Source organism: Neolewinella aurantiaca (assembly GCF_008014675.1).
GTDB classification, from domain to species: Bacteria; Bacteroidota; Bacteroidia; order Chitinophagales; family Saprospiraceae; genus Neolewinella; species Neolewinella aurantiaca.
In genome coordinates, this window is the sequence record NZ_VOXD01000004.1 from 57,672 (window position 1) to 173,014 (window position 115,343).

The window sequence follows — 115,343 nt, forward strand, 5'->3', positions numbered from 1 at the left end:
CCTGCGGGCCAATGCTGTCGGGGACCCCAACGTCAACTCCGCCGTGCAGTATGCCGCCATCCTCAAAGGGGTCAACCTTTGGGATTTGAGCAATGAATACCAGTCTAACGCCACGCTAAAAGCCGATGGCTGGAACCACGTAAAACTCATTGTGCGCGACGGGCAGCTGCTCGCTTACGTCAACGATATGTCTTCCCCCGCGCTCTACGTACCAATCATGGACGGAGATTGGGCCTCCGGAAGTATCGGCTTCGATGGCAACGTCTATCTGGCCAACCTTACGGTTACGCCTGATGTAACCCCGGGGCTGAGCCCCGGCCGGGGCATCGATCTGGTCTACAACGATGCCCGGTATCTTCGGAATTGGGAGGTGGGAGAACCTTCAGCCTTGCCCGCAGGCTCGGAACCCACGGTTTTGCCCGATGAATCGGCCGGCTGGTCGGCAATCACCGCTGAGCGCTTCGGGATGGTGAACCTGAGCCGCAGATTCGGGGCTACGCCCCGGGGGAGCCGACGTATAGTTTGGCTGAAGACCACACTAACCACAAAAAAGGCGACGCAACGCCAGCTCGACTTCGGATTTAGCGACGAGGTGTATGTTTACCTCAACGGCAAACCGCTCTACGTTGATAAAAACCTGTTCAACACGCCGGGGATGAAGGCTCCCAGGGGGCGCTGCTCCATCGAGAATGCCCGCATCGACCTGCCCCTGCAGGAAGGAGAAAACGAACTGCTGGTTGGTGTTACTAACTTCTTCTTCGGCTGGGGAGTCGTAGCCCGGCTTAATGACGGGGCGGGGCTGATTTACTAGCCCGCAGAATGCCCTGTTGTGCCCTAATGGTAGCGAGGTTGTAAGTTTGGGGCTTTTAGAGCGTATCTTGAATTTTGCTTCCTGATTTCCAGTGTTTTACGAACCTGATGTTACGAAAAAGTGCTTCCGTAGTTCGGTATGCAAGAACTTTTTCATCTGGCCATAACCGTAAGTGTATGGAAATCAGTTCTCAAATTTTATAGACACGCTCTGACTCTGACGAGTATTCTTCGGACAATTAAACCGGGGTACACATGCACCTGACTGATTTACTCCAACCAACCTTCCGGCTTTCGCCCGCAAAAGCGGACGAGATCGCAGAGCTCTTCCGCGAAGATCACCTTAAAAAGGGAGACTTTTTCCTGCGGCGGGGCCAAACGGTCCGCAAGCTTGCTTTCCCGCAGGATGGCTACCTGCGAGGGTGGGCACCTGCGGGAGACAAGGACGTCACCCAGTGGATATTCAGCCCCAACTACTTCGTTGCCGACTTGAATGCGCTTTTCTTCGGCGTACCGGCCCGTTGGAATATTCAGGCACTCGAAGACTGCCGCTTATGGACCCTCCCCGAAGAGAATTACCTGAAAATGGCAGAGGTAATTCCAAATTGGGAACGGATTGAAAAAGAGTTTCTGGCCCGCTGCTTTATGACCATCGAGGACCGGGTGTTCAGCTTCTTGTCTTTGTCGGCAAAGGAGCGCTATAAGGCGTTGCTTTCCTTCAACCCCGACTTGTTTGAGGCCGTCCCGCTCCACTACCTGGCCTCCATGCTGGGGATGACGCCGGAAACATTGAGCCGGATCAGGAAATAGATGGTTGCCTTGTTAACCCTCAATTAACCTCTGTGTAATTATTCCGGCCTAGGTTTACAGTACGCAATCACATAAATACCGTCTGTATGACCAAGATCAATACACGTATGCTTTCCCCCCGGTTTTTTCCGCAAACACCGGAACTGAAAGCAAAGCCGCGTAAATTCGTTAAAGGAGAGTATTTATACCAACCGGCCGACCGCCTCGAATCGGTTTTTATCATTTCATCGGGCATGGTCAAGATTGGTGGTTATGGTCCCGAAGGAGAGGAAGCCATCTACGATATTGCCGGACCCGAAGAGTTTTGTGGCAACCTGAAATACCTGGGCGGCGGGCGCTTCCATGAGTTCGCCCGCGCCGTAACGGATGTAGAAACAATTACTTACGATCTCCGCGCGTTCAAGCGCGCGTTCCGGAAAGACGAAAGCCTGCACGATTGGTTTGTGCGCCTGATGGTAATGCGCTGGGCGCGTTCCGAATCTCGGTTGTTCCGGATCGCTTCCCTCAAACCCCGGAAGCGTCTCGCAGCCCTGCTCGAAGAATTGGGCGCTACGGCGAACAACGTAACGCAACTGGTTACGCAGGCTGACCTGGCGAACCTGACGGGACTGAGCCGGCAAACGATCTCGAAACTGCTGGTGAAAATGGAGCAGGGTTAAGCAGAAGTAAACATTTGATTAAGGAAAGTACCGATGTTAAAAAGTAACACGGGCGGGCTGGCAGGGGCCGATAATTTTGCCGAAAATCAAATGAGTACTCCTACTATGAAACGATCTACTACCATTTTACGGGGCGTATTATTCCCGGTGTTTTTACTCTTCGCCGGCCTGCTGGCCGGCCAGGCCACCAACGCCTCCATCGGAGGTGTGGTTCAGGATGCCGAAGGTGAAACTCTGATTGGGGCTACCGTCACGATCATCAATAATTCAACCGGCTTCACCACCGCTACCATTACGAACCTGAAGGGAGAGTACCTGATTCCTCAGGTGCCGCTGGGCGGCCCGTACGATGTAACCACCACCTACATCGGGTTTGCTACCACCCGTCAGTCTGGCTTCACCATCAACCAGGGGGACCGGCTTGAAGTGAACTTCGATCTTGAACCTTCCGCCAATGAACTAGACGTCATCGTAGTATCAGGAGGCGACCTCCGTAACCGGATCAACCAGATCGGCTCTACGACTGAGGTCTCTTCGGCACAGATCAAGAACCTGCCCTCCGAAGGGCGGAACTTCACCCGCCTGACCAGCCTGTCTCCGCTTCAGGGCGGCGGCTCGCTTAACCTCGGCGGTCAGCGCCGGACCTCTACCAACGTAACCATCGACGGAATGAACGCCCGCAACCAACTCACCGCCGGGGAGGTTGGCCGTGGCCCTTACACCATCAGTCAGGAAGCCGTGCGTGAGTTCGAGGTTTCTACTAACAACTACGACGTAACCGAAGGCCGCCAGGGCGGTGGCTCCATCAGCGCAACCACCAAGTCCGGTACCAACGAATTCGAAGGAAGCGTTTTCTTCTTTCACCGCAACGACGGTCTGCAGAGCAAGTACGACATCCGCGGCAACGAGCGGACTTCAGACTTCTACAACTCTCAGTACGGTGTCAGCCTCGGCGGACCGCTCATCAAAGACAAGCTCCAGTTCTACACCGTCTACGAACGTCAGGACGCAGGAGAACCCGTTTTCATCGCGGACCTGCAAACCGAAGACGACGAGAACCGCACCGGCATTACCCGTGAGAACCTCGACCGCTTTCAGGAAATCGCCCGTAATCTCTACGGTGTAAGCGACGACCAGCAGGTAGGCCAGTTCGACCGTAAGACAACCGCCAACACCTGGTTCGTTCGCCTCGATTACCAACTGGACGACAAGAATACCCTCACCCTGCGTAACAACTGGAACAAATGGGACAACCCCTTCAGCGTAAGCGATAACAGCAGCATCGAACTTGCCGAAACCTGGTCGGATTTCTCTTCTATGGAGAACAGTACCCTGCTCTCGTTGCGTACTTCGTTCTCGCCCAATCTGCTCAACGAATTCAAGTTGCAGTACCAGCACGCTGAGCGTGCCTTCGTACCGAGCAGCCAGTTGCCCGCGAGTAATATTCCCCGCGCTATCGTTGACGTCAACTCTGTACTCCCTAACGGCAACAGCCGCACCCTGAGCGTGCAGCTTGGTGGCCAGCGGTTTACACCGGAAACCAACGAGGAGAACATGATCCAGATCGCCAACACTACTTACCTGAGTTCTGGTCGCTTCAACTTTACCTTCGGTACCGACAACATGATTACCAGCCTGAAAACACTGCTCTCCAACGAGCAGAACGGCCGCTTCTTCTTCGACTCACTGGAGGACTTCGAGAACATGAACCCGTCGCGCTACGCCCGGGAGGTGCCACTGCAGGGCCTTCCACTCGTTGAGCAAACAGTCATCGATATGTCCCTCTTCGCCCAGGTGGAATTCGATCTCGCGCCCAACCTCAACTCCGTCTTCGGTGTGCGCTGGGATGCGACCTCTTTCTCCGACGCAGCAGACTTCAATCAGGTCGTATTCGACGACCTCGGCATTCGTACCGACAACAAGCCTTCCGACTGGGATAACATCCAGCCGCGCTTCCAGCTGACCTACGACCACAAAGGCCGCAGTACCGACATCGTTCGCCTCGGTGGTGGTGTATTCAGCTCGCAGCCGCACTACTACGCTCAGGTGAACAACATCCAGAACAGTGGTGTACTGCTCGGTGCCATTGACGTAAGCGGAGACGCTGTACCAACACCTGACTTCGAAGGTTACCGTGAGGATCCTTCTACCGTTCCCGGAGTTCCCGAAGGAGCGTCTGCTTTCTCTACCATCAACGCCGTAAGTGACGATTTCGAGGTGCCTACTATCTTCAAGGGTAACCTCAGCTACACGCACATCTTCGACAACCGCTACAGCCTCGGTTTCAACCTCCTTGCCAGCCGCACGGTAAACAACTACACTTACCAGGAGGCTAACCTGGTGGAAGATCCTTTCTTCACTTCGGGAAGCGACGGCCGCGATGTATTCGTACCGGCGGAAACCATCACCGAAAATGGTTCTACCGACTGGACTGAATCACGTATTTCTGACCGCGTCGGGCGCACCCTCCTTCTGACTTCCGACGGAGAGCTGGATCAGATTGCACTGATCCTGGAAGCTACCGCTAAAATCGGCAAAGATGGCTACCTCAACGCGAGCTACACCTTCAACGAAGCGAAAGACAACTCCAGCTACAACTGCTGTGTGGCCAATACTTCTACCTTCCTGCCGGTAACGGGCGATCCGCGTGCGCTGAACCGTGGTATCTCCGACAACAACTTCGCTAATAAGCTGATCGTAAACGGAGCAACTCCGAGCTTCGCCGGCTTCAACCTCGGTTTTGCGGTCATCGGTTCCGGAGGCAGCCCCTACGGCTTTACCGTCAACAGCAACCGTAGCGCCAACGGCGATTTCAACCTGCGCAACGATGTAGCTTACATCTACGATCCGGCCGACCCGAACACGCCCGCAGGCATTCGCGATGCTTACAACGAGATCCTCAATAACCCTGAAATTCCTGAGCACTACAAAGAGTACCTTCAGGATAACTTCGGTCAGTTCGCGGAGCGTAACGGTGGTAAAAACCCCTTCCGCGCTACCGTCGATCTGCGTGCCGCTTACAAAATCACGCTGCCCAACACGAAGCACGGCCTCGAGATTACTGCCGACCTGTTCAACTTTGCTAACCTTCTCAACAAAGAATGGGGCGTAACGAACAACTACAGCCGCGAAAACCGACTGATGAGCATCACTGGCTTCGATCAGGAAACAGAGTCTTACATCTACTCCGTCAACTCCGGTGTCGCCAACGAATCGATCAACGGTACACCATGGCGCCTGCAAATGGGCGTTCGGTACACTTTTAACTAGTCTGTAATTTGATAGTGAGGCGGGGCCGCAGGTGCAAGGGTTGCTTTTCGAGAAAGGAGCAACGTGAATGCCCCCCAGCGGCTCCTCTGAATCCTGTTTTCATCATCACAACTTTTGTGGAGGCCGGCAATCCGTCGGCCTCCGCTTTGTTGCTCCTGATCATTTGGTCCGGGGCCAGCTTTCGGAGCCTCTTTCATTGAGGGCTTCATGCAGCGATGCAGTTCAGCTTTTCGCAGAATCCGAAACACGCTGGCGCGGCCAGCGGAAGCCATTGCTCCGCCGCTTTAAAAACATAGCTATGAAATATACTCTTCCACTAATATTATCCCTTGCGCTCCTAACGGTTTTTGCATCCTGCGGCCGCGCCCCTCAAATGAATACGGGCGATAAAGTAGAGCGAAACCACCTGGCTAATGGTTGGGCGCTTACGCCCATCGGTACCCAGACCGACCTCGGCGATCTGCCACTGAACGCCGTGGTAAGTGCCAACGGACAGCGTATGGCGGTAACGAACAACGGCCAGAGCATTCACTCTCTGCAGTGGCTTGACCTGGCCAAGACCAAGGTGTTGAGCACTCTGGAAATAGAAGCCGGCTGGGTGGGGCTTACCCTCAACCAGGCCGGAACCCGCCTCTACGCCTCCGGCGGAGAAACGAATAAAGTCTGGATTGTCAGCACCGAAAAAGACGAGCTTACACTGATCGATTCACTGGTGCTCACCCAGCCCTGGCCCGAAGGCGTGGCTTCGGTATCCGGCCTGAGCCTCGACGAAAAACGCAACCACCTCTATGCCGTAACTAAGCGCGACAGTAGCCTGTACACCTTCGATCTGGCGACCGGCGATAAACTGAGCCGTACTCCGCTCGGTGCGTCGGCCTATGCCTGCTCTTACGATGCAGGCCGCGACGAACTGTACGTATCGCTTTGGGACAACGACGCAGTGGCCGTTATCGACCCCGTTGATTTCACGACGAAAGCCCGCATCGAGGTAGGCTATCACCCCAATGATTTGCTGCGCCACCCTACCGACAACCGGCTGTTCGTAGCCTGTGCCGACGAAAATGCGGTCGCTGTCATTGACCTCGATAAACTCGCCGTAAGCGAGCAACTGAACTGTGCCCTCTACCCCGATGCGCCAACGGGAAGTACCACCAACGCCCTCGCGCTCTCTCCTGACGGCAAGACCCTTTACGCTGCCAACGCCGACAACAACGCTCTGGCGGTATTCGACGTGGCCCGGCCCGGTTTCTCTGAATCGGAAGGCTTCATCCCCACCGGTTGGTATCCAACCGCAGTAAAGGCCGTCGGTGACCAGCTGTACGTCGTGAACGGAAAAGGACTGACGACCAAAGCCAACCCTAACGGGCCCAACCCCTACGAGCGCCGCACGCCAGAGACGGAGTACATCGCCCGCCTTTTCCCCGGTAACCTGTCGGCGTTCCCGGTTCCGGATGAAGCCGGTCTTAAGCGCTACACGGGCATGGTTTATACCAATACGCCTTACACCAAAGAGAAAGAATTGCTGGCGGCTGGTGATCCTAACGGACCGATACCACGCCGGGTCGGGGACCCCAGCCCCATCAAATATGTCTTCTACATCATTAAAGAAAACCGGACGTACGACCAGATACTGGGCGATATGCCCGAGGGCAACGGTGATCCCCGTCTTTGCATCTTTCCTGACAGCGTTTCCCCGAACCATCACGCCCTGGCCAGAGAGTTTGTGTTGCTGGACAACTACTACGTCGACGCCGAAGTAAGCGCCGACGGCCACAACTGGAGTACCGCTGCCTACGCTACGGACTACACCGAAAAAGTATGGCCCACCAGCTACGGTGGCCGGGGTGGTGCGTATGACTTTGAAGGACAGCGCGAAATCAGTTACCCTAAGCAGGGCTACATCTGGGATTACTGCCTTCGTGCCGGTATCAGCTACCGCACTTACGGAGAGTTCTCCAACCTCAACGAAACCTATCTGGAAAGCCTGGAAGGGCATATGGCTACGGAGTTTCCGGGCTATAATCTGCGGATTCGGGATACCCTCCGCTACTCCCGTTGGGAAGCGGATTTCGATTCGTTGCTGGCCGTCAACGCCGTGCCGCGCTTCAATACCATTCGCTTCGGTAATGACCACACCTCCGGTGCCAGACTGGGGTCCCCGACGCCGGCGGCAATGGTTGCAGATAACGACCTGGCCATCGGCAAATTCGTAGAGCATCTCTCTAAGTCTTCCATTTGGAAAGAGTCTGCCGTATTCATTACCGAAGACGATGCCCAAAATGGCCCCGATCACGTGGATGCGCACCGCTCGCTGATGCTGATCGCCAGCCCCTACACCCGCCGGAAGCACGTGGAATCAACGATGTACTCCACCGCCGGCGCGCTGCGGACAATGGAGCTCATTCTCGGGTTACCGCCGATGAGTCAGTATGATGCGGCGGCGACTCCGCTTTTTGCCTGCTTCCAGAACACACCTGATACGACAGGCTACCGCGCCCGGCCGGCCAATATCGACCTGGATGCTGTAAACGTGAGAAAGAACAGCCTTTCTGAGCTGTCTGAAAAAATAGACCTGGATCGTGAAGACCAGGTTCCTGACGAGCTATTTACCGCAATTATCTGGAAAACAGTGCTGGGCGAAGACGCCGTAGTACCGGCACCACGCCGGGGAGCATTCATTAAAATAGGAGAAGATGAAGACGAAGATTAAATTTTTGCCAGGGCTATTGCTCGGGCTGGGCCTCAGCCTGCAACTTGCCAGCCAGAACGACAGCGGGGTAAACGTTGAAACCGACACTCCTCCGTCGGGTACAGAAATAAACGTGGTCCGGGATTCAACGTTGAAGGACAGCTTATGGAGCACCTTCAGCAGCGACCTCGACCAGGTTGTCGTTACGGCGCAACGCCGCTCTGCTTCCCGGCAGGAGGCAGGGAACAGTGTTCAATTGTTGAGTCGTGATTTTCTTGATCGTCAGACGCCCCGCTCCATGGCTGAGGCGCTGGTCGGTGTCCCCGGCGTCTGGATGCAGAAGACGAACCACGGTGGCGGATCACCCTTCGTGCGTGGCCTTACCGGAAATCAGGTGTTGTTGCTTTACGACGGAATACGGCTCAATAATTCAACCTACCGCTACGGACCCAACCAATACTTCAACAGCATAGATCCTTTCTCTGTAGAGAGGGTAGAGGTTGTGCCGGGTGGGGGCGGAGTACTGTACGGCAGCGATGCGCTTGGCGGTACGATTAATGTTTTGACCAGAGAGCCACAATTTGCTGCGGGCGATTCAACCTTATTGACGGGCCGTTTACTGGGGCGGCTGCGAAGCTCGGACATGGAAAAAACCATGCGTGCTGAAGTAGGTGTCGAAAAGGAAAAACTAGCCTTGTTCGCAGGCGTCAGCCTGCGCGATTTCGGCAACCTTCACGGTGGCGGAGACCTGGGCGAACTCGTGGCAACCGGTTACGACGAACGTGCTGTCGACGTAAAAGCAAAGTTCAAAACAGGCAAGCGCAGCGTCCTGACCGCAGCGTACAATGGTCTGGTGCAAACCGGTGTCGGCCGTTACGATCAGGTAGCTCAGCGGGGCTACGCCCGCTACGACTTCGATCCGCAAGAGCGTCAACTCGCTTACCTGCGTTGGCGCTTGCTGCCGGTAGCCTCCTGGTGGGAAAGCTTTGAGGTGACAGCCGCTCATCAGCAGAGCCGGGAAGTCCGCTTAAAACAGAAAGAGGATAGCGAAATCCTCACCCGGGAGGATGACCGTATCAATACCAATTCTTTGGCTGCGGTGGCAGGCTTCAGGTTTAATCCGGCATGGACGGCTACTGTGGGTGCCGAGGCTTACCACGATCAGGTGTTCAGTTCTGCCTTTGACCAGAACGTGAACGGAGGAGAAATCCTACCAAAACGTGGCCTGTATCCGGCGGAAGCAACTGCCCTGAGCTACGCGGTATTCACCAGCCACCGCTACCGTGTGGGCAACTGGGCGGTGAGTGCCGGTCTGCGGTACAACCTCTTCCGTACCGAGTTTACGGATGATACTTTTGGGAATACCGATTTCAAACCCACCGCACTGGTGTGGGACGGAGGCCTAACCTACAACCTGAGCCAGGGGCAGCAGTTGGAACTAAAGGTAGCTTCCAGCTTCCGGGCTCCGAACGTGAACGACCTGAGCAGCTTTGGTAGCTTCGATTTCGGTATCGAGGTACCCAGTCCGGATCTGGAGCCTGAGCGAAGCCTCAACACAGAACTGGCCTACCGGCAGTATAGCGGAAGGCTAAAATGGGGTGTAACGGTATTCCGTAACCAACTCCGTAACCTGATCGAGCGGGAGCAATCAACCTACCTGGGAGAAGCAACCTACGAAGGCCAGGATGTCTACACCAAAGTCAACCGGTCGGAAGCAACCATCTTTGGAGCGGAGGCTGATGCCGATTTCCGGCTCAACGATCAGTGGCGCATCATTACCAACCTGAGCTACACCCGTGGCGAAGCGGACGGTAAGCCGATGCGACGCATTCCTCCGCTGCACGGTCGTTTTGACGTACTGTACCGTCCCGCCAAAAGCAAATGGTTTGCCGATGGTTCGCTCTTGTGGGCCGGCGCGCAGCGCCGGCTTAGCGGCGGCGACGTTGACGACCACCGCATTGCGGTGGGTGGTACCGATGGTTGGCTGACTGTTGGTGTCCGGGGCGGCTACGAATGGAAAGCCTGGACGGTTACACTCTTCGCTAATAACCTGAACAATGCGGCTTACCGTCTGCACGGCTCCGGTGTAGACGGAGCGGGCCGCCACGCCGGAATGGAAGTTGCCTGGCGGTGGTAAGTTTTGCGGAGGGCAGCGCCGAAGTAACGGATAAACTCCGGCGCTGCCCACTGTGAAATTCTACTCTTGATATATGTCAAGGCGAGGAGAGGAGGAAGCTCCTGACCTTTGCCTCATGCTACACATACAAACTACGATTCAGCTCCCCGCCCCACCCGAAAAGGTGTGGGCAGTGCTCACCGACTTCGACTCTTACCCCCGGTGGAACCCCTTCGTCACCCGCGCCGAAGGCGACTGGGCCGTAGGCAATACCGTTGCCATTACTGCCGGTGGTATGGATTTCAAGCCGAAGGTTCTCGCCTTCACCCCCGACCGGGAACTACGCTGGAAGGGCAAACTGCTCTTCAACGGCATCTTCGACGGGGAGCACTATTTCTTACTCACTGATAATTGCGACGGAACTACAGAGTTGGAGCACGGCGAGTGCTTCACGGGCTTGCTCGTGCCTGCCTTTCGGAAGAAATTGGAGACAGAGACCAAGGCTGGGTTCGAGGAGATGAACCTGGCTTTACTGGAGCGGATGCCTACCCGGCCAGGCTAGCCTCTCCGCGAATCTCTTTAACCATCTCCTCCATCTTAATCGCAAGCCCTTCCAGCAATTTCTGCGTCTGATCCATAGAGCGAACGTTTTCTTTTACAAGCATCAGGCGTTGGGGTGAGGTCTTTTGCTTCAGTTTCAAGCCTCGCAGCGCACCTTCCTTGGCAATCAGCCCTGATAAAGCCGTAAAACCATCAGATTCGTAATACAAAGACTGCGGATTCTCGATAAAGAACAGCAACAGTTTATTGTTCTTCAAAATCAGTCGCTCAAAGCCCAGACGGCGGCAGAGCCAGCGAAGCCGCAATCCGTCGAAGAGTTCTTCTACTTCGGGTGGGATTTTGCCGAAACGATCTACAAGTCCTTCAGCAAATTTCTTCAATTCCTCTTCGGTCTCCAGGCTGTCGAGCGTTTGGTAAAGACGCAAGCGTTCAGCCGTGCTTTCTACGTAGAGGGTAGGGATGAGCATCTCCGTATCCGTCTCGATGTTTACTTCCCGCACAAAGTCGGAGACTTCCTTTAGCTGGTCAGCGAAGACATCTTTGAATTCACCCTGCTTCAATTCCCGGACGGCCTCTTCCAGAATGCGCTGGTAGGTCTCGTAACCCATATCTGAGATGAAACCGGATTGTTCTCCGCCCAGAAGGTTACCCGCTCCGCGGATATCCAGGTCTTTCATCGCAATATTGAAACCGGAGCCCAGATCGCTGTATTCTTCCAGGGTCCGAAGTCGCTTGCGGGCTTCGGGTGTCAGTACTGAGATAGGAGGAGCAATCAGATAGCAAAAAGCTTTTTTATTGGAGCGTCCTACGCGACCCCGCAACTGGTGCAAATCCGACAAGCCGAACTGATGAGCATTATTGATGATGATGGTGTTCGCGTTGGAAATGTCGAGCCCGGTTTCAATGATGTTGGTACAAATGAGCACATCGTACCGGCGGTCAATGAAATCCAATAGCGTTTTTTCCAGAACCTTAGGGTCCATCTGTCCGTGGGCTTTTGCAAACTGGACATCGGGGCACAGTTTACGCATCATCACGACCATGTCGTCGAGGCTCTTTACGCGGTTGTGGACGAAGAACGCCTGCCCTCCCCGGAAAACTTCATTCTCGATGGACTCTTTGATAACCTCCTCGTTGAACTGCCGCACTTCGGTGTGAATCGGCTGCCGGTTGGGTGGGGCTGTACGCAGTACGCTCATGTCTCGGGCGTTCATGAGGCTGAACTGCATAGTGCGGGGAATCGGGGTGGCGGTGAGTGTCAGGGTGTCTACGTTGACCTGAATGGCGCGGAGTTTTTCCTTGGCCTTTACGCCGAATTTTTGTTCTTCGTCGATCACCAACAGACCAAGGTCCTTGAACTTTACCTTGTTGCTGAGGATAGCGTGGGTACCAATCAGGAGGTCTATCTCTCCGGACTCGAGCCTCTTATAAATTTCTGTTTTTTCTTTAGCCGTGCGGAAGCGGTTGACGTAATCTACCGTCATGCCAAATGGCTCCAGCCGTTCCTTGAATACCCGAAAATGCTGAAGGGCCAGAATGGTAGTGGGCACTAAAACAGCCACTTGTTTGCCGTCTTCCGCGGCCTTGAAGGCGGCGCGCAGAGCAATCTCCGTCTTGCCGAATCCCACATCTCCACAGATCAGCCGGTCCATCGGGTTGGGCTTCATCATGTCCTGCTTCACGGCGTTAGTGGCCGAAAGTTGGTCTGGGGTGTCTTCGTATATGAAGCTCGCCTCGAGTTCGTTCTGCAGATGCCCGTCTGGCGGGAAGGCGTGGCCTGGCGTAGCCAGACGCTTGGCGTAGAGCTTGATCAGCTCGCCCGCCATGTCTTTCATCTTTTTCTTCGTGCGGGCCTTCATGTTTTTCCACGCTTCGCCTCCGATCTTATCGAGGCGGGGCAGGGTGCCGTCCTTTCCGGAGTACTTGCTCAGCTTATGAAGACTATTGATGCCGACGTAGAGAATGTCGTTGTTTTTATAGACCAAACGGACCGACTCCTGCTCTCGCCCACCAATATTAAGCTTTTCCAATCCGGAAAAACGCCCGACGCCGTGATCGAGGTGAACGACGAGGTCTCCCGTTTGCAGGTCCCGCAGCATCCGCAGATTCAGGGCTTTGTCTTTGGTAAATCCTTTCTTCAGCCGGTAGCGGTGGTAGCGCTCAAAAATCTGGTGATCGGTATAGCAGGCAGCCTGCATGTCGGGGTCGATAAACCCGGCGTGAATAGCAATCGGGATGGGCTCGAAGCGAACGGAAGCATCGAGGTCGTGAAAAATCGAATAAAAGCGCTCAATCTGCTTCGCATTGTTGGCGAAGATGTAGTTCGTCAGTCCGCCCGAAGTATTCTCCAGCAGGTTACGAATCAGGAGGTCAAAGTTTTTATTGAAGCTCGGCTGTGGCCTGGCCCGGCAATCGATCGTATGATTGATCGGCAGGCTCTGTTTGTAGTTGGTGAAAAAGACGATAGGTTTTTCCTTCACGTCTTCCAATACTTCGCCGGGACGAATAAAAGCGCGGTCGCGGAAGATGGCAGCAATCTCAGCGTCTTCAATCAGCGTCAGGTTCTGGGCAAATTCGTTGGCCTTGGTGAATGCCTCGTTGAGTTTGTCCATCAACAACTGAAAGTCCCGCATCCAGATGAAAGTATCGGGCGGGAGCACCTCGAAGATGCTCGTCTTTTGATTCCGCTCAAACTTGGTGTTGATGTTAGGGATAATACTTACGTATTCAACGCTGTCAATCGAACGCTGCTCCAGAGGATCAAAAGTGCGGATGGATTCTATCTCTTCGTCGAACAGCTCGATCCGGTAAGGGAATTCGTTGCCGTAGCTGAAGATGTCGATGATACCACCCCGGATACTGAATTGCCCCGGTTCGTAAACGAATTCCTGCCGCTTGAAACCGTATTCAACGAGTACTTCGATAATGGTGTCCACATCGATGTCCTCACCCTTGGTGAGTTCGATCCGGCTCTTGGTTAGTTCGCGGGGCGCGACGACCTGTTCAAACAATGCTTCGGGGTAAGTCACCACGATCTCGCCCTTGGATTTGGAGTGGGTGAGGTAGTTGATCGTTTCGGTGCGCAGCAGTACGTTCGTCGGGTCCAGGACCTCGAAGTAGAGCGGGCGGCGGAAGCTGTCGGGCAGCAGGCGGACCTGCTTCTTCGGCAACAGTTCGGCGATGGTGTTCTGGATGTAGGCCGCTTCTTCTTTGTCTGTTGCCACTACGAGATAGTGTCCGCCGGCGTGGCGGTAATTCCCGGCAATAAGGAAACTTTCAAGAGAACCGGCGAGCCCTTTGATTTGAATGCGTGGTGCATTTCCTTCCCGGCTGAGACGGGCAATTTCTTCGATCCGGGGGCTATCGGCGTAGCGCTGGAGGAGCTGTTCGGAGGGGTTGGGTAAGGACATCTGGTGTAGTAACCGCTGGGCTTTGCCTTCGGTTTTTCAAGGTGCGCTTTTTTTTGCGCGGCCGCAGGTGCCGGGTGACGTTAGAGAAGTTTATCCGTGGGGTGTACGCTTTATTCAACGCGGCAGGCAAGGTGAGACTGGAGGTAACGATAGCCTTTGGATTGTCTTTCGCTTGAGGCCGGGGTCAGGGCTGACGCATAGGATTCGATTTTAAGCTTTTAGCTCGAGATCATAGTCACCGCCTAAGAGCTTGCATCCCAAAACGCGTAGCGTTTTCACTAGCCCCTCCCCAGCAGGGTTGGGTTGGGGTGGGGGTTTAACACGGCTTAACTAGCCTATGCGTTAGCCCTGGGGGCGGGAGTGGTCAGGCAGGACGGTAGTTGAGGTGAGGCGGGAGTGGTCAGGCAGGACGGTAGTTGAGGTGAGGCGGGAGTGGTCAGGCAGGACGGTAGTTGAGGTGAGGCGGGAGTGGTCAGGCAGGACGGTAGTTGAGGTGAGGCGGGAGTCGACAGGCCAACTTTTATCCGGCTTCGCCAGGCTAAAAGAATTGGACTGGCGACCCGCCGGAGAGGAGCAAAGCTGGAAGGTGCAGGGCTGCACTGCCTTGTAAAAATCCTCCCTCTGCACCTGCGGTCCCGCAAAAAAAATCACTCTTTAATTTCAGTAAATCATTCTGTCAGGGAATCGTCCTGCGGAATAATCTACCAGGTGACTTGGTTCTACTGTGGCAAAGCTTCGAATCTTGAATGGGGTGTTCGTTTTATGTTTTGACATAGTGATTTGTTGTGGATTTAAATTTTGATATTGGATCAATATTCAGAATTAAAGTCATTTATTTCTTGAATTTTGTATGCCCTCAAAAAGAGGTTATATCCGATGGGAAGAAGCCCTGTGCTGGCCATTGGATTACCTAACCAACTCACAATTATCACACCCCCCATATGAGACTACCTCTACTATTACTACTATTTGCCTTGTCTGCTTCCCTTACGGCGCAGCGTACAATTACCGGAACGGTAACTTCAGCCTCCGACAACGAATCTTTGCTCGGTGTATATATCCTGATCAAAGGAACCACTTCCGGAACCGTTACAGACCTGGACGGAAACTATTCGATCACCGTGCCTGATGGTGCCGATGTTCTTGTTTTCTCTTACACGGGTTTTGCCACTCAAGAGGTCGAAATCGGTGTGCAGTCAGTGATAGATGTTACTCTTTCCGAGGGTACTAACCTCAACGAGGTCATCGTAGTAGGATACGGCGAACAGAAACGGGGCGACATAACGGTGGCTCTTTCCAACGTGAGCAGCGATGATCTCAACGCGAGCGTAGTAACCTCAGTGGATCAGGCGCTTCAGGGCCGCGCTGCCGGTGTAACGATCATGGCCAGTTCCGGCCAGCCGGGGGCTGCGCCCCGCGTCAACATTCGCGGTGCAACCTCTGTGACCGCCAGCAGCGACCCACTCTACGTAATCGACGGCGTACCGATGGTGACTGAAGATAACTCTAACCTCTTTACCGGAGGGTATCAGTTCAGCTCGATCTCGGACATTAACCCTAATGATATCGCTTCCATTCAGGTGCTTAAAGATGCCTCGGCTACGGCCATCTACGGCTCACGGGGCGCCAACGGTGTGATCCTGATCAATACCAAACGGGGCGCGAGCGGAGAGGCCAATATCGACTTCGAGGTAAGTACCGGCTGGCAGGCCCCCACGCGGGTTATTGATATGATGGACAGCCGGCAATTCATCGTGATGATGAACGAAGCGGCGGCCAATGACGGTCTGCCCGCCGACTGGTTTTCTAATCCCGATAACTTCAATTTTATCGGTAATCCCGACGACCCGGAACTGCAGAATACCGACTGGTACGGTGAAATTCTTCGTAACGACGCGCCGATCTCTGAGTACTCACTTAGCGCCCGGGGCGGTAACGAGAACCTTCGGTACTTTGTCAGCGGAGGTTACCTCGATCAGGAAGGCTACCAGAAGGGTACCGGCTTTACGCGGATGAGCGCACGTGCCAATCTCGATGCATCGCTCAACGATAAATTAACCGTCGGTGTCACTACTTTCGTTTCCCGTTCCAACGCCGAATCCACGATCGGGGACAACTCGCTGTACGGCGTAATGATCAACGCCCTGGCTGCCGACCCCACTATGCCCGTTCTCGAAGACGACGGCTCTTACGCTAATCCGTTTAACTATTACAGCTGGTGGGCGTTCGAGAATCCCCGCGCAGCTACTGATCTCTACGAACGTAACACCATCACCAACCGCTATCTTGGTACGGTTTATGGTGAGCTGGAGCTGGCGACCAACCTCAAATTCCGCAGTTCATGGTCCGTCGATTACCAGTTTCTGAAGGACAACCTGTTTTACCCATCGAATACCTTCCAGTCTATCCGAGGTGGCATCAGCGGTGAAGCCCAGTATTCCAGCGCTGAATCCCTGACGTGGATTAACGAGAACATCCTGACGTACAATTTTCTGCTTGGTGGCCGCCATAGCCTGGATCTGCTGGGAGGGTTCACAATGCAGGAAAACACGCGGGACTTTGTAGACATCAACGGTCAGAACTTTGCCACCGATGTGCTCGGTGGTCTGGAGCTTGCCTCAGATATCACCGACGGTGGCACGTTTGGTACCGGCTGGGGGCTTAAGTCTTATCTCGGCCGCATTAATTACAACTTCGACGAGAAGTACTACGTCACCCTCAGCGCCCGGGCCGATGGTTCAAGCCGTTTCGGAGAGAACAATCGCTACGGTGTGTTCCCGTCGGTCGCTTTGGCCTGGCGCCTGAGCGGCGAAAACTTCCTCGCCACTTCCTCCTGGCTTTACGATGCTAAGTTGCGGGCCAGTTACGGTATCTCAGGAAACCAGGAGGGGATCAGTAATTTTGCCTCGCGCTCGCTTTGGTCCATCAGTGGCCAGTTTGCCGGTACACCCTCGAGCCGTCCCGACCAGTTGGGGAACTCCGAGCTGGGCTGGGAGTCTACCTCACAACTCAACCTGGGGCTCGACCTCAGCGTCCTCGATGGCCGGGTCAACTTTACGTTTGATTACTTCAATAAATCTACTACCGATCTGCTGCTGCGTTCCATCGTGCCTGCTACCAGCGGATATACTACCGCCTTTCGTAATATCGGAGAGGTGCGTAACACTGGCCTTGAATTCAGCCTCAACACAGTTAACCTGACCACCCCGGGTGGCTTCAAGTGGACAACCGACTTCAACATCTCCACCATCGAAAACGAGGTCGTCAAGTTGGAGCAGGATGAGCAGGTGCAGGGAGACGGACATATTCTACAGGAAGGAGAACCGCTAGGGTCATTTTTCCTTATCCCATTTGAGGGGGTAGACCCTCAAACGGGTAATTCGATCTTTACCGATCTGAACGAAGATGGTATAATCAATAACGACGACCGCGCTATACCTCGTGATGCCGACGGGAAGAACCTGAGTATCTGGCCCGACTACTTTGGTGGTATCACCAATACCTTCAGTTATAAAGGGTTCAGCTTAAGCGCATTTTTGCAGTTCAGCAAAGGGAACTACGTGAACAACCACAGCCGCTTTGCGCAGGAGCAGGTAGGTTGGTCGTTCAATTATGGCGGCTTCTTCCTTCCTTACGGGAACAATACCCAACGTGTGGAAGACAATCGCTGGCGCCAGCCGGGAGATCAGACCGATATTCCCCGGGCCAGCCTTGGATATTCCTTTGACTCCGACGGAAACGTAATCGAAGAACTTCCCCAAAACTGGCAGGAATACAGCACCCAGTGGCTGGAGGATGCATCTTACCTGCGCCTCAAGACCCTGCAGGTAAGCTACGACCTCCCTTCCGCACTGTTTGAGGCCATTCCTCTGCGGAGTGCCCGGGTATTCTTCCGGGGGCAAAACCTGTTTACAGCAACCGATTACCTTGGCGTAGACCCGGAAGTGAACTCCCGTGGAGGTAATTCCGTGCTCACGCCCGGCGAAGATTTCGGTGGCCTGGGCCAGGCGAAGTCGTACGTATTCGGCCTCAAGGTCGGTCTTTAATGAACCCGTTCATCACCGACAAAAAGAAAAAACAACTATGAAAATTTATAGCATAAAACGGCTGCTTCCGGCGGTCGCCTTCCTCAGTCTCTTTTCCTGTGATGTCTTCGACGCCACCAGCGAAGTCGCCATCAACCCGGATCAGGCCTTCATAAGCGAAGCTGCCTCACGTTCTGCCGTAGCGGGTATCTATGATGCCATGCAAAGCGAAAGCTACTACGGCGCTTATTTTCAATACACCTCCGACAATTACGTAGATGTAGGAGATTTTCAGGGCTTTTTTCAGGGTTTCCAGGCGCCGGACCAGGGAGCAATTCCTACCCGTAACGACAATATCCTGCAACTGTGGGCGCAAGCGTACCGCACCATTAATGCGGCCAACGAGGTGATCGATAAACTCCCCGCGGTAGAAGTAACCGGCTTCGAAGAAGAGGAAAAAACCGAATTACTGGCACAGGCCCGTGGGCTACGGGGGCTTGCTTACCTGGACCTCCTCACTCATTACGCCGAACACTTCGACCTCTCTTCCGATTTTGGTCTGGCCATCGTCAGTGAATCTAATAACGGCAACCTGACGCAGCTGCAAAACCCGGAGCGCTCTTCTGTTTCTGAATCTTACGATTTTGTGATCGCCGACCTCCAGTTTGCTGTGGATAACCTCCCTGACTCAGGTGATAATTCCGAACTTACGAAAGCAGGAGCTCAGGGGCTGCTCGCCCGAGCACTTTTACATAAGGGAGATTACACAGAGGCCATTTCTCTGGCTACAGCAGTGATCGATAACCCCAGTTTCATGCTCGTCGATGATGTGGCAAGTATTTACACTGTCGACGGTAGCCCTGAGTCGATTTTCGAACTGCCGTACACAACTCTTGATCCCTCGAGCCTGGCCACCTACACAATTAGTCGCGATGAGGTAAGGCCCGAACCAAGCCTGATTGAAAGTTTTACCGAGGGCGACGAACGCAGGGCGTTGATTGCTTTCATCGATGGATTTAACGGCGAGCGCTTTGTGAAAGCGGAAGATTTTGCTAACCAGGCTAACCCGGCCTACATCATCCGCATGGCAGAGATCTACCTTATCCGCGCCGAGGCGGCTTTTCTCGATGATGATGCGGGTAACGACGATCAGGCCCTGGCTGACCTCAACGCCGTGCGTGAGCGCGCAGGACTACCTCCCCACGATAATGCGGAAGACTTCGTCGATAAACTTCTGGACGAGTACCTGTGGGAGTTTTTCGCCGAAGGCCAGCGCTTCCGTAGCCTGGTTCGATTGGGCAAACTAAACGAAGTAGTCGGCTTAGCTGATTTTCGCCGCGTCTATCCTCTGCCGCAGCAAGAGTTGGATGTTATGGGGAATAATCTGGTGCAAAACCCGGGATATTGACCTGAATATGCCAAAAAAATGTGCCCTCCTCCGAATGCTCGTTCGAGGGAGGGTTCTTTTTTGCGCGGCCGCAGGTGCCGGGTGACGTTGGGGAAGTTTGTCTGTGGGGTGTACGCTTAATTCAACGCGGCAGGCAAGATGAGACTGGAGGTAACGATAGCCTTTGGATTGTCTTTCGCTTGAGGCCGTTTTTTTTCCGGGGCCGGGGTCAGGGCTGACGCATAGGATTCGATTTTAAGCTTTTAGCTCGAGATCATAGTCACCGCCTAAGAACTTGCAACCCAAAACGCGTAGCGTTTTCACTAGCCCATCCCCCGTGGGGATGGGTTGGGGCGGGGGGTAACACGGCTTAACTAGCCTATGCGTTAGCCCTGGGGGCGGGAGTGCTCATGCAGGACGGGGCGGAAGGAGAGGCGGGAGTGGTCAGGCAGGACGGCAGTTGAGGTGAGGCGGGAGTCGACAGGCCAACTTTTATCCGGCTTCGCCAGGCTAAAAGAATTGGACTGGCGACCCGCCGGTTATTCAAACATTGCACCCGCGCCCGCGCCGGAAAAAGGACGGTCGTATTCCCTGGGAAGCGGGCATTTTACCGCAAATCGGCGGACTACTCCGGGAAATTGTCCCGAATCCGGTCCAGGATCCGCGTCAAATCAGCATAGTCAGCTTCCGAGAGCCCGCTCCAGGCCTGTACGCGCAACGCTTCTACCTTCGGTAGAAGTTGTTCGTGAATGGTTTCTCCCTTCTTGGTGAGGGCTACCTGGTAGCGCCGACGATCGTTGGGAAAGCGCGTTCGCGCAGCCATCCCTTTTTTTGCCAGCTTATCTATGATTCTGGAAACGGTTGGCGCGTCCTTGAAAGTGCCGTTGGCAAGGTCAGTCTGAGAAGAAGAGCCTTCTTTGTGGAGGTGATCGAGAACTACCCACTGCTCAGGCGTCAGGTCTACACCGGCATCCTTAAATGCCCGCTGGAAATGTGCTTTCAGGAGGCGGGTGGTACGGTCTAACAGGGTACCGACGTTGTCGTAGGATAGCTGGCTCAAAATGGGGTATTTAACGGCTAAGGTAATAGTCGTAGAGCAATTGCTCCGGCAGCCAGTGGCTGCCGGTGTAAGGCACGACCTGAACGGAGGGTAATGGGCCGTACACTGCCTCCAGCCGTTCGTGGTGCAACAAGGGGTCCCGGTCTCCGGCAAAAACGGTGGCTTTCATCTCCCTTTTCTTCAGGGCCACTTCCAGTTTTGCCGGGCTGGGGGGGAACAGCAATACGCTCCGCAGGCTCCCTGCCATCCGTCGGCGAAAGGTGCCATCCTTCAGGTTATGGTTAAGGTATTCTGCAGAGTAACGATTGATTACACCACGCCGCCGCAGGAAATTGCTAAGCTTCAGCAGGTACCGCGGCCGTTCGGTAAACTTAGCCAACGGCCGGATGAGCGATTTCGGTAAGGTATCGATCCAGTTCGTATAGCGCCCGCCCGCGCCATCGGGCGCTACCAGCGCCAGATCACGGATATCAGGATGGTCCAGAAAAGGTAAAGTGTTGCTGAGGATACGGCCACCCAGGCTGTGGCCCAGCAGGTAAACCGGGCGATCCCGGTAATCGGCCAGAAGAATGTTGAACAGCCCGGCAAGCTCGGCGGGAGAATAGCGCTGCTCCACCCATTCCGATTTGCCGTGGTAAGGCAGGTCAGGAGCAAAGGTGGTGAACTCGCGGCCGAGCGCGAGGGCCAGCCGTTCCATACGCCGTCCGTTGCGCCCGAAGCCGTGCACCGAAAGCATTATTTTAGGTCCGTTGCCGTACTGGCGAACGTACAGCCGGTCGGCTGAAATCGGAGCGTCGAGCGGTTCACGGCCAAATTTGCTGAGGAAAAAAGCTGTTGGTTCTATTGGTCTTTGGTTTTACTTTGAACCATAGAAACGCACCGGAGTAAAATACAGTTGGCTTATTTTAATCTAAAAGCGAACTATGAGCGTTTACGACCAACAGAACAACAAACCAACTAATGTCCGCAACCGCAGAGTTACCTTACTTTATCAAACCTTCACGGCCTCTCAGCCCCGATCAGAAACGGGTCGTTTATGCCGAGGCCCGCAGTGCGATTCTTGGCACCCTTGGCGACGAAGCTGATGAACAGGTGAAAATGGTAACCATCAACTGTTTGCTCAAGACCTATATCCCATATTTTTACTGGGTAGGCTTCTATCTCGTACGTGGCGAAAACCAACTGGTCGTGGGGCCGTACCAGGGCACGCTGGGATGTTTGTACATCCAGTTTGGCCGGGGTGTTTGCGGAACAGTTGCGGAAACTGGAGAGACTAAAATTGTGGACGATACCCATGCTCTCATTCAGGGGAAGGAGCACATCGCCTGTGACCCTAACAGCCGTTCAGAGATCGTATTGCCGGTGCGCAGAAAGGATGGTTCATTGTTGGGCGTATTCGATGTGGACTCCACGCTGCCCGGCTCTTTCGACGAAGTTGATGCGTCCGCTTTGGAGGAGCTTCTGACGGAGGTTTTCAGTAATTGATCGGGTAGGGGAAAAGCTGGCGGGTTTTTAAGAAAAAATTAAGGATTCGGGAGGTGACGGGAGTGCAGAAGTGCACTCTTTATGATGCTGAAGCCGCTACTGTTTCGATGATCGAGTCTTACGGGGCGGGCCTTCCGGCTTAACCACAGTAATTTTTTTTCCGAACAACAGACGGGTCTTACGAAAGCACCAGCATAATCTGATCTGGTTGAAAAAGGCCCAACCCCAACTCTTAACCATACAATGAAAAAAATCTTTGTCATCGCCTTTGTCCTGATTGTAGGCCTGACTTCATGCGTAAGCAAAAAGAAATACCAGGAAATCCAGACATCCTCAGCGGAGCAACTGTCTCAGCGGGACCAAACCATTTCCCTGAATAATCAGGAGCTCAACCGCTACGCAGAGCGCCTCGCTACCTGCGAACGCAGGGAAGCCACTATCGCGAGCCAGTTCGAAGCGGCCAATACCCGCATCAAATCAATGGACGATCAGATTGCCGACCTCAAGCAGCAACGCGATCGCCAAATGACCCAGGTAGGTGACCTGACTGTTCTCAGCCAGGGAGCCAACGCCAACATCGGAAATACCCTGAAGCAACTGGAAGGCAAAGACCAATACATCCGCCTGCTGCAAAACGCCAAATCGAAGGCCGATTCCATCAATCTCGCCCTGGCGGTCAACCTCAAGCAAGTGCTCCGGGAGGGCATAAACGATCAGGATGTGGAGATCAAAGTCGATAAAACAGTGGTGTACATCAACCTGTCCGACAAGATGCTCTACAAATCGGGCAGCTACCAGATTACCGATCGCGCCGGCGAGGTTCTGTCCAAAATTGCGGCTATCGCCAAAAGCCGCCCGAACCTGGACCTGATGGTGGAAGGCTACACCGACAACGTCGCCATCAACACCCCACTGGTGAAAGACAACTGGGACCTATCCGTCCTCCGCGCAACAGCGGTGGTGAAAGCCCTGCAGAACCAGTACGGCATCGATCCTAACCGCCTTGTCGCCGCCGGCCGCGGTCAGTACAACACCCTGGCCGACAACGCTACCGCCGAAGGCCGCAGTACCAACCGCCGGACCCGCATAATCCTGCTGCCCAAACTGAACCAGTTTTACGACTTGCTCGACCCGGCCAAAATGCCCGCTACCAAGTAAGCAATTACCTGGTCAAACGAGACGCCTCTCACCGCTCAGCGGTGGGAGGCGTTTTCGTTTTTGCTACCCGTTATTAACAAGCAAACAGCCTAACTCGCTAACTTACGGCCCATGAGCGTACACAAGAAAGTAGAAGCAAAGCGCGTCACCGTCATGACGCTAAGGGCAATGAAAGAAGCAGGTGAGAAAATTGCCATGCTTACTGCCTACGATTATTCGATGGCCCGCATCCTCGATGCGGGCGGAGCTGATGTGCTCCTGGTCGGAGACTCGGCTAGTAATGTTATGGCTGGTCACGAGACAACTCTGCCCATCACGTTAGACCAAATGATCTATCATGCCTCCAGCGTGGTGCGCGCCGTTGAGCGCGCTTTGGTGGTGGTCGACTTACCCTTCGGTACCTACCAGGGCGACAGCAAGATGGCGCTGAAGTCGGCCATCCGGATCATGAAGGAGAGCGGTGGCCATGCCGTTAAGCTGGAAGGCGGCGAGGAGGTGAAGGAAAGCGTCAGTCGCATCCTTTCCGCAGGAATTCCCGTGATGGGGCACCTCGGGCTCACGCCGCAGTCGATTTATAAGTTTGGTACTTACACCGTACGAGCCAAACAGGAGGCTGAAGCCCGCCGGCTCGTCAAAGACGCCAAGTTGCTGGAAGAACTAGGATGTTTTGGGTTGGTCCTCGAGAAAATACCGGCCGACCTGGCAAAAAAAGTCAGCGAAGCCATCGACATCCCTACTATCGGCATCGGGGGCGGAGCAGACTGCGACGGGCAAGTACTCGTTACCCATGATCTGCTGGGCATCACAAAAGATTTTCACCCGCGTTTTCTGCGGCGCTACGCCGAATTGTTCGACGTTATCAAGGGCGCTACGGAACAGTACGTAGACGACGTTAAGTCCGGGGATTTTCCAAGCGATAAAGAGCAATATTAGCATCGGCGGTTTTGCCGGAGCCGCACGGTTTGGGGGGTGATCGCGTTCCATTTGGGCGCGGCCGCGGGTGCAGCGTAAGTTTTTGGAGAAAGTTCTGAGTAACGAAGCCGAAGTCATATCAGCCAAGCGCTGAGAGGAGATCCTGCCAGGGCTGACGCATAGGATTCGATTTTAAGCTTTTAGCTCGAGATCATATTCATCGCCTAAGAGCTTGCAACCCAAAACGCGTAGCGTTTTCACGAGCCCATCCCCCGTGGGGAGGGGTTGGGGTGGGGGTTTAACACGGCTTAACTGGCCTATGCGTCAGCCCTGGGAGATCCTGCTGGCTGGGAGCAGCCTTGTTCCTTTAACCTTACCCTGCACCTGCGGCCCCGCCCTGTTAATCTGTACCTTCGCGCGCCGAAATTACCATCAACCGGATGCTGAAAAAAATAATCTTCTTTCTTCTCCTGACCGGCCTGGCCTTGGGGGCATTTGCCTACTATACGGTAATGGTTGCTCCCCTGGTTCCCGAAGGGGAACCCGTCGTTATCACAATACCCTCCGGGGCGAACTACGAGCAGGTAATGGATAGCCTGGCGAAGAAGGGAATCCTGCCCAACCGGTCCATCTTCGACCCTCTGGCCGAACGAATGGCCTGGAAAAAGGATCCGATGCGTTCCGGTCGTTACCGCCTTACGCCGGGAGACAGCTACACCGGTCTTATCCGCAAGCTTCGCAGCGGTAGCCGGGAAACGGTAAACGTGGTTCTTACCGTAGAGCGCGAACCCGAAAACGTAGCCGCCAAAGCCGCCCGGTTTCTCGAGGCAGACAGCCTCGCTTTCGTCCGTCTCTTTCAGGATGAGGAGTACCTCAAGAGTATCGGTTATACCAAAGAAACCCTGCAGACTCTTTTTATCCCCAATACCTACGATATGTACTGGAACACAAGCCCTCAGGAGTTTGTGGAACGCATGATCAAAGAGCACGACCGTTACTGGAACGAAGAGCGGCGCGCCAAGGCCAAAAAACAAGGTCTCACGCCCGCCGAAGCATACACGCTGGCGAGTATAGTACACAGCGAAAGCCTGGCGCGCAAAGAGCAGCCGCGCATTGCCGGCCTTTACCTTAATCGGCTGAAACAGGGGGTTAAGCTGCAGTCTGACCCTACCGCTGTATTTGCTACCCGCGCCTTCGGAATTTCCCGGGTACTTTACGAACACATCGAGGTCGACCATCCTTACAATACGTACTTCAACTACGGCCTGCCGCCCGGGCCCATCGCCATGCCGGAGATCAGCGCAATTGAAGCTGTGCTGAACCCCGAAGATCACGACTACATCTACATGTGTGCCGTGGGCGATAATTCGGGCTTGCACAACTTTGCGAAATCAGCCGCAGGTCACGCCCGCAACCGGGCTGTTTACGTTGCCAACCTCAAAGCCCGCGGTTTGCGGTGACGCCGGCCGTACGGTCAGGCTGATTCCCGGATCGAAACTTGTACCTTAAGGCTTGTTTACTACTGAAATACAAGATTTATGAAAATGCCCGAGAATACAACCATCCGCTTTCTTGCCGAGGACGCAAAGGAGCTGAAAAATACCATTAAGCCCGGCAGCTACCTGCGGACAGTTAAGCCCGATGGCTTCGTCGTGCGATTGCCTCAAAACGCAACACCGGCAAAATTGCGGGAGCTGGCGCACCAGCTGAGCCACAAAGAGTCGGAGCAGTTCAAAACAGAAGTAGAGTTCGTTGATGCCCCACGGGAGCATGATCTGACCGCCGCTTTTGTCGGGGGGCTGCTGTTGGGCACATACTCCCCCGGGCGCTGGAAGAGCGAGAAGAGCAGTCATCCTTTGGCCGATAAAAAAATGGTCATCAGCACCGGAGTCGGATCCAAAAAAGGAAAACAAGCGATTTTTCGCGAAAAAGAACTGGCAGAAACCCAGCTCAGCATCATGGCGCTCGTTGATGCACCCGCAAACATGAAGCGTCCGCAACACCTGGCAGAATGGGCTAAAGCTTCAGGTAAGGCACACGGCTATAAAGTGAAAGTGCTCGATAAAAAGGCATGCATTAAAGAAGGTCTGGGGGCACTTCTGGCCGTCAACCGGGGCAGCGAAGACGAGGCCCGCTTTATCATAACGGAGTACAAGGGAAAAGACGCACCGAAAAAGGGTGGCCCCGTAGCCATCATCGGTAAAGGCATCACGTTCGATACCGGAGGTGTATCCATAAAGCCGAGTGCTAACCTTCACCTGATGAAGTCGGACATGGGCGGAGCGGCAGCCACCTTCGGGGCAATGGAAGCCGCTGCACGGCTGGAGTTGCCCGTCCACCTGATCGGGATCGTGCCTAGCACCGACAATTCGGTCGATGCACTGAGCTACAAGCCATCGGATGTGATCACTGGCCATTCCGGTAAAACGATCGAAATCATCGATACCGACGCCGAAGGACGGCTGGTGATGTCTGACGGACTCAGCTACGCCAACAAACACTTCAGGCCGGAAGTTCTGATTGATGTAGCCACGCTTACCGGCAGCGCCGTTCGTACGTTCGGCTACGAATGCGGGGCGGTGATGAGCAAAAACGAAGAACTGATCAGTTCCTTCCGCGCTGCGGGTGAAGCCTGCGGAGAGCGGGTATGGCCACTACCGGTCTGGGATGAATACATGAGCGGCCTCAACTCCGATGTTGCCGACATCAAGAATTATTCGGGCCGGCCGATCAACGGAGCCATCGACGCTTTTAAATTCCTCGAATTCTTTACCGGTGAACACCCCGCTTACATCCATTTCGACATCGCGGGAGTAGCCCTGAAACAGGGGCCGTACGCCAAAGACCGTCAGGCGACTGGCTTCGGGATGCGGCTGTTCATTGAATGGCTGGAGAACAGATAGGCTGCGCTCGATTGCGTCAGTATATTCCACCACTGTGTACTACCACAACGGTGCTTCCCTGGGGGTAAATGCCCTTGCGTATCCGGTCCATTACGCCGTAAAAGAGCTTTGCGTTATAGACGGGCTCCAGTGGCGGTAGGCCTGGTTCGCCAATGTCGGCAATAGTGGCGAGACCGCAGGTGCCGGGCGGGGATGAAGGACCATGTTCAACGATCCACTCCTTCGGGAAGCGGGCGTAGCCGCCGAAGTGGTAATCGGGGATGCACGACCAATTTTTTCCGGCGATGTCTGGTAAGAAGCCAATGATTTCGCTGGCCATCCAGTTCCCCTTCAGGGCGGGGTAGACCTCGACGTGAGTGGCCGGGTGGGCGGCGGCGATTACGCCGGCTGCTGAGCAGCCGGTGCCGGCACTCAAACAAAGGTGGCTGGGGGCTGCGCCCAGCGCCGCAACGACTTCGTCGTACAACTGGCCTACGCTTTCTGCTGCACCTGCTCCGCTGCCGCCCTCGGGGACGGGCCAGACCCAGCGTTTGTCGGTTGCGAAGCGTTCGGCAATTTCGGCCCGCCTGGCCATCAGCCAGGTATGGTCTTTTTTCATCCGGTACTCCACCCGGCTGATCAGGATGAGTTCGGCACCGTCGGCCCGGGCCCGATCGAGGACAGGATTGTCGGCTTCCTCCCCGCGTACATAAATAACGACCCGTAAGCCATAGATGCGTCCGGCCGTGGCAAGTGCCGAGAGATGGTTGGAGAATGCTCCGCCGAAAGAGAAGAGAACGGGCCTGACCGGCGCGCCACGCGCCGCCCCGAGGATTGGTTCCAGCTTCCTCACCTTATTGCCCTGCAGCGCGGTGCCGGGAGCCGGAGAGTAAAGGTCGTCGCGCTTGCACCAGAGTTCAATACCCGCCGCGTCTGCAGCGGGATGAAGAATTCGTTGGAGAGGACTGGTCATAGGATCAGAAGGTCACAGCCCTGACCCTGGGTCAGCCCGGACTACCTCAGTTTTGAATTCTGGTTAAAGCGGAGAGATGTCAAATCCCGCATCTTCGACCATTTTGATGATCGCATCAGCGGAGGCAGTGCCTTCAACGCTGAGTACCTTGCGTTCATCTTCAACGTCGACACGCCATATCGTTACGCCTTCTACGTCGTCGAGGAAAGGAGTGACGGAACGGACACAGCTACCACAGTTGATGTTGGTGGTGAAATTCTTGATGGAAGTCATGAAGTGTGATTGGTTTCGAGAGTTAAACACGCGAAGCGCGAAAAAGTCGAAAAGTCATAGTGTTGCTATACCTAAGCCGGAGTGGTTAGGGACAATTAGCGAGTGAAAAAGTCCCCAATCACTCCGGCTTAGGTATAGTTACTGTTCCCCAACATTCGGGTCGTGAAGTTTGCCCGCAGCTCTTGTTGATTTAACCATTTTTTAATAGTTGGCACCGTGCAGATCGTTCCGTGCTGAAGGGAGCCCGGGCCGGGCAGAAGGCCCCGGTGAGCTGGCCGTGTCAGTTGGTCCGCCATCTTCGAAAACCGTGCATTGTACCCGCGTCCGCGCTCACAAAAATCATAATTTGGTGAACGAAGCTACCCGTTTGCTCCTTTACTAATTTTGGCCGTTAATCATTACCACGTCATGGATATACGCTTTGTAAAACAGGAGGACATCGATAAGCAACTGTACAACAGTTGTGTGCATTTTGCCACCAACGGCAGCGTTTACGGCTACGATTGGTTCCTGAACGCGACGGCGAAAGAATGGGACGTACTGGTTGAAGTGGAAAACGACAGTTGGGTAAGCGTAATGCCGTTGCCTTACGATAAAAACTGGCTGGGGCGCTTACAACTCCGTCAGCCCGATCTAGTGCCAGAATTGGCCGTTTATTCGGTGAAAGCGCTCAGTCCCAAGCGGATTCAGTCTTTTTGGGACGCCATTCCCGATAAGTTCCGGGGCGGAGGGCTCACCGTAGAGCCCGCATCGGTGCCCGCCGATCAGGGAAGGTTTGAGGTGGAAGCCGCCGCGGGGTCTGCTCTTCTGCTGAATCAACCCTATGAAGAAATAATCGGTGATTTTTCGCCTGCCTACCACGAAGGACTCATCCGGGCCGAGGCCGCAGAACTGCGTCCGCAGCCGAGTTTTAAACCCGAAAAGCTAGCTGCTTTCTGGAAGGAGGTAAACGGGAGTACCGCAACCAACGAGTGGGCGTTTCACGCTATGCAACGCCTTATGTATCAGGTCTTGCATCGCAGTTGGGGAGGCAGCCACGTAATGGCCGGTAAAGACGGAGAACCGTTGGCAATGACTTTTCTGGTGTACAGCCACGGGCGGATTTTCCCGATGTTTACCGCCCAAAGCAAAAAAGGTAAAACCGTAGGAGCGCTTACTTCCCTGTGGGACAATCTGTTGAGGACACACGCCGGAAAAGGACTGAAGTTGAAAAAAGAAGAAGTCGTGTTTTAATACGCAACCGACAAAGCTTCCCCGGTAAGCCGTTATCTTTGAAACTTCTGTTCACCTTACATTTGCCCGTTCAGAGATAAAGATTATTTGCTCCGGTTTCCGGCGCGTATTTCCAGGCCTCAGTGAGCCCCCCCCCCGACTTTTAATTCCCCAAAGAAAGCTTATGTCTAATAACGGTGAGGAAGCCCTCTACGATATCTACCGCAAACACCCGCGGGTTTGTACGGACAGCCGTAAAGTTTCACCCGGTGATCTGTTCGTTGGTTTGGCGGGGACGCAGGTGCAGGGGAATAAGTATGCGGCAGCAGCCCTCGAAGCCGGCGCTGCGTTTGCTATTGTCGACGATCCTTCGGTCGTAAAAAAAGGAGACGAACGCTACCTGCTGGTGCCAGATAGTCTGGTTGCGCTGCAGAACCTCGCTACCGAACATCGGCGGCGGCACCAGATGCCGGTGCTGGCCATTACGGGAAGTAACGGCAAGACAACAACCAAAGAACTTATCAATGCAGTAATGTCTCGCCGCTACGCGGTCCATGCTACACCGGGCAACTTCAACAATCATCTCGGGTTGCCGCTTACGGTACTTTCCACACCGGAGGATACTGAAATGACGATTTTGGAGATGGGCGCTAACCACCAGGGCGAGATTGCCGAACTCTGCCGCATCGGCCGCCCTACCCATGGACTGATCACCAACATCGGAGACGCCCACCTGGAAGGCTTTGGTGGCCGCGAAGGCGTAATTGCCGGAAAAGGAGAGTTGTTTACGTGGCTGGCCTCCAACCGGGGTGTCGCCTTCGTGAACGCAGACGAGCCTTACCTCATGGATATGGCGGCGGGCTTAGACCGCATCATAAGATATTTCGAGAGTGAAACGCCTTCGAAGGAAGTGCCGGGAATGGAAACTAAAGTTTACAGCATCAGCCCCCGGATAGAGGTCGGCTTTCTGGATGAACACGGACAAATACTACGCTGCACCGTAGCGCTGAGCGGAAAACACAACCTGCAGAACGTGAAATCGGCAATTGCCGTTGGTAAGTACTTCAAAATCCCCTGTGCTGAGATCCAGGCCAGCCTGGAGGCTTTCAGGCCATCCAACTACAGAAGTCAGGAATTGGAGCACCGTGGCGTGTCTTTTTACTGGGACGCGTACAACGCCAACCCCAGCAGCGTGGAAGCGGCCCTGATGGCCTTTAACCGGGCGTACGAACCCACAAATGCTGTTGTAGTACTGGGTGAGATGCTCGAACTGGGCGCCTCTGCCCCTGCGGCGCACCGGCGCGCCGCCCTGAGGGCGGGGCAGGCAGCAGGAACGGTCCTGCTTACCGGAGCGGCGATGAAAGAAGCTGCCGAAGAATTCGAGCTGCGGTGGTTTGAGGACAGTGCCGCCCTGAACGAGTGGTTCTGGAAGCAGGACTGGAGCGGGAAAACTGTTTTTGTGAAGGGAAGCCGGGGAAATAAGCTGGAACTGTTGTTGGAGTAAGCGCTGGCTTTTGAAAAAAGCCTTACTTTCGCAGGCCCTCATAGATTGAGGGAGTCAACCCTTCCTAAAGCCTCCCGTATTGCTACGTTCTGAATTTGAAGCCTCGCTGACTGCTGACCATCCACCGGAAGGCGTCAGTGTCGAAATTGCTGCCCTCTGGTGGTTGTGTAACCACAACTGGCAAAAAGGACATGACCTCATTGACCGCGCTCCCGGACAGGATGCAGCCTGGGTTCATGCGCTGATGCACCGGATGGAAGGCGATCAGGCAAATGCCCGTTACTGGTATTCCCGTGCCGGCAGGGAGGTTGGAACAAGTACTATCGGGCAGGAAGTCGAAGACTTATTGGATTATTTTATGGACTGAGACAAAGCTTTATCCGGGAAAGGAACGCGGGCAAACCTGAGGCTGATTCAAGGGAGCCGGGCCGGTTGAGTACCAGGCCCGCAACCGGTTTCAAAGTTTCCAGATACCAACATGTATACGTGTAAGCGTTAGTTGGGCAGGCCGGTTGCTGTTAATTGGCAAAGTTGTTATTCTGTGGGCTTTTGATCACTAAGCGGCTTGATTAATTATTACATTGCACCTTTGTAGTTAAGGGCTACATTATAACTGTTACATGAAAAATTGGTATTTTTTTCGGGAAGCCATGAAAAGCTTCCGCACAACCGGGTCAATAACTTCCTCCTCAAAGGCATTGGTTAACAAGCTGGTAGAACCGCTGCCCGCTCACCGCCCGCTGGTGATTGTAGAGCTTGGACCGGGAGATGGCTGCGTAACGCGGGCCATTCTGGACAAGGTGCATCCGGAGAGTAAGGTGACTGCTTTTGAAATAAATCCCGTCTTCGTGGAAAAGCTGGCAAGCATCAAAGATGAGCGCCTCCGGGTTTTGCCCACCGGTGCAGAACGACTCACGGACTACGTGGAGCCGGCAACGGTAGATTATGTCGTTTCCAGCTTACCCCTTTCCATGATTCCCAAAGGGGTCAAAGAAACAATTTTAAAGCAGTCTCAACTGGTCTTGCGGCCCGACGGAAGATACCTGCAGTTTCAGTATGCCCTGCAGGACTACGGCTTACTCAAAGACTATTTTAACCGGGTATCGGTGAGCTTCACGATGGCAAACCTGCCGCCGGCTTTCATCTATTCCTGTTCGTTAAGCATAGTTTGAGGTGCCCAAAGTCCCCGTAATCGAGCCCTTTAGACCATACCTGCGTCACAAATAGCCATCTCGTAGAACCAATTGCCACGCCAGGACTTTTACTTTAAGTTGTAACTTAAAGAAAATTGTATGCTACGCGTATTGCTGGTAGAAGACGAGGAGAATATCCGAGAGACCGTAAAGCTTAACCTCGAGATCGAAGGGTATGAGGTTGTTACGGCTGATGATGGGCGTAAAGCGCTTAAATACAGTCAGGAACAGCACTTCGATGTAATGATTGTTGATGTGATGCTGCCCGAAATAGATGGCTTTCAAATCGTCGAACAAGTCCGGCTTACCGACCGGGAAACCCCGATCATATTTTTGACGGCTAAAGACCAGGCTGCTGACCGTATTCAGGGCCTGAAGAAAGGAGCCGATGACTACCTCACCAAACCCTTTGTCTTCGAAGAACTTCACCTCCGCGTTCGCAGGCTAATTGAGCGCACCAGCAAGAGCCCCGACGTAAAGCCGGACCTGTTTACCTTTGGGAACAACAAAGTTAACTTCGCCACCTACGAGGCTGAAGGTAATCAGGGAACTTTCACCCTCACAAAAAAGGAAGCAATGCTGCTCAAACTGCTGACCGACCGCGAAGGTGAAGTAGTAAGCCGTCAGCAAATCCTTCAATCAGTATGGGGATACGATGTATACCCCAGTACGCGAACCATCGATAACTTCATTCTTTCTTTCCGTAAGTACTTTGAAGAAGAACCTAAGACTCCGGTGCACTTTCTCAGCGTGCGGGGCGTTGGGTATAAGTTCGTAGAATAGAATACCTACCTTCGCGATTCTAGAAAGCCCCAATGAACAATATCACTTTTGAATACCCCGCCTGGTTTCTCATCATCTGCGCCCTTGCTGGCCTTGGCGTAGCACTTTTGCTGTATTTCAGAGAGCGAACCTTTAGTGAGCAGCCCAAAAGCTTGGTTTGGGGCATGGGGTTTCTGCGGTGGCTCGGTTACAGCCTGCTGGCAGCCTTGCTTCTGTCTCCGTTACTGCGTTATCTCCAGACCGACCGTCAGGAACCGGTCGTTGTCCTGGCTCAGGACGTAAGCGAGTCGGTTGCGATGGAAATGGACACCACCGCCTATGCTGCCCAATGGGCAGCCCTGCGGGAGGATCTCTCGGCTAAGTACCAGGTCGTCGATTACACCTTCGGGGCCTCGGTTAAGCCGGGCGGAAACCTGACGTTCACCGACAAACGGACCAACCTGGATGCAGTCCTTACCGAGATAAGTGACGTTTACGGTGCTCAAAACCTCGGGGCAGTCGTTTTGGCTACCGATGGTATTTACAACGAAGGCACCAACCCCGCCTACCGCAACTTTCAGATTAAGGCGCCGGTTTACACCGTTGGCCTCGGCGATACCACCCAAAGGAGAGACCTGCTCATCCGGCGTGTGTTCCACAACAAGATCGCCTACCTGGACGATCGTTTCTCGATCCAGATCGATGTCAGCGCTCGTAATGCTGCTGCAACTAGTACTACTCTTACCGTAAGCAGGGTAGGGGACAGCGGCAGCAAGGCCCTCCATACCGAGAGTATCAACATCGACCGCAACGATTTCTTCACCACGCGGGAAGTTGTTCTCGACGCAGATAAGCCCGGTGTGCAGCGCTACCGCATCAGCCTCAGCGGCATTGGTGACGAAGTGAGCACAGCCAATAACCGCCGGGATATCTTTGTTGATGTACTGGATGCCCGTCAGAAAATATTGCTGCTCGCCGCAGCTCCTCATCCTGATCTTACGGCAATGCGTCAGGCACTCGCTGCGGGGAAAAACAATGAGGTCGAGGTGGCTTATATTAAAAAATTTACGGGAAACCCCGCCGACTACGACCTGGTAGTGCTCCATCAGTTGCCAGCTACCCGGAACCCGGCAAATACGGTGTTAGATCGGCTGAAAGCTGGCAAAACCCCCACACTTTATATTCTCGGAGAAACCTCACCGTCCCGTCAGGTGATGGCCGCTCAGGATTTGTTGAAGTACACCGGCAGAGCAGGAACAAAAGGCAACGACGTGAGTACCCGGCTCGTGCCAGGTTTCAACCTTTTCACCCTGAGCGATGATTTGAAGCAGGCCCTGCCTAAATTTCCTCCTCTTACTGCTCCCTTCGGAGAGTTTACTGCCGGGCCGGGCGCTACAACGGTGCTTAAGCAGCGTATCGGCCGGGTGGATACGGAGTTTCCATTGATTGTGGTAGGCGAAAGCCGTGGTGTCCGGACAGGCGTAATTGCGGGAAGTGGATTGTGGCAATGGCGACTGTTCGATTACCTCGAGTACAACAGCCACGAGCACTTCGATGAACTGTTGAGCCAACTGACCCAATACCTTACGGTGCAGGAAGACAAGCGGCGTTTCCGGGTCAGCCTCCCCGAGAACCTCTTCGATGAAAACGAACCGGTTCAGCTCGACGCGGAACTGTACAACAGCAACTACGAACTGGTAAACGATGCCGAGGCAACCGTTACCATCACCGGCCCTGAGGGCCGGGAATACCCTTTCGCTTTTACCCGCACCAGCAATGCCTACAGCCTCAACGCCGGTTCGTTGCCGGTCGGTAATTACCGTTTCCGGGCCACTGCTGATACGGGAAGTGAGAAACTGAATTTCGATGGGCGCTTTAGTGTTCAGGCGGTTGAGGTAGAGCGTTACGCCCTCGAGGCGGATCATGGTCTGCTCCGCAGGCTGAGCGACCGTTTTGGCGGAGAGCTGCTCTTTCCTGCAGATTTGCCCGGTTTACCCGACCGGTTAGAGACCGGAGGAACCGTAAAACCAGTTCTGTTTGAAACCGTGAATACCAAATCGGTCGTACACCTCAAGTGGATCTTCTTCCTCCTTTTGGCGCTGTTTGGTGCAGAATGGTTTATGCGCAGGTATTTTGGGGGTTACTAGAGCTTTCGGGGTGACAGCCTTTTGAGTTAAGAGTTGCGGTACGGATGTTTCAAGCCACGACTTTACTTTTTACCGGTATCTGTTAGAAGGTAAGGAATTTCCCCACCATGTTATCTATCTTTGCGGCCAATTGACTGCACTGCAGTAACGAAGTAAATCCTCTGTCTTCTATCCTATGGCCATTCGAATTTCGAGCCTGAACCATTCATTACGACCTCTCAAAAACGCTCCGGCCGACGATATGCACGTTACCGAACGGCGCTGGTTTGCGGTTCGGACAGCGGCGAAGCACGAAAAACTGGCAGTAAAGGAAATTCGTGCACTTGGGATCGAGTGCTACATTCCCCTGCGGGAGAAAACGTACAACTACAGTTCGAAAAAGGTAATCAGAGAATTGCCTTTGATGAGCGGCTACGTTTTTGTCAAAATTCGTCGTGAGGAAGAGAATGTCGTACGTTTTGCGAACTATGTATCCCGGTTCGTAACTATTGGCGATGTCCGTAAAAGGGTCACGGAGGAAGAAATGGACCTGCTGCGCAGAATCAGTACCGACCGCAAACTTGACTGGGATACTGTTGAAGAAGCTTTCGATTTCATGGAGGGTACTCCTGTGGAAATAATCAAAGGTCCTCTGGCGGGTGTGCGTGGTGTCTACATCAATAAAAAGAATAAAAAGACTTTCGTAATTGCCTTGGGCAGTCTGAATACCTGCTTGTCTACCTGTGAGATAGACCCCCGCTATTTGGTGGTTCTTAACGGAGCAAAACCAGTAAGCGATAAGGATTCGACACTTGGGCAAGAAGGGAAATCACCACTTTGGTAAAGAGTTGGATGCAAGGCCGGAAAAGCTTGCCGTTACCCTCGGCTTGGGCTAAGCGTCTCCGACGCATGGACGCCGAAGGCGTGTCCTGTCGAATGCTGTTTTTGTTTATTTAACGGCTAGTCCTGACAATCGTCCCTAAACTAAACTAACTCATTAGATGATTCTTGTAACCGGCTCAGCGGGTTTTATTGGTCACGCCCTCGTTAATGTGCTCGCCGCAGCGGGAGAAGAGGTCGTAGGCATTGATAACCTCAACGACTACTACGATCCCAGGCTGAAATGGGCGAGGTTAGCCGAGGCAGGCATCGACCAGGCTGCCGTTGAAGCCGACGGAGAAGCAATCAGTAAGCGCTTTCCAAACTACCGCTTTCGCCGCCTGGCGCTGGAGGATAAGGCAGGGATGGAGAAGCTGTTCAATGATTTTAGCTTTACGAGGGTATGCAACCTCGCCGCTCAGGCCGGGGTACGCTACAGCCTCACCAACCCGCAAGCCTACGTAGAGAGTAACGTTACCGGCTTTGTCAACATTTTAGAAAATTGCAAGGCAAATAAGATCGACCACTTGGTCTACGCCAGCAGTAGCAGTGTGTACGGCCTCAACGATAAAGTGCCTTTTGCCGAAACAGACCCGGTAGAACAGCCCGCCAGCCTCTACGCAGCCACCAAGCGCAGCAACGAATTGATGGCGCATACCTATAGCCATCTTTATAATTTGCCAACGACAGGTTTGCGCTTTTTTACCGTTTACGGACCCTGGGGACGGCCAGATATGGCGTATAGCCTGTTCAGCGACGCAATCCTTTCCGGCCGGCCGATTAAAGTGTTCAATCACGGTAAAATGTCACGCGATTTTACCTACGTCGATGACATCGTGGAGGGCGTCCGTAGAGTATTGCTGAATCCGAGACCTGCGCAAACGGGTGTCCCGAACCGCATCTATAACATCGGTAACGGCAAACCGGTAAGTTTGCTCGGTTTCATCGAAACGATGGAAAAGCACCTGGAGATAGTTGCCGAGAAAGAATATTTAGGAATGCAGCCGGGCGACGTTGAGAAAACTTTTGCCGATACTACAGCGCTGGAGCAAGACTATAATTACCGGGCCGCAACTGACCTGGACAAAGGAATAGGCGCGTTTGTGGATTGGTACCGCAGCTACTACAAAGTATAAGAGCTTGTTCGGGTTTAACACTTCGGCTTGCTTGCGCCAAATTCAATGCTGCACTTCTTCGCTCAAAACCTCCATAGTTATGGCTATGCAAGTTTCTCGTTCAACGTTCAGCATCAAATTTGTCAGCAATCAGCCAGAAGGTAGAACCTGAACAAGCTCTAAGTTTTTTGCAAAGAATTTTGCCGAAGCTCCTTTAAAACAGGGCGCAGGCGCAGGTGCAAAATGAGGTTTTTAAAACAGCAATGAAGCGAGTACTCCTCATTACCTACTACTGGCCGCCGAGCGGAGGCATCACCGTCCTGAGGATGCTGAAGTTTGCCAAGTACCTGCGGGCAACAGGTTGGGAACCGGTGATCTTCACCGCCGAGGGCGCACACTACCCAACCATTGATCCCACCAACGAACGGGATGTGCCCCAGGGAATAGAAATTATCCGCCAGCGGATCTGGGAGCCTTATTCGCTCTACAAGAAGTTCATGGGCAAACCCGCGGACGAAAACGTGAACAACGTTTTCTATACCGATGATGCCGATGGGGGCTGGAAGCATAAAGCAGCAGTATGGGTCAGGAGTAACTTCTTTATCCCCGATGCGCGGGCAACCTGGATCAAAGGATCGGTTAAACGATTGAACGCTTACCTGGCCAAACACCCAGTAGAAGCCATCCTCAGCGACGGGCCACCGCACTCAAATACCCGTATCGCCACCCTGGTGAGCCGGGCAACCGGAACCCCCTGGCTGGCTGATTTTCAGGATCCGTGGACTCAGGTAGATTACTACCAACTTCTCAACCTCACCCGTTGGGGCCGAAACAAACACGAACGCCAGGAGCAGGAAGCTTTCGCGCAGGCCAAACGGACGACCATAGTAAGCCCGAGCTGGAAGCACGATCTGGAAGCCATCGGAGCAAAAAACGTGGAAGTAATTCCCTACGGCTACGACCCGGAAGATTTTGCAGACCTGAAACGGTCTGCTCACCAAAAATTCACCCTTACGCATCTGGGGATAATGGGCTACGACCGTAACCCTGTTAACCTCTTCGCGGCCATCGCGCTGCTTAAAAAAGAACTACCTGATTTTGCGGACGACTTCGAACTCCGCCTTTTCGGGCAACTGGACTACAGGGTCAAAGAAAATATTCTGGCGGCGGGCATCGGTGATCAGACCAACTTTGCCGGCAACGTAGCCAGAGCCGAAGCGCTGCAGCAACAGGTAGACAGCCACCTGCTGTTGCTGTTGCTCAATCAGCAAGAGAACGCAAAGGGCCGGATTCCCGGAAAATTATTTGAATACCTGGCCGCGCGCCGTCCAATTCTCAACTTTGGGGGCACCGACAGCGACGTAGCCGGCATCCTGAACGAGACCAAGAGTGGTTCTACTTTTGGTTACGATGCTTCGCCGCAGGAGATTGCCAGGGTGTTGAAAGAGGCTTACTCCGATTATAAATCAGGTAAAGCAGTACAAATGGATGCCGAAGTGATCAAAGCCTACAGCCATCCTGTTTTAGTGAAAAAACTGGGAGAACTGCTGGATGAAATGACGGCGCAATCTCCAACATGAGGTGTGTGCCATAAAATGAACCACTATCACGAATTCGCCGCCTGTTACGTCTCCCTTCTCCTGAGGAGAGGGGCAGGGGAGAGGGAAATCCGCCCATGTTCTTGGTACACACGGCATCAGCCCGCTCCCGGCAGAATATATTTTCTTAACACCTTTCATTGCACCGGCGTCCGCGCCCTGAAAAATATAACTGAACAAAAATGAGCATAGTAGAAAAAACAATCCTAGTAACCGGAGGAGCAGGATTCATTGGCAACCATGTTGTGCGCCGTTTGGTCAACAAATATCCCGATTATAAAGTCGTGAATCTGGATGCTCTGACCTACGCTGGTAACCTGGAAAACGTTAAAGACGTTGCCGACGCCGCTAACTACAGCTTCGTTAAGGCCGATATTACAGACCTGGAGGCCATTCGTTCGGTCTTCGCTGTCTACAATCCGGACGTAGTGATCCACCTGGCCGCCGAGAGCCACGTAGATCGCAGCATCGAGGATCCTTTGGTATTCGTGAAGACGAATTTGATGGGGACGGCAACTATGCTTCAGGTCGCCAAAGAAAGCTGGAGCGAAAGCAACTACGACGGTAAGCTTTTTTACCACGTCAGCACCGACGAGGTATACGGTAGCCTGGGCGAGCAAGGCTTTTTTGTTGAAGAAACCCCCTACGATCCGCGCAGCCCTTACTCGGCTTCCAAGGCCGGCAGCGACCACCTAGCACGTGCCTGGAACCACACTTTTGGTCTGCCGGTAATTGTGTCTAACTGCTCCAATAATTACGGCCCGTACCAGTTTCCGGAGAAATTACTGCCGCTTTTTATCAACAACATCAAGCACGTAAAGCCGCTACCGGTCTACGGTAAGGGAATCAACGTCCGCGATTGGCTCTACGTAGAAGACCACGCCCGCGCTATCGATGATATTATGCACAAAGGCAAAGTTGGAGAGACGTATAACATCGGTGGCCACAACGAGTACCGCAACATCGACCTCATCATGTTGCTGTGCAAATTGATGGACAAAAAACTGGGCCGTCCTGAAGGAACGAGCGAGGGCCTCATTACCTACGTTACCGACCGTGCCGGACACGACATGCGTTACGCCATCGATGCAACCAAGCTGAAAGAAGACCTGGGCTGGGAGCCAAGCCTCCAGTTCGAAGAAGGCCTTTCCAAAACGATCGACTGGTACCTCGACAACGAAGAATGGCTGGAGAGCGTAACCTCCGGCGCTTACCAAAATTACTACGAAAAAATGTACGGAGAGTAGATAGTTGGTAGTGTGTAGTGCCCGGCACTCGTTGGTACTGCCTACTACATTCTACCCAATACATTCTACTCTCTACCTATACTCACTAGTATGAAAGGAATTATACTCGCCGGTGGCTCCGGAACAAGACTATACCCTATTACCCAGGGCGTTTGCAAGCAATTGATGCCTGTTTACGACAAGCCCATGATTTACTACCCGCTCTCTATTCTGATGCTGGCGGGAATCAGAGAAATCCTCATTATTACTACTCCGGAGGACAACACTGCCTTCCGTAACCTGTTGGGGGACGGAACCGATCTGGGGTGCCGTTTCGAGTACGCTATCCAGGAAGTCCCCAACGGATTGGCCCAGGCTTTTGTGATTGGCGAAGACTTTATCGGTGGAGACAAAGCCGCGTTAATCCTCGGCGATAATATCTTCCACGGAGCAGGACTGAGTCAATTGCTGCAGGAAAGTGCAAAACTTGAAACTGGTGCGCGGGTATTTGCTTACCCGGTACACGATCCTGAACGGTATGGCGTAGTGGAGTTTGACAACGAAAAGCGGGCTATTTCCATCGAGGAAAAGCCAGCAGAACCGAAAAGCAATTACGCGGTGCCGGGGCTCTACTTCTACGACGAGCGAGTCACTGAAATAGCAAAGAACATTGCGCCCAGCGCCCGTGGCGAATACGAAATCACAGACGTGAACCGGAAATACCTGGAAATGGGCGAACTGGAAGTAGGAGTGATGCAACGGGGTACCGCCTGGCTGGATACTGGTACATTTGAAAGCCTGCACGATGCTGCAGAGTTTGTTCGTGTCATCGAGAAGCGCCAGGACTTCAAGATCGGATGCATCGAGGAAGTTGCGTGGCGGATGGGGTACATCTCTAAAGATCAACTGATGGCCATCGCAGCTCCGCTGAAGAAAAGCGGGTACGGAGAGTACCTGGAACGACTGGCATAGTTCTCCTCTCAGACGGCTGAACGTGGACGATAACAATTTAGAAGAACGAGTTACTATTGCCAACCATCAGCCTAAGATACTTCAGGTTCTTCTACGGCTACCTCGGCAATGGAGTTTGGCTCACACTCGTGGCCAGTATGTTTATGGCCGTGTTGGACGGCATCGGCCTTACGATGTTTCTCCCCCTGATGCAGGCAATGGATGGCGATACTTCAGGAGGCGCGGCCGCAGGTGCAGGGGAAGGGATGGGGAACATGGCTTTCCTGCTGGAGGCTATAGCGGCCACTGGCCTTGGAGTCAACCTTGTAAACCTGCTCCTGATCATGCTAGGCTTCTTTGTACTTAAGGGCGTGGCAAAGTTTGCCTCAGAATACTACCGGGTAATTCTGAGACAACGCTTCGCCAATAAAATGAGGTTAAACAATATGCGGCTTTTGGCCAGGTACGATTATGCTGCATTTATGGGGGCAGACTCCGGCCGGATACAGAATTCCTTCAGTGCCGAAGTAAACCGGGTAACGATGGCGTACCAGCACTATTTCGTGATGCTGCAGTATGCAATCATGTTGCTGGTGTACGCAGGGTTGGCTTCCCTGGCGAACCCTAAGTTCGCGCTGATGGTAGGGGCCGCTGGTTTGCTCTCGAACTTTGCTTTCAGCAAAATCTATAAAGCAACGAAAACCGCCTCCACTAAATTGACGGAGGAAATGCACGCCTTCCAGGGCTTTCTGATCCAAAGCATAGCAAGTTTTAAGTACCTCAAAGCGACGGGGCTGATCAATAAGTACAAAGACAAAGTGGAAGACTCCATCATCACGGTAGAAGGGTTTCAGCGTAAAACGGGAACCCTCAGTGCCATCGCGAACGCTCTGCGTGAACCCATAATCATGCTTATTGTGGTGGTAGCCATCCTGGTTCAGGTGCTGGTATTCGGAGAACGACTCGGGCTGATGATTCTCAGCCTGTTGTTTCTGTACCGGGGCCTCGGGTCACTGGTGGGCGCACAGAACGCCTACAACATGTTCCTTAGTCAATCGGGATCGATCGACAATATCGAAGCGTTTGGCAAGGAACTGACCGCAGATCAGGAGGTTGTCGGCAGCCAACCCTACCGGGGAATGACCGCCGGCATCAGCCTCAAAAAATTGCGCTACACCTACGGTGAAGGGACGGTAGTGGAAAACCTGAGCTTCGATATTCCGCACAAGCATACCATCGGCATCGTCGGGGCAAGCGGTACGGGAAAAACTACCCTGGTAAACATCCTCTGTGGTCTGCTGAAGGTAGACCGCGGCATGCTTACCATCAACGGAACAGACGCGAACGACCTGGACACAGTGGCTTACCGCGCCAAAATCGGTTACGTTACCCAGGAAGCGCAGATATTCAGTGATACCATCTACAACAACGTCAGTTTCTGGGACCCGCTGACCGACGAGGTGAAAAACCGGGTTCACGCTGCTTTGAAACTGGCCCACGCCGACGGGTTCGTGAACGACCTGAACCAAGGGGCTGACACCGTGGTCGGAATCAATGGGATCAACCTGAGTGGTGGGCAGCGGCAGCGCATCTCGATCGCCCGCGAGCTTTACCGCGAAGTAGACCTCCTGATTCTGGATGAAGCCACCTCAGCACTCGATTCGCAGTCGGAAAAGCTCATTCAGGAGAATATCGAGAGCCTGGCCGGGCGTTACACGATACTGGTCATTGCACACCGGTTGTCCACCATTCGTAAAGCCGACGAAATACTGTTTCTGCACCCCGGCGGGAAGTATGAAACGGGCACTTTTTCTTCGCTGATGGCTTCTTCTCCAGCTTTCAAAGAGATGGTCGCTTTACAGTCTTTCGGTAACATTGAATGAGACCCGCCTGAAGCCGACCTCTGCAAAAGGTATACGCTGACCGGCCGAACAACCGACGATCTAACGCCTTTTCCCCCATCAATCACAACATGAACAAAAGAGTACTCATTACCGGTGCTGCCGGGTTCCTGGGCAGCCATCTCAGCGATCGTTTCCTCAAAGAAGGTTACGAAGTGATCGGGATGGATAACCTGATTACAGGCTCGATGGATAACATTGCGCACCTGATGCCACGTGAGGATTTTACCTTCTACCACCACGACGTGAGCAAATTTGTTCACGTAGCGGGAGAGCTAGATTACATCTTGCACTTCGCGTCGCCCGCCAGCCCGATCGACTACCTTAAAATGCCGATTCAAACGCTGAAAGTAGGTAGCCTCGGTACCCACAACCTCCTTGGCCTGGCCAAGGCAAAGAACGCCCGGATGCTGATCGCATCTACCAGCGAAGTCTACGGCGACCCGCTCGTTCACCCCCAAACGGAAGACTATTGGGGTAACGTAAACCCCGTTGGCCCACGCGGCGTCTACGACGAGGCCAAACGATTCCAGGAAGCAATGACGATGGCCTACCACACCTTCCACGGCCTGGAGACCCGGATCGTCAGAATCTTCAATACCTACGGACCACGGATGCGGGTTGACGACGGACGGGTGCTGCCCGCCTTCATCAGCCAGGCAATCAGGGGCGAAGGGCTCACCGTATTTGGCGATGGCAGCCAGACGCGTTCCTTCTGCTACGTTGATGACCTCGTGGAAGGTATTTACCGCCTCCTGCTGAGCGATTTCGCCCAGCCCGTCAACATCGGCAACGGAGACGAGATCACTATCATGGACTTTGCCAGGGAAATCCTTGCGCTCGTAGGTAACGACAAAGCCTACCTCGACCACCGGCCACTGCCGGTAGACGACCCCAAAAAGCGCCGGCCCAATACCGACCTGGCCAAAAAAGTGCTCGATTGGCAACCAACCATCAGCCGGGCCGAAGGTCTGGCCAAAACATTGCCTTACTTTCTCGATAAAGTGAAGTAAGCCACCGCCGCTTTTTACCGGTACCCCCCGCAGAACAATCATCCGGGCAAATTGCCCCTGACTATAAAAAATGACAATTCCTCAAGGAAATACATCAACGCTGAATCCCGATCAGATGCTGACGGAACTGCGCGGCGGCGAAAAGGCCATCTCTGTCATAGGGCTGGGATATGTAGGCCTTCCGCTTGCGTTGGAGCTGGCGAAGAAATTCCGTGTCATTGGTTTCGATATTTCGGAGTCACGCATACAAATGATGCAGGAAGGCAAAGATCCCAGCGAAGAACTGGACGCTTCAGACTTTGCTGACAAAAACATTGTTTTCACCTGCGACCCCGCCGTAATACAAGAGGCTTCTTTCTATATCGTTGCCGTACCTACTCCCGTAGATGAGAGCCGCACGCCCAACTTAAAGCCCCTTATGAGCGCCACCGAAACGGTGGGCAAAGCCCTGAGCGCAGGAGACATCGTGGTGTTCGAGTCAACCGTTTACCCCGGCTGTACGGAAGAAGACTGCGTTCCGGTACTCGAAAAAGAAAGCGGACTTAGCTTCGGTGAATTTACCGTGGGTTACTCTCCCGAACGGATCAACCCGGGCGACAAAGTACATACCGTCGCTTCCATCATGAAGGTGGTAAGCGGCAGCGACCCCGAAACCCTGAAGGTAGTGGCGGGTATTTACGGCGACGTAATCACCGCCGGAATCCACGAAGCGAAAACGATCAAAGTAGCCGAAGCCGCTAAAGTGATCGAGAACAGCCAGCGCGACGTAAACATCAGCTTCGTCAACGAACTGAGTATGATCTTCAGTAAAATGGGGATCGATACCCAGGACGTGCTCGAAGCCGCCGGTACGAAGTGGAATTTCCTGCCCTTCCGGCCCGGCCTGGTCGGCGGCCACTGCATCAGTGTAGATCCATACTACCTGTTGCACAAGAGCGTAAAAATGGGTTACGACCCTCAGGTGATCGCCAGCGGACGCAGGGTGAATGACCAGATTCCCAGCTTTATCGCTAAGCAAATCGTTCAGCATCTGCTGAAAGCGGATGTACCTCTCAAAACCAGTAAAGTACTGGTGCTCGGCGTTACATTTAAAGAAAACGTCGCCGATATCCGCAACTCAAAAGTAGTGGATATGGTCCGGGAACTGATGGATTTCGACATCAGCGTAGACCTGTACGATCCCCACGCTAATCAGGAAGAAGTCGCTCATGACTACGGCCTGACCATGGTTGATGAAATCGGCGAAGCCTACGACGCGATTGTAGTCGCTGTGGCTCATAAAGTATTCCGGGCCTATACGCTCGACGATTTCCGTAAGCTCAGCAACAGAACCTTACTTATGTTTGATCTTAAAGGTCTTTACGACCGGTCGGAGCTGAGCCCCGGCGAAACAATCTGGCGGCTGTAAACGCAGTCCCGAACTGCGAAAATATTGTGTGTATCATCAAATGCGCTACTATCACGAATTTGCCGCTTGTCACGTCTTCCCTCTCCCGAGGAGGGGGCTGGGGGAGAGGGAAATCCGTGCATCTCGTGATACAGACGAAAATATCTATTCCCTTTTCGAAAAAAATAATCCCTGTAAATTGAAAAAGTTAACGTTAATCTTCCTGCTACTTTGCTTCACGGTTTCGGTACAGGCCCAAACTCCCGGCAACCCCGCGCAGCAGGCAGCGGTGGAGCAAATGCTGGCCGGGCGCGGTATTGATCAGGAAGAACTCCGCCAGCGACTTGCAGTAAAGGGAATTTACATGGAAAACCTGACCCCGGAGGAAGCTATTCGTTTACGGCCCCAAATCGAAGCAGTTATTGCGGAGATGGAGCAGGAGGAAAAAATCAAAAAGGAAGCAGTATTGTCTGCCGACAAGATCGAAGAAGATGTTGATGATGGGACTTCAGTGGAGGAAGCTACCGCCGAGGTTGCCAGCAAAGAAGTAGATGAAGTATTACCGAAAAGCCAGATTTATGGCCACAACATTTTCCGTAACAGAAGCCTTTCGTTGTTTCAGGCAAGTAACGATGCAACTCCTCCCGAAACTTATCCGCTGAAAGTAGGTGACCAACTCGCGGTGAATATCTTCGGCGCGAGCCAAACGGACTTCGTTCTGCGAATCAACGAGGAGGGCTTTGTGGAGTTGCCGAATACAATCCGTATCCCCCTTGCAGGGGTGTCTCTGGGAGAGGCACGCCGGTTGCTTGCGAACCGGCTGAAGCGTTCTTATACTTTTAGCGACGGGCAATTGACGATTCAGACCCAGGTAACTCGTACAATTAACGTAAATATCTTCGGCGAGGTAACCAATAGCGGAAGTTTCAATATCTCTAGCCTCAATACTGGTTTTAATGCCTTAGTCGCGGCAGGTGGCCCGTCCGAGCGCGGCTCGGTACGTAATATCAAACTTACCAACGGAGATAAAACCACTACCCTCGACGTTTACGCCTACCTGCGTAATCCTGCCCAGCAATCCAGTCAGTTCCTGCAGGATAATGCTATCATTTTTGTGCCCTTCGCCGAAACGGTAGTAGAGGCTACCGGTGGGGTCCAAAGGCCTATGTTCTATGAACTCAAGGCTGACGAAACACTAGCCGATCTGATCGACTATGCCGGAGGAACTACTCCCCGTGCCGAACCCCGCAGTGTCCGCATCACCAGATACGTTGACGGAGAGTTACGGCTGATTAACATTGACCTGACTGTACAGCCTGATTTCGAATTGCAAAACGGTGACGTGGTGTCTGTGCCTGAGGTAGAAAACCCCGTTTCGTCCTTTGTAACCGTGGAGGGAGCCGTACTGCTGCCGGGGCGCTACGCTTTTGAAGAAAGCATGACCGTCGCAACATTGTTAGAGGCCGCCCGCCTGCGGCCCGGAGCACGGCGTGACGTCGCTTTCCTGACCCGTCGTAATGAAGATGGCACCCGCAAGCTCAGCCGCATCGATCTCACGTCAGCAACTACGGGCGCGGACGCGGGTGCAATGATGAAATTAAAGCAAGGGGACGTTCTGCAGATCCTTGCATCGGAGCGGTTTTTGGACCAAGGATTTATAACCATTTCCGGAGCTGTGCGCGACAGCAGCCGCAGCTACCCTTTCCCCGACGATGGAGGACTGAAACTCTCCGAAGCTATTCTTCTTGCCGGCGGTCTGCAGGCCAACGCCCGTAATGAAGCCAGCATTATCCGCACTCCCCGCAATAATCAGGAGGAGCGGGAATACCTGACTGTTCCCCTCAACGAGGCCGCTACCCAAGAGCTGGCTCCGGGAGATCAGGTCGTCATCTACACCCGGGAGCGCTTCACCGACGCTTTCCAGGTCAGTATCCGCGGCGCGGTGCGGCAGCCCGGAAGTTACCGCTACGACCCCAGCCTGCAACTCAGCGACTTGCTGACGTTGGCTGGCGGCTTCCGCCTCGAAGCCGCTCGTAATAAAGTAGACGTCTTCCGTCTGTCCATTACGCAGAATGAACCTACCCAAACCCTTACCGCTACGCTTGAGTTTGACAATGACTTCCAGCTGCTCAGCAGCTCTGACCCCAACTTCCAGCTTCAGCCTTCCGACATCATCGTAGTGAGAAGCGCCCCGGAATTCGAAAATATTCAAACGGTATTCGTACAGGGAGAGGTGCGCTACCCAGGGGAATACGCGTTGGATCAGGATAATCTGCGACTCTTAGACCTGGTGAAAAATGCCGGTGGCCTGAGCGGGGAGGCCTTCGCCGAAGGTGCAACGCTGGTTCGCCGTGAAAACAACGTAGGCTTTGTAGTCATTCGTTTAGACGAAGTCCTCTCCGGAGAAGATATTACTACTAATATCGTCCTTAAGCCCGGGGACCTGCTGCGAATCCCGAAGGCTCAGGAACTGGTCTCTATCCGTACTCTCAACACTAACGCCGACAGCATTTTCGTGGATTCCCTGTTACGTTCCGGTGAAATCAACCTCGCTTTCACCGGCGAGAAAAAGGCAGATTGGTACATCAAAAACTTTGCCGCCGGATATGATGAGGACGCTTGGAAAAAGACAACCAGGGTAGTCCTCCCTAACGGAGAGATAAAGGGAACAAAGCGTTTTCTGTTCTTTAAAACTTACCCCATTGTAGAACCCGGCAGCACTGTCGCCGTAGATGCCAAGCCCCCAAGGAAGCAGAAGAAGCCTAAACCGGATAAAGAACCGTTCGATTGGGGCCAGTTTGCCCGGGATACGGTCGCTGCGGCTACTAGTGTGCTGACGCTGATACTGTTAACGCAGCGGATTGATTAGATATGGATTTCCTCGCCAATTACTTCGATAACATATACCTATCGTAGTCAGAATAAAACTCATAATCTACAGACTAATAAGTCTTATTGAATCAGTCAAAAAAATATTATCTGCGGTAGGTCTGGCAAAAGGTTATGTTTACACGTGTAAGTTGCAAGGTAAAACAATACGAGCACGGGTTTTTAGCCTACAGTCTAGAGTGAATAGATGAAAAACTTCAGAAAAAATACAGTTCTTGGATTAAAATGGAATATGGCTAACCGCATGATTAGCCAGGTGCTTAGCCTGATTATTGGTATTGTGCTTGCGCGCCTCCTCAGTCCAAAAGAATTCGGAGTGGTGGGGATAGTGCTGGTATTCCGAGGAGTTGCAGGTCTGTTTCTTGATTTTGGCTTTACTAGTGCAATCATTCAGAATAAAAATTCTGATTCTCGGCACTGGTCAAGTGTCTTCTGGTTCAACCTTATAATCAGTTTACTTCTTGCGATAATTTTTTCCCTATCAGCACCCTTAATCGCTGATTTCTTTAACCAGCCGGCACTGAATGAAGTGACCGTTGCTATCGCGTGGACACTGGTTGTCCAGGCTTTCGGTATGGTTCAGATTTCGCTGTTTCAGAAGGCCCTGCGGTTTAAGAAAATCGCAATTGTTGAACTGATATCCCAAATTATAGCTGGTGTTTTTTCAATATACGCCGCTTATAACGGATGGTCCTATTGGAGCTTGATTCTACAATTGTACATCTCAGGTATTATTCGTGTGCTACTGGTGTGGTGGTTGTCAGATTGGAAACCCATGCTAATCTTTGACTATGGAATCATCAGCGAAATGATGAGCTTCTCTTTTCCGCTCATGGGAACTAAAATAGCTCACTACAGTACACAAAATGTAGACAACCTTATAGTTGGCAAGATGCTTGGTACGGAAGCCCTCGGTATTTACACCCGAGCATATACACTTATGCTTTTACCTCTGCAGGCAGTATCGAGGGTAATCTCATCCGTGATGTTTCCTGCTTATTCCCAGATACAGGATCAACCCGAAAGAATTAAAAAAATTTATTTATCTATTAACCGGGTCATAGCAACGATCACCTTTCCGATGATGTTCGGTCTTGCGGTAGTTGCTGAGTCGTTTGTTCCTGCGGTACTGGGTAATCAGTGGATGGATGTAGTCCCCCTGATCCAGATTTTAGCACCCATAGGAGCCTGGCGTTCGGTGCACACTCTCAGTGGAAACGTACTTATGGCCATCGGTAAAACTAAACTATTGTTTTGGATTACCTTCCCAATCAGTATACTCACGGTTGTAGTAATGCTAATTGGCATATACCTGGATGGGCTGAGTGGGTTAGCTCTCGGCTACTGCCTGGCGAGTTTTTTTAACGGATGTTTTCTGGACTACCAATTGAAGCGGTTTATTAATCTGCCAATTCTGGATAATTACATGAATATTCTTATGCCAGCTTTAGTAACACTACTAATGTGCGGAGCTGTGTACAGCGTAAATATGTTATACGGTAATAATCTATCAGACGTGCTGAGGTTGATCGTATTGGTACTTGTTGGTATAGTAAGTTACGCCGGGCTGTTGGGGATTACCGGTGAAGCCAAGTCAATAGTCCAACTTCTGAAGAGTAGAAAGTTGACGTAGTAAATTGATCCAGTTTTGCCTGGAATTCAGGTTAGTGTGCTAAAATCTGCGGAAAAATAGTTGGTTCACACACTAAAATTCAGCACCATCTTTACTGAACCGTTGCAGACGTAATTATAATTTTCATGATGAGGAATAAAGTTTTGATGCTGCTGGGGATGCACCGGTCCGGCACCTCACTAATGGGACAGTGGTTAGCTAACTGTGGCTTGCACCTTGGTGAAGAAATGCTGGGAAAGTCTGCCAGTAACAAATTTGGACATTTTGAGGATAGAGATTTTCTTGAGTTTCACCGTGCACTGTTAGCTCACAATAACCTCGATTATGACGTTGGTGAGAAGATGAGCATAGAGATACCGACAGAATTTGAAGTCGAAGCGGAAAAGCTCATTGAAGCAAAGAATAACGAGAATGGTCAGTGGGGGTGGAAAGAACCAAGAACATGTCTTTTTTTAGACTTTTGGGACGAAAAAATTCCTGGAGCAAAGTCTCTGGTGATCTACCGTGATTACGAGAATGTTGTCGACTCTTTACTACGTCGATACTTTCATAAGTACGATCACAGAAGAAACTTCATCCTGAAGTTCTGGCACAGGAGAAAGGTTCGCCGTTCACTGAACGACCTGGCTAATCACTTTTTAAGAGTATGGATAAATTATAATGAACATCTCATAAGCTATGTAATCCGTAAGCAGGCTGGTGAAGACTACCTTTTAATCAGCCATTCTGACTTTCTTGAAAAATCGGATATTATTGTCCGTAAACTCGTTCAGGATTGGGGGTTTCAACTTGATCTGGTTGGGATTGAATCTGTCTACAAGGCCAGGGAATTAAGTAAGGGAGCTCGGTTTGATGTCAATTATAAAAAGCAGAATGTTGATGATGCTAAGCGTGTATTGAACAAACTAAGTCAGTTAAGGACTTTGGGTCAATGAAGTACGTTTTAGGGCAGGAATGAAATTTATTCAGGCATTAACACTCAACAACAAAGCGGTCTAAGCAGAACAGACCTTAAACAAATTACAATATGGCTTTTTTCAATAGGCTGTCTAGTTTGTCTAGTCAAATAGCTAACAGACCCTTAAACAGCAAGGCTATTGCTGATAAGGTTTTTTGTATAGGGCTGCATAAAACAGGTACGACAACGCTAGCGAAGTACTTCAAGCAACATGGCTTTCAAGTAACTCATTCAACCAGTTGGGATCGTGACGGAGCGATGCTGAAAAAATACGATTTTTTCTCAGACGGAGGAAGTCATTTCGACGGAGATAATGAGCTTGATTATGAACGGCTATTTTACGACTTCAGGAACGCAAAATTTATCCTGCAAACACGGGATACTGAAAAATGGGTAGTGTCGAAACTAAAACATGCTGGCTGGAGGCCCGATACGGAGGTTCAAGTAGACGACCCTTTAAAAATAAGGCATGAAGATTGGACTTATAAGTCTTACCTGACGGTTAAACGATTTATTGAACACAAAAAAAACTACGAGGAAAAGGTACTTTCCTTTTTCGCGGAACATGGACCTGAAAGGCTTTTGGTAGTTGATATAACCAAAAAAGAAGAACAAGCTAACGAGATTGAAAATATTAAAAAATTTGTCGGACTCAAATCCTTTTCAAATATTAACCTCCCGCACGCCAATAAACGGAAGTCTAGTGTTCATCTTTCGGATGAAACATATGTGTATATTCGAGATGTTATTTCGAGAATGAATAGCGAGCGCTGATTTAAAAGAGGGTGATTGAGATGAGGCGCTTTCATTTTCTTCAGGTGCTAATTTTTTAATGCATTACCAGAGCATATCTAGCATCACCTTTAGCGGGTGTTTTCTGGTCAATTACCATGCCTTAACCTAGAGCGGTTGATTGTTCTGTGAAAAGAAAACAGATCATGTTAGGTGATTTTTGATAATAAACTGATCTTCAACAGAAGAATAAAAAATGACTTATAATAACACCATAAAAAAGGTTTTATGCATCATAGTTACCTACAATGCTTCTGATTGGTTAAATACTTGCATTAGTTCAGTTGTTAACTCCGATTATCCGGTCGATCTTGCTGTTGTCGACAATGCCTCTACGGATGGAACAGCCGACCTCATTAAGAACCAATATCTGGATAGTATCAGTTATTTCTACCCCCTAAACGAAAACTTAGGATTTGGTAAAGCACATAATTTTGTCTTTCATGAATGTGATCTGACTGAATATGACTATGTTTTTCTACTTAACCAAGACGCTGAGATTTCGAGGTCTGGCATTTCAGAACTAGTACAAGTAGCCGAAGGCGATGGAACCTTAGGGATTTTAAGCCCGATTCATTATTACTCGGAAGGAGTTATGGACCGTTCTTTCGCGGGCTATTATGACCGGACCTTGGGAGAAAGAACAAAAATCAACGGTATTAATGTCCGAATGGTAGATTTTGTAAACGCAGCGATTTGGCTTGTTCGCGCTGACCTCATAATTAAACTAGATGGTTTTAACCCATTGTTTCAACATTATGGGGAGGACACTAACTTTGTGCACAAACTTCATGCTGCTGGCTACAGGGTCGGAATTGTTGAGTCTACTGCCGGTTTTCATTATCGTAACCAAGAGGCTACGGGACTGGACCGGCGCTCATTCGCTGATATGTTCTATCTAAAGCGTTTAATTAGATTACTTAACCCCTCACTTTATTTTTTAAAAGAAATCATTGTGCTGCTAGGAGCAGCGGCGAATCACATTTTTTTGTACTTAATTAACAATGAATTAGGTGAGGCTAAAAACATTTTAAATGGCCTGGTAAAACTATTGAAGCAGCTAGCGGTGATTTATCATTACCGTAAATTAACATGATTTTAACCCTCATGACTTGATACGTTTGTACTCAGGTTAATTATAAAGTTTTGAATGTTTTTAACTGCTGTAGGAAGTTGAAACTAGAATTAAATAAAACTTCATTAAAGCACTGACTTACGTTTACTGCCAAAACGCATGTGTCGGAATTTACAACTAATATTATTAGTGTCTAAAACTAAGGTGTTGAATGTTTTCCGATTTAAATAGGCCTGATGTGCGAAAGATTCAGAGTATGCGAGAAAGAGATTACAAATCCGATTTTTATTTGGAGGTGTCTCAAATGTAAGGATAGCCGTATCCTAAAAATGGCAGGGGCGCAAACCAGATTGTCGCTCAACCCCCTCCCAGCCTCCCCACACCGCTGCGCTGGGGAGGAGCAATCGCGACAATCTGGTTTGCGCCCAATGGCAGTGGGGCAGAGTTGCTATCTTGATAGCGACAAAACTCCAAAATATGCTCATCTGCCCCAGCTGCATGAGTGGGAAGGTAGTCAAGAATGGCAAAACCTACTACGGAAAGCAGAATCATAAATGCAAAGATTGTAACCGACAATTCGTGACCAACAACAAACATACTATCACCGACCAATGACGAGAGGACGTCTCTGCTCTACTGGCTAGCCCACTAGAGCGGAGACGTCTGAGAGGAATCTGTCGGTCTATGGGTGTGAGTTTAAGTTGGTTGCTGCCTTACGCTGTAGATGTCTGGGCGGAGACACCAGAGGACTTAGGAGCGAATAACGAATGGCTGAACTCTTTATCGGACGAACAACTTCAAAGCATTAAATTACAGATAGATGAGATGTGGTCCTTTGTTGATTTCAAGAAGAACAAGAAGTGGATTTGGGTAGTCTATTGCCCTGCGACAAAGCAGGCCTTGGCAATGCATATTGGTCGCCGATCAAAAAATGACCTTGAAGCCATTCTACAGAACTTACCTGATCGATTACGCCGCAACTGTAAGTTTGCGACCGACCACTTCGAGAGCTACTATCAGCTGATTCCTAAAGATCCGCACCAGCCAGGTAAAGCTTATACTACTACATAGAAGGTTACTTTGCTGGAGTTCGAGCCAGAGTAAGTAGGCTCGTCCGAAAGGCTCCTAGTTTCTGAAAGGACTTGGATAATCATGTGGCTGCGATCCGATATTTTCTGTGGCAACGAAATCTAGATTCCTATCCTTACATGTGATACACCCCCTTTTATTTTGTTAGAGGGCTAATAGTTCTTTACTTCAAAAAATTATTTGTCTAATAAAGTGTATATGAATCAACAACGTAAAAAGGTGCTATTTATCCACCATGGAAGTGCTTACGGAGGCGCACCAATGAGTTTGCTGTATACCGCACTCGGAATTAAGGAACACGGATATGAGCCTTTTGTAGCGATGGTGCAACCTTCTGATGATCTACGAAAGCTGTACAATGATAATGGTATTGAGACTTTTGAACTTTCAGGATTTCCACGTTATTTTTTTTGGAGTAGCGATAACTATCGGCTATACTATCCGATTGCAATAAAAAAAATCCTGGGTGCTGCATCTAAATATACTTCAGGCAGGGAAAAACTTTTTCTACTTCTGGATTCATTGAAGCCAGATATAGTACATCTTAATTCTGTAACGCTTGTTGCTGCAGTCAGCATGATGCGAGGCAGGACTGAAGAACTCGTATGGCATATAAGAGAATATGGGCCGAAGTACAAGGATTTTCGTTGGAAGTACATCCAGAAACAAATGATGGCCACAGAGAAGGTCATATACCTTTCGGAAGGAGAGCGAAAATCTTGGATCGAACGATCCGACCACGGTATTGTAGTCAATAATTTTGTAAATGTTAATGACTTTTCAGCACCTGATCATCGTGGAAAAGAGAAGAGTATACTTGGAGTAGAAAACTGTTTTACACTGCTTTATGTAGGAGGGTTGAAAAAGAACAAAGGGCCAGAGTTGCTGCTTGAAACTCTGAATAATTTAAAGAAACGTGGGCATAAGGTAAAGTGCCTTATGCCTGGTGCCGTGACACCCGAAGAAGCAAGAGGAGAAACAATTGATGCTTACGCTTCATTCCTTATTGAAAGAATCAATGAGCTAAAATTGAATGATGTCTGTGTAAGATCGCCATTCTCATCAGATATTAGAGCGTTTTTCGTTGCTGCAGATGTTTTGTTGTTTCCTGCAATTTTCCCGCATTTTGCCAGACCAGTTATTGAAGCGAGTGCAATGAAAATTCCAGTAGTAGTAAGCAATTTAGAACCATTAGATGAGTTGGTCATTGATAACGAAACAGGTTTTTTAGCTGAATTGAGTGCCGAATCCTTTAGTGATAAGCTAGAGCGATTAATTAAAGATCCATCTTTAAGAACTGATATGGGCCTAAGAGGTCGTAAGTTTGCGCTTAGCCATTTTGATGCGGAGCAGCAGATAAGGAAAATCGCTAACTATTATGAAGGGTAAGGACAAGTTGAAACAGTCGTTATGATTAGTATGCTCAAGAAAATTTATAATTATGTCATCTGGAAATTGAACTTGTATCATTTAAATAAGAACAGGGTATCTTTCCACAAAGACATCAAGATCTTAGGAAAGTTAACTGTCTTGAATCGGGGCGGGTGTTTTTTACTAGGTCGAAACGTGATTATCAACTCTCGTTATAGTGCAAACCCTGTTGGAAACGGACGGCAAACGGGTTTTTTCTTAAAGCCAAAGGCGAGTCTGACCATTGGAGATAATGTGGGAATCTCTAACGCTACTATCTATTGCTGGAAGTCAATAACTATTGAGTCGGACGTACTGATCGGAGGAGGAGTACAAATATATGATTCGGACTTTCACTCACTAGGTTATGAAGACCGTGTCTTAAATGGGGACAAAAAAATTGCGGTAAGTCCGGTTAAAATAGAACAAGGAGCATTTATTGGCATGAATAGTATCGTACTGAAAGGGGTTACGGTGGGGGCAAGAAGCATTATTGGTGCAGGGTCGGTTGTTACCAAGAGTGTGCCAGCAGGGGAAATATGGGGAGGGAACCCGGCGAAATTTATAAAGAAAGTATTCTGATCTTAAATAGGATGAATTGATGAAGGAGGATAATGAACTGTCAGTTAAAGAACTCTTTGTTGAGTTAAGTGCATATTTCAAATATGCTCGCTCGAAGTGGTGGTTAGTGGTGTTGGTTTGTTTGGTAATTATAGGTGGTAGTGTTGTTACTCGTTACTTAAGCGCACCTCTTTATACGGCTAAGTTGACGTACCTGGTAGAGACTGGAGGTGGGGGTGGCGGTAACGTTATCCTGTCCCAGTTAGGCTTGGGTGGTGGGCAAGCACCCAATGTAGAGAGGATTCAGCAAATTGCTTTATCTGATCAGGTGGGACTTAAAGTACTGTATGAAGGAGTAGAACTTAACGGTAAGAGAAAGTTGTTAGGTAACTACTTAATAGATGAGTTGGAGTTGCGGGAGAAATGGCGTGAAGAAGAATATGGCTTTGCGGAACTAGAACTGTTGGATTCTATTCCATTTCCAATTTCGAGAGATTACGCTAGTCTACATAAGGCACTACTTAACTTACTGTATGTCGGAGGGGGGCCTGACGGTCCGTTGATCAGGGTCGAAACGGATGCACTTACAGTTATTGCTGAGGTAACGGTGGTGACTACCGATGAGCTGTTGTCCATTCATCTGGCCAATACGGAGTTTGACAAACTACGAGAGTTCTACACTATAAAATCTCAGGTAAGGCAATTGGACAATATAGCAGTATCCCGTACCCTCAGCGATTCGCTACAGCGGGAATTGACGAACGTACAGAAGCAATTGCTACAGGCGCAAGATCGTCGGTCAGATATTGTGTTTAACCGAAACCGTTACGAAGTGGTACGTCTTGAGCAAGAACAACAAAAGCTAATCCTAGCATATACCGAAGCGTACAAAAATTTGCAAATAGCTGAGTTTACTTTCCGCAGCCAGCGCCCTAATATTGAAGTGATTGACCGACCCTTTGCCCCGATTTACGGTTACAGGTACCCAATAGTCCGCTTGGTTATGTTGAGCGGAATCATCAGTGTCATTGTCGCTCTGGCCCTGCTTTTCTTTGCTTACTTGTGGAAAAAAATATTAACAGATATTTGATGATTGAGTGCAGAAATCATATCACTTATTTGTTGGTAATTGCCGTACTGCTCTTTGGTGTGCTGAACTGTCAAACTGTGGGAACAACGCTACAAATTACGGCCTCGATGGAAGGCAAGGATCTTTCTCCAATGATTCGTACAACTTTGGAGCGTAATCCTAGTCAGCCGCTCAACCTAACTTTGGCGAGGGGGAAATTCTTTTTGTCGGAGAACATCCAACTCCCCGGGGGGAGCCGTTTGGTGGGGGCAGGAAGAGGTGCTACTGTTTTAGAAAGTGCCGCAGGAGTTGTTCTACTTGTAGCCGATGTTTCTGAGGTAGTGATTTCAGACTTTACGCTTAAGTCTGATGGTGGACACAGTTCGGTGGAGGTTCGTTCTGGCACCTATCGGGAAAAAAAATCCGCCCGCCCGATACGTAACGTTCGGATCGAGAATATCAGGATAGATAACAATGCAAATACGACTAAAGGTCGGCATGGTATTTCGATTAGAGCGTGGGCCAACGAGGATGTGAGTGACATTGTCATTCGCAACTGTTCTGTAACCGGTGCATGGGGTAGGGACATCAATTTTGGCTTAGACAATTGTTACCTTGCCTCTTATGACAGCGACGGTACGGGGAGCGTTCACGACGTTCTTGTGGAAGGCTGTGATTTCGATCTTGCTGGCCGTCAAAATCTCTCGGTAGCAGGTAAAGGGGCTGGAAAGCCATACAATATCACTATTCGAAATTGCAGTTTTAAGAATAGCACCCTTGCAGGGATTGACCTGGAAGAAGCACGTGCCGTCAAAATTGAAGGATGCTCTTTTGAGGACAATGGTTTATGTACCACCTACTTTGATTTAGGGTCTCGTAACAATGCTATGCGTTCTGCTTTGGTGGCACACAATAGTGAAGCGGCGGTTAGTGATTGTACCTTCCGTAACGCATTCATTGGTTATGCTGCTGTCCACAAGGAAAGTGGCGGAATGCACCTGACCGACTGCCATTTTACTGATGCTCCTGTCGCCAATGGAAATTTTGCCGGGTTTGGGGAAACGGAATTCAATAACTGTTCTTTCACGGGAAGTAACCGTCCGGTGGTAAAGATGTACCGTGGCCGCTTTCAGTTTACGGATTGCCGGTTTTCGGGCAGCGCTGAGTCACTGATAGAACTTGCCGGAGGAGGAACCTCCAAGAGAGAACATGAAATAGCTGGTTTTACTAACTGTGAGTTTACTGGTTCCGGCTCCACTACTGCGATTCTGGCCAATTACGAGTTCCTTGTTTTTGAGGGCTGTAAATTTCAAACTTTTTCTAATTTATTTAGTACTTCCGGAATCAACCGGTGGAATACCCTTAAACTTCTCAATGCCAACGTAAGCGATGTTGGCTCTATTGGAGAGTTTCCTTATCAATCTTTAGAGTATTTGAAAATTGAGAATAGTCACCTTGAGCTGTCTAAAGGAGGACTTACCTCGCCTACGGTGAACGGTGTTTTTGAACTGAATGGAAACGATATAAAGCTGGCCAACAAAACAGCTGCACTAGTTAAAAGTAAGCAGTTTCGCAAAGTTGTGTTGAAGGGAAACACCATTTCTCAAGAGGTAGCGACTATGCCTCTAATTGACCTTACTACCCAAGCCGATGGAGAAGTTCATATCATTGATAATGTATTGCCTGAAAAAAGCAGGGAAGTCTCTCTTATCAAAATAGCGGGACGCGGAAAGATTCCTTTAGGTAAAACAACCATTGGTGGTAATAAAAGCCTCTCCGGGAAGTCAGTAGATCCGGACCTATTTGGAACCTTGAAGAAAAACTAGCCAGTGCTACGTAAGGGACTAGCGGTTTATATCCTATTGTTACCATTCACGTCTGCTTTCGCGCTGACGTCAACCATAACGCTTAGCGTAGTATGGGTATGCGCACTGCTACTACTGTACGTATTCTATATTATGATAAACAAGAAGATGCAGAACCCGCTGACGGTTGAGCATCTTTTAGCGGGGACTTTTCTTCTTGGAATAGTCATTTCCTATGTTTACAATGGTTTCCTCCAGTCGAAGCCTACGAACCACCTGATTGCCTACTTCGTCACGTTTGGGCTCTTCTTTGGCTTTATCAACCAACTGTTAAACGAGCTCGGGCCAAGTGAAAAGAACGTAGACTTCGTACTTAAATGGCTGACGATCATGATGGTATTCGTCAGTTGCTTTGCGGTAGCGGAGTTTGGGGTCCGGATGGCCATTGGGGTCAATATCGGAGACTTTCTGCCACGGCCGTTCAGGGGGGAATACGACTCTTCTACACTTGACAAGTTTCTGGTGCGAGTACGAGGTTTTACGGAGGAATCCGGCCAGCATGCATTCATCAGTGAAGCTTTTATGCCGCTCTGTATCTACTACCTCATTTACCGGACCAATTGGCCTGGATTAATAAAAGGAGGTCTGATCGGGCTGCTGATTGTTAGCTTTCTGTTGGCGTTTAGCGCAGGCGCGCTTGTCGCTTTGGGGCTGGCCTTAGGAGTAATGGGTGCATATTACTTCGTATTTCGACGCATTAGCGTGGGGACCATCTTCAAACTGGTGATAGGGGTTTTGGTAGCCTACCTGGCTATTCTGGCCCTTCTTGACATCGATCTTTTTGCTACGCTTTACGCCATCGTTGAAGCAAAACTAAACGGCGGTGGATCATTGAATGACCGTAGCAGTCGGATGGATGAGTTTTGGATTGCTTACTTACCTCAACCCATATATCATAAACTTTTGGGGTTCGGGCCTTCAGGGTTCCGTATTCTCGGACTAGAAAAATCTATTCTCTCTCTCTACCCGACTTTCATGAACGAAGGAGGCATTATCAGCCTTAGTACTTTTCTATTGTTTCTCACGTACACGTTCTGGACAATAGTACGCATTGAAGGCGTAGCGAAACTATTTTTACTTGTGAGTTTTGTTGCTTGCGTTGTCCATTATATCGCTGTTGCTGATTACTTCCGGCCGTGGTTTTGGTTTTTTACAGCGCTGGTCTTTTTTATAAGTCGGGTTGAAAGCGAAGCGAAAATAGCCAAGGTGTAACATGAATCAACTGAAATCCCTACTACGCCTCTGCCAAAAAAACCACGTGAGTTTCCTCTACGTCGCGATAAGGGCTGCGTACTGGAAACTATTCAGAGGGTTACTGCTATTCGCTCCCGCAGCAGTGGCAATGCGGATAAAAGGGAGAATTGAAACTTCGGATCGCCTTGTCGTTGGTTTGGGTGAATCGAACTTTACTGACGGAAGAGAGCGAACGATACTAAATATACGCGGCAAGCTGGCCCTTGCCGGAGCCTATTCTATTGGGAGCGGTTGCCGCTTCGATATCGGGAATGACGCAACCGTTAAAATTGGAAAAGGCGGCTATATCAACGTCAACACAACAGTTGTCATCATGCATGGGCTCACGATTGGAGATCAATGCGTGATTTCCTGGAACTGCCAATTCCTGGATGAAGACTTTCATCAGGTGGAGTATGAAGGTAAAACTCAACGGCCTAAAGAAATTACCCTGGGCAGCCACGTTTGGGTCGGCTGCGGATCAAGTATATACAGCGGTACAAGTATCCCGGATGGTTGCATCGTTGCCTCCAACAGTGTAGTGCGTGGTGTATTTTCCGAACCTAATTGCATAATCGGAGGAAATCCTGCTAAAATTATTAAAAGAAACGTTGATTGGAAATAACTGATAATAAACCACTAATCTCCATTATCACCGTAGTTTACAATGGTGCGGCCTACCTGGAAGAAACGATCAGGAGTGTCCTTGCTCAGGATTATTCTAACTACGAGTATATCATCATTGATGGAGGGAGTACTGATGGTTCAGTCGAGATAATAAAGCGCTATGCTGATCATCTTGTTTACTGGGTCAGTGAACCTGACCGTGGCATGTACGACGCGATTAATAAAGGCATCGGGCGGGCGAAGGGGGAGATTTGGACCAGCCTCAATTCAGATGATCGTTTGGCCTCGGAAGGCGTATTTTCCGCAGTAATAGATGCTTACCGGAAGCACCCGGAGCACATTGCCTACTTTGGCAACATCATTAAGGAACGTGACGGTGAGCGGAGACATATCAGGTTGGAGGATGTTGGTTTTCAGCGATTGCTCTCTTCCCGCCATTGCACCTTTATGCCTCAGCCTGCTACTTATAACGTTAAGGCCAAAACAGATGCGGTGGGGTACTTCGATGACCAGTACCGCTACGCGGCGGATTATGACTATCACCTGCGGATACTCAAAGAAGGGACTGCTTTACACGTTCCGATCGAATTTACCATATTCCGCCAACATGAGGATGCGCTGACGAGTACCGGAAACGACAAGATGCGGGAAGAAAAAGAGAAAATTATTACGGCTCACGGCTACGGACAACAGCCACTTAAAGAGCGCCTTCTTTACTTTATCGGCTGGTCGAAGTACGCTATCCGTAACAAGTTGTTTACCCGCACCAGTACCGCTGAATTATGAAGAAAATACTAATTGATGCAACCTGCATTCTGCCCAAGCAGAGCGGCGTGGGGAGATATGCCATCGAACTTTTGCGGGCTATGGTGGCTCTTGACCAGAAGAGATGGGCGCTCCACATTTTGTTGCATCCCGATATCAGAAACATGACGGATTCTCCGGTAGGTTTCCTGTTTGCAGAGTCACGGATAAAACCGGAAGTGAGCTACCTTGAAGTGCCGGGTATAGGGTTTAAACGAGAGTGGGTTTTCTGGCGTATGCGCGGTCAGTTTCCTGCTCATGACTTGTTTCACTGCCTGTCTTCCAATGCTCCCTGGTGCATGGCGAAGCGTGGGCTCGTTACCATACATGACCTGAAATTCATTCTTTTTCCTGGTTTTTTCGGAAAAGTCGGGCGTTTGAAAAGCTTGTATCTGAGTAAGCAGTTTCGTGCTATTGCGCGCAGGTACCAAAGAATAATTACAGTAAGTGACTCTACCCGACACGATTTTCTGGAAGTTTATGGTAGCGAAGCCAAAGGACTGGAAAAGAGGGTTAAAGCAATTTTGTCCGGGTATTCCGTGCCAGGTGGAAGTACTTCACTTCCTGAATTAAAACAGCAATACGGTATTGACGGCCCTTACTTCTTCTACCTGGGAGAGTTGCGGCCGCACAAGAATGTACGGGGCATGATCGATGCCTTTATTGCTCATAAGCGAGCGAATCCTGATAATGATGCATTGTTTGTTATCGGGGGGCATGCTCACCCTTCTTTTGTCGCAGATTATGTGGAGGATGAGGCAGTTCGCTTTATCGGTTTTGTACGGGAACAGGATCTTGGCCCGCTTTATAAGCACTCGCTGGCCTGTTATTTTGCCAGCTTATATGAAGGTTTTGGTTTCCCGATTCTCGAAGCGATGGCCTCAGGCACTTTGGTGATCACCTCGTCCATCAGTTCGATGCCGGAAGTGGCTGGTGACGCTGCAATACTGGTGGACCCTACGGATAAAAGTGACATGGAATCCGCACTTACCCGTGTAAAGGAGATGTCTGAAAAAGAAAGAGAAGCCTTTATTCAGAAGGCTTCATTGAATCTGGACCGTTTCTCCTGGAAATCCTGTGCCAGACAAACTTTCGAGCAGTACAACTTACTGATCGGGAACCTCACGAAGTAAATTAAAAGTAGTTGAAGCCTCCACTTACCGTAGCCATCATCTCCAACACAGCCTGGAGTCTGGTCAATTTCCGTACCAGACTCATGGAGTCTTTGCGGGAGGCTGGCCACCGGGTCGTGGCCGTTGCTCCACCTGATGACTACGTTGACAGCGTAAACGCTTTGTGTGATGTGTTTGTGCCGCTGAAGGAACTTAGCGCCAAGGGGAAAAACCCCGCTCAGGATTACCGCCTGTACCGGGAATTTTGTGCAATCTTCCGGAAACACGGTATTGACTTTGCTTTCACCTTCACGGCAAAACCCAATATCTACGGCGCAATGGCCGGAAAGCGTTGTGGAGTTCCCGTGGTGCCAACGGTCAATGGATTAGGGAACGTATTTATCGAAAAAAGTCCGACCCAGGTGCTCATGCGGGCACTATACCGGCGAGCTTTCCGGAGTTGCCCCACGGTATTGTTTCAGAACATCGATGACGAAGAACTGTTTCTTGAAGCAGGAATTGTTGAGCTGGGGCAATGCGGTAACGTTCCGGGTTCAGGGGTGGATTTGAAAAAATTCCCCGTTAAAGAAAGGGCTTCCGCCAGGCCTTACCGCCGCTTTCTGTTCACCGCCCGGCTGGTTAGGGAAAAAGGCGTTTTTTATTTTCTTTCCGTTGCGGAGAAAATCCGCCAGTCCGATCTTCCGGCGGAGTTCGTTGTTATTGGAATGCCAGCTAATAATCCTTCAAGCATCAGTCCTGATGCTTTATCCGAGTACGTGTTCAAAAAGAGTATAACTTATCTGGGGCAAACGGATGATATGAATGCTGCGCTGGAGAAAACAGATGTGTTGGTTCTTCCTTCTTATTATCGGGAGGGTATTCCTCGTATCTTGCTGGAGGGGTTGGCCAAAGGCCTTCCAATCATTACTACTGATAGTGTCGGCTGCCGGGAAACGGTCACGAACGAGGTAAACGGCCTACTGATCGCTCCACGTAGTGAACGTGCACTGGAGCAAGCAGTCCGCAGTATGCTGGAACGATCAGAGGAAGAACTTGAGGGTATGGGGAGAGCCAGCCGTCGGTTAGCCGAGGAGCGCTTTGATGTAAATCAGGTCGTTAGTACCTACTTAAGTATACTGGAGGCTTGATCAGGGGTTCCGGTTACACACTTTCTGTTAACAATCTGGTTTGCGCCCTAACGATCTTAGGCCTGTCTAGGACACTATACATTTAAGAGTAACGTCCTGATTATTTACCTCTTAACCATATAGCATCAGTCGTATTTTACAGTCGGAAAGTCACCCTCAGGTTTATTCTCCGCCAAAAATCGAAGGGGGCATGTCTAATCACTTTATTCACTTGAGCTGCTGGGCTTCGTTTAAAAGTTGCGTCGGATAGTTACGGCCGGACCTTAAGTGGGCAATTCTGACTTAAGAGCCTAAAGTAATTGCTCTCTTTGCTCCATTATCCTTTTCTTTGCACCCGCGTTTGCGCCCAAAAGGAATGAACGCTTCTAAATGTCTACCTCGCTACCTGCGCGGCGGCTTAATTTGTCAACGGGCTTCTGGTCCGGTTTACTATTATCAGCATGGCTAAAAAAGCTCTCATTACCGGTGTTACCGGACAAGACGGAGCGTACCTCTCCGAACTACTTCTCAAGAAAGGTTACGAAGTTCACGGCATTAAGCGCCGTGCTTCTCTGTTCAATACCAATCGTATTGATCATTTGTACCAAGACCCTCACGTAGACAACCGCAACTTCATCCTCCACTACGGAGACCTGACCGATTCGACGAACCTTGTACGCATCGTCCAGGAAGTCCAGCCCGACGAGATCTACAACCTCGGCGCGATGAGCCACGTTAAGGTGAGCTTCGATATGCCGGAGTACGCCGCCGATGCCGATGGCATCGGAACGACACGTCTGCTGGAGGCCATCCGCCTGCTGGGCCTGACCAAGAAAACTCGCTTCTACCAGGCATCGACGTCCGAACTCTACGGGTTGGTGCAGGAAGTACCTCAGTCAGAGACAACACCGTTTTACCCCCGCTCCCCGTATGCGGTGGCGAAGATGTACGCCTACTGGATCACGGTCAACTACCGCGAAGCCTACGGCATGTACGCCTGTAACGGCATCCTGTTCAACCACGAATCGCCGCTGCGCGGCGAGACTTTCGTGACCCGCAAGATCACCCGCGCGGTGGCCAAGATCAGCCTCGGCCTGCAGCAAGACCTGTTCCTTGGTAACCTCGACGCGAAGCGCGACTGGGGCCACGCCAAAGACTACGTCGAAGGAATGTGGCGGATGCTCCAGCAGGATGAGCCGGAAGACTTCGTGCTCGCTACGGGTATCACCACTACGGTCCGCGACTTTGTAATCATGAGTTTCCGCGAAGTAGGGGTTGAATTGTCCTGGTCTGGCGAAGGTGTAGACGAGAAGGGTACCATCGCTTCGGTGAGTAACCCCGACTTCCCCCTCGCAGTAGGTACACAGGTTGTTGCGGTCGATCCGCGTTACTTCCGTCCTACGGAAGTGGAGCTTCTGCTGGGCGACCCGGCAAAAGCGAAGGCGAAACTGGGCTGGGAGGCAGAGTACTCTCTGGCCGACATGTGCTCCGAAATGGTTCGGGCAGATATCGAAGTTTTCCGCAGAGACCAGATTCTTAAGGAAGCCGGATTCGAAATCCGCAACCAGTACGAGTAAGCCATGGAAAAGCAGAACAAAATCTACATCGCCGGCCATCGTGGTATGGTTGGCTCGGCCATCAGAAGGAACCTGGAATCAGCAGGGTACACAAACATCGTTACGCGGACGAGCGGGGAGTTAGACCTTCGCGATCAGGCTGCGGTACAGGCGTTTTTTGCGGTCGAGAAGCCGGACTACGTTTTCCTCGCGGCAGCCAAGGTTGGGGGTATTCTGGCCAACAACACGTACCGCGGCGAGTTCCTCTACGATAACCTCATGATCGAGGCCAACGTAATCGAGGCCGCACGGGTACACGAGGTCAAAAAGCTGATGTTCCTTGGATCCAGCTGCATCTACCCCAAACTGGCGGAGCAGCCCCTCACGGAGGATGCCCTGCTGACTGGTCCGCTGGAGCCGACGAACGAACCCTACGCGATCGCGAAGATCACCGGAATCAAACTGTGTGATGCCTACCGTCACCAGTATGGTTGCGACTTCATCTCGGTAATGCCCACGAACCTTTACGGCCCGAACGACAATTACGACCTGAAGAGCAGCCACGTTCTTCCGGCCCTGATCCGCAAGTTCCACGAGGCGAAGAAGAACGGCACTCCGGAAGTTGTGATGTGGGGAACGGGGTCTCCGAAACGAGAGTTTCTGCACGCCGACGACCTCGCCGCAGCGTGCGTTTTTCTGATGCACAACTTCAGCGATTACGGTTTCGTGAACATCGGAACGGGCGAGGACCTCGCTATTCTGGAGCTGGCGCAAACGATCAAATCGGTAGTTGGTTACGAAGGGGAAATCACCCACGACCTGACCAAGCCCGACGGCACGCCCCGCAAACTAATGAATGTTGGCAAGCTCCATGCGATGGGCTGGAAACACCAGATCGATCTGCAAGAGGGCATCGAGAAGGTTTACGCATCACTGACCAATGAAGAATGGTACTAGGGGGGTGCTCTTCATCACACAACGTTTTCCGCCACATACCGGAGCCGCAGCGCGCCGGCTCCGGTATCTGGCGCAAAATTTTTCGAAAACCGGTGATGTATTTGTCATCAGGGCAGGAGTGCCGGGGATCGAACTAGATGAAGTGAAAGAAACCCTGGTGATCGCAGCCAGTGACCTGCGGAAACTGTCGGGCAAAAACGGCAAAACCCTGAGCGGAAAAGCGAAGGAAAACTTCCCGGTAAAGCAACTTCTGAAAGCCCGCCAGGCCTTCCCTTTTCTTTACCTGACCGACGACGGCGGTGTACGGTACCGGCAACAAGCGTATCACAAGGCATGCAAATTAATCGAAAAACACGGTATCACTACCGTGTTTTCGTCGTTTAGGCCCTGGTCGGATCACTTGGTTGCCCGCCAACTGAAGCGCAAATATCCTCATCTTGTCTGGATTGCCGATTTTCGCGATTTGCCCGTTGATCCCGTCCGTAAGGATGTCTGGTGGCCGGGCCTGCAAAAATGGTGGGGAAGGAAAGTTGTTGCGCGGGCCGATGAAATGTGGGCCGTATCTGAAGGGCAAGAAGAGCAGTTCATGGGGTGGCACCCCAACATAAAAGTGCAACGCAATGCGTTGCTGAAAATGCCGCCGATATGTTCCACTCCGCTGACCGATCGTTTTACGATCGTGTACACCGGAAGCCTTTACCCCGGCTTGCAGTCGGTGGCGCCTCTGGTCGGGGCACTGCGAAAAATGTTGGCAGCAGGGACGATGAGCCCCGAAAAACTATGTCTGGTATACCGGGGTAAAGACGCTCCGGTTTTTGCAGAATGGACCAAAGAGTTGCCCGCTGCCTGCCTTGACATTCAACCTTCCATTGCACCCGCGGCCGCGCAAAAAATGCAACAAAACGCCCAGTTATTGCTCCTGCTCAACTGGTCTGCTCCTGGGTATTTCGGCGTGCTGACGGCGAAGCTGTGGGACTACCTCGCGACCGCAAGACCGGTGCTCGCACTGGTAAACGGGCCGGGTGATAAGGAACTTAAAGGCATAATAGAGGGCGCAAACGCAGGTGCCGTGTTTGCGGATGAGGAGCAAGGGAGGTTGGAGAAATGGCTCTCCGAGCAGTACGCAGCCTGGCTGAAAAACGGCGAACTGCCCTGGTTTCCTGACCGGCAAAAACTAACCAGCTACTTATGATCGTTGCTGTAGTCGCCAATACCGCCTGGAACCTGTTGAACTTCCGGAAGAGCCTGATCGGCGCCCTCCTGGCGGAGAACCACCGGGTCGTGCTACTCGCCCCTGACGGTCCCGAGTGCGAACAATTGTCGGCGTCGGGAGCAGAATTTATCCGGCTCCGGCACTTGCGGAGAAAAGGAGTAAATCCCCTGCGGGACCTGGCGCTACTGTACGAGTTGCGTACCGTTTACGCCCGGGAAAAAATTGATGTAGCACTTCATTTTACCATAAAACCGGTCATCTACGGATCGTTCGCTGCGCGGATGACAGGAGTGCGCAACATCAGCACCCTCACCGGCCTGGGCTATACGTTTTTATCGGGCGGATGGGCAAACGGATTGGTTCGGAGTATGTACCGTATTGCCCTGCGCCATGCCGCAGCGGTTCTGTTCCATAACCACGACGACCGGCAGTTGTTTCTTGACGGCGGCCTCGTCACGGAGGCACAATCACAAGTCGTAGCGGGCTCCGGCCTGCAACTGGACGATTACCCGCTAAGCCCTTACGAAGAAGCTATACCCAACCGTTTTTTGTTCGTTGCGCGCCTGCTGACCGACAAGGGAATCCGAGAGTACGTAGCCGCCGCAGAAGCGGCCAGGGAGGTGAACCCAGAGCTGTCTTTCCATATTCTGGGGCCGCTCGATCCCGAGAACCCGGCGGGCATTAAGGCGGAAGAACTGGAGCGATGGGTTGCCGAAGGCATCATTGCCTACGACGGGGTATCGGCCGATGTATGGCCGCACCTTGCCCGGGCGTCTGTTGTCGTATTGCCTTCTTACCGGGAAGGTTGTCCGCGGGTACTGCTGGAGGGAGGCGCCGTCGGCAGGCCACTCCTGACCACTGATGTGCCCGGTTGCCGGGCCGTCGTTACGGCCGGAGAGAACGGTTGTCTGGTGCCAGCCTGCAATGCGGATGCGCTGGCCCGTGCGATGCTCGAGATGAGCGCCCTCCCAAAGGAAGAACTGAAGGCGATGGGCCTGAGGGGGCGAAAAATAGTAGAAGAGCAATTTGATGATCAGGTGGTGAACCGGGTTTACCTGAGCAAAGTCAACATTACCTGAAAACGGACCTTCGGGTTGGTGCCCGTGCCGAGCCGGGTGGGGGAGAGAGCCGTGAATCGCGTGATGGAAACGCAAAGCTATGCGCTGACGGGAGATTAGTGGGAAGGTCTTACCTTTGGGGCAAGCGACCTGCTGCCTGATTGTAGTGGTAGATCTCAACCTGGTTTTTGGTAAATCGTATTCTCTTTGCTTTTCAATTCTCTGGACTTTGCGATTTTTCTGCCGGTAGTATTTATACTTTACTGGTTTGTATTCAACGGGAATCTGCGACGCCAGAACATGCTGGTTGTTGCTGCAAGTTATTACTTCTACGGTTCGTGGGATTACCGCTTTCTCGGGCTCATTGTTTTTAGCACTGTAGTTGATTTCGTCATCGGTAACCGACTCAGGACGATAGAGAGGGCCCGGGGGCGCCAGCTGTTGCTTGGCCTGAGTTTGGCCGTCAACCTCGGCTTGCTTGGATACTTCAAGTACTGGAACTTTTTCCTGGACAGCTTCGTGGAAGCATTTCGGTTTTTCGGAAGTGAAATAAGCGCGGACCGGCTGGAAATAATTTTACCGGTTGGGATCAGCTTTTATACTTTTCAGACACTTAGTTACACGATTGATGTGTACCGCAAAAGGCTTGAGCCAGCAGGTAGCCTCATCGATTTTGCTGCTTTTGTTAGTTTTTTTCCGCAGTTGGTCGCTGGTCCGATTGAGCGGGCTTCAAACCTTTTGCCCCAGTTTTACCGCAAGAGAAATTTTGAATACGCCAAGGCGGTTGACGGTATGCGTCAAATTCTTTGGGGATTGTTCAAAAAGGTTGTCATTGCTGACGGCTGCGCTGAGTACGTAAATTTGATTTTTGATGGCTCTTCGGATTATCCCGGCAGTGTTCTCCTGATTGGAGCGGTTCTTTTCGCCTTCCAGATTTACGGTGATTTTTCCGGGTATTCTGACATCGCTATCGGAACCTCCCGGCTGTTTGGGTTTAACCTGATGCGCAACTTTGCTTACCCATACTTCTCGCGGGATATCGCTGAGTTCTGGCGGAGATGGCATATTTCTCTTTCTACCTGGTTCCGTGACTACCTGTACATCCCCCTGGGGGGAAGCAGAGGTGGTACCTGGATGAAAGTGCGAAATACCTTCATCATTTTTCTGGTAAGTGGGTTTTGGCACGGCGCCAACTGGACTTTCATTGTATGGGGCGGACTCAACGCTTTATTGTTCCTTCCCCTGTTGCTGAGGAAACGAAACCGATCGAATCTTGAGATCGTGGCTGCAGACCGGCTTTTGCCGACATTACCGGACTTTCTGCGAATGGTTGCTACTTTCAGCCTGGTAACCCTGGCCTGGGTGTTCTTCCGGGCAGAATCCATCGAGCATGCGGTGAATTACCTGAGCGGTATTTTTTCTCCTTCTCTCTTTGAATTGCCAGGCAGGAGTATGCTAAAAGGAGTAGCTAAGCTTGTGGTGCTCATCTCTTTCTTTCAGGCCCTGGAATGGATCGGGCGGCGAGAAGAGTTTGCAATAGCGCGTTTCGGACTTAGCTGGTGGCGGCCGTTGCGGTGGGCTTTTTACTTTACCCTTATACTAAGTGTTTTGTACTGCAGCAGCGACCAGCAAAGCTTTATATACTTTCAGTTTTAGCGGGCAGAGTCTCTTTTGTTGCGCGAGGACTTGCCCGTTCAATTTACTGGCCACGTGCCAGGCATGGCTTCCCCTTCCTTCCTGTATTTTGCCAATCTACTTCCCTCTCCTGCGGAGGACATTTACCGCCTGAAGAGCATGCTTGTTCAAGGCGCTGTAAATTTCAGGACATACATTCCACCATTTCAGGCCAAGGAGAAGAACCACAACTGCCAAAAGGGTACGTATTCCGACATTCACTAAGCTGAAGCCAGTCTCGACAGGGACCCAACTGATAGAAAAAGCAATTAAGCCAAGAGCTATGATTTTAAGGGTTTCAATTGAAAATGGCTGCATTTTCATTTTAAATAAAATGAAAAGGTACTTAGTCAGATTGTACAGGAAGATAGAAATCAGGGTAGAGCTTGCTACTCCGATCAGGCCCCATTCCAAATGGACAATAAATATGTAGTTGAAGGAAAGGTTCAACGCCGCAAGGATGAAAATTGCCACCATGTTGAACCGAAAGTAATCGGAGAATGTGATCAGGTGACTGTTAATCCCGGTGTAGAGATCAATGAGGCGGACAAATCCTAGAATGTAGAAAACACTCAGGTTTGCAAGGATCTCCGTGGGGTTCGGGGTCCAGCCAACGATATCACGAAGGTTTATGGCAATGATCACGAAGAGGGATGTTCCTACAAAACCGAGAACAGCCGAAGACCGGTCGTATATATTGCTGATCTTTTCAAGGTCCTGTTGTTTCCAGGCTTCGGCAATTATTGGTGAGGAAATGGCTCTTATTGACCTTGCCGGAACCTCAATCACTATCGCCATAAACGCAATGACCTTGTAGACGCCGGTGCTTTCGATGTTGATGAGAGTCGTAATCATCAGGCTGTCCATCTGGGTAGCGAGGATGGCTCCCATCGCACCGAAGGTGGTGTAGGAGGCATAAGTCGCCATCTCTTTACGCAGCCCTGGCTGGAGTATTTTATAGTTCACCTTCAAGTCGAAGGCTGTAACGCGCCAGGCATATGCAATCAAGCCCAGTAATGCTAAAGTGTACAGTCCCAGTAGCCCCCAGACGAACTCATTCTGATTGATGTACTGAAAATACAGCAACAGAATAAGCATGGGCAGTCCCAGCTTGGGCAAAATTCCGGTAAAAACGGACTGAATGGCTATCCGGTTGTAGTTCCTCGTGTAGTTGTCGAAGAGCAGGATCAAGGCGTGTACAACGACGAAAAGAGCAAGAGGGTACTGATAAGTAGCAAAAAGGCTGAGGTCGAATCCTAACCAATCGAGGATGCTGGCCCCATAGCCCCCCAGAGAAAAAGCGATTGCAGCGCTTACTGCAAGGGTAGCAAAGGTGATCAGAAGCAGGACGCCCAGGTAGCCGTTGTCGTTGTCTTTTGTTTTCCGGAAATGGGGAAAGAACCGTAGGGCAAGATGAGTCGCTCCAAACGTAGCAAGTGGTGCCATGAAAGTGACAAAGTCGAGGCAGGTTTGTGCCAGACCATAAGCTGCGTAATCGTAAGGGTAGATGAAGAGTGTACTGAGAGCACCTAAAATGACTCCTACGTATTGGATGAAACTGCTCTTGATGCCTTGGCGCTCAATAACTCCCATGCATGTGCGGATTTATCCCGCAAAGGTAGTGTAAACAATCCTACTGCCCGGGAACCAGTTTCACAGAAGAGGCTGGGAAGGAACTGCAAATAACGAGGCTGAATTTGTCCTGCTTCGGAAACGAACCAGAGCTACAGAGCAGAGTAGACCAACCTGTGGTGAGAGAATAAACGCCGAAGGTTTAGGCGGGTTTTGCTGAGGATGAAACACCCTTTTCGGCGTCAGCCGTCTGCTTTCATAGTAAGGCAAAAAGCGTACCTTGTGCCCGCTTCCACCCGGTGGAAGCTTACCCTGTGGGAACTATTCTCACCTGAACTAAATGACTACGCCAGCTCTTCTCTTCGCCTTTCTTAAGTCTACTGCGCTGAAGACATATTCGTTGGTCCGGAATAAATAATAATGAAAACACTCATCCGTAAATTCTTAAACTCGTTCGGATACGAAGTTGTGAAATTGGCAGAAATGAACGTCCCCCCGGATATTTTGGGAGACAAAGAGTTCATGGATCTTTATAAAGACTGTCGGCCCTTTACGATGACGTCTCCCGAAAGGATGTACTCTCTCTACAATTCGGTTAACTATGTCCTGGACAAAAAGATTCCCGGAGATTTTGTCGAGTGCGGTGTTTGGCGGGGCGGAAGCTCCATGATGATTGCTAAATGCCTCGCTAAGCGAGGAGTGCAAGACCGGAAGATTTACCTCTATGATACCTACGAAGGAATGTCTAAACCTGACGACAACGACTTCACCGTGGATACGAAGGAAGACGCAATGATCAAGTTCGAGTCTACCTCGAAATCGGAGGACTCGTCTGACTGGTGTTACGCCAGTATTGATGAGGTAAAGCAGAATATGTTCAATACGGGCTATAATCAGAAAAACCTTCACTTTATTAAAGGAAAGGTCGAAGACACAATTCCTGGTACAATTCCCGGTCAGATCGCTTTGCTCCGACTGGATACCGACTGGTACCAATCGACCAAGCACGAACTTGAATATCTGTACCCTTTGCTAGAAAAGAACGGAGTACTGATCATCGATGATTTCGGTCATTGGGAGGGGTGTAAAAAAGCGGTTGTTGAATACTTTGACAATGACGAAAATGAGGTGTTGCTGGGCCGGATAGATCGCGCAGGACGAATCGTTCTGAAAGCATAAACAGAGATCTGATCAATGGCCGTAACTCACTTGGAGTCTGAAACCGGAAGTACCGAAGGACTTAAGAGCAAGATCGCCTTTGTTCGTGAGTGCCTGCAAAAAGACGAGCTTGATCCGCTTCTGAACGTTAGTTCTGGCAAAATCCCTCTGGGAGAACGAGGGCTTGTTGGTGTCGACATGCCCCGGTCAGAAGTGGTAATGACGACTTATTTTACGGGTAAGCGTGATCCGCAACGAAATACTTTTGTTGCTGCCGATGCCTATGCCTACATCCAACCACTTTACGATAGCGTTCGTGATCTCGGCCTGGGCTGCATCATTTTCCATGATGGTTTACGAGAGTCTTTCATCGAGCAATACACCACCGAAACCATTAAGTTCGTGAAGGCAGAACTCGGAACGCTCTCGTTAAACGACGACAGGTACCTGCTCTACTACGAATATATTCTAAGGTTCGGTCAGGGGTTCTCCAGAATAATTCTATCGGATGTGTCTGATGTGATTTTCAGGGCCGATCCTTTTCCTCTCATCAAGGGTCATCCGGAATTGCTCTTTACCGGGAGAAGCCATATCGGTGTGGTAAAGCATAATTATGTGAATTACCAAAGAATAAGGAGGTTTGAGGAGGATGCTAATCTGAAAATCCCCTCTAATTTCTACAACATGCGGATATTCAACGCAGGAACCATTGGAGGGAGCAAAGAAGTAGTAGTTTGTCTGTTGCATCAAATGATCTCATTTTTTCTGAGGTACAACACTGACAGAAACCATAATATGACCATTTTCAACTATTGCATCTATCTGTACTGGTTGGAGTCCGTTCATTTGCCCGAATTGAAGATGATTGGTCCTCGCCATGCTTTGCTCAAGGCAATTGTCTTGCTCGAGGATAAACTGAATCGGGATTTGCTCCCTGATAAGTTTCTTTGTGACAATGTTACGTACCAGACGCCGGCTCTTTTCGCCGGCTTTCCGTTTACCAGCGCATTCAAAAAGTATGAGGTAAACAGCAACGCCTACCTTATCCACAAGTAAAGAATACAATTCATGGCTTTAGAATTTATAAAAGACATAACGATCCGCAAACACTACCTGCTCAAACTATGGTGGGACAGGAAGAGCGGATTCCTGGAACAGTCAGGATGGATAAGATCGTTTGAGGAACGTAAGTGCGTTGATGCCGACGGTCAGCCCGTGCCCTGGCTAACGTACTCACTGAATAAAATCCTGGACAACCGATTGGGTAAAGAGGTAAAAGTATACGAGTTCGGATCAGGCTTTTCAACGTTGTTTTTTGCAAAGCGCGTGAAGCACGTTTATACGATTGAGTATGATAAGAAATGGTATGACTTGCTCATCGGTCAGCTTCCGGAAAACACGACCATCGACTTTAGCGAATTCGAACAACCCGGCTACGTAGCGAATATCATCGACGTTCCTGAACTATTCGACCTCATAGTAATTGATGGGCGAAGAAGAAACGAATGTGCAGCTAACGCTATTAATAAAGTAGCCGAAGGTGGCGTAATCATCTTTGATGATACCCACCGTGATAAGTACCGGGAGGGAACCAAACTGATCGAAGACCTTGGGTACAAACGGCTCGATTTTTGGGGATTCGTTAACGGGAGCATCGACCTTAAGTGTACTTCTGTTTTCTACAAGGCGAATAATATCCTGAATATATGAGCTTTTCCGGTGGTTGGGGTAAATCCCTCAATCCTTCAGATGGTCGGCAATCAGGTCGTAGTATGATCTCGTAAACTCTTCTTTGTGAGCGGGGTGGACATGGTCTCCGGTGTCTCCCTTCTGATTTTCCTTTATGCCCAAAGGTATGAGTGAGGTCGGGCTGACTCCAGTTTCGGCTATTCGGCTATTCGCCACTTCAATGTAGTCCGCAGAGTTATTAAGTGTTTTCTCATAGATCGGACCGTGCAGGTAAATGAGGTTCAATTCGTTTTGATCCGCGTAGGTTACTATCTTGGCGAGAAAGATATTTTTGTCGGATTTAATGTCCGTAACAGAGATTTCGTTGGAGAATTGACTTAGGACAGGCTCAGGAGCCTGTTTGATGTAATCTTCTACAAGTACATCGCGTATGTCTTTTCGGTTGCGGAGGGGGATAGAACGGAAGTAAGAGGGCATTTCAGTTATGATCGTCCTTTTCTGAGAAATACTCAGTTCCCAAAAATCTGAGAAAGAATGCATCGTTCTCAGGTAGCCCGCATAGGCTACGTCTCTGGTCTGCATATCCAGGGCCTGCACCAGAATTACGTTCTTCAACTCGGGGTGTTTGCGGTGAGCCGCTTTTAAAACATTGTACGATCCAGCATAACCGTATAGTCCGGTCAGTGCCAGGTTTAGGGTGTGCTGTCCTGATAGTTCGCTGAAAAGTTTAGCGTCGATAGAATTGCCAAGGGAACTGTCTCCAATCAGGATCGTCCGGACCTTTTCGTCCGCCGCTATTTTTTCCTGTTGATAGCGGTAGAGTTCCTGATAAGTGCTGGTATCCGACCGAATCAATAGTATGCTGAGGGCGGTTAGTGCCACCAGTGAGCTAGCCGAAAACAGAAGCAGTTTTGTAATAAATCGTTTCATGAACTTAACCTCATTGAGTTTTGGCCTCCCCTCGCGTGCTGAAGCCCGTAGTTTTAGGGGGAGCGAAAGCCCGTATATTTGTCTCCCTATGGTTGGTTGAGCAGTTTTGTTAGTGGGCTTTGGCCGCCTACCTTTGTCGCTTTACGGGGTATACCTTAACCCTGCCGCTAAGCTAAGCATCATTGCAATATGGTTTAGCAGTTTTGATTTAAAGAGATGATTTCCACGGATTTTACCCAAAGCATTAACCCCCCCATGAACCTCCACGTCCTCCTCCCAACTCATAACCGACAAGACCTCCTCCGGCGTTGCCTCAACAGCCTGGAGCAGATGGCCGTGGAATTCACCGGTGCAACCGTTCACGTAATCGAAAACGGGTCCGCAGTGGCGGAACAGATCGCCAATAGCTATCGGGATCGGTTACCCGTCAGGTACCACCATTTCGCTCAGGGCAATAAAAGTCTTGCCCTTAATGCTGTCGTACAGACGTTGCCGAAAGACAGTCTCCTCGTGTTCTTCGACGACGACGTAGCCGTTAGACCAGGAACCATAGCTGCCTTTAGGGCTGCAGGAGAAAAATACGGTCCTAAGCACTACTTCGGAGGTGTGCTCCACCCCGACTACGACGCACCACCCTCAAAAGACGTAATTCCTTATTTGCCCCCATCAGCCCGGAAAATCGATCACTCTAATGGTACCGACTACCGTGAATTCGGCAAGTTCCGCTTTTTCATGGGCGCCATCTGGGCTTGCTTCCTCGAAGACCTGACGGGAGCGGGAAGCTTCGATAAGCAATTCGGACCCGGCGCAAGTTCCGGCGCCCGGGGGCAGGAAACCGATGCTCAACTCCGCCTTTATACTACGGGGTGTCAACCGGTATTTGTCCGCGCCGCAGCCGTAGATCACTACGTAGCTCCGCATATGGTGACCGCAGATTATGCCGTAGAGCGGATCTTCCTGGCCAGCATCCACAAAGGGGAACAGTGGCCGGGATTTGTACATACTTTGGGGATGCTGACAAAGTTGGCTTTCAGTTCATTACTGCTGCCCCTGCAACCCAACAGCGTCGGGCACCGTTACCGGATTGCTAAGGCTGCGGGCTACTTCCGTGGATTAGCCAAACGAAGCAAAGAAAAATAACAGGGGGCAAGGCTTCGGGGTAAAACGAAGATTTTGCAAGGTAATGCTCTGATTCACGCTGTTTTCAGTCGCATGGGGGAGGGAGGCTTTGCTCTCTTTAGCCAGCCTGATCGTGTCGGAACAGCTTGCTTTAATATCTTTATGACATGATCGAAGCCTTGGTTCAGTCCCCCTTGCTCTTATTATTCACCGTTATCGCTATTGGTTACGGCGTTGGTGAACTGCGTATTCGTGGCTTCAAACTTGGTGTGGCCGCCGTGCTTTTTGTTGGTCTGGCCTTCGGAGCGCTCAGCCCTGAGCTTACCATCACCCCCTTCATCATTACCCTGGGCCTGGCCATTTTCGTGTATACGATCGGGTTAAGCTCAGCTTCGGGGTTCTTTGCGAGTTTCAGGAGGCACGGTTTCAACGATGTATATTTTGCCTTGTTCTCGGTCCTCGTTTCCGGAGGCCTATCCTGGTTAATCGGCCGGTGGTTGGGGTTCGATGCTGCTCTGACGGGAGGTTTGTATGCCGGTGCTTCTACCAATACCCCGGCGTTGGCGGGGCTGCTAGATGCGATTCAGCGGGGCGGGGCCGCAGGTGCAGTGGAAGCTGTAAGCAAGCAGGCGGTAGTCGGCTATTCTCTGGCGTACCCTATGGGCGTACTTGGCGTTATGCTCGGAATACTTCTGATGGAAAAGCTCTTTAAGGTAAGTTATGCCGACGAAGCAGAAAGCCTGCAAAACGAATATCCCCTCGGAGAAGACCTCACCAGCCGTACCGTAGACGTGGAACATCCCGACATCATCGGGAAAAGCCTCCGTGAATTCCTGCGCGGAAAGGATGCACGAGTCGCCTTCGGAAGAATCCAGCATAAAGATAAAATGACCCTCTCCAACTGGGACACCATCCCCAGGGCCGGAGACCGTCTTGTACTGGTCGGTACCGAAGAGGCGATTGCCGAAGCAGCGGCCAACATCGGCCCTCTGGCCGAAATCCAACTGTCTTACGATCGCACGGTTTTCGATGTTCGCCGCATTTTTATCTCCAACGACGAAATCGCGGGCAAAACGATCGCAAGTCTCAACCTGCAGGAACGTTTCAATCTACTCATCACCCGCGTTCAACGCGGGGATATGGACCTGCTCGCCACCGGAGATACCGTCCTCGAACTCGGAGACCGGATCCTGTTGGTCGCCCACCGGAGCGATCTCCCCGAACTGTTCAAGGTGTTTGGCAACAGCTACGAAGCCCTGTCCCGTATCAACCTCCTGTCTTTCGGATTGGGAATTACCCTGGGCCTGCTACTGGGGATGATCGAAATTACCCTGCCAGGAGGTTATACCTTCAGCCTTGGCTACGCCGGCGGCCCGCTGATCGTAGCCCTCATCCTTGGGCAGCTCCGGCGTACCGGCCCGGTGGTGTGGACGTTGCCCTACGGCGCCAATCTCACCCTGCGGCAGGTAGGGCTCATCTTCTTACTGGCAGGAATCGGCATCAGCTCGGGGCAGACTTTCTACCAAACCCTGATGACCGACCTGGGGTATAAGATTTTTCTGGCTGGCGGTGCCATTTCCGTACTGGCCACGATCACCACCATCGTGATCGGACTCAAAGTGCTGAAGATTCCCTTTAGCTTCCTCAGCGGGATGGTCGGGAGCCAGCCCGCCGTTCTCGACTTTGCGGTAGAGCAGGCAGGTAATAAATACCCCACCATCGGCTACACGCGGCTGCTGCCGGTCGTCCTGATCGGAAAGATTCTGGCCGTGCAAATCCTGTACAACCTGATGGGGTGATTTAACGGACCAAGGCAAAACTACCACCTTCTTCCTTTAGCTCTCCGTTGAGCCGGAACCGCATCAGATAGAGGTAACTACCCGTTTCCTGAGGCTCGCCGCCAATGGAACCGTCCCAAATCAGGTCCGGATTGTCGGAGGAGAAAATTTTCTGGCCCCACCGGTTAAAGATCAATAGGGTATAATTCTCTACCGACCCGTTGTAATAGAGGCGAAACTCGTCGTTCACATTGTCTCCGTTGGGAGTAATCAGTTCGGGTATCGCGTAATCGCCAGCGCAGGCCTCGATGATCACGGCTACTGCGGCAGTCAGCGTGTCGCAGTTGGCGTCGTCGATGAAGGTGACAACGTACTCACCGGATATTGCACCCTCCAACCTCAGCACTGCACCTGCGGCCGCGCCCATGTCAGGAAACGCCAAAGTATATGTTCCACTGACCCCGGGAGTACGCGAAGCAGCGTTGAGCACAAGTTCATCTTCTGAACAAAGTGCAGTTTCGCCCTCAATAAAAATGCTGTTGTCTGAAGGGCTGAGGCTGATTTCAATCGTATCCGTCAGAAAGCGGCACGCTTCGGTTTCAACGATCACGCTGTACGCGCCGGGACTCGTTATTCCCGTCGTGATGCTGGTGTCTCCCGTGCTCCACATGACGGATTTGTACCCGATGTCGGGCAAGGAGAGGGTCGCCGAAGGTGAAATACAGGTTAGAGGTTCCGCTTCAATGGGCACCGCAAAGGTGTCATATTCCGCAGGTGAAGTAATGTACGGGGTTCCGTTACCGGCTCCCATCGGGACCGCGTGAGAAGGATTGTCGATAATCGCTTTATTCACCAGGGTCAGGGCGTTGCCGGTTCCGGTATCTTCCATGTCCAGATACAGCGCAAGGTTTGTTTCGTTACCGGAAAGCGGGGCGCCCATGCGGCTGTTGATGTCCCCGGCTGAGAGTGCCGCCGACCAGACGCGAAGCTCGTCCATCAAACCGGAGTAGTACGCAAAGAAACTTCGGTCCAGAGCTTGGTAAACCCCGATCCTGAGTGGTTCATTACTGTTGATTGGCAGGCCAAAACTCCCACTGATGTAGGTCGCTGCACGCTCAATTCCGTCTACGTAGAGCTTGATGTCGGTCGGGCTGTGAACGACCGCGACATGATGAAATGTGCCGGGCGTGATGAGTTGGTCCGTGGTTTCGAACTGATTGGGCGTATTGCAGTTGCCGTTTTTCGAAAATGTGTACAGAAGTCGTTGCTCACGTACCGACAACGTGTAGGCGTATTCTTGCTGGCACCATTCTTTTGCTACGATCATGCGATTACCATCGTCACAATTCGGATTGATCCAGGCTTCGACCGTCAGGCCGTTCTGGAAATCGAGCCTGTCGTCGTCTGCTATTTCGAAGAAATTGGTGCAGCCATCCAGGAGGAGGGAGTTATTCGTTTGCGCTCTCAATGATAAGGAAAAGAAGAGGCTGGCAGTTAGAAGCAGTAAAACTCTGGTGGTCATCAATGGGGTGATTTAGTGGAAGAGCGCTGAGCTGATGCGGCGCGAACGCAGGTGCAGGGAAGGGTAAAAGGAGCAGTATAATAAAAGCCCCCATCAGTACTGAAACTGATGGGGGCTTTTTCATTTTCCATTGCCGTTGGCTCAACCTCCTTCGGGTAAAACCTCAATTCCGGGATGGTTTGAATACGGTTAACTCCGCTGAGCCGGTCAACAGAAACTGAGGGTGCAACCTGAATTTCTGAGGGGGTGGGGTGGAAAAAGGATGCGCTGCCCGGGCGTTGCCGCGCCACGGGCCAGCGACTTGTATCTTACTGGAGTGCGATTTGCTTCTCGTCGATCATTTTGCGCATATTGATCAGAGCGTAGCGCATACGGCCAAGAGCAGTATTGATGGAAACGCGGGTGAGTTTAGCGATTTCCTTGAAGCTCATGTCGGCGTAGTGACGCAGAATCACGACCTCGCGCTGCTCGGGAGGGAGAGCGTCTACGAGGTTGCGCACTTTGTCGTGGGTTTGGCTCCGGATCATGTCCGCCTCGGCATTGCGCTCGGGGCTTTGGAGTACATCGAAGATGTTGAAGGTCTCCGTCTGGCCGACCTTGGGGCGGCGCTTATGGCGACGGAAAGAGTCTACGCACATGTTGTAGCTGATGCGCATGGCCCACTGGAGGAACTTGCCTTCGTGGTTGTATTTGCCGCGGCGCAGGGTATCGATGATTTTGATGAACACCTCCTGGAAGATGTCCTCAGCCTGGCTGTGGTCTTTGGTGAAGAGATAGATGCTGGTGTAGATCTTCTGTTGGTGGCGGCCGAGGAGTTCCTCGAACGCACGATCTTCACCAGAAAGGTATTGGGTGATCAGTTCCTGATCATTCAGCGACTTAAAGTCCATAACTAACGTGTTATACAATCTTGGGATTATTCCCGAAGGAAAGCCATTCAATTCTGGCAGGAGTTAGTGTAGACTTGCTTTATAGGAGTCGCTTTTAATTAGAGGGATGTTGACAAACCGATTTGTTCGGCTGTAACCCAAAGATAAGGCACACTTTTTTAGAATCACAAACTTTATAGTGTCAGCTACTTGTCTTTAACGGCTCTTTAACGTAGAAGGGCGTCAAATTTATTGACAAAGCTGATTTTTGTTGCGGTCTGTAAGGTTTTTACGGTGCTTGGCAGAATTTTATATGTTCACTGTTTTTTTTGTTGCAGGGCAATATTTTTTACGGAGACTACGGTGTGGAGATCAGATTCGGGAGACAACATTCTTTCTCTTGCTGGCAACTTTTGACGTCGTTTTGTAGTTTTGAACCCATGCATGAGTTGCCAATAAAGGCAGCTATGGAAACTATTATTCATTTGAGCGAAATCGTACTATCCATCGGCGGGGTTGACCCGGTTGCCCTTCTGGGCGAGAACAATAAGAAGCTTAACCAGATTCGGGCTGCCTACCCGGAAACCACCATAACCCAGCGGGGTACCAAGGTGAAGGTGAGTGGAGATAAAAGCGAAGCACAGCAGATAAAGCATCATTTTGAGTTGATGATGAGGTTGCTGGAGGATAACCGCGAGTTGAACAACCAGACCATCGATGACATTCTGGCCGGAGAAAATCCCTTTATTACCAAGCTCGGCAACGGAGCTTCCAACAAGACCATAGTATATGGTCGTAACGGTAAGCCGATCAAGGCCCGTACTGCCAACCAGGCCAAGCTTGTTGAAGCTGCTGAGAAAAACGACATCGTTTTTGCCCTCGGACCTGCAGGAACGGGTAAAACGTATACCGCAGTAGCACTGGCGGTACGTGCGCTCAAAAATAAAGCCGTTAAAAAGATCATCCTTACCCGGCCGGCGGTAGAGGCTGGCGAAAGCCTGGGCTTTCTGCCCGGAGACCTTCAGGATAAGATTGATCCCTATCTGCGCCCGCTCTACGACGCTCTGGACGATATGATTCCCGCCGAGAAACAGGCCCGGTTTCGTGAAGACCGTACAATTGAAATCGCACCGCTGGCCTACATGCGCGGCCGGACGCTGGACAACTGCTTCGTGATTATGGATGAAGCCCAGAACACGACGACGAGCCAGATAAAAATGTTCCTTACCCGTCTCGGTCCGTCGGCCAAGGCAATCATTACCGGCGATTTGAGTCAGGTCGATTTGCCGCGCAACCAACAATCCGGTCTACGCAGAGCGGTTAACCTGCTCAGCCCGATCAAAGGAATCGGTACTGTTCGGCTTACTGCAGACGATGTGGTTCGTCACCGCCTGGTTAAATCGATCATCAAAGCATATGATGCTGCGGATGAAGCCGAAGGCAGGGGCCGCTTCACGGCCCGTGATGAAAATACTTTCGAAAGCCTGGGGGCACCTGGCCGTAGCAGAAAGGACCAAAATGAAGGGTAAATAAAACCCTTTTAATAGCGTTTTGGAGCACAAAGTGCTTACAAAATGAAAGAAAGTCAATGGTGTAAACCATTGGCTTTCTTTGTTTTATGATGAAATTTTGGGGAAAACAGATATTTCTTCATGCTTTTGGAGGCTGTTTTTTGACCCTGCGAAAAAGTTATTGTGTCCCGACATTTGTACCAGACAAGAACGGAAACGTAGTGATTATTTCTACAAGTAAAGCTACGATTTCTGGTCTCAACCCGTAATCACCCCTAAACAAAATTTGTCATGATCGACGATATCATGCTCTGATCCCCAGAGCGTACCAACCTCTCATTGCCCTTACCGAAGGGTCGCATAACAACTTATCAACTTCTCTAAAATCAGTTCCTCATGGACGCCATTCTCAACCTCCTTACTCCCGATCAGATCGAATTCATCATCACCGCCTACGGCTCTGTTGTGGATTTCCTCACGATCCAGCAAACCACTTCCATCGCTATCGAAGACATGATCCTCTAAGGATTCTGCCCGGAAGACCACTCTCTCATCATAAACCTCTGACAAACCTCTTATGGACGCCATTCTCAACCTCCTTACTCCCGATCAGATCGAATTCATCATCGCCACCTACGGCTCTGTTGTGGATTTCCTCACGATCCAGCAAACCACTTCCATCGCTATCGAAGACATGATCCTCTAAGGATTCTGTCCGGAAGACCACTCTCTCATCACAAACCTCTGACAAACCTCTCATGGACGCCATTCTCAACCTCCTTACTCCCGACCAGATCGAATTCATCATCACCGCCTACGGCTCTGTTGTGGATTTCCTCACGATCCAGCAAACCACTTCCATCGCTATCGAAGACATGATCCTCTAAGGATTCTGCCCGGAAGACCGCTCTCCTATTGTAACCTCCTGTGGGAGGCTATTCTTAAGCTACTTACTCCCGACCAGATCTAATTCATCATCGCTACCTACGGCTCAGTCACCGACTGGTTTTCTGCCTACGGAAGCAATTGTTCTATTACTTTTCTGGACATGATGTTTTGATCGGCCTCTCTTTGGCTTTTCTTCCAGATGAGAAAGAAGAATCATCCATAGATCTTCGTAAGGGATAATCTCTGTGTTATTGAGAGAAGACCAATCGGTCGTATCTCTCAGCTTCCCAAAGGTGTACTTACCTTTTTCAATGGCCTTAGCCCGATTGAAGTTTGCTTTGATAACGATGAGCAAGAGTTTGAAGAAAGCGTCATTCCTGCGGTTCTCATCGTTTTTCAGATAGCGTTTGCAGTAAGCATTCAACGCATCTGTCCGCTCCACCATGTCATCATACTTCTTCATGATGATGAAGTAAAGTGCCTGTATAACGAGAATTTGAATGTTGACTCCCCTTTTTTCACGGCCGAAGGAAGGCACGTCATTAATGAATTTCTTGGTACGGAATTTACGAAGTACCGGCCAGGATTCATCGGGGATGATTTCTCCGGCAGTCAGCAGCAGGTTGATGGCAGCCTCCAGAATGAGCCAATACTCTGCATGGCGGGGCGTTAGTAAGCGCTTGATGCTGCTTTTGTCCAGGGCTACAAATTCACGGTAAGCGAACTCATAATTCCTTGTTCGGAGCCCGAGCTTTATAGCGTATTCCACCAGTTTTAGCTCGTGCATTGATTTTTTAGCGATTTGGAGCCTGGCGGACGCGATCTGTTGCTTCCCCATTTCAAAATCGTTTAGCCTGATAGCACAATCAACCCGCTCCAGCGCAAGGATGCTAAGTACCGTCTGGCTGACCCCTTCACATTTCATGAGGATTTTTTCACCTTGTTCGGCCACCTTGATTGCTTCGTTGTACTCTCCCCTGAGAATGCAGCCGGTCATCTCCATACTGATATACATACCCTGCAGCTGGGACACAGCTGGGTAGTTTTTTGCAATTTTAGCGCAGATTCCAGCGTATTCACGTGCCCGTTGGCCGGTTGTTGAAGGGCTCTCTCTCTGTGCGTAGATCGAGTTTCTGATTTCCCGATAGTAATTGCTGATGACATTGAGATCGAACGCAGCCTGACTGTAATGCCGGTGCAGATCACTGTAGTATTCAAAAAGCTTTTGATTGTAAGCCACACCAAGGTGAAGAGACGCCAGAATATCCGTCAGCCCCTGGTTAAGAGGAATGATCTCGTAGTTTCTCACGTTTTTGAATACTACAACAGCGATGTCCCGTGCAACCTTATAAGCACGTTTACCCGCCAGCACCCTGAGTAAGGCCAGTTGCTGGTAGCCGTGTTGATAGGCTTGCTCGTAGGTAGTGTACGAAGGATTACGGGTTTCTTGCATCATGAAGGCTTCCAGGAAGATGTTCCGTAACCTGGTTCGTAGTGCTTTATACTTGGCATGATCGGCAGTAGCATCTTTTCCGTAGATCTTTTTCGCGATCTCGTCTTCCGTGTATTTACCCGAGTGTACAAGCCGGTAAAGGCTCTGAATCAACGAATCTCCCTCAGTATTTTTGAAAAATTTGGTTACTGAACGAGAACTGCACAACTGATTTAGTTCGAAAATGATGCTCATAACCGTAAAAATAAGGCCGAAAATCGTCAAATTCAAATTCAACAAGCGGTTATAAATCAGTGAATTATGCTTTTTTGGCTCAAAAAAAGAGCTGATCTTCATGCTTTTGAAACCCGTTTTTTGACCCTGTTTATGTTTTCGGTCCCTCCTATCTTTGAACTATCAAGAGTAAAACACCTGTAACTATCTGGTTCTACGATGTGCTCTGAAAGAGAATATGTGTTTGTTTATAGTGTCTCTTATAAAGTGTTGTTCATAGTATTTCAGTCAGTAATGTTTCAGAGGGTACTGTAATTACAGTATTAACATTTATCTGGCACGCCATGAGGCGTTGGTAAAAAGAGTAAAAACTGTTCGATTAACGGTTTCTTCTTTTTACCACGCACATGGCGCTTTTTTTTGCCCAAACCGAACCTTTTATGGCTTTTGGGCGGCCTATCGTCCTCTTCCTTAATGGTTTATTGATGACAAAGCAACAGGCAAACGAACCGGCATCATGACGAATTGGTGCTGAAGCAGGCGCTCGGGATGCATAAATCCGTGGGGCTGAATTCTGGCTTTTCGTCTCTTCTTCCAATCTTGCTTAAAACTTGAGGGCAAGGCATCCGAAAGATGCCCGGGTGTGGCTCGCACCACAAACAAAAGACCGGCACCCATGGAAGGGGGCCGGTCAAAAAACACGTTAGTTATCTTTTAAATCGTATGTCTTATCTGCTGACCAGAGGAGGTTCTTCCGCTGGCGAGCCTTAGTCTTTAAACAGCAACCGGGCGCGTACCGATGATAGCCTTCAGTTTTTTACGGGCCAGGAAAATGCGGCTTTTCACCGTTCCGATCGGGATGTTCAGGTGATCAGCAATCTCTTTGTACTCATAGCCCCGGTAGAACATCAGGAAAGGTACGCGGTAGATTTCGTTGATCAGAGCGAGCTTGCCCTGAAGCTCCTGAAGGTGAATATTTGCCTCACCGCCGTTGGCGGTGGCTGCTTTGTTTTCTACGGCATAAAGGAAGTTCTCGACCGGCTCGTTTACGTGCTTGCGGTTCTTCATTTTGCGGTAGCGGTTAATGTAAGTGTTGCGCATGATGGTGGAAGACCAGCTTTTGAAGTTAGTTCCTACCGCAAATTTGTCCCGGTGCTTGTAAGCACGAAAGGTTGTCTCCTGAACAAGATCCTGAGCATCCTCGTAGTTGCGGGTCAGGCGGAGCGCAAAAGCGAAGAGGATATTTTCGAGGCGGCTCATCTCGGCCACAAATTGCTGATTGGTCATGCTGATTGGGTATTAAAAGTTAGAGAGTATCTATGGGTAAAGAAAGTGTTAAGTGAGAGACGCCAAAGTCTTATCAAGTACCGTGCCAAAAATGTAAGTTGTTGATTATCAATATTTTGAAATTGTCTCGAGACGCGAAGTTGGGTTGATATATCGTCCGTTCGCGAAATACAGTAAGCAGGAGCCTCTCGCTTTCTGGCAAGGGGCCGCTTCTTTTTAAAATAGTGCCGTTAACCTCGAAAAAATCCCCACTCCTGAGTAAACACATGCAGACAAAGCGACTTCTATACCCGCAAAACGGGCCCAAGGCATTAACTTGCCGGCAATGGGCTTATTCTCAAGAGATGATGAAACCCTGGCTTCAGGTTTCCGGACAGGATGGCTTATCGATTCTTCATCTCTAACTTAACCCGACAACCGGAATGGCTACCAAAGTAATGAGCAAACTTAATTCTATCGAAGACCGCCAAATCGCCGAAGTACTGAGCCATCAGGGACTAACCGTTATCCTGATGTCTTCCCCCTGGGATGGCAACGGCATCATTTTGCGTGGCATTCTGGAAGGATTCACCAGCCGCTACCGTTCCGTAAATTTCTGCGCGGCAGATTATGAAACCTCTCCCCGGCTGGCCCGTTTGTTTAATTTGCTTTCTCCTCCCGGCATTCTGTTCGTTAAAGACGGAGAGATGGTACAGCGTATAACCGGGCCGGTAAGTGCAGGGCGGATCGAAGAATTGCTCACCAGCATATAAATGGCTTCGTCCCGAAGGTGCAATCCGGATTCCAACCTGCTTTGCACCTGCGGCCGCGCCCCAACCAAAGACGGGAAAGGACAAAACTTCCGCTTTATTATTCATAACCACGAACCTGACCTGATATTATGGACCCTGAAATCTTCAAAGTTTTCATCCTCGAAGACCAACAGCTCGACCTGGAGCTCAATAAACGCCAGGTCCGGAAGTACCGGCCCGATGTACTCTTTGCCGTCGCCCGCAACCGCACCGAATTCAGGGAGAAACTGGTAGACTTTCAGCCCGACATCGTGCTGTCTGATTACAACCTTCCGGATATGAACGGCCTGGACGCACTGCTGTACGTGAGGGAACACCTCGACGGCACGCCTTTCGTTTTCATCACCGGGGTGCTCAACGACGAAGAAAAGGTTGCCGATACCATCCTCAACGGAGCTTCAGGGTACTTACTCAAAGAAAACCTCCGCAAGTTACCCGAGCTGCTGACAACCATCGTGGAGCAAAACAGCCAGGTAATGCAACAACGGGAACGGGATTGGGAACGCCGGAAAACCAACCAAACACTGCTCGCAAAATCCATTGCAGAGCTGAAGGGCGTTGACTTTCCCGGGAACGAAAAGATCATTAGTTCGCTACAGGAAGTAGCTGATAATCTGGGGTAGAGGTGCTTTCGTCGAAAAAAAGCAAGCCTGGATCGGAAAATGACCGTTATATCGAACAAAATATAATGACCAGGCGATTTATATACAGACGGTCGCAACATGCGATGGTTTTTTAATCCCAATTCAATTTTCCAGCAATGAATAATTACAGCAACGACAATTCTAAAGGATGGGCACTCGGTTTCGGACTTCTCGCCGGAATCGCCATTGGCTACTACCTCAATTCTAACGAAGGCCGCGCCGCACGCCGCAAAGCAGCCGTTCGTTTCGATGAATATGGTAATCAGATTACTGAGTACGGCCAGCAGGTTAGCCAGCAGGTCTCTGAGCGTGCTACCGCTCTTGCCGACGACGCAAAGACTAAGTACGAAGAAGGTAAAAACTGGGCCGGTGAAACCGCTGATTCTCTGAAGTCCACAATCAACCAGAAAACTTCTGCCCTCAAATCAAGCGCTACCGAAACGGTAAATTCCGTAGAGGAAAGCTTCAAGCGTGGTGTAGATAAAGCTAAAACAAAGGTGAACGCCACCAAAGCCTGAGTTTCTCCGCATTCGCGGGTTTAAAGTAACGGCCGCGTGAGCAGAATGCTCTGCGGCCGTTGTTTTTTTCCCTGATCCCACCACCTGCGGATCTGTTACCTGATTTCTACGATCACCCACAACCTAAACTATGCACGCGAAAGAACAACTAGCCGAGCAACTAGGTGAAGCTTACGGTTTCATCAGTGAGATGCTCGATCATAAAGTTGAGGAAGTTAAACTGGCGGCGGCCGAAAAATCTGCGCTCACGATTTCAAAACTTCTTACGGCAGTCATAATGGGCATACTGGCCATCATTATGGCTATCTTCGGGCTCATTTCGTTGGCTTTTCTACTCGCCGGTGATATGCAGACGACCGCCAGAGGCTTCGGGATTGTCGCCCTGATAATGCTGGTCTTGCTGGTTGCCGTTTTTTTCCTCCGCCGGTACATCATCGTCAACCCTACTGTAACCAAAGTCATTGAATTGTTCTTTTCCGAAGACCCCAAAGAAATTCCCCATGAGCAAGGCAAGTAACATCAATAGTCTGACCGAACTCCGCGAACGGCGTGAAGCCATCAAAGCTGAGCAGGAAGCTGCCCGGCGCGGTCTCACTACCACCCTCGCTGCCGCCCCGGCCAAAGCAAAAGAATATGCGCTGGAAGACCTGGCGTTGCCCGCACTGGGCATCGGCCTGGCAGCATACGTTGGCTACCGGGTATTCCGGAGCAATAAGAGCGAAGCCACCCCGTATATCAACGAGCCTACTGGTCCATTACTTCCCGTTCCGTTGGCGCGGCCCCGCGAAGAAGCACAGCCTGCATACACACCTCCGGTTAGGAAACAACAAGTGATCCGCCCTGTTCCTGAGCAAAAGAGAACAGAGAGATTCGAAAAGAACGGGTTCAACTTCCTGAAGCTACTTACTGCCGGGCGTTTACTCATCCCCGCTGCTCAGGCTATTTACAGTGCCGTGCAAAAGCAAACAGAGCAACGAAGGGGCGCGGACGCAGGTGCAGAGGAGGCTTAAGGTTAAGCATCCTTCCTGCTTTTACCCTACCTTCGCACGATGCCACAAAAGGTCCTAATTGTCCGCTTTTCTTCCATCGGAGACATCGTACTGACAACTCCGGTAATCCGCTGCGTCAAGCAGCAGACCGACTTTGAAGTACACTTTCTGACCAAAAAATCGTTCGCCGCCACGCTCAAGGGTAATCCCTACATCGACAGGCTGTGGACGATCGATAAAGACATCAGCGAACTGTCCCGGACGCTGCTCACCGAGCACTACGCCTGGGTATTGGACCTCCACGGAAACCTGCGCACCCGGGAGTTGAAAACCCGACTTTCACTTAACGCACTTCGGCACCTGCGTCTGCGCCCCAAAACCAGGACCTTCCCCAAACTCAACCTTCAGAAGTTCCTGCTTACCCGTTTCGGTATCAACCGGATGCCGGATGTCCATATCGTAGACCGGTATCTTCAGACTGGTCGTGATCTCGGCGTGGTCAATGATGGCAAAGGGCTGGATTATTTCATCAGCCCGAACGACGAGGTCGACCTTCTCGCAGAAGGGCTTCCCCCTAAATACATCGCTTTTGTGATTGGTGCTGCTCATGCGACCAAGCGTCTCACCCCGCCCCAAATGGCAGAGTTTTGCCGCAACTCCAGGCAACCGGTAATTCTGTTGGGCGGACCCGCCGAAGCCGAAACGGGGGAAGAAATTGCCGCGGGCCTCACTCATGTCTACAATGCTTGTGGCCGGTTCAATCTCGGAGGATCAGCAGATCTCGTTCGCAAGGCCAGTGTGGTGGTTTCGCACGATACCGGCCTGATGCACATCGCGGCTGCATTCCGTAAGCCCATTTTCAGCATTTGGGGTAACACGGTCCCTGACCTTGGGATGTACCCATACCTGCCCGGCACGGAAGCACTTGAAAAACAAAGACGACAGGAAGTCGAAGGACTTTCCTGCCGCCCTTGTTCGAAGATTGGCCATCAGGAGTGCCCGCAAGGGCACTTCCGTTGTATAATGGATCAACACCCCGCAGCAATTGCCTCCCGTGTAGAAGAGGCTTACACCTAAACATTCCGGCTCAGGTACAGCCTCTTCGTAGTTCTCGGACAAGCTGCTCTGCGGTTACGTAAGGTCACCGCAGAAAGGGCTTGCTGGTGATTGTTTTCCCTTACCGGGCTACCACAAAACGGCGGCTGCCCTTTTCAGTGTCGCCTTCGTACCGGAAAAAATAGGAACCGTTTGGTAAGTCACCTACTGACAGCTGGGTTTTACCGTTGGTGAAAGTTCCTTGTTTTACGGCACGGCCGGTAAGGTCGATCACCTCGTAACTTATTTCACTGTTTGTGGCCGGAAGGTTAACCGTGATTTCCCGGCTGGCGGGATTGGGCGTAAGCAGCAGGCCGGCATCAGTTTGTTGCATAAGGCCTGTTGCCGGAAGCTCGGATGTTGCAGGCTCGCAGGGCTGACCTTCGGTGATTACCACGTCGCGGAAGTAGCTGTTACCATCGCGTGTGCCCACATCGTGGTCGGCAGTAAAGAAGAGGTACCTCGCCTGAAGGGTGTAGTACTGTCCGATCGGAATCTGGTAGTGGCGCCAGGATCCGTCTCCGGGGTAATTGTTGAAGTCACCAAGGCCCCAGCCCTGGGTACCGTACACCCGGAAGGTGAGGTTAGAGGAGAGTACCTCGTTATCATCCATACCGATACCGTGGACTTCGCCCTGCATCGTTGACCTGAACCAGAAAGATACCCAGGTGTCTGGAGTCATTTCATAATCTACTTCAATGGCTTTCCAGGCGTTGTTTTGGAGGAAAATACCTTCGCCACCTGAAAGCAGGCTTACGGTTCCTGCGTCCTGATTGGTACCGTAGGTTACAACGGTGTTTTCAACGAAGTCGATTACGTCACAGTCGCTTGCGGGCTCATCATCATCGTCCTCTACTTCAGGCAAGCAGAAGTCTATCACGTCCAGGGTGTCGAATTGGCTTCCGGAACCGATTACGTTACCGGTCGAGTCCTGCAGGAGGTAGCTTCCCTGGCCATAATCGCAGCAGATACCGTCTCCGTCGGAGTCGCTGATTTCAAAGATGTAGCATCCGTCGATCACACAAACAGTGTCTTTGAATACTTGTCCTTTTTTCTTCTTGGCGTAAGGCCCTCCTGTAGCGACTACGGTTCCTGTCTCCGTTTTGATCAGCCAGGTGGTTTCCATCCCGAAATCATCGAGGGTGAGGTTTACGTAGACGGTTTGCTGGTCGCAACTGATGGGTTCCTGCGGGGGATCGTTGTCATCGTTGTCATCATCGTCGTCATTGTTGTCGTCGTCATCATCATTGTTTCCTCCGGGAGGGGTGGAACAAACAGACTGTACGCAACCCTGAGCGGCCGCAACGCGGTTTGCAATCACGGCAGTCGGCTGAGGACCAAAGCCGAAGTTGAAGTTGATGCCCTGAGGACGCAGGTGGCAGTAAGACATGATGGTTCCGCCCTGAGCGGGAATCCCGGGGGTGCCACAAAATCCTTCGGTGATGCCGGCGCAACCGTCGATAGCGGTGTTGTCACCGTTCCAGACACAGGCGTGAGTATGCTGACTGCCGAGTAAGTGGCCCAGTTCGTGGGCAATTACCATTGTCGACCAGCTGTAAACAGGAACCGCTGCGTAGTTGGAGGCAATACTGGAGAAACTCATCCGGGCTGCCGTCCAGGGGTGGCAGAGCCCGTCGAGAACCGCGATACCTCCGCTGGCCTGGTAGCTGACGAGTTGAGCGAGATCACCGTTGAAGCTGGTACGGGCCGACTGGAATTGGGTGAGCATGGCGCTGCTGCTCGTTCCGCCGTAGGGGCTGATCTGGTCCCAGACCAGGATCTCGCTGATGTGCAGGTTTACCCCGATCTCGGAATAGAGGGAGGCGACTTCATTGAAGTTGGCGGCAAGGTGTTGCGCCGCAGCGTTGGCTCCGCCTTTGTCGAAAAAGATGTCGTAATCAATTTCGAAGTAAACATCGACACAACCTACGTCGGTTTTTTCGTCGGCAGGGTAGTCGAGTTCCTTTGCGGAGTAGGGTTGGCCGCTATCGGCAGTACCACAATCAAATTCCTGACCTTCGGCAAGCTGAGCATCAGGGAAAAGAAGGTAGGTCGTCTGCGGGTTCTTTGCTACCTGGTTTTGGATTTTCCCCAGGGCGAGGCGACTGCCGTCGGCACGGGAAATGGTGGCGGTTAGTTCCCCATCCAGCAGGGAAAGAGCGACCCGACTACCTGGTTCGCCGGCAACGCTGCCGGTGTAGTGCAGACCGAGGTCTGCGTTGGCAACGACCCGGTTATCCGAAGCAAGTCGGAGAATGAAGTCGTGACGCAGGAAGTCGTTTTGCTCCAACTCGAGCCGTAAACCGGAGCTGAGGCCTGTTATTGCCGGGAGTTCGAGCTCCCAGGTGACGGGAGCCTCGGCGAGGAGTTGAGAGTAATCTTCAGCATCTACCTCCAGGAGGCCGTAATTTTTAAGCTCTTTGCCCACAAGGCTTTCCGTTGCAGCTTTGTTGGTAACAGTACGGAATAGTGTGGATTTCTGAGCAGTGAGTGAATGAGAGACAGAGAAAAATAAGATCGGCAAAAAGGTGCCAATCACTAGGTTTAAAATAGATTTCATAAAGTTTGAGCGTGTATATGATCGCACGGTCCCATTGGACCAACACGACCAAGTTAGTGGAAAAACTGGTAACAGAAGGTTAGCCCGGAGCGTGCAGACCCCTTATTCCCGCGCAGAAGGACGCGAAAACGAGGTTATTCCTCAGTACCAGCGATGTAATAAAGGGTTGGGCGGCGGGGAGAATCGCCAGATTACAGCTACGGGGAAGGGTATAGCATTGACCAAAATGTTCAGCGGGGATATCGTGTAGCGCGCGCTTTTATTTTTTTAAATTCAAAGCTCTGTGTGCGTCGCGCGTTCTTTTGTGCAATGTTTCAACTAATAAACCAAAAGGTAGGTCGTCTTTATTACGGTCGCAAATGTAACACCAGCAGGTCGTGCTAAATTTCATTGCTTAGGCAGCGTTTAGTGAACGGTAGGGAAGTGTTAGACACCGGAAGGAGAAAAATCGGGAGATCACGGTTTTAACATTGTTCGGTATAGGGAGGCTTACCTCTAAACGACAAAACCGCCGCCCCGAGAAGATCGGGACGGCGGTTTGCCTTATTTTGTTAAAAAGCGTTCTATTCCCGCTCAAAGCGTAGCTCTTGCAGCAAAACACCGCTGCCTTTCTTCGCAACGTATACATAAACCCGGAAGGGGCCTTTAGCCGTAGCCAGGGTGCCGATGCAGTATTCTGCATCAGCAGATTTCGATGCACCCTGATGAACCTTACCGAAACTGGAAGGAGTATTGGTAGCGAAAAAGGTCTTCAACTCGCTAACTGCCTGGTCGCGGCTGTACAGGTCCTCTTTATCAAGGATGCTGAGTTCTACTTCCGCATCCATAACGGCAGCAAGGTCCTCAACGTTGCCGCTGCCGATAGCACGGCAGACGTCGTCGAGTGCAACGGGAGCCTGATCAGGCTGTGGGAACAGGTTGCTGAAAATGGCCAGGGAGATGATGAGAAGCGTTTTCATGGGATAGTATTTAGGTCACTAATTTAACCAAATTCCCGAAGGGCGCGGCGGCTAGCCGAAAACTCGCGCAGGGTTTAAACCCCTTTTGGTAGCTGGATGACTGTTAATTAGACGATTATGCCCGTAAAGGTCACAAATTCATCACCTACAAAACGCCCCCATGGCAATGGGGATTGCTACCAAAAAGTTAATGTTTTTGGAGGAACCAACCCGTTTAGCGGCCAAGGACTCGCTTTAGGCCTCCGGAAAATCGCTTTAGTACAGAATAATGCCTCTTTGCGCAAATTAAAATTTTGCTGCGGTTAAGGTGACGTGGCGTAATCCAGAGCAACACCGGGGAGATCTGAGCCGAACCTGGCAATACCGCCGAAAAAGGAAGCGGAGCGGTGGCTGGCGACCGGAAATCTCTCAGGAACATACCGGCAAATCTGCTGCTCAACCATCATCCCCTTTGTACCTTCGCCCCGTAATTAATACCCAGAAAATATGAAAACCGGCAAAGCACTATTAGTAATCCTCGACGGTTGGGGAATCGGCGGACGGCCCGAAGATGATGCCATCGCAATGGCCCGAACACCTAATTACGACCGGATATATAAGGAACGCCCTCATTCTACCCTCGTAACTTACGGCGAACAGGTCGGTTTGCCCGAAGGGCAAATGGGTAACTCTGAAGTAGGCCACCTCAATATCGGGGCCGGCCGGGTGGTGTACCAAAGCTTTGCCAGGATCAATAAAGCCATCCGGGAGGGTGAGCTCGAAAAACTGGAAGCCCTTCAGGAACAACTCACCTACGCCCGCGAGAACAATAAAGCTGTTCACCTGATGGGACTGCTCTCCGACGGTGGTGTACACTCCCACATCAATCACCTGCTTCGGCTTACCGAAATCGTTACCGCGGCCGGAAACGAAAAAGTATTCGTACACGCGTTCACCGACGGGCGCGATGTTGCGCCCGGCTCCGGGCGGGGCTACCTGGAGACCCTCACCGGTCATATCGCTGATCAGCCAACGGAGTTGGCTACCGTTACCGGTCGCTTTTACGCAATGGACCGCGACACGCGTTGGGAACGTATTCGTAAGGCCTACGACGCAATGGTTAAAGGTGTCGGTGAATCATCCGAAGACGTAATTAAAAGCATTCAGCAGCAGTACGACAACGGGGTGACGGATGAATTTCTGGAGCCAATCGTCATGAAAGGGGCTGACGGCAAGCCGGTCGCAAAGATTGAAGAAGGCGACGTCGTCATCAGCTTCAACTTCAGAACCGACCGGCCCCGGCAGATCACCCGTGCCCTTACGCAGGAGTCCTTCCCCGAGCAGGAAATGAGCCCCGTGCCCAACCTGCACTACGTTTGCATGACAACCTACGATGAGAAGTTCAGGAACATGGTCGTCCTCTTCCCTTCTACCGATCTCGTGAAGACCATGGGGGAAGTAGTCAGCGAAGCAGGTAAAACGCAGGTTCGGATTGCCGAAACAGAGAAGTATGCTCATGTGACGTTCTTTTTCAACGGTGGAAAAGAAGACGAATTCCCCGGCGAACGCAGAATCCTGATCGATAGCCCCCGCGATGTGGAAACCTACGACCTCAAACCGGAAATGGGAGCATACGGCATCACCGAAGCTATCGTAAACGACATCAACACGAATCAGCCGGATTTTATCTGTCTCAACTTTGCCAATACGGATATGGTGGGACACACCGGAGTTTGGGATGCGGCTATAAAAGCCGCCGAAGTAGTGGACGAATGCCTCGGAAAGTTGCTTTCTGCTGCCGAGAATCACGATTACCACACGCTCGTTATTGCAGATCACGGCAACTCCGACGTTATGCGCAACGAAGACGGAAGCGTTCATACAGCCCATACTACGAACCCCGTTCCGGTTGTTTACGTTGGTTCTAATACTGATCTGAAACTCAACCCCGGTGGCAAACTCGGCGATGTGGCTCCCACTTTACTGGCCCTGATGGGGCTGGAGAAGTCCGCAGAAATGGATGGTGTTTCGCTTATCGCATAAGCATTTCGGGGGCGCGGCCGCAGGTGAAATAAACGTTGTCGTTACAAGGCACTGTCGGGTTTACGGATATCCGTAAACCTCTGAGGTGCTCTTGATGGCGCTGGCTGTCCCTTATTGTCCAAAAATAAATAATCAATCATGCGTATTAGTCTGATTTTTTGCTGTCTTTGTCTTTTCATCGCCAGCGCCTGCCAACCCAAACCCGACACGGGCGTTGGAGTTGTTAAATCCGAAAAAGCAATGGCCAATACTATCCCAACCCCTTCTGCCTGGAAAATCATCAGCTGCTCCAGCGGGGGCAAAACCGTTGACGCCGTTAACGACAAAGGCTTCGTCGCCATCCGCGACGGACAAATCGGTGGCAACACGGGCTGTAATTCTTTCGGGGGAGAGTGGACAGGACCTTCGGCTAAAATGAAGGTTGGAGGTGTAATGGCGACCAAAATGTTTTGCGCCGACGCTAACAAACAGGAAGTTATGGTGCTCGATGTCTTCAACGGTACCGTTTCCGCCAAGCTGGCCGGCGACGAACTCACGCTTACCGGGAACGGAATTACTCTGCAACTGGAAAGGGACGACTCCAGGCTGAATTAAACACCACCCGCCTCTCCGATTTATTCTGCCGGGACTCGCAGTAGATACTGAGAGCGCCTGACCTGCATCTTACATGACCAAAGCTGAACTCAAAGCGACCCTGGAGCATTTTCACGATCGCCATAACAAACCGGACTTTATCCCCGACGACCCCATCGGGCTGGTCCACGCCTTTGATGATCCGCGCGACAGAGAGATTATCGGGTTTTGGGTGGCCACACTTGCCTGGGGGCGTCGGGCAACGATAATCGACAAGGGAACCCAGCTGATCGAACTGATGGGCGGTGAACCCTACCGCTTCATCACCGAGCACCACGAGGAAGACCGGGCACGCTTCGCCGATTGGAAACACCGGACCTTCAATTTTACCGATACCCTGTATTTCCTTGAGTTTTTGCAGCACTTCTACCGCGAAAACGAAAGCCTGGAAACTGCATTTTCCCGACACCTTAAGCCGGAAGACAAAAATATCGAGCCCGCGCTGATCGGTTTTCATAACGATTTTTTCAGCCTGCCCGACGCACCCCAACGCACCCGTAAGCACGTAGCTACACCTGCCCGAAAATCTCGTTGCAAACGCCTGTGTATGTACCTGCGCTGGATGGTCAGGAAAGATGACCGGGGTGTAGACTTCGGCGACTGGAACCAGATATCTCCCGCTCAACTCTGCCTCCCGCTCGATGTTCACGTGGAGCGCCAGGCCCGCCGCCTCAAACTGCTGAAGCGAAAGCAGAACGACTGGAAAGCCGTAGTGGAACTCACCGATGCCGTACGACGCTTTGACCCGGAAGATCCGGTGCGCTTCGACTTCGCGCTGTTCGGGATGGGGATAGAGGCCGGAAATAAATGACAGGGTATACCTAAGCCGGAGTGGTTTGGGACAATTAGCGCGAAGCTAACGCGGTTCCTGACAAGGCAAAAAACGTAGCCGAAGCCTTAGCTTCGGCGAGGCTTTTTAACGAAGTCAGGAATCGCGATAGCGAGTGAAAAAGTCCCAAACCATTCTGACTTAGGTATAGTACCCTTTTTCGGGTCGGTTGAAAAAGCGGTAGTACAATCTTTTACATTCCAGACCCCATTCCATCCCGAAGGGGCTTATTCCATTCTACCCGTTCCCGGGGAGGGGAGGGGAGGGTGCCGAAGGGGTAATATACATCTCCATCCGGACGTGCGCGCGAGAGATGACGGAGGTACAAGCTATCCGTTTGGATGACCTCGAGGCCTGGATACTCGATCGGTGAAACGAGGTAGTGCGTTGTGGAGTCGAAGCCTTCGAACTGGCGCCGAACGACGTGGCCCCTGGCTTTGGTGAGGTAGTACCCGGTGGCCGGTTCGATGAGGGTGTAACCGAAGATAGCAACCGAATCCTTTTCATGCCCTTCCATTACGTTGTAGGCGGTGTTACGAACCAGAATACCGCGCTCGTCCTGATCTGCCCTTGGCGGAAGGACGAAGAAATTAAATCCGATCCGGAGAAGAAGCAGAAATACGGTGAAGAGGATCAGCAAATTTCGTTCGCTTTGCCACGCCATCCACACTATTGCACCTGCGGCCGCGCCCAACAGAATACTCTTGAGCCAGGCATAGCTTACAACTTCTGTTCCCGGAAACAACGGAGCGAACGGAATGACCACAGCGCAGAGTGTCATGAGGGCCAGAAAGGTATAGCGCAGGGTCCGGTAAGAACGCGTGTTGTTGGCTGCGTGGCTCTGATGAAGAAACAACAAACTGCCGAAGAGAAGTGGAAACAACATCAGCAGGTAACGGGGGTAAACATTGGGTGATAACCAGTAAATGGGGATGTTCGCCAGGAAAGCGACCAGCATGAAGGCCGCGAAGTCATTCTTCTTCAATTTAGCCCAGCTACCGGGTTGTAAAAGATAGACGAGCAACAGGGTCCAGGGTAGAAAATGGTAGCTCATCTCGAAGGGGAAGGCAACAACGTGCTGCACCGATTCCACCAAGCCATGGGCTACGGCCGTGCGCTTGCCGCTTTCCACAAATAGCCGGCGGGCTACTTTTTCCAAGTCTACGTACTCGCTGTACTGCCAGTAGTACAAAGCCAGTACCGCCAGGCAGGCGATGCCGCTGAAAATATGCGCAGGGCGGAAAAACTGCTTCCAGGAACGGGTCCAGCCCAGAACAGCAAACACGCTCAGCCCCTGAAAAACGATGGCGGGAAGGCCCTTGAGCATGAAGCCGACGGCGGTGAGGGCGTAGGTCCACCCGAAAGCTTTCCACCAGTTTCCGTTGCGCCCGTGTTCGTACAGCAGCATGATCTGAACGTAAACAACCCAGCTGAAAGTGACGTCGATCAGGGCCAGCATGGAATCCCAGAATAACATCCGACCGCAGGTAATAACGGTCAGCGCATGTATAGCCGCCAGGTAGGAGGGGAAATGTTTCCGGCTGAAGTAATAGGTCGTGGCCGCAAATCCGAGCAGACCTAATACGGTGGGCAGCCGGGCTGCCCATTCATTCACCTCGCCGTGGAGCGTAAAGCTCAGCGCGAGAATCCAGTTCCAGAGCGGTGGTTTGTTCAGGTACGCATCGCCGTGCATGGTCGGGGAAACAAAATTTCCACTCCAGAGCATTTCCTGGGCCACCAACGAACGAATGGCTTCGTCGTCGATAAAAACCATGATACCCAGGTTGATCAGCAGGGCAGCAGGAAGAAGAAGGAGACTTAGATAGAGAAGCTTTTTGCGCACGGCGCGAAGGTAAGGGCTGGAGTGTTTCAAATTCAAGTCCAGTGCAAACCGTGTTCGTAACGAAATGCACCTTACGAGAGACTTTGCCGTTTAACTCGCCCGCAACGTACGTAGAATGCGGTAGGTTTCCTTTTTTCGTTTACTTCACGGATACTTCAAAAGAGTGGTTCGCGGCGCGTACTTTCCCTTCTGCACTACGCGTAACCACGAAGACGCGGTATTTGCCAATATCATCGGTAGCGGGAAGGTCGAAAGTGGCATCCCCGGCTCCGGTTTCCCAAAGTAGTACCGGGGAGATAGCGGGTACATCACTTTCGGCGGCGTCACGAACCGGAAAGTCGGCTGCTGGCTGCAGCCCTTTGACGGAGAAGCTGTCTTCGGCGTCTGCTGCAGGGAATTTAGAAAGGCCACGGATGGTTTCGATACGGACCACACCGTTGTTCCCTAATGCAGGGAAATTGCGCCGCAACTCACTTCCTACGTAATAGAAGGCGAGGTAACGAATCTCGGAAGGGGAGAGGTTCATGACGTAATTATCGTCCCGGGTAAGGCGGCCGTCGATGATGTAAAGCGGGTTTTCACCGAAGTAGCGCTGATTGGGTGCGTTGTACAGCCGGGCGGTGTAGTTGCCTTTCTTTAGCCGCACTTTGAGCTCTCCCGCTACCTCTTTGAAGAAGGTGAACATGTCCGGAAAAGCCTTGTAATCCTGCACATTAAAGTCCCGGTTGGGCCGCACTTCGCGGGGTGTTTCCCGGCTTGCGGCAGCATCGATTTCGGTTTCTACGGTCGCGAACAACTGGTAGATTTTACGGCGACGCCGGCTTAAATCGATGTAAGTGGCGACGGCCTGGGTAACGACTGGCTTCTCTGCGATTGGAGATAACTTGAACTCTACGGTAGATGGTTTCAGATCAGCACCGTTCAAATCTCGAAGCTGGAGCATTTTCTCCCCTTCAAAAGGAGGAGTCTGGAGGGTTACACTTCCTGCTTCGTCTGACTTGGCGAAGCCGAATTCGTAGCGGTTGGGGTCGAAAACGGGCAGAAGGTTGGTGGTCAGGGGAGTGCCCGCAGCCGTCATAACCTCAGCGGGGTAGAACAGAGTGTCTACCCAAGTGTCGGCAGCCGGAATATTGGAACCACCGGAGGTAAGAAAGAAGGCTTCTGCGTTAGACGTAATGACGTCTTCGTTGACAATGCTGAGGCTGTACGCATCACCGTTGGTGCCGGAAAGGGTAAGCTTGTTGCCGGTCATGCCGAGTGCAAGCCCCGCCGCAGGCGGGGTGTCAGAAGCGGCCGTATTCCCTTCGGCCTCGCTGGGCTCAACGCGCTTATCCGCGTAGACAGGGTGGCGTACAGTCCCGATGTCAAGGGTTTGTCCGCTGGAAGAGAGCCCGGTAAAGGAGACACGGAAATAGCCGGTTTGAGCCTCAAAAGGCCAACGATAGTACCCTTGGTAGCGGCCACCGTCTTCGGCGGAGAGAAAGAAATAGTCGATGGCGTCACCGTTGGGGCTATAGACGGTTGCTCTCACTTTGGGGGGAGCCGGGCTGGGCGGGTACACCGAAAACCAGGCTACTTCGCCCGCTACATGGAAGGGGCGGTCGAAATGAACAGATGTCTGGGCCGAAACCGCACCCATCGTCAGGAAAAGAATAAATACTGTCAGCAAACGCATGGCTGGGAAATTGGAGGAGTTAGAGGGATTTGCAGCGTCGGGTTTGCCCGATGCCCGTGGTAGCGAAAGCCGGTACTAAAGCTCCCACCACGGCGGGCGGATGGTTGTGGAAGTATTGCTTGCTACCAGACAATCGGTACACCTGTTGACAGGTGGCGGCATGGGGGAGTTAAGCGGACAGGCGGCGGTAGGGTTGCCGGCCTGTTCCTTTGTAACCGGAACACGAATGATGGAAGGCTGCGTGACATAAAAATAGCCGAATACATTGTCGATACTGCCATCCTCGCTTTTCACGTTACCGATGACCGGGCCGCCGGGGGCTTCGAATATGCTGAGTTCGGTACTCGCAATGGCGCTCACCTGATCGAAGTACGTGAAAGCCTCGCGGGAGATGGCTTCCTGCCGGATTTCCATATAGTTGGCTTCGGCGTAACGGAAAGAGACGGGGTTTTTACCCAAAGAGTAATCATTGAGCTCGGTTACGTTTGAGCTGGGGCCTACAACCTTTACGGAAGTTCCCTCAAAAGGCAGGTCGATATAGCAGGTTTTTATCCCGGTAGAGGTATCGCTGCTCATGTCGGTTTGCTGGTAGTATTCAGTGAGGAGCCACCGCACGTAGGCGGAAGATCCGTCGGGGTAGCGCAGAGGGGTGGAAATGGTGTACTCGATGGCGGGCTCTTCTCCCGGCACGCCTACCTGGTTTTCTACCGTTATGGTGGTTAGAGTTGCCGAGGCACTGCTGGCCTCGAGGGTAGGAGGCAGGGTCTCGGGCGTACTGACAAAGGTGTTGCCCTCGCGGGTACGGACGACGACGTTGAATTCCATCCCCTCTTCGGTCCGGAACGAAGGATCTCCGGCAGGGATGGTGGCACGGTAGATACCATCGCGGTAGAGCAGTTCGAGTTCCTGGCCGTCATTGTTTACGATGCGGACATCGGCGGTAACGATCTGCCCGGGGCGGTTGCTGTTCTCGAAGCGGAAGAGTTCTTCCAGCAAGACTTCGGCGTCCGTGAATTCCTCATCGACCAGGAGGCGCCCCGACACAACAATTCCGTCGGGTAGGGGAAGCCCCTGGGTAAGATCAATCTCATCGACACATCCGAAAAGGAGGACCGCCAGGAGGGCGGCTAAAGAGATACGTTTCATTGGGTATGGTTTAGAATCAGGGGGCGGTTACACGGTGCGGGCAGGGCGGCATTTCCCAACGCTTCTCTGCACCTGCGTTTGCGCCATACTGCAATCGCTGTTTTTTAACGGGTTTCGATGTTGAACGTGATGGCGGGAAATACGGTGCCGAGGACCGCCAGGCGGTTGGCAACGTTGCTGCGGTCGGGGGCCTGGGTGTAATAGACCGAGAAGGCATTCTTGCGACCGTAAACGTTGTAGAGCGAAATGGTCCAGCTCGTTTGTACCTTCTTGGTTTCATCGTATCCTTTACCCAGGGTGTAGGCAAGATCGAGGCGGTGGTAATCAGGAATGCGGACCGCGTTGCGGTCGCTGTAGACGGGAACGGAAAGTCCGTTTTCCACCCGGTAGCTGCCTACCGGTGCGGTTACGGGCCGCCCCGTGCCGTAAGTGAAGTTGGCGGTCAGGGTATTTCTTTTATTGGGGTTCCAGTTGATGGTGGCCACGAAGTTGTGGGGTTTATCGAAGTTGGAGTTGTAATACTCGCCACCGTTGATGCCAGCGATCTTACGCTGGGTGCTGGAGTAGGTGTAACTGAGCAGACCGTTGAGTGTACCGACCTTGCGCTTGGCACTAAGCTCGAGACCGTAAGCCCGTCCTTCACCGATCAGGATTTCTGTTTCCAGACTGGGGTTTACGATCACTTCGGCGAAGTCGCGGTAGTCCCACAACTCATCGATTTGGCGGGCGTAAATTTCGGCACCGAGCTCAACGTTGTTGTTGTCTTTATTGATGAAGTAACCCAGCGATACGTTGTGACTCAGAAAAGGAGGAATGTAGCGGGTCGCCAACTGATACTGTGAACTGGGAGTAGGAGAATCGCTTACGTAGATCTGGTTGAGGAACTGCGCCGTACGGCCGTATCCTGCCCGGATAGAAGCGTTGCCGTTGAGGCGGAAACGCATACTCAGGCGTGGTTGCAGACTGTTGAAGGAGGTGATGAGGTCTCCTGACCCGTAGCGAACGGAGTCGATGATTCCGCCCCGCACAGGAATGTCATCTTCGTAGAGGTTTTCGGTACCGGGGCCGAGGAAACGGTAATTGGTGTAGCGCAATCCTGCACTGATGCTGAACCGGTCGCTGACGGCGTAGTCCACACTGCCGAAGGCGCTGGCCTCCATGGCCTGTTCATCTTCAAGGCCTGCGGGGTCCACAAAGGATTCATCAGAGGCGGGCGCGCGGCTGCCCGGATTTACGGTGAAACGGTTGATTTCTAATCCGCCTTCAAATTGCATCTTCTCCGTAGCATCGAAGTTGATCTTTGGCTTGATGGTGAAGTACTGGATTCCGTTGTCGACCTGCTCGGCGGTTAACGCCCGGAGATCGCTTTGGCTGCTTTGGTAGTCGCTGAAGACGAGGCTGAGGTCGCCATAGAGCTTGTCGCTGAAAATTTGTTTCCAGGTAGCCTGCCCCATCGTTGTCTGGTAGTCGAAGGCGAAGGTTTCGTTGTAGTTGAATTCGTCCTGCGAGCCGTAGCCCTGAAGGATCAGCGTGGAGTTCTCGCCGATGCGCTGCGTGAAGCGCAGGTTGCCATCGAAGAAGAAGGTGCTGGAGTTTTTCACTTCGTCCACGCTGGCGAGTTTAAGGGCCCAGTCGGCGTAGCTGGAGCGTGCCCCGAAGATGAAACTGCTGCGGTCCTTCACAATCGGTCCTTCCAGCATCACCTTTCCGGTAACGGGGCCGATACCGGCCTTGACGCGGAAGTGGTCGAAGTTGCCGTCGCGCAACTGAACGTCGAGGACCGAAGCGAGGCGGCCACCAAAACGAGCGGGCATGTTGGCTTTGTAGAGGTCTACCGATTTGATCACATCGGCATTGTACGTGCTGAAAAAGCCAAGTGCGTGGCTGGAGTTGATGAGTGCGCCGTTGTCCATCAGCAAGAGGTTCTGATCGATTTCTCCGCCGCGGACGTTAAAGCCGGAGGCGCCTTCACCGATGGAACTTACGCCGGGGTTAAGCAGCAAAGCTTTTACAACATCGGCTTCGCCCATGAAAGTAGGCAGTTTTTCGAGCTGTGCCAGGTCGAGACGCTGCACGCCGGCCTGCACGCGGTTGACGTTAGCATCGGCGGCCTGCTCGGTGACCACGATTTCCTGAAGATTGGTGCCGGAGGCACCGAGTGCGATGTCGTACTCACCACTACCGTTCACTTTTATTTCGCGGCGGTTGGCACCGAAGCCGACGTAGGAGATGATCATCGTATAACTGCCGGGGCGAAGTTTCAGTTCGTAGTTGCCGTCAATATCTGTTGCGGCAGCAGCGGTGTTGTTTTCAACCTGTACGGTGGCACCGATGAAAGTCTCGCCCGTAGACTGATCGGTTATTTTTCCGGTGATGGTTGCCAGGCCGTCGGCACCGAGACTTTCGAGGGTGCCGATGTAAGCAGGGCCAGAGGGCTCTCCCTGGCTGGTGGCGGGGAGGTCTTCCTCGATCCGGTCGGCAACGGCGGCGTAGTACGCCGCGTCGAATTCTGTACCGATAGTGATTGCGGAGCCAATTACGTAAACACGATCGCGGTAATCCACAAAATCAAGGACGGAGCCCTTGAGGATGGCATCGAGGGCTTCCCGCATGGTGGCGTCTTTCAGGTCGAGGCTGATGTCGCTTTTTGGGAGCTGGTCTTCTTCAAAAAATACCTTTACCGGCAAGTTTGCGTTGATCTGGCGCAGGGCTTCTGCACGGGAGATCGAAGCATCCGTCAGGTTCAAAGTTACGGGAGCTCTTTGGGCACTTATTCCGTTACAAGCATCGGGACCGGCAATCGCGCATATCAATATGTCGCTGACGCAGGTGCATAGCAAGATTAGGAAGGCAATGGGAATTAACTGTTTCATTTTAGTTGTTGACTGGGGTGATCGCGTGATCCTGCCGCTAATGTACGTAGTAAAAAGCCTTATGCATCGGCCTGGGCCCTCAAGAAACCGGCCAATGGTAAGCTGGACAACGAAAATAGGCTGCCGCTTAAAATTCTGTAACGGTGGGTAAAGTACACTAAAAAGGGATAATCGGTTTTGTTTTATTTTGTTTTTCGAAATTATTTATGGTTGGGATTGGTTTCGCTTTGTTGAAACCCAAAATAGACTATGATTAACCACCCCGTGAAAGGGCCATAATGACCGGATATACACGGGGAAACTTGTTTGTTTAACCGGTTATTTTTTCTAAACCGGAGTGGCTCTTGCTGTGAGGGCGGTTCTTTTGGAGGAGGGCATGGTCATCCGGCGAATGAACGAGTAACCAGAAACGTTGCTTTGCACCTGCGTCCGCGCCAGTGCCGTACCTTTACGACGCATACCAATCTGACCAAATGAAATCCGCGTTCTTTTTACTTCTGTTTTTCGTTGCAACAGCATTACCTGCTCAGGGCACACTCCTGACCAGCGTAGTGAACAGTGAAATAGAAATCGAGAACTGCGCCCGTATTAACGACCGGGAAGTTCAGTTCGGGCCCGCCGTGTACGGAGAAGACCTCGTGTTTCTGACGAGGCCACGTGTAGGCAACATCGATCCGCTGACGCGTAAGACCTATTTCAAGCTTTTCCGTTCTCCGCTGGGCCGTGATGGTATGCCGGCGCGCGCCAAAAAATTTTCTGTAGAACTCAATTCAAATTACAACGAAGGCCCGGTTTCTTTCACCCAGGAAGACAGGGTGATCTTTTTTACCCGGACACAGCTCGACGACGGTGCCACGATTGAGGACCTGAACGGCAAGGCCAACCTGGGCATCTACTCTGCTTATCGTGCTGAATACGACTGGGCCGGCGTGCGTGCTTTACCTTTCAATGGCCGGAATTTCAGTAACCAGCATCCTTCGGTTACGCCGGATGGTCGCCGGGTTTTCTTCTCCAGTAACCGCGAAGGCGGGTACGGCGGGTACGATCTGTACTTCTCGGACTTTTTCGAAGGTCGCTGGAGTGATGCCATCAATATGGGGCCCGATATCAATACGGAAGCCAACGAAGCGTTCCCTCATATTCACCCGAGTGGCCGGCTGTTCTTTTCAAGCCAGGGCCATGGCGGCCAGGGTGGCTACGATATTTTTATGGTAGACCTCAGCGGTCGTCGGTGGGGCTCGGTGATTAACCTGCCCACCCCCGTGAATTCGCCGGGCGATGATGTAGGGATAACCCTTACGCCCGATGGTACACGGGCATACCTTGCTTCCGATCGGGAGGGAGGAATGGGGATGGACGATATCTACATGTTGCGCCTGAAACAGGGAATTACCTCTCTACAGGGGCCCGAAATCGACGGAGAAACATTTACCGTTTACGACGGAGCCAACAGCCGCCGGGTTAGCGGCGCCCAGGTCTGGTTCGGGGAAGTAGACCCATCTGGCCGGTTACCGGCCAGTTATTACTCGTTTGAGCTGGAGCAGAAAGCAGGCGAAAAGAAGTTGGTCCCGGTAGTGAAACCTTTAGGGTTGCTTGCTCCTTCTTCGCTGAGGACCGATCGCGAGGGAAGTCTGAGGCTAGAGCTCACCGTTGGCAAAACCTACGAACTGCGGGTGTATAAAGACGGGTTCTCTCCGGATGTACTTCGGTTCATTTACACAAAAAACGGTCCCAGCCGGCCGTTGGTGATGACACTTTTGCCCAACAATTGCCGGCTCGTTTCGGGCCGGATCTGGGACGTGAAGGGAGGAGGTATCGAGAACGTACCGATTCAGTTTCGTCCGGAAAACTGCAATGCTGCCAGTATATCGACGAGTACGGACGCAGCGGGAAACTATGAGATTTGTCTGCCCATGGGCTGCAACTTTATGGCGGTAGCGGGGCGGCCCGGCTACCAAACGGGGACCGGGCGTCTTTCTGCCGAACAGTTGGCGGGGAGCGAACTTCCGGTCTTTGATATAGCATTGCAACCTGAGGGTAACGTTAGCCGGAGAGGACTGAATACAGTAGATGCTGTTCTTTCCTTGCCAGGACTGAATTTTTTCGACAATACGGCTATTCTACAGGAGAATCTTTCTCCCGATTTAGACTTGATTCAACGGTTGCTGGAAACCCGACCGGACGTTAATTTCCTGATTATAGCTCATACAGATGGGGTTGGCAGTCAGGCTGAATTGCTTCAGATGGGGGAAAAGCGGGCGGAGGCCGTTCGTCAGAGTCTGTTGCTGCGCGGGGTCGAAAATAATCGGTTACGGACGGTCTCTTACGGCAATGCTTACCGTCTCCGGCAGTGTACCAATTGCACCACAGCAGACTTTGCTGCAAATACCCGACTGGAGGCCAAGGTGATCGGCTGGTAGGCATAAGGGGCAATTTTGCCTTATCTTTACTGCGCAAAAGAGAAAGATTTCAACCGGTCCCCGGGCATTCGCCAGAGCAATAGCCATGACGAAGACCCCTTCTTCTTCCTCCTCCGCCTTACGTATCCGTGATCTCGGACCGGGTGATCAACCCCGCGAAAAACTGCTGGCGCACGGGCCGCGCTCCCTTTCGGATGCCGAAATTATTGCGATTATTCTAGGATCGGGAATACCCGGTGCGTCCGCCCTTGATGTTGCCCGGCGGTTGCTGCTGTCGGTAGATCATAACCTGCACGACCTGGCCCGCAGAGAAGTGGCTGATTTTCGTCGGTTTAAGGGAGTGGGCAAGGTCAGAGCGATTAAACTGGTTGCCGCCCTGGAACTAGGACGGAGACGGGAAGCAGCACTGGTTCAGGAGAAGCCTGAACTGGGAAACAGCGAACAATGTTACCGGTTTCTGCGACCGGTTTTGGGGGATCTGCCCCACGAGGAATTTTACCTTCTGGTACTCAACCGGGCTAACCGTTTACTCGGTTCTCACCTCATCAGCCGGGGCGGGGTGACGGGAACGGTGGCTGACGCGAAAACGATTTTCCGGGCTGCGCTTTCTCACGGCAGCGCTACGTCTTTAGTGCTGGCGCACAATCACCCCAGCGGGCAGGCGTTCCCGAGTCAGGCAGACATCCGGCTTACCCGTAAACTGCGCGACGGCGCCCGTAACCTCGATCTGTACGTTCTGGATCACGTCATTGTAGCGGGAGAGGGGTACTATAGCTTTGCAGACGCAGGAGTCCTCTATCCTGAGGATAACCATTGAACATGAAGTGCTGTAATTTCCCGGGGCAGAGAGGATGAACCCACTAATGAGTGGGGGGTAGATGGCTTAACCGACGGGCTCCGGAGGCGTGTCGGGAGGCCGTTCGGGACGATGGGTGCAATGTTGTTTCGGGCGGGACAAGAGCGAATTTTGGTGGGGCAAAGCCAGTGTAACCCTCAATTTGCGGGCATGGATTTGCATCCAGAAACATCATACTATCCCGCTATCAATCCAGAAACCCTATCTTCGCGCCACAAATAGCGGATCGGGCCTCCCGAGCCAGCCCAACCACCAACATAAAACACAAGCTGTATGGCTACTACATCGGACATTAAGAACGGCTTTACGTTCAAGCACAACCAGGACATCTACACTATCGTAGAGTTTCAACACGTGAAGCCAGGTAAGGGGCCGGCTTTCGTCCGTACCAAATTCAAAAGCCTTTCTACCGGCAAAGTCCTGACCGAAACTTTCCCCTCCGGCCACAAGATCGAAGAAGTACGCGTGGAGCGCCACAAGATGCAGTACCTCTACAAAGATGATATGGGGTACCACTTCATGAACAACGAAACCTATGATCAGGCTGCGATTGCAGACTATCTGATCGAGAACCCGGGCATGCTGCGTGAAGGAGATACCGTAGAAGTATTGTACAATACGGAAAACAACTCTCCCCTTACGGTAGACCTGCCCCAGTACATCGAAATGGAAATCACCTACACTGAGCCAGGAATTAAAGGTGATACAGCGACCAATACGCTGAAACCTGCTACCGTAGAGACTGGTGCAGAAGTACGGGTGCCTTTGTTCATCAACGCCGGTGACCGGATCAAGATCGATACGCGCACCAACACTTACGTTTCCCGCGCTAAAGACTAGTAGGGCTGCAATACAGTCGTGTTGCTTTACGCGCGGATCTTCCGTGCACCGTGTAGCGACTATATTGTGCCATCGTGAGGTGTTCCTGTTCCCGCAAATTGCTGCTGCCGAAATTATTTAGCATGCAGCAGTCTTGCTCTGCCCTCATAACGTGGCAGCGACGACAATACCCCACACGACATTATTATACGATTACATTACTATTTATATTGAGGACCAAAACAAACTCGTCCGTATGACGCTGAAAGAAATCCAGGAGTTGATCAAGCTCGTAGCCAAAACCGAACTTTCCGAATTCCGTTACAAAGACGGAGACGTAAAACTGCACATTCGTGGTAAGTCCTACGTTGGCAGCGGAGGTGGTAACCGCCAGTCCGGTGCGGGGCCATCCATCATTAATGTTCCCGCAGCAGCTCCTGCTTACGGACCTGCTCCGGCAGCTCCTGCTCCGGCAGCACCCGTTGCTCCGCAAGCACCCGCTGCACCCGCGGCCGCGCCTAAAGCAGATGATGAAAGTCGCTACGTAGAAGTGAAGTCACCCATGATCGGTACTTTCTACCGTTCTCCTTCGCCCGACAAAGACCCTTACGTGAAGGTGGGAGACATGATCAAAAAAGGCGATACGGTATGTATCGTGGAAGCAATGAAGCTGTTCAATGAAATTGAATCTGAAGTAAGCGGGAAAATCGTGAAGATGCTGGTAGATGATGCCTCTCCGATCGAGTATGATCAGCCGCTCTACCTCGTAGATCCAGCTTAAGCATTTATTGTACAGAGTATTTGTACCGTGGCGTTCAGCATTCGGACTGCACACAATTCGTGGGCATCCCGAATGCCGGATACCAACGCCCAGATACTATTAAGTAATACTTCAACGGTACCGGCCTTCCCCTTTGTGTGGGGCATGTACCGACTGATATAAAGCTACGCCTTCTATGGCTGAGAAGTTCAAGAAAATCCTCATCGCCAACCGCGGCGAAATTGCTCTGCGCATTATCCGGACAGCCCGGGAGATGGGCATCAAAACAGTTGCGATCTACTCTACGGCAGACCGGGAAAGCCTGCACGTTCGTTTTGCCGACGAAGCAGTCTGCATCGGCCCTCCCTCTTCTACCGACAGCTACCTGAGTATTCCCAAAATCATGGCCGCGGTGGAAATCACCAACGCAGATGCCGTGCACCCCGGTTACGGGTTCTTGTCGGAGAACGCTGACTTTGCGGAAATCTGTACCGAATACGGCGTCAAATTCATCGGGCCAAAGCCAGAGCACATCCGCCAGATGGGTGATAAGATCACGGCTAAAGATACCATGATCAAAGCCGGTGTACCGGTAGTGCCGGGAGACGGCGAGTTGCTGAAAAGCGTCGAAGATGGCCTTCAGCAGGCAGAAGTAATGGGCTACCCCGTTATCATCAAAGCCACCGCCGGAGGCGGTGGAAAAGGAATGCGTATGATCGCCGCCCCGGAAGAATTTCAGGGGGCGTGGGACAGCGCCCGGGCCGAAGCCAAAGCGGCTTTCGGTAACGACGGAATGTACATGGAAAAGTACATTACGGAGCCTCGCCACATCGAAATTCAGGTAGTAGGAGACCAGTACGGAAAAGTTATTCACCTTTCTGAACGTGACTGCTCCGTACAGCGCCGCCACCAGAAACTTCTCGAAGAATGCCCCAGCCCGTTCATGACCGACGAACTACGCGAACGCATGGGCCAGGCCGCCATTAAAGCCGGTGAAGCCATCAATTATGAAGGGGTGGGAACGGTAGAGTTCCTCGTTGACTCTGACCGGAATTTCTACTTCATGGAGATGAATACCCGTATCCAGGTAGAGCATCCGGTAACCGAAGAAGTTCTTGATCTCGACCTGATTCGGGAGCAGATTAAAGTTGCCTACGGAGAACACCTGACCGGTATGAACTACGTGCCGAAAGGTCACGCGATCGAGTGCCGGATCAACGCTGAAGACCCCTGGAATAACTTCCGCCCAAGCCCGGGGAAAATCACCAGCTTCCACAGTTCCAAAGGACACGGCGTACGGGTAGACACCCACGTTTACGCCGGTTACACGATCAGCCCCTACTACGACAGTATGATCGCGAAGATCATCGTTCGGGCACCCACACGGGCGGATGCCATCACCAAGATGGAAAGAGCACTGAACGAATTCATCATCGAAGGCGTCAAAACAACCGTCCCTTTCCATCAATGGCTGATGAAGCAGGAGGATTTCCGTGAAGGGAATTTCGACACCGGCTGGTTGGGGCAACAGACCTTGCCAAAAGGATAAGCGCCTGCGGGCTTGATTTTCCGTAATAAAAAAGCGTTCAGTATCCTAACTACCTCATATGGTTGTCAGCATACTGAACGCTTTTTTTTTGGGAGCACAGCTTGAGCTTACGCAGCCATTTTCAGAAGTTCAATAGTCTTCTTGATGCCTTCTTCTTCGGAGAGGCTGTCTCCTTCGTACTCTACGCCGATCCATCCGGTGTAGCCAGCATCCTTGACGGTTTTCAGGATTTTCTTGTAGTCCGATTCTTTTTCCCAGCCATCTGCATCGAAAACGTTGGCTTTGGCGGATACTGCTTTGGCGTAGGGCATGAGTTCCTCAACGCCTTTGTAACGATCGTATTCTTCCAGGCAATTGCGCCAGTTCCCTTCTTCGCGGGTGATGCAGAAATTGCCGAAATCCGGTAGTGTCCCGCAGTTGTCCATACCCGTGTTCTTGATGACATTGGCCAGCCATTGCCCGTTGGAACTGTAGCCTCCGTGGTTCTCGACGATGACGTTGATGCCGTTGGTTTTTCCGTATTCAGACAGTTTTGCGAGCCCTTCAGTAGCAGCTTTAGCAACTTCTTCGGCGGTGCCTTTTCCTGCGGCGTTGACGCGGATGCTGTGGCAACCGAGGAATTTGGCGGCGTCAATCCACTTGTGGTGGTTGTTCACGGCTTCCATCCGTTTGTTCTTGTCGGTATCGCCGAGGTTGCCTTCGCCGTCGCACATGATGAGCACAGAGGTGACGCCGTTGTCGTCGGCCCGTTGTTTCATTTGCTTGAGGTAGTCCATGTCGGTAGCCTTGTCCTTGAAGAACTGGTTGACGTATTCGATGCCGGACAGGCCGAAGGTTTCGCGGGTAACTTTGGCGAAGTCGAGGTTGTCCATTTCACCGGCTTTAAGGGTGCGGTGGAGGCTCCATTGAGCGAGGCTGATGTCGAACCACAGGGAGGGCTCGGCAGCAGGTGCGGGGGTGGCTGCTTCGGCAGTAGCTCCGTCTTCGGAGGTAGTGCTGTTACCACAACTCAGGAGGCCGGTAGTGCCCAGGAGGCCGAGCGCAAGGCCAGCTTTGGAGGAAGTGCGGAGGAAATTTCGTCTTTGCATGAATGTGTGTTTTTGGAAGTGTAGAGATACGGAAAATTTAGACTATTTCTGTAGTCATTAACTTACAGCATAACCAATTACCTGAAGCAATGGCAAAGAACGAACCCAAAACAAAACCCACCGCAGTAAACCCACAGACTTTTGTGGCTGCAGTCGAAGATGAGCAGAAGCGTGCAGATGCAGAATGGGTGATGGCCATGATGGAGGAAGTTACCGGAGAGCCGCCCGTGATGTGGGGCCCAAGCATTATCGGGTTCGGAACCTACCACTACGTCTACGAATCAGGGCGCGAAGGCGACTGGATGCTTACCGGATTCAGCCCGCGGAAAGCGGCTCTTTCGATTTACCTGATGAGCGGCCTTAAACAGGAGGAAGAGTACCTGGCCAAACTTGGGAAATACAAAACGGGTAAGAGCTGCCTCTACGTAAAGCGACTGAGCGATATTGATACCGATGTGCTGCGCGCGATGGTGGTGGCGTCGGTAGCTAAGGTTCGGGCGGGAGAGATCCGGTACTGAGCCATGCTTGCCCTCTAACCTTTATTGCACCCGCGGCCGCGCCCGGATTGCCCCTCGTCATTCACCATGGAAAATCCTTGAGCCACTCTCCCCGCACAGTGGTGCCGGAAGACTGTCGGAATTGGGAGGACAGAAATTATAATGTTTAAACTTTTTTCTCCGGAGAGTGCAACCCCGACGAGAGGGATGCGTCTATACGAATACACTAGTAGTTAGACATATCCACATGAGACGAATCAACCTGTTATTACTGTTGCAGCTTCTTTTATTTGCAGGACTTTACGCGCAGAGTACCCGCCCGGAATACACCACCACACGCATCGAAGGCGAAGCGCCAACCATAGATGGCCACCTCGATGATAAAGCCTGGAACCAGGTAGAGTGGGGCGGCGACTTTCATCAGCGCCAGCCCAGCGATATTGAACCGGTGAGCCAGGAAACCGCTTTCAAAATCCTTTACGACGACCGTTACGTCTACGTAGCGTGGCGCGCCTTCGATACGGAACCGGAAAAAATTGAAGCCCGCCTTGGCCGGAGAGATGATTTTCCCGGCGACTGGGTAGAGATCAACTTCGATAGTTTTAACGATAAGCGTTCCGGATTCTCTTTTTCCGCCTCGGCGAGCGGCGTGCGGGGTGATGAGTTCATCAGTAACGACGGCAACAACTGGGACAGCAGCTGGAACCCGACCTGGTTCTTCAAATCGAGGACTGATGACCAAGGCTATACAGCAGAAGCGCGGATACCACTCTCTCAGCTCCGCTTCGGCAAGGAGGAAAACCAAACATGGGGCCTGCAGGTGAACCGTCACTTCTTCCGCGGGCAGGAGCACAGCTCCTGGGCTCCCGTTAAACAGACCCAGAACGGATGGGTTAGCCGGTTCGGCGTACTGAAAGGGCTAGATGGCATCAAGGCCCGTAAGCCTCTTGAGATTCAACCCTACGTACTCGGCCAACTGCGCACCGGCGGAGACTTCGCCGGAGATGATCCCTTTGAGCGTACTACTGACACACGCCTCAGTGCAGGCTTCGACGGCCGGGTAGGAATAACGAACGACGTAGTGGTAGACTTTACCGTGAATCCTGATTTTGGCCAGGTAGAAGCCGATCCGGGAGCCATCAACCTGGATGGCTTTCAGATTTTCTTCCAGGAGCAGCGTCCGTTCTTTGTTGAGGGCCGGAATATCTTCGATTACCGCCTGACCCAGGCTGAAGCCGGGGGCTCGTACAATGGCGATTTATTGTTTTACAGCCGCCGGATCGGAGGTGCGCCCAGCAGGTTTGTTGGCGAAAACCCGGGAGTTGGCAGGTTTGTACAGCAGCCTGAGAACACCACGATTATCGGTGCTGCCAAGGTGAGCGGTAAAACGCAAAGTGGCCTTTCGTTGGGGCTGCTGTCCAGTTTCACGGAGCGTGAGTTCGCCACAGTTATTGACAACAACGGTGAGAGCAAAGAGCAGGTAGAGCCTTTCACCAGTTACAACGTTGGCCGGGTACAGCAGGATTTCAACGATGGGCAAAGCTCCATCGGGGTAATGCTTACCAGCGTGAACCGGGATTTGCACACCGAGGAACTTAACTTCCTGCACAACAATGCTTACTCCAGCGGCGTCGATCTGGTTCATCGGTGGAAAGACCGGGCGTGGCAATTGCGGGCGAACATGGTCTGGAGTCAGGTACGTGGTTCGGAGCAGGCCATTACACGCACGCAGCGGGCCTTTGAGCACAACTTTCAGCGACCGGACGCAGACCACCTTTCAGTTGACAGCACGGCCACCCGCCTCAACGGTACGGGCGGTACGGTAGCTATCGGCGAGTTCAACGGCGACTGGGTCTTTGAAACGGGAGCAACTTTTCGCAGCCCGGGGCTGGAGCTGAACGATATCGGTTTTCTCAACAACACGGAACAGATGAACTTCTTCGCGTGGGGTGCCCGCCGTTGGCGGAACCCGACCAAAGCCTTTAACCGGTTCCAGTGGAACCAGAACATTTATGCGGGCTGGGATTGGAGCGGAGCGGCCCTGAACCGCAGTTACAATACCAACGTTTGGGGGCAGTTCAAGAATTTCTCCAATTTCAACTTCTTCGTTAATCTGGAACAACAGGACATTAGCCGGAACGCACTGAGGGGCGGGCCCCTCTTCCGGAGATCTCCCGGTTTTGCGACCGGAGGAGGAATCGGGACCGACCAGCGGAAAAAACTCCGTGCTTACCTGTACTTCAACGGCGGCCAGAGCTACGACGGAAACGTGATGGGAGGATCAGTAAGCCTGGATGTAGCCTACCAGCCTACCGATGCCCTTTCGTTGAGTGTTGAGCCAAGCTTTAATCCGTCTACCCGCCGGGATCAGTACATCACTACACAGACTATTGGTGGGCGTACCGGCTACATCCACGGCCAGATTGAACAGCAGGTCTTCAGCCTTACGATGCGGGCGACGTATAACCTTACCCCCGACTTCACGATCCAGTACTACGCTCAGCCATTCGTGGCCCGGGGCGTGTACGACGAATTTAAGATCGTGGACAATCCGCTGGCTAAGGATTTTGACAATCGTTTCATCGTTTTTCCCGAATCCTCCGTCACCTATGACGCTGTAAACGATAACTACAGCATCAACGATCAGGAAGACGGGGCCACCGACTGGGCGTTCAGGAACCCGGACTTTAATTTCCTGCAGTTCCGCTCCAACCTGGTCATCAGGTGGGAGTACCGGCC

At 51.7% G+C, this 115,343-nt stretch carries 92 protein-coding genes (2 of these 92 cut by a window edge); 74 read left to right on the forward strand and 18 right to left on the reverse strand.

Going from position 1 to position 115,343, the window contains the following annotated elements; translation table 11 throughout:
- From FUA23_RS03700 to FUA23_RS03730, 7 genes are all read left to right on the forward strand, one after another.
- Window positions 1-811: the 3' portion of a hypothetical protein gene (locus FUA23_RS03700; RefSeq protein ID WP_147929372.1), read on the forward strand. 311 nt of this gene lie to the left of the window's left edge; only the last 811 of its 1,122 coding nucleotides appear in the window; its start codon lies beyond the left edge, outside the window; it ends in the stop codon at window positions 809-811.
- A 254-nt stretch (window positions 812-1,065) separates the two neighbouring features.
- The gene (locus FUA23_RS03705) at window positions 1,066-1,620 is read left to right on the forward strand and encodes a Crp/Fnr family transcriptional regulator (RefSeq protein ID WP_147929373.1); all 555 of its coding nucleotides are present in this window, start codon (window positions 1,066-1,068) and stop codon (window positions 1,618-1,620) included.
- An 86-nt stretch (window positions 1,621-1,706) separates the two neighbouring features.
- On the forward strand, window positions 1,707-2,279 hold the full coding sequence (locus tag FUA23_RS03710) for a Crp/Fnr family transcriptional regulator (RefSeq protein ID WP_147929374.1): 573 nt from the start codon (window positions 1,707-1,709) through the stop codon (window positions 2,277-2,279).
- Window positions 2,280-2,384: 105 nt separating this feature from the next.
- Entirely contained in the window at window positions 2,385-5,549 is a 3,165-nt protein-coding gene (locus FUA23_RS03715) for a TonB-dependent receptor (protein WP_187270874.1), read from the forward strand.
- A gap of 298 nt (window positions 5,550-5,847) precedes the next feature.
- Window positions 5,848-8,259 carry a bifunctional YncE family protein/alkaline phosphatase family protein gene (locus FUA23_RS03720; RefSeq protein WP_147929376.1) on the forward strand — a complete coding sequence of 804 codons (2,412 nt, stop codon included), beginning with the start codon at window positions 5,848-5,850 and terminating at the stop codon, window positions 8,257-8,259.
- Window positions 8,243-10,375 (forward strand): TonB-dependent receptor plug domain-containing protein, encoded by a 2,133-nt coding sequence (locus FUA23_RS03725; RefSeq protein ID WP_147929377.1) that lies wholly within the window; start codon window positions 8,243-8,245, stop codon window positions 10,373-10,375. The genes FUA23_RS03720 and FUA23_RS03725 overlap by 17 nt, the downstream gene beginning before the upstream one ends.
- Before the next feature lie 115 nt (window positions 10,376-10,490).
- Window positions 10,491-10,916 carry an SRPBCC domain-containing protein gene (locus tag FUA23_RS03730; RefSeq protein WP_222706985.1) on the forward strand — a complete coding sequence of 142 codons (426 nt, stop codon included), beginning with the start codon at window positions 10,491-10,493 and terminating at the stop codon, window positions 10,914-10,916.
- Here the strand turns inward: FUA23_RS03730 and mfd are convergent.
- Window positions 10,900-14,325: a transcription-repair coupling factor gene (mfd, locus tag FUA23_RS03735; RefSeq protein WP_147929379.1), complete on the reverse strand. Its 3,426-nt coding sequence runs from the start codon at window positions 14,323-14,325 to the stop codon at window positions 10,900-10,902. The two genes, FUA23_RS03730 and mfd, sit on opposite strands and share 17 nt — an antisense overlap.
- Window positions 14,326-15,266: 941 nt before the next feature.
- Between mfd and FUA23_RS03740 the strand changes: the two genes are divergently transcribed.
- Window positions 15,267-18,371 carry a SusC/RagA family TonB-linked outer membrane protein gene (locus FUA23_RS03740; protein WP_147929380.1) on the forward strand — a complete coding sequence of 1,035 codons (3,105 nt, stop codon included), beginning with the start codon at window positions 15,267-15,269 and terminating at the stop codon, window positions 18,369-18,371.
- A 37-nt stretch (window positions 18,372-18,408) separates the two neighbouring features.
- A complete protein-coding gene (locus tag FUA23_RS03745; protein WP_147929381.1) occupies window positions 18,409-19,758 on the forward strand; it encodes a RagB/SusD family nutrient uptake outer membrane protein in 1,350 nt (449 codons plus the stop codon).
- A gap of 604 nt (window positions 19,759-20,362) precedes the next feature.
- Here FUA23_RS03745 and FUA23_RS03750 read toward each other — a convergent pair.
- Window positions 20,363-20,797: a MarR family winged helix-turn-helix transcriptional regulator gene (locus FUA23_RS03750; protein ID WP_187270875.1), complete on the reverse strand. Its 435-nt coding sequence runs from the start codon at window positions 20,795-20,797 to the stop codon at window positions 20,363-20,365.
- A 10-nt stretch (window positions 20,798-20,807) separates the two neighbouring features.
- Window positions 20,808-21,533 (reverse strand): alpha/beta fold hydrolase, encoded by a 726-nt coding sequence (locus tag FUA23_RS03755; protein WP_147929383.1) that lies wholly within the window; start codon window positions 21,531-21,533, stop codon window positions 20,808-20,810.
- A gap of 224 nt (window positions 21,534-21,757) precedes the next feature.
- Between FUA23_RS03755 and FUA23_RS03760 the strand changes: the two genes are divergently transcribed.
- The 5 genes from FUA23_RS03760 (at window position 21,758) to FUA23_RS03780 (ending at window position 27,255) form a co-directional block, all read left to right on the forward strand.
- Window positions 21,758-22,282, forward strand: coding sequence for a GAF domain-containing protein (locus FUA23_RS03760; RefSeq protein ID WP_147929384.1), 525 nt, complete (start codon window positions 21,758-21,760; stop codon window positions 22,280-22,282).
- 243 nt (window positions 22,283-22,525) lie between these two features.
- On the forward strand, window positions 22,526-23,440 hold the full coding sequence (locus FUA23_RS03765) for an OmpA/MotB family protein (protein WP_147929385.1): 915 nt from the start codon (window positions 22,526-22,528) through the stop codon (window positions 23,438-23,440).
- A 111-nt stretch (window positions 23,441-23,551) separates the two neighbouring features.
- Window positions 23,552-24,373: a 3-methyl-2-oxobutanoate hydroxymethyltransferase gene (gene panB / locus FUA23_RS03770; protein ID WP_147929386.1), complete on the forward strand. Its 822-nt coding sequence runs from the start codon at window positions 23,552-23,554 to the stop codon at window positions 24,371-24,373.
- A gap of 419 nt (window positions 24,374-24,792) precedes the next feature.
- Window positions 24,793-25,812, forward strand: coding sequence for an endolytic transglycosylase MltG (gene mltG, locus FUA23_RS03775; protein WP_147929387.1), 1,020 nt, complete (start codon window positions 24,793-24,795; stop codon window positions 25,810-25,812).
- 84 nt (window positions 25,813-25,896) lie between these two features.
- Window positions 25,897-27,255 carry a leucyl aminopeptidase family protein gene (locus FUA23_RS03780; RefSeq protein ID WP_187270876.1) on the forward strand — a complete coding sequence of 453 codons (1,359 nt, stop codon included), beginning with the start codon at window positions 25,897-25,899 and terminating at the stop codon, window positions 27,253-27,255.
- A gap of 16 nt (window positions 27,256-27,271) precedes the next feature.
- On the opposite strand, the gene FUA23_RS03785 is transcribed toward FUA23_RS03780, so the two are convergent.
- Window positions 27,272-28,207 (reverse strand): 1-aminocyclopropane-1-carboxylate deaminase/D-cysteine desulfhydrase, encoded by a 936-nt coding sequence (locus FUA23_RS03785; RefSeq protein WP_147929389.1) that lies wholly within the window; start codon window positions 28,205-28,207, stop codon window positions 27,272-27,274.
- Window positions 28,208-28,270: 63 nt separating this feature from the next.
- Window positions 28,271-28,480 carry a heavy-metal-associated domain-containing protein gene (locus FUA23_RS03790; protein WP_147929390.1) on the reverse strand — a complete coding sequence of 70 codons (210 nt, stop codon included), beginning with the start codon at window positions 28,478-28,480 and terminating at the stop codon, window positions 28,271-28,273.
- 408 nt (window positions 28,481-28,888) lie between these two features.
- On the opposite strand from FUA23_RS03790, the gene FUA23_RS03795 reads away from it, so the two are divergent.
- The 35 genes from FUA23_RS03795 to FUA23_RS03965 all read left to right on the forward strand — a co-directional run bounded on the left by FUA23_RS03795 (window position 28,889) and on the right by FUA23_RS03965 (window position 70,031).
- Window positions 28,889-29,713: a hypothetical protein gene (locus FUA23_RS03795; RefSeq protein ID WP_147929391.1), complete on the forward strand. Its 825-nt coding sequence runs from the start codon at window positions 28,889-28,891 to the stop codon at window positions 29,711-29,713.
- 163 nt (window positions 29,714-29,876) lie between these two features.
- Window positions 29,877-31,196, forward strand: coding sequence for a UDP-N-acetylmuramoyl-tripeptide--D-alanyl-D-alanine ligase (locus FUA23_RS03800; RefSeq protein WP_147929392.1), 1,320 nt, complete (start codon window positions 29,877-29,879; stop codon window positions 31,194-31,196).
- Between the two features lie 79 nt (window positions 31,197-31,275).
- Entirely contained in the window at window positions 31,276-31,563 is a 288-nt protein-coding gene (locus FUA23_RS03805; protein ID WP_147929393.1) for a hypothetical protein, read from the forward strand.
- A gap of 253 nt (window positions 31,564-31,816) precedes the next feature.
- A complete protein-coding gene (locus FUA23_RS03810) occupies window positions 31,817-32,368 on the forward strand; it encodes a class I SAM-dependent methyltransferase (protein ID WP_147929394.1) in 552 nt (183 codons plus the stop codon).
- Window positions 32,369-32,488: 120 nt separating this feature from the next.
- Complete coding sequence (locus FUA23_RS03815) at window positions 32,489-33,172, forward strand: response regulator transcription factor (RefSeq protein WP_147929395.1); 684 nt, start codon at window positions 32,489-32,491, stop codon at window positions 33,170-33,172.
- A gap of 32 nt (window positions 33,173-33,204) precedes the next feature.
- Window positions 33,205-35,298: a hypothetical protein gene (locus FUA23_RS03820; RefSeq protein WP_147929396.1), complete on the forward strand. Its 2,094-nt coding sequence runs from the start codon at window positions 33,205-33,207 to the stop codon at window positions 35,296-35,298.
- A gap of 175 nt (window positions 35,299-35,473) precedes the next feature.
- Window positions 35,474-36,121, forward strand: a complete 648-nt coding sequence (locus FUA23_RS03825; RefSeq protein ID WP_147929397.1) for a UpxY family transcription antiterminator — start codon at window positions 35,474-35,476, stop codon at window positions 36,119-36,121.
- A gap of 157 nt (window positions 36,122-36,278) precedes the next feature.
- Window positions 36,279-37,292 (forward strand): NAD-dependent epimerase/dehydratase family protein, encoded by a 1,014-nt coding sequence (locus FUA23_RS03830; RefSeq protein WP_147929398.1) that lies wholly within the window; start codon window positions 36,279-36,281, stop codon window positions 37,290-37,292.
- A gap of 242 nt (window positions 37,293-37,534) precedes the next feature.
- Window positions 37,535-38,851, forward strand: a complete 1,317-nt coding sequence (locus tag FUA23_RS03835) for a glycosyltransferase (RefSeq protein ID WP_147929399.1) — start codon at window positions 37,535-37,537, stop codon at window positions 38,849-38,851.
- Between the two features lie 200 nt (window positions 38,852-39,051).
- The gene (rfbB, locus tag FUA23_RS03840) at window positions 39,052-40,116 is read left to right on the forward strand and encodes a dTDP-glucose 4,6-dehydratase (protein WP_147929400.1); all 1,065 of its coding nucleotides are present in this window, start codon (window positions 39,052-39,054) and stop codon (window positions 40,114-40,116) included.
- Window positions 40,117-40,206: 90 nt separating this feature from the next.
- Entirely contained in the window at window positions 40,207-41,067 is an 861-nt protein-coding gene (gene rfbA / locus FUA23_RS03845) for a glucose-1-phosphate thymidylyltransferase RfbA (RefSeq protein WP_147929401.1), read from the forward strand.
- 56 nt (window positions 41,068-41,123) lie between these two features.
- Window positions 41,124-42,929, forward strand: coding sequence for an ABC transporter ATP-binding protein (locus tag FUA23_RS03850; protein ID WP_147929402.1), 1,806 nt, complete (start codon window positions 41,124-41,126; stop codon window positions 42,927-42,929).
- Window positions 42,930-43,018: 89 nt separating this feature from the next.
- Window positions 43,019-43,960 carry a UDP-glucuronic acid decarboxylase family protein gene (locus tag FUA23_RS03855; RefSeq protein WP_147929403.1) on the forward strand — a complete coding sequence of 314 codons (942 nt, stop codon included), beginning with the start codon at window positions 43,019-43,021 and terminating at the stop codon, window positions 43,958-43,960.
- Window positions 43,961-44,030: 70 nt separating this feature from the next.
- The gene (locus tag FUA23_RS03860) at window positions 44,031-45,368 is read left to right on the forward strand and encodes a nucleotide sugar dehydrogenase (protein ID WP_246144017.1); all 1,338 of its coding nucleotides are present in this window, start codon (window positions 44,031-44,033) and stop codon (window positions 45,366-45,368) included.
- A gap of 178 nt (window positions 45,369-45,546) precedes the next feature.
- Window positions 45,547-48,216, forward strand: coding sequence for an SLBB domain-containing protein (locus FUA23_RS03865; RefSeq protein ID WP_187270877.1), 2,670 nt, complete (start codon window positions 45,547-45,549; stop codon window positions 48,214-48,216).
- Between the two features lie 207 nt (window positions 48,217-48,423).
- Window positions 48,424-49,869, forward strand: coding sequence for an MOP flippase family protein (locus FUA23_RS03870; protein WP_147929405.1), 1,446 nt, complete (start codon window positions 48,424-48,426; stop codon window positions 49,867-49,869).
- Window positions 49,870-49,994: 125 nt separating this feature from the next.
- A complete protein-coding gene (locus FUA23_RS03875) occupies window positions 49,995-50,804 on the forward strand; it encodes a hypothetical protein (protein WP_147929406.1) in 810 nt (269 codons plus the stop codon).
- A gap of 92 nt (window positions 50,805-50,896) precedes the next feature.
- Complete coding sequence (locus FUA23_RS03880) at window positions 50,897-51,601, forward strand: sulfotransferase family protein (RefSeq protein ID WP_147929407.1); 705 nt, start codon at window positions 50,897-50,899, stop codon at window positions 51,599-51,601.
- 214 nt (window positions 51,602-51,815) lie between these two features.
- A complete protein-coding gene (locus FUA23_RS03885) occupies window positions 51,816-52,715 on the forward strand; it encodes a glycosyltransferase (protein ID WP_147929408.1) in 900 nt (299 codons plus the stop codon).
- Between the two features lie 477 nt (window positions 52,716-53,192).
- The gene (locus FUA23_RS23055; protein ID WP_406603405.1) at window positions 53,193-53,309 is read left to right on the forward strand and encodes an IS1/IS1595 family N-terminal zinc-binding domain-containing protein; all 117 of its coding nucleotides are present in this window, start codon (window positions 53,193-53,195) and stop codon (window positions 53,307-53,309) included.
- A 69-nt stretch (window positions 53,310-53,378) separates the two neighbouring features.
- A complete protein-coding gene (locus FUA23_RS03895; protein ID WP_147929410.1) occupies window positions 53,379-53,765 on the forward strand; it encodes an IS1 family transposase in 387 nt (128 codons plus the stop codon).
- A gap of 216 nt (window positions 53,766-53,981) precedes the next feature.
- Window positions 53,982-55,172 carry a glycosyltransferase gene (locus tag FUA23_RS03900; protein ID WP_147929411.1) on the forward strand — a complete coding sequence of 397 codons (1,191 nt, stop codon included), beginning with the start codon at window positions 53,982-53,984 and terminating at the stop codon, window positions 55,170-55,172.
- A gap of 21 nt (window positions 55,173-55,193) precedes the next feature.
- Complete coding sequence (locus tag FUA23_RS03905) at window positions 55,194-55,775, forward strand: acyltransferase (RefSeq protein ID WP_147929412.1); 582 nt, start codon at window positions 55,194-55,196, stop codon at window positions 55,773-55,775.
- Between the two features lie 19 nt (window positions 55,776-55,794).
- The gene (locus FUA23_RS03910) at window positions 55,795-56,844 is read left to right on the forward strand and encodes a GumC domain-containing protein (protein ID WP_147929413.1); all 1,050 of its coding nucleotides are present in this window, start codon (window positions 55,795-55,797) and stop codon (window positions 56,842-56,844) included.
- A complete protein-coding gene (locus FUA23_RS03915; RefSeq protein WP_147929414.1) occupies window positions 56,817-58,649 on the forward strand; it encodes a right-handed parallel beta-helix repeat-containing protein in 1,833 nt (610 codons plus the stop codon). The genes FUA23_RS03910 and FUA23_RS03915 overlap by 28 nt, the downstream gene beginning before the upstream one ends.
- A 132-nt stretch (window positions 58,650-58,781) precedes the next feature.
- Window positions 58,782-59,900 carry a hypothetical protein gene (locus tag FUA23_RS03920; protein ID WP_147929415.1) on the forward strand — a complete coding sequence of 373 codons (1,119 nt, stop codon included), beginning with the start codon at window positions 58,782-58,784 and terminating at the stop codon, window positions 59,898-59,900.
- Between the two features lies 1 nt (window position 59,901).
- Window positions 59,902-60,546: an acyltransferase gene (locus tag FUA23_RS03925; protein ID WP_147929416.1), complete on the forward strand. Its 645-nt coding sequence runs from the start codon at window positions 59,902-59,904 to the stop codon at window positions 60,544-60,546.
- Complete coding sequence (locus FUA23_RS03930; RefSeq protein WP_147929417.1) at window positions 60,537-61,334, forward strand: glycosyltransferase family 2 protein; 798 nt, start codon at window positions 60,537-60,539, stop codon at window positions 61,332-61,334. The genes FUA23_RS03925 and FUA23_RS03930 overlap by 10 nt, the downstream gene beginning before the upstream one ends.
- Window positions 61,331-62,485 (forward strand): glycosyltransferase family 4 protein, encoded by a 1,155-nt coding sequence (locus FUA23_RS03935; RefSeq protein WP_147929418.1) that lies wholly within the window; start codon window positions 61,331-61,333, stop codon window positions 62,483-62,485. Before FUA23_RS03930 ends, FUA23_RS03935 begins: the two co-directional genes overlap by 4 nt.
- An 11-nt stretch (window positions 62,486-62,496) precedes the next feature.
- On the forward strand, window positions 62,497-63,612 hold the full coding sequence (locus FUA23_RS03940; RefSeq protein ID WP_147929419.1) for a glycosyltransferase family 4 protein: 1,116 nt from the start codon (window positions 62,497-62,499) through the stop codon (window positions 63,610-63,612).
- Between the two features lie 440 nt (window positions 63,613-64,052).
- Window positions 64,053-65,168 (forward strand): GDP-mannose 4,6-dehydratase, encoded by a 1,116-nt coding sequence (gene gmd / locus FUA23_RS03945; protein ID WP_147929420.1) that lies wholly within the window; start codon window positions 64,053-64,055, stop codon window positions 65,166-65,168.
- Window positions 65,169-65,171: 3 nt separating this feature from the next.
- Window positions 65,172-66,104 carry a GDP-L-fucose synthase gene (gene fcl, locus FUA23_RS03950; protein ID WP_147929421.1) on the forward strand — a complete coding sequence of 311 codons (933 nt, stop codon included), beginning with the start codon at window positions 65,172-65,174 and terminating at the stop codon, window positions 66,102-66,104.
- Entirely contained in the window at window positions 66,088-67,296 is a 1,209-nt protein-coding gene (locus FUA23_RS03955) for a glycosyltransferase family protein (RefSeq protein WP_147929422.1), read from the forward strand. The genes fcl and FUA23_RS03955 overlap by 17 nt, the downstream gene beginning before the upstream one ends.
- The gene (locus tag FUA23_RS03960) at window positions 67,293-68,396 is read left to right on the forward strand and encodes a glycosyltransferase family 4 protein (RefSeq protein ID WP_147929423.1); all 1,104 of its coding nucleotides are present in this window, start codon (window positions 67,293-67,295) and stop codon (window positions 68,394-68,396) included. The genes FUA23_RS03955 and FUA23_RS03960 overlap by 4 nt, the downstream gene beginning before the upstream one ends.
- A gap of 186 nt (window positions 68,397-68,582) precedes the next feature.
- On the forward strand, window positions 68,583-70,031 hold the full coding sequence (locus FUA23_RS03965; protein WP_147929424.1) for an MBOAT family O-acyltransferase: 1,449 nt from the start codon (window positions 68,583-68,585) through the stop codon (window positions 70,029-70,031).
- A 96-nt stretch (window positions 70,032-70,127) separates the two neighbouring features.
- Here FUA23_RS03965 and FUA23_RS03970 read toward each other — a convergent pair whose 3' ends face one another.
- Entirely contained in the window at window positions 70,128-71,642 is a 1,515-nt protein-coding gene (locus FUA23_RS03970) for a lipopolysaccharide biosynthesis protein (RefSeq protein ID WP_147929425.1), read from the reverse strand.
- A 462-nt stretch (window positions 71,643-72,104) separates the two neighbouring features.
- On the opposite strand from FUA23_RS03970, the gene FUA23_RS03975 reads away from it, so the two are divergent.
- From FUA23_RS03975 to FUA23_RS03985, 3 genes are read left to right on the forward strand one after another with little or no spacing between them, the layout of a single operon-like run.
- Entirely contained in the window at window positions 72,105-72,800 is a 696-nt protein-coding gene (locus FUA23_RS03975; protein WP_222706986.1) for a TylF/MycF/NovP-related O-methyltransferase, read from the forward strand.
- Between the two features lie 15 nt (window positions 72,801-72,815).
- Window positions 72,816-73,835 carry a hypothetical protein gene (locus FUA23_RS03980; RefSeq protein WP_147929427.1) on the forward strand — a complete coding sequence of 340 codons (1,020 nt, stop codon included), beginning with the start codon at window positions 72,816-72,818 and terminating at the stop codon, window positions 73,833-73,835.
- Between the two features lie 12 nt (window positions 73,836-73,847).
- Window positions 73,848-74,489 carry a class I SAM-dependent methyltransferase gene (locus FUA23_RS03985; protein WP_147929428.1) on the forward strand — a complete coding sequence of 214 codons (642 nt, stop codon included), beginning with the start codon at window positions 73,848-73,850 and terminating at the stop codon, window positions 74,487-74,489.
- Window positions 74,490-74,516: 27 nt separating this feature from the next.
- Here FUA23_RS03985 and FUA23_RS03990 read toward each other — a convergent pair whose 3' ends face one another.
- Window positions 74,517-75,398, reverse strand: a complete 882-nt coding sequence (locus FUA23_RS03990) for a hypothetical protein (protein WP_147929429.1) — start codon at window positions 75,396-75,398, stop codon at window positions 74,517-74,519.
- A 255-nt stretch (window positions 75,399-75,653) separates the two neighbouring features.
- On the opposite strand from FUA23_RS03990, the gene FUA23_RS03995 reads away from it, so the two are divergent.
- Together FUA23_RS03995 and FUA23_RS04000 are read left to right on the forward strand one after the other, a co-directional pair.
- Entirely contained in the window at window positions 75,654-76,538 is an 885-nt protein-coding gene (locus tag FUA23_RS03995; RefSeq protein WP_187270878.1) for a glycosyltransferase family 2 protein, read from the forward strand.
- A gap of 146 nt (window positions 76,539-76,684) precedes the next feature.
- Window positions 76,685-78,316, forward strand: a complete 1,632-nt coding sequence (locus tag FUA23_RS04000) for an aspartate:alanine exchanger family transporter (RefSeq protein WP_147929431.1) — start codon at window positions 76,685-76,687, stop codon at window positions 78,314-78,316.
- 1 nt (window position 78,317) lies between these two features.
- Here the strand turns inward: FUA23_RS04000 and FUA23_RS04005 are convergent, their stop codons facing one another.
- Together FUA23_RS04005 and FUA23_RS04010 are read right to left on the reverse strand one after the other, a co-directional pair.
- Window positions 78,318-79,817 carry a LamG-like jellyroll fold domain-containing protein gene (locus tag FUA23_RS04005; RefSeq protein ID WP_147929432.1) on the reverse strand — a complete coding sequence of 500 codons (1,500 nt, stop codon included), beginning with the start codon at window positions 79,815-79,817 and terminating at the stop codon, window positions 78,318-78,320.
- 308 nt (window positions 79,818-80,125) lie between these two features.
- Window positions 80,126-80,707, reverse strand: a complete 582-nt coding sequence (locus FUA23_RS04010) for an RNA polymerase sigma factor (protein ID WP_147929433.1) — start codon at window positions 80,705-80,707, stop codon at window positions 80,126-80,128.
- Window positions 80,708-81,153: 446 nt separating this feature from the next.
- On the opposite strand from FUA23_RS04010, the gene FUA23_RS04015 reads away from it, so the two are divergent.
- From FUA23_RS04015 to FUA23_RS22890, 4 genes are all read left to right on the forward strand, one after another.
- Window positions 81,154-82,215, forward strand: coding sequence for a PhoH family protein (locus FUA23_RS04015; RefSeq protein ID WP_222706987.1), 1,062 nt, complete (start codon window positions 81,154-81,156; stop codon window positions 82,213-82,215).
- 378 nt (window positions 82,216-82,593) lie between these two features.
- Complete coding sequence (locus FUA23_RS22880) at window positions 82,594-82,722, forward strand: hypothetical protein (RefSeq protein WP_262713690.1); 129 nt, start codon at window positions 82,594-82,596, stop codon at window positions 82,720-82,722.
- Window positions 82,723-82,774: 52 nt separating this feature from the next.
- Window positions 82,775-82,903 carry a hypothetical protein gene (locus tag FUA23_RS22885; protein WP_262713691.1) on the forward strand — a complete coding sequence of 43 codons (129 nt, stop codon included), beginning with the start codon at window positions 82,775-82,777 and terminating at the stop codon, window positions 82,901-82,903.
- Between the two features lie 52 nt (window positions 82,904-82,955).
- Window positions 82,956-83,084 carry a hypothetical protein gene (locus tag FUA23_RS22890; RefSeq protein WP_262713690.1) on the forward strand — a complete coding sequence of 43 codons (129 nt, stop codon included), beginning with the start codon at window positions 82,956-82,958 and terminating at the stop codon, window positions 83,082-83,084.
- 104 nt (window positions 83,085-83,188) lie between these two features.
- Here the strand turns inward: FUA23_RS22890 and FUA23_RS04020 are convergent, their stop codons facing one another.
- Together FUA23_RS04020 and FUA23_RS04025 are read right to left on the reverse strand one after the other, a co-directional pair.
- Complete coding sequence (locus tag FUA23_RS04020) at window positions 83,189-84,772, reverse strand: hypothetical protein (protein ID WP_147929434.1); 1,584 nt, start codon at window positions 84,770-84,772, stop codon at window positions 83,189-83,191.
- A 753-nt stretch (window positions 84,773-85,525) separates the two neighbouring features.
- On the reverse strand, window positions 85,526-86,038 hold the full coding sequence (locus FUA23_RS04025) for an RNA polymerase sigma factor (RefSeq protein WP_147929435.1): 513 nt from the start codon (window positions 86,036-86,038) through the stop codon (window positions 85,526-85,528).
- Between the two features lie 422 nt (window positions 86,039-86,460).
- Between FUA23_RS04025 and FUA23_RS04030 the strand changes: the two genes are divergently transcribed.
- The 6 genes from FUA23_RS04030 to FUA23_RS04055 all read left to right on the forward strand — a co-directional run bounded on the left by FUA23_RS04030 (window position 86,461) and on the right by FUA23_RS04055 (window position 90,057).
- Window positions 86,461-86,790 carry a thioredoxin family protein gene (locus tag FUA23_RS04030; protein ID WP_147929436.1) on the forward strand — a complete coding sequence of 110 codons (330 nt, stop codon included), beginning with the start codon at window positions 86,461-86,463 and terminating at the stop codon, window positions 86,788-86,790.
- Window positions 86,791-86,918: 128 nt separating this feature from the next.
- Window positions 86,919-87,452 carry a response regulator gene (locus tag FUA23_RS04035; RefSeq protein WP_147929437.1) on the forward strand — a complete coding sequence of 178 codons (534 nt, stop codon included), beginning with the start codon at window positions 86,919-86,921 and terminating at the stop codon, window positions 87,450-87,452.
- A 137-nt stretch (window positions 87,453-87,589) separates the two neighbouring features.
- The gene (locus FUA23_RS04040; RefSeq protein WP_147929438.1) at window positions 87,590-87,991 is read left to right on the forward strand and encodes a YtxH domain-containing protein; all 402 of its coding nucleotides are present in this window, start codon (window positions 87,590-87,592) and stop codon (window positions 87,989-87,991) included.
- 130 nt (window positions 87,992-88,121) lie between these two features.
- Entirely contained in the window at window positions 88,122-88,508 is a 387-nt protein-coding gene (locus FUA23_RS04045; RefSeq protein ID WP_147929439.1) for a hypothetical protein, read from the forward strand.
- On the forward strand, window positions 88,492-89,001 hold the full coding sequence (locus FUA23_RS04050) for a hypothetical protein (RefSeq protein ID WP_147929440.1): 510 nt from the start codon (window positions 88,492-88,494) through the stop codon (window positions 88,999-89,001). Before FUA23_RS04045 ends, FUA23_RS04050 begins: the two co-directional genes overlap by 17 nt.
- A gap of 39 nt (window positions 89,002-89,040) precedes the next feature.
- Entirely contained in the window at window positions 89,041-90,057 is a 1,017-nt protein-coding gene (locus tag FUA23_RS04055) for a glycosyltransferase family 9 protein (RefSeq protein ID WP_147929441.1), read from the forward strand.
- Window positions 90,058-90,157: 100 nt separating this feature from the next.
- Here FUA23_RS04055 and FUA23_RS04060 read toward each other — a convergent pair whose 3' ends face one another.
- Together FUA23_RS04060 and FUA23_RS04065 are read right to left on the reverse strand one after the other, a co-directional pair.
- Window positions 90,158-92,635 carry a M12 family metallo-peptidase gene (locus tag FUA23_RS04060; protein ID WP_147929442.1) on the reverse strand — a complete coding sequence of 826 codons (2,478 nt, stop codon included), beginning with the start codon at window positions 92,633-92,635 and terminating at the stop codon, window positions 90,158-90,160.
- 563 nt (window positions 92,636-93,198) lie between these two features.
- Window positions 93,199-93,594 carry a DUF4783 domain-containing protein gene (locus tag FUA23_RS04065; protein ID WP_147929443.1) on the reverse strand — a complete coding sequence of 132 codons (396 nt, stop codon included), beginning with the start codon at window positions 93,592-93,594 and terminating at the stop codon, window positions 93,199-93,201.
- A 486-nt stretch (window positions 93,595-94,080) separates the two neighbouring features.
- On the opposite strand from FUA23_RS04065, the gene gpmI reads away from it, so the two are divergent.
- The 3 genes from gpmI (at window position 94,081) to FUA23_RS04080 (ending at window position 97,060) form a co-directional block, all read left to right on the forward strand.
- Complete coding sequence (gpmI, locus tag FUA23_RS04070) at window positions 94,081-95,616, forward strand: 2,3-bisphosphoglycerate-independent phosphoglycerate mutase (protein WP_147929444.1); 1,536 nt, start codon at window positions 94,081-94,083, stop codon at window positions 95,614-95,616.
- A 138-nt stretch (window positions 95,617-95,754) separates the two neighbouring features.
- A complete protein-coding gene (locus FUA23_RS04075) occupies window positions 95,755-96,210 on the forward strand; it encodes an META domain-containing protein (protein WP_147929445.1) in 456 nt (151 codons plus the stop codon).
- 73 nt (window positions 96,211-96,283) lie between these two features.
- Window positions 96,284-97,060, forward strand: coding sequence for a TIGR02757 family protein (locus FUA23_RS04080; protein ID WP_147929446.1), 777 nt, complete (start codon window positions 96,284-96,286; stop codon window positions 97,058-97,060).
- Window positions 97,061-97,271: 211 nt separating this feature from the next.
- Here FUA23_RS04080 and FUA23_RS04085 read toward each other — a convergent pair whose 3' ends face one another.
- From FUA23_RS04085 to FUA23_RS04100, 4 genes are all read right to left on the reverse strand, one after another.
- Window positions 97,272-98,921, reverse strand: a complete 1,650-nt coding sequence (locus FUA23_RS04085) for an ArnT family glycosyltransferase (protein ID WP_147929447.1) — start codon at window positions 98,919-98,921, stop codon at window positions 97,272-97,274.
- Window positions 98,922-99,060: 139 nt separating this feature from the next.
- Window positions 99,061-100,596: a hypothetical protein gene (locus FUA23_RS04090; RefSeq protein WP_147929448.1), complete on the reverse strand. Its 1,536-nt coding sequence runs from the start codon at window positions 100,594-100,596 to the stop codon at window positions 99,061-99,063.
- 75 nt (window positions 100,597-100,671) lie between these two features.
- Complete coding sequence (locus FUA23_RS04095; RefSeq protein WP_147929449.1) at window positions 100,672-101,742, reverse strand: DUF4249 family protein; 1,071 nt, start codon at window positions 101,740-101,742, stop codon at window positions 100,672-100,674.
- 104 nt (window positions 101,743-101,846) lie between these two features.
- A complete protein-coding gene (locus FUA23_RS04100; RefSeq protein WP_147929450.1) occupies window positions 101,847-104,615 on the reverse strand; it encodes a TonB-dependent receptor in 2,769 nt (922 codons plus the stop codon).
- Between the two features lie 473 nt (window positions 104,616-105,088).
- Between FUA23_RS04100 and FUA23_RS04105 the strand changes: the two genes are divergently transcribed.
- The 5 genes from FUA23_RS04105 to accC all read left to right on the forward strand — a co-directional run bounded on the left by FUA23_RS04105 (window position 105,089) and on the right by accC (window position 111,019).
- Window positions 105,089-107,035, forward strand: a complete 1,947-nt coding sequence (locus tag FUA23_RS04105) for an OmpA family protein (protein ID WP_147929451.1) — start codon at window positions 105,089-105,091, stop codon at window positions 107,033-107,035.
- A gap of 85 nt (window positions 107,036-107,120) precedes the next feature.
- Window positions 107,121-107,852 (forward strand): RadC family protein, encoded by a 732-nt coding sequence (gene radC / locus FUA23_RS04110; RefSeq protein ID WP_147929452.1) that lies wholly within the window; start codon window positions 107,121-107,123, stop codon window positions 107,850-107,852.
- Between the two features lie 312 nt (window positions 107,853-108,164).
- Window positions 108,165-108,731, forward strand: coding sequence for an elongation factor P (efp, locus tag FUA23_RS04115; RefSeq protein WP_147929453.1), 567 nt, complete (start codon window positions 108,165-108,167; stop codon window positions 108,729-108,731).
- Between the two features lie 235 nt (window positions 108,732-108,966).
- Window positions 108,967-109,491: an acetyl-CoA carboxylase biotin carboxyl carrier protein gene (accB, locus tag FUA23_RS04120; protein ID WP_147929454.1), complete on the forward strand. Its 525-nt coding sequence runs from the start codon at window positions 108,967-108,969 to the stop codon at window positions 109,489-109,491.
- A gap of 175 nt (window positions 109,492-109,666) precedes the next feature.
- The gene (gene accC / locus FUA23_RS04125) at window positions 109,667-111,019 is read left to right on the forward strand and encodes an acetyl-CoA carboxylase biotin carboxylase subunit (protein ID WP_147929455.1); all 1,353 of its coding nucleotides are present in this window, start codon (window positions 109,667-109,669) and stop codon (window positions 111,017-111,019) included.
- A gap of 107 nt (window positions 111,020-111,126) precedes the next feature.
- On the opposite strand, the gene FUA23_RS04130 is transcribed toward accC, so the two are convergent.
- The gene (locus tag FUA23_RS04130; protein ID WP_147929456.1) at window positions 111,127-112,107 is read right to left on the reverse strand and encodes a sugar phosphate isomerase/epimerase family protein; all 981 of its coding nucleotides are present in this window, start codon (window positions 112,105-112,107) and stop codon (window positions 111,127-111,129) included.
- A gap of 89 nt (window positions 112,108-112,196) precedes the next feature.
- Between FUA23_RS04130 and FUA23_RS04135 the strand changes: the two genes are divergently transcribed.
- Together FUA23_RS04135 and FUA23_RS04140 are read left to right on the forward strand one after the other, a co-directional pair.
- The gene (locus FUA23_RS04135) at window positions 112,197-112,625 is read left to right on the forward strand and encodes a DUF1801 domain-containing protein (RefSeq protein ID WP_147929457.1); all 429 of its coding nucleotides are present in this window, start codon (window positions 112,197-112,199) and stop codon (window positions 112,623-112,625) included.
- Window positions 112,626-112,851: 226 nt separating this feature from the next.
- Window positions 112,852-115,343, forward strand: partial view of a DUF5916 domain-containing protein gene (locus tag FUA23_RS04140; protein WP_147929458.1) — the 5' portion only. The gene runs 151 nt beyond the window's last position; the window shows 2,492 of its 2,643 coding nt (coding positions 1-2,492); it begins with the start codon at window positions 112,852-112,854; its stop codon lies beyond the right edge, outside the window.

What these genes read in the sequence shown, in the direction of transcription:
- FUA23_RS03705 (WP_147929373.1), top strand. Translation starts at nt 1,066, where the DNA reads ATGCACCTGACTGATTTACTCCAACCAACCTTCCGGCTTTCGCCCGCA.
- FUA23_RS03710 (WP_147929374.1), top strand. Translation starts at nt 1,707, where the DNA reads ATGACCAAGATCAATACACGTATGCTTTCCCCCCGGTTTTTTCCGCAA.
- FUA23_RS03715 (WP_187270874.1), top strand. Translation starts at nt 2,385, where the DNA reads ATGAAACGATCTACTACCATTTTACGGGGCGTATTATTCCCGGTGTTT.
- FUA23_RS03720 (WP_147929376.1), top strand. Translation starts at nt 5,848, where the DNA reads ATGAAATATACTCTTCCACTAATATTATCCCTTGCGCTCCTAACGGTT.
- FUA23_RS03725 (WP_147929377.1), top strand. Translation starts at nt 8,243, where the DNA reads ATGAAGACGAAGATTAAATTTTTGCCAGGGCTATTGCTCGGGCTGGGC.
- FUA23_RS03730 (WP_222706985.1), top strand. Translation starts at nt 10,491, where the DNA reads ATGCTACACATACAAACTACGATTCAGCTCCCCGCCCCACCCGAAAAG.
- mfd (WP_147929379.1), bottom strand. Translation starts at nt 14,325, where the DNA reads ATGTCCTTACCCAACCCCTCCGAACAGCTCCTCCAGCGCTACGCCGAT.
- FUA23_RS03740 (WP_147929380.1), top strand. Translation starts at nt 15,267, where the DNA reads ATGAGACTACCTCTACTATTACTACTATTTGCCTTGTCTGCTTCCCTT.
- FUA23_RS03745 (WP_147929381.1), top strand. Translation starts at nt 18,409, where the DNA reads ATGAAAATTTATAGCATAAAACGGCTGCTTCCGGCGGTCGCCTTCCTC.
- FUA23_RS03755 (WP_147929383.1), bottom strand. Translation starts at nt 21,533, where the DNA reads ATGCTTTCGGTGCACGGCTTCGGGCGCAACGGACGGCGTATGGAACGG.
- FUA23_RS03760 (WP_147929384.1), top strand. Translation starts at nt 21,758, where the DNA reads ATGTCCGCAACCGCAGAGTTACCTTACTTTATCAAACCTTCACGGCCT.
- FUA23_RS03765 (WP_147929385.1), top strand. Translation starts at nt 22,526, where the DNA reads ATGAAAAAAATCTTTGTCATCGCCTTTGTCCTGATTGTAGGCCTGACT.
- panB (WP_147929386.1), top strand. Translation starts at nt 23,552, where the DNA reads ATGAGCGTACACAAGAAAGTAGAAGCAAAGCGCGTCACCGTCATGACG.
- mltG (WP_147929387.1), top strand. Translation starts at nt 24,793, where the DNA reads ATGCTGAAAAAAATAATCTTCTTTCTTCTCCTGACCGGCCTGGCCTTG.
- FUA23_RS03780 (WP_187270876.1), top strand. Translation starts at nt 25,897, where the DNA reads ATGCCCGAGAATACAACCATCCGCTTTCTTGCCGAGGACGCAAAGGAG.
- FUA23_RS03785 (WP_147929389.1), bottom strand. Translation starts at nt 28,207, where the DNA reads ATGACCAGTCCTCTCCAACGAATTCTTCATCCCGCTGCAGACGCGGCG.
- FUA23_RS03790 (WP_147929390.1), bottom strand. Translation starts at nt 28,480, where the DNA reads ATGACTTCCATCAAGAATTTCACCACCAACATCAACTGTGGTAGCTGT.
- FUA23_RS03795 (WP_147929391.1), top strand. Translation starts at nt 28,889, where the DNA reads ATGGATATACGCTTTGTAAAACAGGAGGACATCGATAAGCAACTGTAC.
- FUA23_RS03800 (WP_147929392.1), top strand. Translation starts at nt 29,877, where the DNA reads ATGTCTAATAACGGTGAGGAAGCCCTCTACGATATCTACCGCAAACAC.
- FUA23_RS03810 (WP_147929394.1), top strand. Translation starts at nt 31,817, where the DNA reads ATGAAAAATTGGTATTTTTTTCGGGAAGCCATGAAAAGCTTCCGCACA.
- FUA23_RS03815 (WP_147929395.1), top strand. Translation starts at nt 32,489, where the DNA reads ATGCTACGCGTATTGCTGGTAGAAGACGAGGAGAATATCCGAGAGACC.
- FUA23_RS03820 (WP_147929396.1), top strand. Translation starts at nt 33,205, where the DNA reads ATGAACAATATCACTTTTGAATACCCCGCCTGGTTTCTCATCATCTGC.
- FUA23_RS03825 (WP_147929397.1), top strand. Translation starts at nt 35,474, where the DNA reads ATGGCCATTCGAATTTCGAGCCTGAACCATTCATTACGACCTCTCAAA.
- FUA23_RS03830 (WP_147929398.1), top strand. Translation starts at nt 36,279, where the DNA reads ATGATTCTTGTAACCGGCTCAGCGGGTTTTATTGGTCACGCCCTCGTT.
- FUA23_RS03835 (WP_147929399.1), top strand. Translation starts at nt 37,535, where the DNA reads ATGAAGCGAGTACTCCTCATTACCTACTACTGGCCGCCGAGCGGAGGC.
- rfbB (WP_147929400.1), top strand. Translation starts at nt 39,052, where the DNA reads ATGAGCATAGTAGAAAAAACAATCCTAGTAACCGGAGGAGCAGGATTC.
- rfbA (WP_147929401.1), top strand. Translation starts at nt 40,207, where the DNA reads ATGAAAGGAATTATACTCGCCGGTGGCTCCGGAACAAGACTATACCCT.
- FUA23_RS03855 (WP_147929403.1), top strand. Translation starts at nt 43,019, where the DNA reads ATGAACAAAAGAGTACTCATTACCGGTGCTGCCGGGTTCCTGGGCAGC.
- FUA23_RS03860 (WP_246144017.1), top strand. Translation starts at nt 44,031, where the DNA reads ATGACAATTCCTCAAGGAAATACATCAACGCTGAATCCCGATCAGATG.
- FUA23_RS03870 (WP_147929405.1), top strand. Translation starts at nt 48,424, where the DNA reads ATGAAAAACTTCAGAAAAAATACAGTTCTTGGATTAAAATGGAATATG.
- FUA23_RS03875 (WP_147929406.1), top strand. Translation starts at nt 49,995, where the DNA reads ATGATGAGGAATAAAGTTTTGATGCTGCTGGGGATGCACCGGTCCGGC.
- FUA23_RS03880 (WP_147929407.1), top strand. Translation starts at nt 50,897, where the DNA reads ATGGCTTTTTTCAATAGGCTGTCTAGTTTGTCTAGTCAAATAGCTAAC.
- FUA23_RS03885 (WP_147929408.1), top strand. Translation starts at nt 51,816, where the DNA reads ATGACTTATAATAACACCATAAAAAAGGTTTTATGCATCATAGTTACC.
- FUA23_RS23055 (WP_406603405.1), top strand. Translation starts at nt 53,193, where the DNA reads ATGAGTGGGAAGGTAGTCAAGAATGGCAAAACCTACTACGGAAAGCAG.
- FUA23_RS03895 (WP_147929410.1), top strand. Translation starts at nt 53,379, where the DNA reads ATGGGTGTGAGTTTAAGTTGGTTGCTGCCTTACGCTGTAGATGTCTGG.
- FUA23_RS03900 (WP_147929411.1), top strand. Translation starts at nt 53,982, where the DNA reads ATGAATCAACAACGTAAAAAGGTGCTATTTATCCACCATGGAAGTGCT.
- FUA23_RS03905 (WP_147929412.1), top strand. Translation starts at nt 55,194, where the DNA reads ATGATTAGTATGCTCAAGAAAATTTATAATTATGTCATCTGGAAATTG.
- FUA23_RS03910 (WP_147929413.1), top strand. Translation starts at nt 55,795, where the DNA reads ATGAAGGAGGATAATGAACTGTCAGTTAAAGAACTCTTTGTTGAGTTA.
- FUA23_RS03920 (WP_147929415.1), top strand. Translation starts at nt 58,782, where the DNA reads ATGATAAACAAGAAGATGCAGAACCCGCTGACGGTTGAGCATCTTTTA.
- FUA23_RS03925 (WP_147929416.1), top strand. Translation starts at nt 59,902, where the DNA reads ATGAATCAACTGAAATCCCTACTACGCCTCTGCCAAAAAAACCACGTG.
- FUA23_RS03935 (WP_147929418.1), top strand. Translation starts at nt 61,331, where the DNA reads ATGAAGAAAATACTAATTGATGCAACCTGCATTCTGCCCAAGCAGAGC.
- gmd (WP_147929420.1), top strand. Translation starts at nt 64,053, where the DNA reads ATGGCTAAAAAAGCTCTCATTACCGGTGTTACCGGACAAGACGGAGCG.
- fcl (WP_147929421.1), top strand. Translation starts at nt 65,172, where the DNA reads ATGGAAAAGCAGAACAAAATCTACATCGCCGGCCATCGTGGTATGGTT.
- FUA23_RS03955 (WP_147929422.1), top strand. Translation starts at nt 66,088, where the DNA reads ATGAAGAATGGTACTAGGGGGGTGCTCTTCATCACACAACGTTTTCCG.
- FUA23_RS03960 (WP_147929423.1), top strand. Translation starts at nt 67,293, where the DNA reads ATGATCGTTGCTGTAGTCGCCAATACCGCCTGGAACCTGTTGAACTTC.
- FUA23_RS03970 (WP_147929425.1), bottom strand. Translation starts at nt 71,642, where the DNA reads ATGGGAGTTATTGAGCGCCAAGGCATCAAGAGCAGTTTCATCCAATAC.
- FUA23_RS03975 (WP_222706986.1), top strand. Translation starts at nt 72,105, where the DNA reads ATGAACGTCCCCCCGGATATTTTGGGAGACAAAGAGTTCATGGATCTT.
- FUA23_RS03980 (WP_147929427.1), top strand. Translation starts at nt 72,816, where the DNA reads ATGGCCGTAACTCACTTGGAGTCTGAAACCGGAAGTACCGAAGGACTT.
- FUA23_RS03985 (WP_147929428.1), top strand. Translation starts at nt 73,848, where the DNA reads ATGGCTTTAGAATTTATAAAAGACATAACGATCCGCAAACACTACCTG.
- FUA23_RS03990 (WP_147929429.1), bottom strand. Translation starts at nt 75,398, where the DNA reads ATGAAACGATTTATTACAAAACTGCTTCTGTTTTCGGCTAGCTCACTG.
- FUA23_RS03995 (WP_187270878.1), top strand. Translation starts at nt 75,654, where the DNA reads ATGAACCTCCACGTCCTCCTCCCAACTCATAACCGACAAGACCTCCTC.
- FUA23_RS04000 (WP_147929431.1), top strand. Translation starts at nt 76,685, where the DNA reads ATGATCGAAGCCTTGGTTCAGTCCCCCTTGCTCTTATTATTCACCGTT.
- FUA23_RS04005 (WP_147929432.1), bottom strand. Translation starts at nt 79,817, where the DNA reads ATGACCACCAGAGTTTTACTGCTTCTAACTGCCAGCCTCTTCTTTTCC.
- FUA23_RS04010 (WP_147929433.1), bottom strand. Translation starts at nt 80,707, where the DNA reads ATGGACTTTAAGTCGCTGAATGATCAGGAACTGATCACCCAATACCTT.
- FUA23_RS04015 (WP_222706987.1), top strand. Translation starts at nt 81,154, where the DNA reads ATGGAAACTATTATTCATTTGAGCGAAATCGTACTATCCATCGGCGGG.
- FUA23_RS22880 (WP_262713690.1), top strand. Translation starts at nt 82,594, where the DNA reads ATGGACGCCATTCTCAACCTCCTTACTCCCGATCAGATCGAATTCATC.
- FUA23_RS22885 (WP_262713691.1), top strand. Translation starts at nt 82,775, where the DNA reads ATGGACGCCATTCTCAACCTCCTTACTCCCGATCAGATCGAATTCATC.
- FUA23_RS22890 (WP_262713690.1), top strand. Translation starts at nt 82,956, where the DNA reads ATGGACGCCATTCTCAACCTCCTTACTCCCGACCAGATCGAATTCATC.
- FUA23_RS04020 (WP_147929434.1), bottom strand. Translation starts at nt 84,772, where the DNA reads ATGAGCATCATTTTCGAACTAAATCAGTTGTGCAGTTCTCGTTCAGTA.
- FUA23_RS04025 (WP_147929435.1), bottom strand. Translation starts at nt 86,038, where the DNA reads ATGACCAATCAGCAATTTGTGGCCGAGATGAGCCGCCTCGAAAATATC.
- FUA23_RS04030 (WP_147929436.1), top strand. Translation starts at nt 86,461, where the DNA reads ATGGCTACCAAAGTAATGAGCAAACTTAATTCTATCGAAGACCGCCAA.
- FUA23_RS04035 (WP_147929437.1), top strand. Translation starts at nt 86,919, where the DNA reads ATGGACCCTGAAATCTTCAAAGTTTTCATCCTCGAAGACCAACAGCTC.
- FUA23_RS04040 (WP_147929438.1), top strand. Translation starts at nt 87,590, where the DNA reads ATGAATAATTACAGCAACGACAATTCTAAAGGATGGGCACTCGGTTTC.
- FUA23_RS04045 (WP_147929439.1), top strand. Translation starts at nt 88,122, where the DNA reads ATGCACGCGAAAGAACAACTAGCCGAGCAACTAGGTGAAGCTTACGGT.
- FUA23_RS04050 (WP_147929440.1), top strand. Translation starts at nt 88,492, where the DNA reads ATGAGCAAGGCAAGTAACATCAATAGTCTGACCGAACTCCGCGAACGG.
- FUA23_RS04055 (WP_147929441.1), top strand. Translation starts at nt 89,041, where the DNA reads ATGCCACAAAAGGTCCTAATTGTCCGCTTTTCTTCCATCGGAGACATC.
- FUA23_RS04060 (WP_147929442.1), bottom strand. Translation starts at nt 92,635, where the DNA reads ATGAAATCTATTTTAAACCTAGTGATTGGCACCTTTTTGCCGATCTTA.
- FUA23_RS04065 (WP_147929443.1), bottom strand. Translation starts at nt 93,594, where the DNA reads ATGAAAACGCTTCTCATCATCTCCCTGGCCATTTTCAGCAACCTGTTC.
- gpmI (WP_147929444.1), top strand. Translation starts at nt 94,081, where the DNA reads ATGAAAACCGGCAAAGCACTATTAGTAATCCTCGACGGTTGGGGAATC.
- FUA23_RS04075 (WP_147929445.1), top strand. Translation starts at nt 95,755, where the DNA reads ATGCGTATTAGTCTGATTTTTTGCTGTCTTTGTCTTTTCATCGCCAGC.
- FUA23_RS04080 (WP_147929446.1), top strand. Translation starts at nt 96,284, where the DNA reads ATGACCAAAGCTGAACTCAAAGCGACCCTGGAGCATTTTCACGATCGC.
- FUA23_RS04090 (WP_147929448.1), bottom strand. Translation starts at nt 100,596, where the DNA reads ATGCGTTTGCTGACAGTATTTATTCTTTTCCTGACGATGGGTGCGGTT.
- FUA23_RS04095 (WP_147929449.1), bottom strand. Translation starts at nt 101,742, where the DNA reads ATGAAACGTATCTCTTTAGCCGCCCTCCTGGCGGTCCTCCTTTTCGGA.
- FUA23_RS04100 (WP_147929450.1), bottom strand. Translation starts at nt 104,615, where the DNA reads ATGAAACAGTTAATTCCCATTGCCTTCCTAATCTTGCTATGCACCTGC.
- FUA23_RS04105 (WP_147929451.1), top strand. Translation starts at nt 105,089, where the DNA reads ATGAAATCCGCGTTCTTTTTACTTCTGTTTTTCGTTGCAACAGCATTA.
- radC (WP_147929452.1), top strand. Translation starts at nt 107,121, where the DNA reads ATGACGAAGACCCCTTCTTCTTCCTCCTCCGCCTTACGTATCCGTGAT.
- efp (WP_147929453.1), top strand. Translation starts at nt 108,165, where the DNA reads ATGGCTACTACATCGGACATTAAGAACGGCTTTACGTTCAAGCACAAC.
- accB (WP_147929454.1), top strand. Translation starts at nt 108,967, where the DNA reads ATGACGCTGAAAGAAATCCAGGAGTTGATCAAGCTCGTAGCCAAAACC.
- accC (WP_147929455.1), top strand. Translation starts at nt 109,667, where the DNA reads ATGGCTGAGAAGTTCAAGAAAATCCTCATCGCCAACCGCGGCGAAATT.
- FUA23_RS04130 (WP_147929456.1), bottom strand. Translation starts at nt 112,107, where the DNA reads ATGCAAAGACGAAATTTCCTCCGCACTTCCTCCAAAGCTGGCCTTGCG.
- FUA23_RS04135 (WP_147929457.1), top strand. Translation starts at nt 112,197, where the DNA reads ATGGCAAAGAACGAACCCAAAACAAAACCCACCGCAGTAAACCCACAG.